The sequence below is a fragment of the Chromobacterium subtsugae genome (assembly GCF_035919665.1).
Lineage (GTDB): Bacteria > Pseudomonadota > Gammaproteobacteria > Burkholderiales > Chromobacteriaceae > Chromobacterium > Chromobacterium subtsugae.
In genome coordinates this window covers 2,939,470-3,053,441 of record NZ_CP142381.1, presented here as the reverse complement: position 1 = coordinate 3,053,441, position 113,972 = coordinate 2,939,470, and the positions used below count along the sequence as shown (strand labels likewise).

Here is a 113,972-nt window from a genome sequence, read left to right as displayed (position 1 = left end):
ATTCTCGCACCAGCGCGACGGCGTGCTGAAGGTAGCGATCAAGCCGTTCTAGCCGGCTAGCCAGGCCGCCGGCTCAGCCAGCCTGGTCCGGCGGCAGCAATTCCACGCCGTCGTTTTCCGATACGGTGAGATAGACGGCGGATTGCAGCGCCTCTACCGAATGCGGGACATGGGCGTCGATGAACAGATGGTCGCCCTTGCCCAGCACGTGCGCGCCTATTTTCAGCCGGCCGGCGGTGACGAACACCTGCTCGGCGCCGGGATGGCGGTGCAGCGGCAGCTTCGCGCCCTTGGCCAGCTTGAGCAAGGCCGAGCCGCCGCCGTCCGGATTGCGGCGCAGCCAGGTGAAGTCCACGCCGGGATAGGGCGTGGGGCTCCAGTGCCAGTCGGTGGAGGCGGTCAGGATGGGGGCGGGGGTGCTCATGGCGGCGGGTTCCGGTTGAGATTCAGTCGGGCCGGCGCGGATGGCTATGCAGATGGAATTCATGTCTTTGTCGCGCCGGCTGGCCGTCATTATCTCACGAAATCTAGCAAGAAACTGCCGGCAATGGCGCTGTCGGAATGGAAAAACGGGGAGGCTTCGCAGCATCCCCGCTATTTTTGGGCGAATCCTGCCGGCTGCCTCAGAAGGCGTCGCCCGGCACTCGCACCCAGCCTTCCATCAGCACGCGGGCGCTGCGGCTCATGATCGCCTTGGTGACCACCCATTCGCCGCGTTCCTCGCGGGCCTGCGCGCCCACCCGCAGCGTGCCGGACGGATGGCCGAAACGCACCGCCTGGCGCTTGCCGCCGCCGGCGGCCAGGTTGACCAGCGTGCCGGGAATGGCCGCGGCGGTGCCGATGGCCACCGCCGCGGTGCCCATCATCGCGTGGTGCAGCTTGCCCATTGACATCGCCCGCGCCAGTACGTCGATATCGGAGGTTTTGACTGGCTTGCCGCTGGACGCGGTGTAGTCGGCCGGCGGCGCGACGAAGGCGATCTTGGGCGTGTGCTGGCGGCTGGCGATCTCGTCCAGGCTCTTGATCAGCCCCATTCTCAGCGCGCCGTGGGCGCGGATGGTTTCGAAACGCGCCAGCGCCGCCGGATCGGAATTGATCGCGTCCTGCAATTCCGTGCCGGTGTAGCCGATGTCGGCGGCGTTGACGAAGATGGTGGGGATGCCGGCATTGATCAGCGTGGCCGGGAAGGCGCCGACGCCCGGCACTTCCAGCGTGTCCACCAGCTTGCCGGTGGGAAACATCGCGCCGCCGTCGCCGTCTCCCTCATCTGCCGGGTCGAGGAATTCCAGCTGCACCTCGGCGGCGGGGAAGGTGACGCCGTCCAGCTCGAAATCGCCGGTTTCCTGCACTTGGCCGCCGCTGACGGGCACGTGGGCGATGATGGTCTTGCCGATATTGGCCTGCCAGATGCGCACGGTGCAGATGCCATGCTCCGGCACGCGCGCCGGGTCGATCAGGCGATTGGCGATGGCGAAAGGGCCGACGGCGGCTGACAGGTTGCCGCAGTTGCCGGTCCAGTCGACGAAGGCCTTGTCGATGGCGACCTGGCCGAACAGGTAGTCGACATCGTGATTCGGCCGGGTGGATTGGGACACGATGACGGTTTTACTGGTGCTGGACGTTGCGCCTCCCATGCCGTCTATCTGCTTGCCGTACGGGTCCGGGCTGCCGATGACGCGCAGCAGCAGTTTGTCCCGTGCCGCGCCGGGCTGGCGGGCGGCTTCCGGCAGGTCCTGCAGCCGGAAAAATACTCCCTTGCTGGTGCCGCCGCGCATATAGGTGGCGGGAATGCGAATCTGAGCCGGGTGAGTCATGTTTGCCGTCCTGTTTTTGTGTGGCGCGGCCGACATGAATCGGCCGCTGTGTGTGGGTCAGGCTTGCGCCGCCGCCAGGAAATCCTGAGCGAAGCGCTGCAATACGCCGCCAGCCTCGTAGATCGACACTTCTTCCGCGGTGTCCAGCCTACAGGTCACGGCGACTTGCACTGTTTCGCCGCTGCGGCGATGGATCACCAGGGCCAGGTCGGCGCGCGGCTGGCGCTGGCCGATCACGTCGTAGGTTTCGGTGCCATCCAGCTGCAAAGTCTTGCGGTTGACGCCGGGCTTGAACTCCAGCGGCAGCACGCCCATTCCAATCAAGTTAGTCCGGTGGATGCGCTCGAAGCCTTCGGCGGCGATGGCCTCCACGCCCGCCAGCCGCACGCCCTTGGCCGCCCAGTCGCGCGAGCTGCCCTGGCCGTAGTCGGCGCCGGCGACGATGATCAGCGGCTGCTTGCGGTCCATATAGGTTTCGATGGCTTCCCACATCCGCATCACCTTGCCTTCCGGCTCCACTCGGGCCAGCGAGCCCTTTTGCACCTCGCCGTCCACCACGGCCATTTCATTGACCAACTGCGGGTTGGCGAAGGTGGCGCGCTGCGCGGTCAGGTGGTCGCCGCGGTGGGTGGCGTAGGAATTGAAATCCTCTTCCGGCAGGCCCATCTTGGCCAGGTACTCGCCGGCGGCGGAGCTGGCCAGGATGGCGTTGGACGGCGACAGGTGGTCGGTGGTGATGTTGTCCGGCAGCAAGGCGAGCGGGCGCATGCCCTTCAGCGTGCGCTCGCCGGCCAGCGCGCCCTCCCAGTATGGCGGGCGGCGGATATAGGTGCTCTGCGGCCGCCAGGCGTACAGCGGGCTGGCTTTGGCGGCGCTGTCGCGGTGGATGGCGAACATCGGCTCGTACACTTGGCGGAACTGCTCCGGCTTCACCGATTGCTTCAGCACCGCGTCGATTTCGGCGTCGGACGGCCAGATGTCCTGCAGGCGGATTTCCTTGCCGTCGGCGATGCCCAAGACGTCTTTTTCGATGTCGAAGCGCATGGTGCCGGCGATGGCGTAGGCGATCACCAGCGGCGGCGAGGCCAGGAAAGCCTGCTTGGCATACGGATGGATGCGGCCGTCGAAGTTGCGGTTGCCGGACAGCACCGCCGTCGCGTACAGGTCGCGGTCTAGGATTTCCTGCTGGATTTTCGCATCCAGCGCGCCGGACATGCCGTTGCAGGTGGTGCAGGCGAAGGCGACGATGCCGAAGCCCAGCTGTTCCAGTTCGGACAGCAGGCCGGCTTCCTTCAAATACAGTTCCACCGCCTTGGAGCCGGGCGCGAGCGAAGACTTGACCCACGGTTTGCGCACTAGGCCCAGCTTGTTGGCGTTGCGCGCCAACAGGCCGGCGGCGATCACATTGCGCGGATTGCTGGTGTTGGTGCAGCTGGTGATGGCGGCGATGATCACCGCGCCGTCCGGCAGCAGGCCCTGCGCCTCTTGTTCGCGCGCCTGGGCCAGATTGACCGCGATGCCGCGTTCTGCCAGCGCCGACACCGGCAGCCGCTTGTGCGGGTTGGACGGGCCGGCCAGATTACGGACCACGCTGGAGAGGTCAAATGTGAGTAGGCGCTCGTATTCTGCCGTTTTCAGGCTGTCCGCCCACAGGCCGGCGGTCTTGGCGTAGGTTTCCACCAGCTTCACCTGCTCGTCGCTGCGGCCGGTCAGTTTCAGGTAATCGATAGTCTGCTGGTCGATGAAGAACAGCGCCGCCGTCGCGCCGTACTCCGGCGCCATATTGGAGATGGTGGCGCGGTCGCCCAGCGTCAGCGCCGCCGCGCCTTCGCCGTAAAATTCCAGATACGCGCCGACGACTTTTTGTTGGCGCAGGAATTCGGTCAGCGCCAGCACCATATCGGTGGCGGTGATGCCGGCGGCCGGTTTGCCGGCCAGCTCCACGCCGACGATGTCCGGCAGCCGCATCCACGAGGCGCGGCCCAGCATCACGTTTTCCGCCTCCAGGCCGCCCACGCCGACGGCGATCACACCCAGCGCGTCCACATGCGGGGTGTGGCTGTCGGTGCCGACGCAGGTGTCGGGATAGGCCACGCCCTTGTCGCTGTGAATTACCGGCGACATCTTTTCCAGGTTGATCTGGTGCATGATGCCGTTGCCGGCGGGGATCACGTCCACATTGTCGAAGGCGGACTTGGTCCAATCGATGAAGTGGAAGCGGTCCTCGTTGCGCCTGTCCTCTATCGCGCGGTTTTTTTCGAAGGCTCGCGGGTCGAAGCCGCCGCACTCCACCGCCAGCGAGTGGTCGACGATCAATTGCACCGGCACCACCGGGTTGACCTGGGCCGGGTCGCCGCCTTGGTCGGCGATGGCGTCGCGCAGGCCGGCCAGGTCCACCAACGCGGTCTGGCCCAGGATGTCGTGGCAGACCACGCGCGCGGGGAACCAGGGGAAATCGCGCTCGCGCTTGCGATAGACGATTTGTTCCAGGCATTCGGTCAGGGCTGCCGGCTCGCAACGGCGGACCAGGTTTTCGGCGTGGATGCGGCCGGTGTAGGGCAGCTTGTCCCAGGCGCCGGGCTGGATGGCCTCCACGGCGGCGCGGGCGTCGAAATAGTCGAGCCCGGTGCCGGGCAGGGCGGTGCGGTATTGGCGGTTCATGTCTGTCTTTCGCTCAGTCGCGGCCGCTGTCGGGCAGCCGTTGCAGAAAGTCGCTGTAATGAATGGTGAAGCCTTGCTCGTCGACGATGATGTCGGCGGCGAAGCCGGGCGATTGGTAGCGGTAGCAGGCCAGCCCGTCGCGGTCCGGCAGGCGGGTGTAGCGCTGCGGGCAGCGCGTCGGCTTTAGGCTGGGCAGGCGCACGAACAGCATGGAAAGTTCGACGCTGTCGCCGACGCCCAGTTTCAGGCGGCGGATCGGGAAGGCGTTGGTCAGGCCGCAGGCCTGCAGGTCCAGTTCCTGGCAGCCGTCCCAGGCCGGCTGGGCCTGGCCGTTGAGCAGCCAGCGGCCGCTTTCGGTGTGCTGCAGCGTCAGTTGCCTGGGTTCGGGGGCGGAAACGTCGATGTGGGCGTGGCTGAGCCGGCCGTGATGGTCCAGCTGCATCCGGTAGCGCAGGCTGGCGCCGCTGTCGGCGTGCAGCAGGCTGCCGCTGGCGGAAAGAGACAGGCCTGAGCCGGTTTCGAGCTGGACTTGCTCCAGCCCGGGACAATCCAGGCGCTGCCAGAACAACGATTGCTTCATTCACTGCTCCGAAATGGCCGGCGCGGCCGGAGGGCCGCGCCGCTTGCGTCAATGGCTCAACGCTGTTCCAGCGGGATGTAGGCCTGGTCTTCCGGGCCGATGTAGTTGGCCGACGGGCGGATGATTTTGCCGTCCTGGCGTTGCTCGATCACGTGCGCGCTCCAGCCGCTGGTGCGGGCGATCACGAACAGCGGGGTGAACATCGCGGTCGGCACGCCCATCGCGTAGTAGCTGACGGCGGAGAACCAGTCGAGATTCGGGAACATTTTCTTGACGTCCCACATCACGCTTTCCAGACGTTCGGCGATGTCGAACATCTTCATGTCCTGGTTTTGCCGGGACAGTTCGCGCGCCACTTCCTTGATCACCACGTTGCGCGGGTCGGACACGGTGTAGACCGGGTGGCCGAAGCCGATGACCACTTCCTTGCGCTCGACGCGGGCGCGGATGTCGGCCTCGGCTTCGTCCGGGCTTTCATAGCGCTGCTGGATTTCGAACGCCACTTCGTTGGCGCCGCCGTGCTTGGGGCCGCGCAGCGCGCCGATGGCGCCGGTGATGGCGCTGTGCATGTCGGAGCCGGTGCCGGCGATGACGCGGGCGGCGAAGGTGGAAGCGTTGAATTCGTGCTCGGCGTACAGGTTCAGCGAGGTGTGCATCGCCCGCACCCATTCCTGGGGTGGCTTGACTCCATGCAGCAGATGCAGGAAGTGGCCGCCTATGCTGTCGTCGTCGGTTTCGACGTCGATGCGCTTGCCGTTGTGGCTGTAGTGGTGCCAGTAGAGCAGGATGGAGCCGAACGAGGCCATCAGGCGGTCGGCGATGTCGCGCGCGCCGGCCAGGTTGTGGTCGTCCTTCTCCGGCAGCGCGCAACCCAAGGCGGACGCGCCGCTGCGCATCACGTCCATCGGGTGGGCGCTGGCCGGCAGCGCCTCCAGCACCGCTTTTACCGAAGCCGGCAGGCCGCGCAGCGATTTCAGCTTTTTCTTGTAGCCGGCCAGTTCCGCCTGGTTCGGCAGCTTGCCGTGAACCAGCAGGTAGGCCACTTCCTCGAATTCGGCCTTGTCGGCCAAATCGAGGATGTCGTAGCCGCGGTAGTGCAGGTCGTTGCCGCTGCGGCCGACGGTGCACAGCGCGGTGTTGCCGGCGGCGACGCCGGACAGGGCGACGGATTTTTTCGGTTTGCCGGTGAGAACCACTTCAGTCATGCCACTTCTCCTTGTGTAGACAATGGGCAAAGCTGCTGCCGTTTTCTGCTGTTGTTGTCGCTTGCGCCTGGGGCCGGGCTTATTGCTTGCCGGCGGCGAACAGGGCGTCGAGCTTTTGTTCGTAATCGTGGTAGCCCAGGTGGTCGTACAGGTCCATCCGGGTCTGCATGGTGTCCAGCACCGCCCGCTGGGTGCCGTCGCGGCGGATGGCGCCGTACACGGCGAGCGCGGCCTGGCTCATCGCGCGGAAGGCCGACAGCGGATACAGCACCAGGCCGACGCCGTTGGCGCCCAATTCCGCGGTGGTGTAAAGCGGGGTCGAGCCGAATTCGGTGATATTGGCCAGTACCGGCACTTTCACCGCTTCGGCAAACTGCTGGTACATGGCGAGGTCGGTCATCGCTTCCGGGAAAATCATGTCGGCGCCGGCTTCCACGCAGGCGACTGCGCGTTCGATGGCGGCGTCCAGGCCTTCCACCGCCAGCGCGTCGGTGCGCGCCATGATGACGAAGCTGTCGTCGCGGCGGGCGTCGGTGGCGGCCTTGATGCGGTCCACCATCTCATCCTGCGATACGATGGCCTTGTTGGGGCGGTGGCCGCAACGTTTTTGCTGCACCTGGTCTTCGATATGGACGGCGGCGGCGCCGGCCTTTTCCAGGCTGCGCACCGCGCGGGCGATGTTGAAAGCGCCGCCCCAGCCGGTGTCGATGTCCACCAGCAGCGGCAGGTCGCTCGCGTCGGTGATGCGGCGCACGTCGATCAGCACGTCTTCCAGCGTGGTGATGCCGAGGTCGGGAATGCCGCAGGAGGCCGCGGCCACGCCGCCGCCCGACAAGTACAGGGCCTTGAAACCGGAGTGTTCGGCCAAACGTGCGGAATAGGCGTTGATCGCCCCTACCACCTGCAATGGTTTTTCTGCGGCCACGGCCTGGCGGAAACGCTGCCCGGGAGTGTTCATGGAGTGCTCCTGATGGTAGGGATGGGGTAGTTGCTTGTCATTCAAGCAAGTGCTTGGTTGGAGTGTAATTGCTCCACAAAATGCTGGCAATAGTTGTCAAACGGATATTCAAGTTTTGCCGCGACAGTGATATGTTTCGCTACGTCCTCGCCAGTGGGAACTCAAGGCAAAGCCTGTGGTCTAGATCACAGTCCACGTACACGACCACATAGAACAGTGGGCAAACCAGGGAGCATAACAACGACATGAGTGATCGGGACATCGATCAACAGTTGGTGGAACGTGCCCAGCGAGGTGAAAAAAGAGCTTTCGATCTGCTTGTTGCCAAGTATCAGCGACGTCTCGCCAGGCTGTTGTCGCGGTTTATCCGCGACGGTTCGGACATCGAGGATGTGACGCAGGAAGCGTTTATCAAAGCGTATCGTGCCTTGCCGTCTTTCCGGGGTGAGAGCGCGTTTTACACATGGCTGTACAGGATCGGCATCAATACTGCCAAGAATTTCCTCAGCGCCAGCGGGCGACGCCCGGTGGTGAACAGCGAGATCGAGGACGAGGATGGCGAGAGCTTCGACATGGCGTCGCAGATTCCCGACATGAACACGCCCGAAACCGAGCTGATGAACAAGGAGATTCTGGCGACGGTCAACGCCGCCGTGGAGGCTTTGCCGGAGGAACTGCGCACCGCCATTTCGCTCAGAGAAATGGAGGGCTTGTCCTACGATGAAATCGCCAGGGTGATGGACTGTCCGATAGGCACCGTGCGTTCGCGGATTTTCCGGGCGCGCGAGGCAATTGCTGCTGAGCTCAGGCCTCTGCTGGATACGGCCAAGAACAGAAGGTGGTAAGTATGAAAGAAACGATATCCGCGCTGATGGATGGCGAGCTGGACGGAACAGAAGCCGACAAGGCGCTTTCCGCCATCGCCGCTGACAAGGACCTGGATGCGGCCTGGGACCAATATCACCTGATCGGAGACGCGATGCGCTCCAATCGCATGGCGGGGCTGAATGTGCGCGCCAAGGTGGCCGAGCGCATGGTGGACGAGCCGACGGTGCTCGCGCCGCGCCGCTGGATGCGGCCGCGCCGCGCCCGGGCGGCCAGCGCGGTGGCCTTGGCTGCCAGCGTCAGCTTCGCGGCGGTGGTGGGCTGGCAGCAGCTCGCCCACCGCTCCGCGCCGGCTTCGGCCATCGCGGACCGGGGCGTGCCGGTGCAGATCGCCCAGCCGGCGATGGAGCAGGACGATCCCTATGTGCTGGCGCACCAGGAAGTGACCGCCGACCAGAGCGTGATGCGCGTGTCTTACGGAAACGGAGCTCGCCACTGATGCGTGTCGTTCCTCTGATTGGCGTGTTGATGTTCGGGGCCGCCTGCGCGGCCCATGCTGAGGATGACATGCAGCTGTTGCGCAACGTCGGCAATGCCGGACGGCAGCAGGCGCTGGATGGCACCTATCTGCATCAGATGAACGGCATGTTGGAAACCTTCCGCATCGTCCGCCAGGGGCAAGGCGACGGGGTGCGCGAGAAGCGCGTCTCGTTGGACGGCCCCTCGCGCGAGGTGGTGCGAAACGGCGGCGAACTGACCTGTTTCGCGCCCGACAAGCGCGCGCTGATGGCGTGCAAGATCAGCGCGATGCGGCTGTTCCCGGCCTTGCTGCCGGACGATCTGGAAGACATCACCCGTTCCTACGTGCTCAAGCGCACCGGTTCGGACCGGGTGGCGAAGCGCGATTGCCAGTGGCTGGATCTGCAGCCGCGCGATCCGCAGCGCTACTCGATGCGGATGTGCATCGAGCCCAGCACCTACCTGCCCTTGAAAGTGATCACCCTGTCGCCGCGCGGCGACTCGGTGGAGCAATTCACTTTCACCGAGGTGGAGCTGGCCGGCGCGAAGGACAAGAAGGCGTACAAGCCGCGGCTGGCGCAGAAGTTCCTGCTGCGGCCGGCCAAGGCGCCGGTGGGCGCTGATCCGTCGGTGTCGCAGAACGAGGTGAGCGGTCTGCCGCAAGGTTTCCGCTTGCTGCGTTCGGTGCAGCGCGTGCTGCCGGGGCAGGGCGGCAAGCCGGTGCGCCATCTGGTGCTGTCGGACGGCCTGGTGATGCTGTCGGTATTCGTCGAGCCGCCGCCGCCTGAGAACGCCAGGCTGGAGCGGGTGGGCAATCTGCACGGCGCCATCAATATGGCCACCAGCTATCAGGGCGACATGCAGCTGACTGCGGTGGGCGATATGCCGCAGACGGCGATGATGGCGCTGCTCAAAGGCCTGCACATCAATGGCAAGAACGATTGAGCCTGCGATGCGTGAAGCCTCGGTGGCTGCGGACGTAAGCGGCGCGGCTGCGCCGGGAGCGTCCTTCGGCTGAAGTGGTTCGGCTGGCCGTTTTCATTGCCGGGTGCGATGAGAGCGGCCAGTTTTGCGTGCCGCGCCTGTCGGCGCCGCGCTTGATGGGAAATGACCGGGCGTCCTGATGGGCGGCGGTCTGCTTGATTCTGGCTGCCGGCTATCGCCGGAAACTCAATCCACAACACATCCAAGATGGAGCGCACATGTCGGTTAAAAAACTGATCATTTCCGTAATGCTGTCGGCATCTTTCTTTGCCGCCCAGCTGCCTGCCGCCATGGCGGCTGAGCTGCCGGATTTCAGCGGTATCGTCGAAAGCGAGGGCAAGGCGGTGGTCAATATCAGCACCACCTCAATGGTGAAGGAGGCGACGGCGGATGTGCCGGAGGGAATGGAGGGCGATCCGTTCTTCGAATTCTTCCGCCGTTTCGCGCCGCCGCGTCAGCAGGAACGCCAAGAGAATTCGCTGGGCTCGGGCTTCATCATCTCTTCCGACGGTTATGTGCTGACCAATGCGCACGTGGTGGCGCGCGCGGAGAAGATCACGGTCAAGCTGACGGACAAGCGCGAATACCAGGCGCGGGTGATAGGCTCTGACGCCCGCTCCGACGTGGCCTTGATCAAGATTGACGCCAATAATCTGCCGGTGGTGCGCCGCGCCGACCCCAAGACGCTGAAAGTGGGCGAGTGGGTGCTGGCCATCGGCTCGCCTTTCGGTTTCGAGAACACCGCCACTTCCGGCATCGTGTCCGGCAAGAACCGCCAGCTGCCGGACGAGAGCTCGGTGCAGTTCATCCAGACCGACGCGGCGGTGAATCCCGGCAACTCCGGCGGACCGCTGTTCAATATGCGCGGCGAGGTGGTGGGCATCAACTCGCAGATCTATAGCCGCTCCGGCGGCTTCATGGGCATCTCCTTCGCCATCCCGATCGACACCGCGATGAATGTGGCGGACCAGCTGAAGGCCAAGGGCAAGGTGACCCGCAGCCGCATCGGCGTGGTGATCCAGGAGTTGAGCAAGGACCTGGCGGCTTCGTTCGGGCTGGCGAAGCCCAGCGGCGCGCTGGTGAACGCGCTGGACCCGAAAGGTCCGGCGCAGAAGGCGGGCCTGAAGGCGGGCGACATCATCGTCAAGGTCAACGGCCAGGATGTGAATTCCGGCGGCGATCTGCAGCGGCTGATCAGCGACATGCCGCCGGGCAAGGCCATCGCACTGGATATCTGGCGCAACCGCGCGCCGCTGAGCATCAAGGTGGTGCCGGAAGAGCTGAAGGCAGAAGACGCGCGGGTGGCGCAGCGCGAATACCGCAAGCCGGGTTCGGAAAACGAGCAGAGTCTGGCCCAGATCGGCCTGCGCCTGCAGGAGCTGAGCCCCGCCCAGCTGCAGCGCGCCGGCATTGCGTATGGCCTCTTGGTGCGCCAGGCCAACGGCGTGGCGCTGCGCGCCGGCATCCAGCCGGGCGACGTCATCGTCGGCATCGGCAGCGATCCGCTGCAAAGCTTCGCCCAACTGAAGAAGGCCTTGGAGCAGGCGAAGAACGGCGGCACGGTGGCCTTGCAGGTGATGCGCCAGGGCATGGTACAGTTCGTGCCTTTGACGATAGGCGAGGCCAAGTGAAGCTGACATTGTATTTTCGCGAGTACTGCAGCCTGTGCCACCAGATGCTGGCCGAGCTCGCGCCGTGGCGGCAACGCTACGGCTTCGAGCTGGAAGTGCTGGATGTGGATGCCGACCCGGCGCTGGAGGCCCGTTTCAACGAATTGGTGCCGGTGCTGATGGATGGCGAGGCCGAAATCTGCCATTGGCATCTGGATGCTGCGAGATTGGCTGCACACTTGGGCGAAATCGGCTAAAATCCGCGCCAGTGTGAGTTAAACCGGGGGCGCGCTGGCCGCGCCCCCGATTGCTGATCGGCTTCCGGCAGCCGTCGGACGCGCCAGGATCATGGCCCTCCGCCGGCGCGCCTCCGGAGCGGCCATCCGTCAGCAGCCTCGGGCACGCGCGCGTGCCCTTATCTTTTGCTGGAAACCGATGAAGAACATCCGAAATTTTTCGATCATTGCCCATATCGACCACGGTAAATCCACCCTGGCCGACCGCTTCATTCAATTCTGCGGGGGCCTGGAGCTGCGCGAAATGAGCGCCCAGGTGCTCGACTCGATGGACATCGAGAAAGAGCGCGGCATCACGATCAAGGCGCAGACCGCCGCGCTGACCTACAAGGCGCGCGACGGCCAGATCTACAATCTCAATCTGATCGACACCCCGGGGCACGTGGACTTCAGCTACGAAGTGTCGCGCTCGCTGTCCGCCTGCGAAGGCGCGCTGCTGGTGGTGGACGCGTCGCAAGGCGTGGAAGCCCAGACCGTGGCCAACTGCTACACCGCCATCGAGCTGGGCGTGGAAGTGGTGCCGGTGCTGAACAAGATCGACCTGCCGGCGGCCGACCCGGAGCGCATCTCGCAGGAAATCGAAGACATCATCGGCATCGAGGCGGTGGACGCGGTGCGCGCGTCGGCCAAGTCCGGCATCGGCATCGAAGACATCCTGGAAGAAGTGGTCAGCAAGATCCCGCCGCCGCAGGGCAATCCGGACGGCCCGCTGAAGGCGCTGATCGTCGACTCCTGGTTCGACAACTACGTCGGCGTGGTGATGCTGGTGCGGGTGATCGACGGCTCGCTGAAGCCGAAGGACAAGATCAAGTTCATGGCCACCGGCGCCGAGCACCTGTGCGAACAGGTGGGCGTGTTCACGCCGAAATCGGTGCAGAAACCCAGCCTGAGCGCCGGCGAAGTGGGCTTCGTCATCGCCGGCATCAAGGAATTGAAATCGGCCAAGGTCGGCGACACCATCACCCTGGTGAACAACCAGGCCGCCGAGGCGCTGCCGGGCTTCAAGGACGTGCAGTCGCAGGTATTTGCCGGCCTGTACCCGGTGGAAAGCCACGATTACGAAGCGCTGCGCGACGCGCTGGAAAAGCTGCAGCTGAACGACGCCTCGCTGAAGTACGAACCGGAAGTGTCGCAGGCGCTGGGTTTCGGCTTCCGTTGCGGCTTCCTCGGCCTCCTGCACCTGGAGATCGTCCAGGAGCGGCTGGAGCGCGAGTTCGACATGGACCTGATCACCACCGCGCCGACGGTGAACTACGAAGTGGTGATGAAGGACGGCACGGTGGAAGTGGTGTCCAACCCGTCGCGGATGCCGGATTCCGGCAAGTATGAAGATTTGCGCGAACCCATCATCACCTCCACCATTCTGGTGCCGCAGGACTATGTCGGCGCGGTGATGACGCTGTGCAACCAGAAGCGCGGCTCGCAGCGCAATATGCAGTACATGGGCCGCCAGGTGATGCTGACCTACGACCTGCCGATGAACGAAGTGGTGATGGACTTCTTCGACAAGCTCAAGTCCACCAGCCGAGGCTACGCCTCGCTCGACTACGAGTTCAAGGAATTCCAGAGCGCCGACCTGGTCAAGCTGGACGTGCTGGTCAACGGCGAGAAGGTGGATGCCTTGAGCCTGATCGTGCACCGCGCTTCCAGCGTGTACCGCGGCCGCGAGCTGGTGTCCAAGATGCGCGAATTGATCCCGCGCCAGATGTTCGACATCGCGGTGCAGGCGGCCATCGGCGGCCACATCATCGCCCGCGAAACGGTGAAGGCGCTGCGCAAGAACGTGTTGGCCAAGTGCTACGGCGGCGACATCACCCGTAAGAAAAAGCTGCTGGAAAAACAAAAGGCCGGCAAGAAGCGGATGAAGCAGGTCGGCAACGTGGAAATCCCGCAAGAGGCTTTCCTGGCGATTCTTCAAGTAGGGGACAAATAAGTGGGTGCAAACTTGTTCTGGGGGTTCGTGGCGGCGGCCGTGGTCGGCGCCATCCTGGTGGCGCTGGGCGGCAAGAAGCAGGACGGCGACAAGGACTGGCCGCAGTCCGTGCAGTGGGGCTATCTGGCCCTGGTGATCGGCGGCTTCGGCCTGCTGTCCAGCTATATGAGCTTTACCGCGGTCATGCTGGTGTTCGTGCTGATCACCGGCGTGGTCTGGGCCCTGGACAAGTGGCTGCTGGCGAAGAAGCGCGCCGCCAGCGGCGCCCAGCCGGGACATTTCGTCGATTACTCGCGCGGCTTCTTCCCGGTGATCCTGGTGGTGTTCGTGCTGCGCTCCTTCCTGGTGGAGCCGTTCCAGATTCCGTCCAGCTCGATGCGTCCGGGCCTGGTGGTCGGCGATTTCATCCTGGTGAACAAGTTCACTTACGGCATCCGCGTGCCGGTGCTGAACAATGTGCTGATCCCGGTGAACAAGGTGGAGCACGGCGACGTGGTGGTGTTCAACTACCCGCCGGAACCGAAGATCAACTACATCAAGCGCGTGATCGGCCTGCCGGGCGACACGGTGGAATACCGCAACAAGCGGCTCACCATCAACGGCAAGCCGCTGCAGGATGTGCCGGACGGCAGCTATGACTACCTGGAAAAGGACTTGGGCCTGCAGACCATCACGGCCAATCAATACCGCGAAAGTCAGGCCGGCAAGACCTACCATGTATTGAACAATGTCGGCACGCCGGTGGTGGCGCTTAGCCAGGTGCGAGATTTCGACTACCGCGACAACTGCCGCTATGACGAGGACGGCTTCGTCTGCAAGGTGCCGCAGGGCCACTACTTCATGATGGGCGACAACCGCGACAACAGCTCCGACGGCCGCTACTGGGGCTTCGTCGACGACAAGCTGATGGTGGGCAAGGCCTTCATGATCTGGATGAACTTCGGCAATCTGTCGCGTATCGGCACCCAGGTAAAATAACTCAAGGCCGCGCGGGCGGCCATGACCAGGAGAGGCGCATGAGGCAGCAGAAAGGTTTGTCGGTAATTGCGGTTTTGTTGGTTCTGGCCCTCGTCGGCTTCGCGCTGTTGCTGGTGTTCAAGGTGGTGCCGGTTTATTCCGAATACGGCGACGTCAAGTCGTCGCTGAGCGCGCTGTCCACCGAGACCAATGTCGGCGAGCATACGCTGCGCCAGGAGTTCGACGCCAAGGCCAGCGTGGCCGGAATCGTCTCGATCAAGGGCGACAACCTGATCGTGGTCGCCGGCGGCAACGGCAACTATCTGCGTGCCCAGTATCACCGCGAGGTGCCGCTGTTCGGCAACGTCAGCCTGCTTTTCAATTTCGACACCCAGGCAGGTCAACCGCCTGCCCAATAACAACATCGTGACCCAAATCGACAACCGTTTCCGGCGCCTGTCCCAGGCGCTGGATTATGCTTTCCAGAAACCGGAATTGCTGCGCCAGGCCCTGACGCACCGCAGCTACAGCAGCGCCAACAACGAGCGCTTCGAGTTCGTCGGCGACAGCATTCTCAATTACACCGTGGCGCGGATGCTGTTCGACCAGTTTCCGCAACTGACCGAAGGCGAACTGTCCCGGCTGCGCGCCAACCTGGTCAATCAAAACACCCTGGCCGAAATCGCCCATGAGCTGAAACTGGGCGACTACCTGTACCTGGGCGAGGGCGAGCTGAAAAGCGGCGGCTTCAACCGCCCGTCCATCCTCGCCGACGCGCTGGAGGCGACTTTCGCCGCCGTCAGCTTCGACGCCGACTTCGGCGCCGCCGAACAAGTGGTGCGCCGCCTGTACGACCAGCGGGTGTCGACCATAGACACCACCCGCCAGGCCAAGGACGCCAAGACCCGCTTGCAGGAAGCGCTGCAAGCGCGCAAGCTGCAGTTGCCGAAGTACCGCATCCTGTCGCAGAGCGGCGAGGCGCATGAGCAATGGTTCAAGGTGGAGTGCGACCTGGGCGAGCTGGCCCTGATATCCACCGGCGACGGCGGCAGCCGCCGCGCCGCCGAACAGCAGGCGGCCGAAGCGGCCCTGACCCTGCTGGAACAGAAATTCGCTGCGAGCAAGAAAAAATCATGACCGATACCCCCTTCCACTGCGGCTTTGTCGCCATCGTCGGCCGCCCCAACGTGGGCAAATCGACGCTGATGAACCACCTGATCGGCCAGAAGATCAGCATCACCTCGAAAAAGTCGCAAACCACGCGCCACCGCGTCACCGGCATCCATACCGAAGACGCGGCGCAGTTCGTGTTTGTCGACACCCCGGGCTTCCAGACCTACCACAAGGGCGCGCTGAACGAGGCGCTGAACAAGAGCGTCAAGGATTCGCTCGGCAGCGTCGACTGCGTGCTGTTCCTGCTGGAGGCGATGCGCTTCACCGCCGCCGACAAGGAAGTGATGGCGCTGCTGCCGAAGAAGACCCCGGTGATCCTGGTGGTGAACAAGCTGGACAAGGCCAAGGACAAGCTGACGCTGCAGGCCTTCATCAATGAGGTGACGGCCGAGTTCGAGTTCGCCGGCGTCGAAGTGGTCAGCGCCAAGCACGGCCAGCGCCTGGCCGAGCTGCTGGACCAGGTGCGCCCGCACCTGCCCGAATCCATGCCCTTGTATCCGGAGGACATGGTCACCGACAAGAACGAGCGCTTCCTCGCCGCCGAGATCGTCCGCGAAAAGCTGTTCCGCTATCTGGGCGAAGAGCTGCCCTACGAGATGAACGTCGAAGTGGAAATGTTCGAGATGGACGGCGCGCTGCGCCGCATCCATATCGCGGTGCTGGTGGACAAGGAGCATCAGAAGCCCATCGTCATCGGCAAGGCCGGCGAGAAGCTGAAGAAGATTTCCACCGAGGCCCGCCTCGACATGGAAAAGCTGTTCGACGGCAAGGTATTCCTGCAGGTGTGGGTGAAGGTGAAGTCCGGCTGGGCCGACGATGTCCGCTTCCTGCGCGAGTTCGGCCTGAACTGAGCGGCCGTGGCAGCTTCCATGACAACGCGGCCGCCGCAGGCCTGCTGGGCAGTCAGCCTGGCGGCGGAGGCGGCCCGCTCCGATCCGGCCCGCTGCGTGCTGCGGCTGGCGGCGGCGCAGCCGGGCTATCTGGGCGGCGAAGGCCGAGTCACGTATTGGGATTCGGTCGAGGCCATCGCGGCTTGGCGCGCCCGCGCCGAGCAATTGGCGCGGCAGGGCAGGGGCGCGGATGACGCGGCGCCGGAACTGTCCTTCCTGGTGAGCCGGATCGATCCGCGGGAATCCAGCGCATGAGCCAGCCGGGCCGGGTGGACAAGCAGCCCGCTTACATTCTGCATACCCAGCCTTACCGCGAGACCAGCCTGCTGCTGGAAGTGCTGACTCGCGACCACGGCCGTTTCAGCCTGGTGGCGCGCGGCGCGCGGCGGCCGCGTTCCGACCTGCGCGGCGTGCTGTTGCCGTTCCAGCCGCTGACCCTGTCGTGGTTCGGCAAGGGAGAATTGCGCACGCTGCACGGCGCCGACTGGGACGGCGGGGTGCGGCCCTTGTCCGGCCTGCCGCTGGTCTGCGGCTTTTACCTGAATGAATTGATGATGAAGCTCACGGCGCGGGACGACCCCGAGCCGCGGGCTTTTTCCGTTTACGACGCCGCGGTGCGCGACCTGGCCGCGCGGCCGTCGCTGTCGCCGGTATTGCGCCGCTATGAGTTGCGGCTGAGCCAGGTGCTGGGCTACGCGCCGTCGCTGAAGCGCGACAGCCGCGGCGACGAGATAGACGCCGAGCGCCACTACCTGTGCCGCAACGCGGCCATGCCGGAGCTGGACGAGCAGCCGCATCTGGAGTTGGCCGGCAAGGCGGCGCGGCTGTCCGGCGCGGCGCTGCTGGCGATAGACGCCGACGACTATTCCGAACACGCCACCCGCCGCCAGGCGCGGCAGCTCAGCCGGGTCTGGCTGGACGCCCTGCTGGGCGACGAACCGCTGGCGGCGCGCGAATTATTGCAGGCCATCCAGTCCCTGTCGGACTGATGGCGTCAAGACAAGGGAGAAGCAAATGATATTGTTGGGCGTAAACATCGATCACGTCGCCACCCTGCGCCAGGCGCGCGGCACCCGCTACCCTAGTCCGGTGGAGGCCGCGCTGGTGGCCGAATCCAGCGGCGCCGACCTGATCACGCTGCATCTGCGCGAAGACCGCCGCCATATCCAGGACGCCGACGTGAAGGCGATGCGTCCGGTGCTGAAAACCCGGATGAACCTGGAAATGGCGATGACGGCGGAAATGCTGGCGCATGCGCTGGAAGTGGCGCCGGAAGACGTCTGCCTGGTGCCGGAAAAGCGCGAGGAGGTCACCACCGAAGGCGGCCTGGACGTGCGGGGCCACTTCGACGACGTCAAGCATTACACCGGCAAGCTGGCCGAAGCCGGCATCCGCGTCTCCATCTTCATCGACCCGGACCGCGCGCAGATCCAGAAGGCCCACGACGCCGGCGCGCGCGTGATCGAGCTGCACACCGGCGCCTACGCCGACGCGCCGCACGCCAAGGAACGCGAGGCCGAGCTGGCCCGCATCCGCGAGGCCGCCGCGTTCGGCGCGAGCCTCGGCATGGTGGTCAACGCCGGCCACGGCCTCAACTACCACAACGTCAAGCCCATCGCCGCCATCCCGCAGATCGCGGAACTGAACATCGGCCACGCCATTGTCGCCCACGCGCTGTTCGTCGGTTTCCCGCAGGCGGTGCGCGAGATGAAGGCGCTGATGGACAGCGCCCGCTGATGCCAACCGTCTTCACCCACGCGTTGGCCGGCGCCACGCTGGCCGGCCTGGCCAGCCGCAAGCCGGTCTCCACGCCGGGCATGCTGCCCTGGCTGGCGCTGTGCGGCGCGGCCGCCATGCTGCCGGACCTGGACGTGGTGACTTTCAAGCTGGGCATTCCCTACGAGAGTCCGTGGGGGCACCGCGGCTTTTCCCATTCGCTGGCGGCCGCGGCCTTGATCGCCGGCGTGCTGACCTGGCTGTGCCGCCCGCTCTGGCGGCGGATGGGGCTGAGCGCGGCGGCTGCGGCCACGCTGCTATTCCTGGCGGCGGCTTCGCACGCGGCGTTGGACATGATTTGCGACGCCAGCTTCGGTCCGGCCTTGTTCATGCCTTGGTCCGGCCACCGCTACCTGAGCGACTGGCGCTTGATCGAAGGCTCGCCGCTAGGCCTGAAACGCTGGTTCAGCGCCAAGGGCTGGCGCGTGGTGTATACCGAATTCGCCTACGTCTGGCTGCCGTGCCTGGCGCTGTGGACGGCGCGTTGGCTGTGGCTGCGCCGCGGTAGCGAGGCGCGGGCATGATTTACGGCATCGGCACCGATCTGGTGGAGATCGCCAGGATGGAGGCGTGGTGCCAGCGCTGGGGCGCCAAGGCGGGACGGAGGCTGTTGACGGCGGCGGAACAGGTTGAATTCGCCGCGCATGCCGAACCGGCGCGGTTCCTCGCCAAGCGTTTCGCCGCCAAGGAGGCCTTCGCCAAGGCGCTGGGCACCGGTGTGGTGGCGCCGGCACTGCTGACGGCGATAGGCGTCGGCCATGACGCGCTGGGCAAACCCTTGTTGATTTTGTCGGACGAGCTGGCGGCCTTCGCCGCGTCGCGCGGCGTCGCGCGCATGCATCTGTCCATCAGCGACGAACGCGGCCACGCGCTGGCCTTCGTCGTGCTGGAATCGTAGGGCGGGGGCCGCCGGCACGCGGCAGCCGCGGGAACGGATGGCCCGCCGCCCTTGTCTTTGCAATATCCGTGGCGGCGATGCCTGCCCCTATGGTCGAGGATGAACCATGACCCAAACGACTTTGAATCTGCCGCGCGGCCCGGTGATGGTGGACGTCGCCGGCTTCGCGCTGACCGAACAGGAACGCGCCCGGCTGTCCCATCCGCTGGTGGGGGGGTTGATCCTGTTCCGCCGGAATTTCCAGAACATCGAACAGCTGCGCGCGCTGACCACCGAGATCCGCGCCTTGCGCAGCCCGCACCTGTTGATCGCCGTCGACCACGAAGGCGGCCGCGTGCAGCGCTTCCTGGACGGCTTCACCCGGCTGCCGCCGATGAATGTGCTGGGCGAAGCCTGGGATGAAGACCGCGAACAGGCGCTGAAGCAGGCGGAAACCGTCGGCTACGTGCTGGCGGCCGAGCTGTCCGCCTGCGGCATCGATCTGTCTTTCACCCCGGTGCTGGACCTGAACTGGGAGCGCTGCGCGGTGATCGGCAACCGTTCCTTCCACCGCGATCCGCAAGCGGTGGCGGCGCTGGCCGAGGCGCTGCAGCAGGGGCTGGGCCGCGGCGGCATGATGAGCTGCGGCAAGCACTATCCCGGCCACGGCTATGTGGAAGGCGACAGCCACCACCTGATGCCGCGGGACGAGCGCAGCCTGGCCGAGATCGAACGCGACGACCTGGTGCCGTTCGCCCGCCTGGCTGATGCCGGCATGGGCGCGGTGATGCCGGCCCACGTGCTGTATCCGGCGGTGGATGGCCAACCGGCGGGCTTCTCCAAAGTGTGGCTGAGCGACATCCTGCGCGACAAGATAGGCTTTGACGGCGTGATCTTCTCCGACGCGCTGGACATGGCCGGCGCGGCCGGCGCGGGGACTTACGTGCAGCGCGCCGACGCGGCGCTGGCCGCCGGCTGCGACATGGTGCTGGTCTGCAATCAGCCAGAAGAGGCGGATACGATGCTGGCCGCCCTGGTTCCGCCGCCGCAGCCCAAGTTGGCGGAGCGGCTGGAGCGGATGGCGGCCAAGAGCGGCGCCGAAGATTGGCGGCGCGTGATCGCCACGGCGGATTTCGCCGCCGCGCAGGCGGTGGTCAAGCAACTGGCGATGCCGAAGGACGCGTTGGCCGGTCCGCAAGTGGGCGAGGCGCACTGAAATGCTGCCGGCCAGCCTGGATGAACTGGACGCCATCCGCGACGAATGCCGGGCGCTGGTGAACGGGCGGGCGGCGCTATCGGCTGGTGCCTCGGCTTTGCCCGCGCCTGGGATGGATGTCGCCGCCGACGTGGCCATCCTGCTGCGGCTGATTCCGGCGATCAATCAGCGCTTCGGCGTGGCGCCGGCGCAGATCGCCGGCTACGACGCGGCGCGCAAGCAGCTTCTGTATCAGCTGATCCGCCGCGCCGGCAGCGCGCTGTTGGGCCTGGAAGTCAGCCGCGCGTTGCTGACCGCCATGGTTCGCCGCATCAGCGGGCGCTGGGCCGGCAAGCAGGCGTTGAAGCTGGTGCCGGTGCTGGGCTGGGCGGCCAATGCGGCGATAGGCTTCGCCGCGATGAAATACATCGGCAACAGCCATATCGACGATTGCTACGCCGTGTGCCGGCGCATGCTGGAAGAGGGCGGCGTTAAACCGTGAATAGCCGCTATTCTGAATGGGAAAAATGATTGGAAACAAGCCTTGGCTCAGCTCTTCGCCGCCACCGTGAATCAGCAGACGCTGGGAGAAGCGTCGGAGTCATGATTTCCGTTAGCAAGGCGGATCGGGCATCTCACGAGGAATGTCTCTCGGCATTTGATCAAGCTGCGCCAGCGAGTGAAACTGACGCTGATTTTGTGATCTCATGGATGAATACGAGCGGGTGCCTGGTTGGTTCCGCTCAGGAAACCAAGGATGGATTGCAGTAGTTCTGCAGCATTGATATCCGTGACTTCCGGAAAACGACCGGGAGTACTGAGCCACGCATCAACAATCACGGCGAGTTAACTCGCTCTGGTTGTGCCAAACAGGAGTAAAAGCATGCAAGTCGGCGCGCTGATTATCGGCGACGAGCTATTGTCCGGCAAACGCCAGGACAAGCATATGCAGGCCTTGATCCGCATCCTGGCCGCGCGCGGCATCAAGCTGGCCTGGGCGGAATATCTGGGCGACGATCCCGCCCGCATCGAAGCCGCCTTGCGCCGCGCTTTCGCCAGCGGCGACCTGGTGTTCAGCTTCGGCGGCATCGGCGCCACGCCGGACGACCATACCCGCGTCTGTGCCGCCCGCGCGCTGGGCCTGCCGCTGGAGCCGCACCCGGAAGCCAAGGCGCTGATCGAGGCGCGCTTCGGCGCCGACGCCTATCCGCACCGCATCCAGATGGGTCATTTCCCTCAAGGCGCGGCCATCATTCCCAACCCGGTCAACCAGATCGCCGGCTTTTCCCACGGCAGCGTCCATTTTGTGCCGGGCTTCCCCAGCATGGCCTGGCCGATGGCGGAGTGGGTGCTGGACACGCACTGCCGCCACTTGTTCAACGACCAGCCCGACATCGAAAAATCCTGCATCGCGATCCAGGCCCGCGAGGGCGATCTGATCGGCCTGATGCAGGAATTCAGCGCCCGCTATCCGGCGTTGAAACTGTCCAGCCTGCCCAGTTTCGGCAATGAGGCGATCCCAGAGATGCATATCGAGTTCGGCTTCGCCGGCCAGCCGGCGCTGGTGGAAATCGCCATCGGCGAGTGGGTGAAAGCGATCCAGGCGCGGGGCTACGAAGTGCGCGCCAAAGATCCGGGCGCGGAGAGCTAACGCGGGGAAAAATCATTTCGAATTTGGGCGCAGGCATGCTGGCGGCCTCTGGCCTAAAACAGCCGCGGGAACTGGAAACGGATCTCGCGGCTTGTTTTTGCGACTGGCGGGGTCGATATTCGCCGCGGTTCGGGTATGTTATGGCGAACCTTCTTCAACGTGGCCGGGTCCGACCCCAGCATTCATCGTTCTTTCAAAGAGAAAAAAATACATGAGTCCCATCCTTTATCGCGCCGCGCGTCCGGACGACGTGCCGGCCTGCGTCGTCATCCGCGGCCAGACCCGCGAAAACGCCATTTCGGAAGCCAGGCTGAACGAACTGGGCATCACGCGCGCGAGCTGGGCGCAAAGCGTGCGCGTCGGCGAGCTGCCCGGCGTGGTGGCCGAGGCTGGCGGCCGCATCATCGGCTACTGCTTTGGCGACGCGGCAAGCGGCGAAGTGGTGGTGCTGGCCCTGCTGCCCGATTACGAAGGCATGGGCGCGGGCAGGACGCTGCTGTCGCAGGTGATGGCCAGCCTGCGCGAGGCTGGCCACCAGCGGCTGTTCCTTGGCTGCAGCAGCGATCCGGCGGTGCGCTCCCACGGTTTTTACCGCCGCCTGGGCTGGACCGCCACCGGACGAGTCGACAAATACGGCGACGAGATGCTGGAGTACGCATTCCCGTCCTGACGCCTGGCCCTGGCCTCAATAATCGTACACATGCTCCAGGTCGACTCCGGCTTGCGCGGCGCTCAGGCGCAGCAGGCCGGCCAATTGTCCTACCGGCACGGCGACCAGCGCGCGCTTGCGGCCCGGCTGGGTCAATATCGGCTGCTCCAGCAATAGCCGCCCGTCGCCAGGCGCGCGCCAGGCGTCAGGCGCCAGCAGGCTGATCAGGATTTCGCCGCGGTTGCCGGCGATTTCCTGGAAGTCCGCGCCGTTTCGCGCTAGCCACAGGCTATAGTCTTGGAAGGCTTGATAGCGAGGCAGCAGGGCGGGCGTGAGGCCATCTTGAGCGGCTTGCGGGATATAGTTGCGGCGATCGGCTGAGGCCGGCGGCGCGTGGCGCAGGACGACGGCGGTTTGAGGTTTGGCCTCATCGTAAACCGTGCGGGTCGCCAACTTGATCAACTGGCCGTAAATCCCTTTGGCCAGCAGCTCGCTGCTCAGCAGGTAACGCCGCTCCCAGCGGCGGAGCGGATGGTTTCCGTCCAGCGGCAGGGAACCTTGCCACAATTGGCGCAGCCGGGAAAAGAAATCGAACTGGTACCAGGGGTCAACGCGGATGAAGTCGACGTAGTCGCGGGCATAGCGCGCGGCGAAGCGCTCTTCGGGCAGCATCGGGCCGGTTCCGCGGCTGGCTTCCGCCAGCCGGCCCACGGTTTGTTCGTAAAGCCCCTTGATGCCGTATTCGATGGTGGTGCTGGCGCCGATGACCATCACCATCAGATGGTAGCCGCCGTTGAACGGATAGCGTTCCGTTTCGCGGGTCATGGCGGCATAGCCTTGCCAGAACTGGCCGATGTGGGCGAATAAGGGAAAGCCGCTGGGAGGCGCGCCGCTTTGCAGGTAGCCGGCATATTCGGCCGGGCTGTGCACCAGATACCATTCGGGAAAGGTGAGGTAGGTCTGCTCCGGCGGGCGGCGATATTCCGCCGGGGCGGCGGCGCTTCCTGCGGTGGGCAGGGCAAGGACGAGCGTCAACGCGGCGCGCGCCAGCCAGCGGCGCGGCGGCCTCACGATGCGCTCCTTGCCGCGGCGTCCGCCGCCGGGAGGCGGACAAAGCACAGCAGGGTATTGGCCGTCGGGTCGTTGGCTTGCAGCAGCCGCTGGCCGCTGTCCTCGAAGCCCGCTGTCCGCAGGCAGCGCGACCAGTGCGCGACCGGCGCGAAATACCGCAGCTCGCGTTGGTTGGTTTCCCAGCTTTCGCCCAGGCCGGCGTTGAAAACCGTGTGCGCCAGCGAAACCAGCGCCCGCATGCTGTCGTCGCAGACATCATGGTCGCGCACGATGAACAGCCCGTCGGGGCGCAACGCGCGCGCGGCAGAGGCCAGAAAGGCCGTCAGGGTGTCCGGCGTCATGTGATGCAAGCCGACATAGCAGACCAGCAGGTCCAGACTGGCGTCGGGGATGGCGTTTGGGCAGATGGGCGCGTAGTCGTTCAGCGGCAGGTGCCGGGGCAGGCGCTTGAATTGGCCGCGTTCCAGGATGTCGGCCGGCGAGAAGGTTTGCGCATGCTCATCGATGAAGAAGCGCGGTCCGCGGATGTCCAGCGCCGCGGCCAAGCCCCGGTAATAACGCCCTTTGGAGCCGATTTCGGCGTAGCCGTCGAAGCGGCGCCGGCCATTCAGCAAGGCCAGGGTCTGCCGGGTCATTTCCCGCTTTTGCCGCAACAGCGACGGCACGGCATAGCGCAGATCGGCCAGCGCGGGGCGAATGCCGGCGAAGCGTTGCTGGAGGTAGCGGTAAACGCTTTCTTCATCGCCGCAATGCCGGCAGGCCTCGCGGATCAGCTGGTGCAGTCTGTCCTCCGGGGCGATGCGGAACACCGTTTGCAGGAAGCGGTAGAACGCGTCGGAAAGGCCGACATCGTCAAACACCTGATGGAATTCGGACGCCGGGGCGGGAAGGGGCGCGGCTTGTCCGCGCGCGAGCCAGGCTTGGTAGTACTTGTCCCATAAGGCATTGGTGAAGCGGAAGTCCGGATCCAGGCGCTTTTTCAGCTCGAACAACTGCTCGGCGCGCGGATAGGCGCGGTGGAATTGCGCGTGGGTGGCATGCGGCTGGTAGGGCAGATAGTACTTGCCGCCGACCGCGGTCACGGCGTCGATAAGCTCGCGGGTCCAGACGGCGACCCGGCTCCTGGCGTTTTCCCGCGTGCGCTGCTTGTAATACAGCACGAAGGCGAACGTCTCCACCGGCGCCCAGCCCAGCAATGTGTCAGGGTCCGGCATCGCATGCCGGATGGAGATGTTCAGCGCATTGACCCGATGGCGGCGCAAAATCTCCCCCATGCGCGCCACGAAAGCCTCAAGCTGCGCGACGGGCACGAAATACTCCTGCAGCACATAGGTGCGGTGCTGGCGGGATGGCGGCTCCAGCTCGGCCACATCGTAGCCGGCCTCGAAATTCCGCCAATGCACTTTTTTCCGCCAGTACAACAGTGGGTCCAGCAGCTTTTCGCGCCTTTCCTTGCCGAAGGGCGTTTCCGAGATGGCCCATAGCACGTACTGGTGCAGCGGGTAGGACTTCTTCAGCGGGGACAGCCGGTCGGGCGTGGTCGCCGGCTCGTCGGTTTCCATCCAGCTGGTCGCCCGAACCGTGCCGTAGCGCGGCGCGTAGAGGTCGGCATTGTGAAAGACGGCTTGAGGATTGTCGCGCACCGCATTCTTGAAATAAGTCCAGTAGTCGGCCAGCGGCATCACTTTGTGCTGGCGCTTCACCCGCTTGTTCGCGGTCAGGCTGAGCTCGATTTCCACGATCACGCCCAGGGCGCCATAGCTGCCTATGGCGCCGAAGAACAGCTCCGCGTTCTCGTCGCGGCTGGCGCGTACCGTTTCGCCGTCGCGCAGCACGATCAGCAGCGAGAGCACGGAGAGCACCAGCGGCCCCAGACCCACGTAACGGCCATGGCAGTTGACGCTGACCGAGCCGCCCACGGTGAAGTTGGCGTAGGTTTGCATGGTCTTGACCGCCAGATCATGCGGGTCGATGAAGCGCTGGATGTCGCACCAGCGGACGCCGGCCTGCACCCGTATCGTCTGCTCGTGCGGCGAGAACGACAGGATGCGGTTCAGCGAGCGCATGTCGAAGTGCAGGCTGCCCGGGCTGGCGCTTTGCCCGCCCATGCTGTAGCGGCCGCCGCCGATGGAAACCGGACCATTGGTGCGGCGCAGCGCCTGCTGCACGTCCGCGACGGACTCCGGGGCGATGATGGCCATGACGCGCACGGGATTCAGGCGCGTCACGTCGTTGACGATGTGGTGATGGCTCATGAGGCTTGAACGGTGGTGTAGTCTTCGCGCAATCCCGGGGCCGAACCGTAGCGGTTGGCGATGGCGCGCCCGGGACGCAGGCAGGTTGCGATCAGGATGATGGGGCCGAACAGGGGCAGCGCGGCCAACAGCAAGCGCCAGCCGGAGCGGTCCAGATCGTGCAGCCTTCTTGTCCAGGCGCTGATCAGGAATAACAGCAGCAGCGCCGAGGCCAGCGTACCGGCGGAGCAGGCCAGGCTATCCGCCTGGCGGGCCAGCCACAAGGCCGGCGGCAGAACGATGGCGTGCCGCCATAGAAAACCGGTGCGGTTTATGCGGCCGGCGGGAAGGAATTCGTTCAATAATCGTCGCATTGGAGCAATTGGGCTTTGGCCGCGCAGTTTCGGGCGGATGGGCCATCGCGTAAGTAAGCGCATGGCGCGTCGCAGGTTGAAGGAAGCCGAGCAGTCAGTCTGACATACACTTATGCTAACGCAATGGGGATTGTCGTCGTTGGGTAGAATTTGTATTGTTTATGTTGGCCATAAATGCCCGTTTGCGCCTGCGACAGGCCACGGGGGGCCTTGGGAGCGGAGCATGCGGATGGCGCGGTTGGCGTTGGTCTTGTGGATGGCGTGGCTTGGCGGGCCGGCTGCAGCCTGCACCCTGTGGGGAGCGGCGGGCGCGGCCAGCGCGAATGGGACGCTGCTGGCCAAGAACCGCGACTGGCGGCCGGACCATGTCCAGTCGCTGCGGCTGCATCATCCGGCGCATGGCCATGCCTACCTGGGCTTGTACGCCGATACGGGCAGCGAGCCGGGAATCAAGGCCGGGGTCAACGAGAAGGGGCTGGCGGTGGTCGGGGCCGAGGCCAGCAGCCTGCCGCGGGCGTTGCGGCAGGATAGCTCGCGCCATGGCGTTCTGACGCGGCTGCTGCGCGATTACGGCTCGCTGGACGAAGTGGCCGCCGCCGCCGATCAGCTGTTCTCCCAGGTTCGGCCGGTGTTCCTGTTGCTGGCCGACGCCGGCGGCCTGATGCAGGTGGAAATCGGCCAGAATGGCCGTTACCGCGTCACCCGGCAGCAAAACGGCACCCTGGCGCACACCAATCATTATTTCGACACGTCCTTGCTGGACGGGGAACAGAAGATCGGTCCCAGCAGCCAGGCGCGGTTGGCGCGCGTTCGACTATTGCTGGATCAGAATCCGGCGCACACGCTGGCTGAATTCGAACAGCTGAGCCGGGACCGCCATGACGGCCCGGACAACAGTCTGTGGCGCGCTGGCCGCGAACACACGCTGGCCGGATGGCAGCTGGCGTTGCCGGCGGCGGGCGCGCCCAGGCTGCACCTGGTGCTGGCTAATCCCGGCGAGCCGGAGCGCGAGCGGGACTATGCGCTGGATGCGGCATTCTGGTCGCAGCCGGCGCGCACGCTGCTGCCGTAGCCGGATGGCGAGGGTTGGCTTGCGAATGGCATGCCTCATTGGCATAATGCGCTTTCCCATCCGACAGCGTGAAGGAGATTCCAATGAGCCGCGATATTCAATTTCAAGGGCATGCCGGCTGAACCGTCGCCCCGGTCGTTTCATTTTTCGATAGTTTCTCTGTTTTAAGCGGCGCCGCTCGGCGGCCGTTCCCCGGCATTTCCCTAAACATCGACCCCGCGCGATGACTCTGCCTGTCCATCAGGCGCGATTCCCTATCCATTTTCGAATGCTTGACTGAGCCGCGGGCTGCGCATGCGGCATCGGCGGGAGAGCGTTCACTGGAGTTTTCATGCTGAATTTCGATTTTCCGCGTCTGGCCGCCATCGGCCTGACGCCGGCATTGCTGCAACAAGCGCTGGCCATGGCCGGCGATGACGACTGGCAACTGGTGCGCGTATGCCGGGTGCAGCGCGACTGCGCATGGGTGCACGATGGCGAAGAGGAACGGCAGGCGCATGCCTTGCCCGGCGTTCACGCCGAGTTGGCGGTGGGCGATTGGACGCTGTGCCAGCCGCGGGAGCATGAGCCCTGGCGCTTGCTTGAGCGCCTTGAACCGTTCAACCAGCTGGTCCGCGTCAACGACGAAGGCGCGCGTCAGGCCTACGCCAGCAATGTCGATACCGCCTTGCTGGTGATGGGGCTGGACGGCGATTACAACCCGCGTCGGCTGGAGCGCTACCTGGGGCTGGCCGCGGCGGCGGGCGTGGCGCCGGTGGTGGTATTGAGCAAGGCGGACTTGTGCCCGGACGCCGAAGCCAGGCTGGCCGAGCTGGAGCAGCGGCTGCGGCCGTTGCCGCCCATCCTGTTGTTGAACGGCACCGATCCGGCCTGCCGCGACGCTTTGCGGCCGTGGCTGGGCATGGGCCAGACGCTGGTGCTGCTGGGCTCGTCCGGCGCCGGCAAGTCCACGCTCAGCAATACGCTATTGGGCGAGGAGACGCAGGCGGTGGGCGGCGTGAGGGCGGATGACAGCCGCGGCCGCCATACCACCACGGCGCGCACGCTGCTGAAATGCCCGGACGGCGCTTGCATCATCGACACGCCTGGCGTGCGCACCCTGCAAGCGCCGCCCGACGCCGGCGCTTTGGCCGGCAGCTTCGCGGATATCGAGGAATTGGCCGGCCGCTGCCAGTTCCGCGATTGCACTCACCGCGAGGAGCCAGGCTGCGCGGTGAGGGAGGGCGTAGCGGGAGACCGGCTGCGCAACTACCACAAGCTGAGGCGCGAGCTGGAGCGTCACGAGCAGACCGCGCTGCAGCGCCAGCAGCAGCGGCGGGAGTGGAAGGTGCGCAACAAGGCGGCGCGGCGGGGCTGAGGCGAGTATTGCAAACGCCGGAGGGAGTCTTGAAAATGGCCGTTTCTCTTTGAGACGGGTAGCTGGTTGGCCGCTGCCCCGGCGTGAAAGGCGGAGTGAATGCGGGTAGAAGCGGCGGGGCGGCGTCATTTGCGAGACTTGGACGCGTATTTGTTGTCGCGCGGCGGCGGCGGATTGGGTGGTTGGCGGCTGTCGGTCCGCGAGTTCTGGTTTTTCGGACTGAAGGAAATGCGGGCCTGCCTATTCGCCGGCCTGTTTTTCGCCGCGATATTCCTGACGCCGCGCGGCGGCTGGTTGGGCGTGCCGCGTTATGACCTGCTGTTGTTGATCGCGCTGGCGATCCAGGGGTGGATGTTGTGGACCGGGCTGGAGAGCCTGGACGAACTGAAGGCGATCACCATGTTCCATCTGCTGGGCTTCGCGCTGGAGGCGTTCAAGACCTCAAGCGGCATTCAGTCCTGGAGCTATCCGGATTTCGCCTACAGCAAGTTGTTCGGCGTGCCGCTGTTTTCCGGTTTCATGTACGCGGCGGTCGGCAGCTACATCATCCAGGCTTGGCGCTTGTTGAAATTGCGGGTGGAGCACCACCCCCCGTACTGGATGGCGGCGACGGTGGCGGCGCTGATCTACGCCAATTTCTTCTCCCACCACTATATCGGCGACTATCGCTGGTATATCGCCGCCTGCGCCTTGGGTTTATACGCGCGCGCCACCGTGATTTTCCAGCCGCTGGATCGGGAGCGCCGCATGCCGCTGCTGCTGGCTTTCGTGCTGATCGGCTTTTTCATCTGGCTGGCGGATAACATCGGCACCTTCTACGGCGTGTGGCGTTACCCTCACCAGCTGGGCGCCTGGTCGGTCGTCCACGTCGGCAAGTGGAGCGCCTGGTCGCTGCTGGTGATCATGAGCTTCACCATCATCGCCCATCTGCAGCATGTTCGGCGCCGCATCAACGTGCCGGCTTGACCCCGGATGCGAAAACGCCCCGCATTGCGGGGCGTTTGCTTTGCTGGACCGGCGCGCTTACGGCTGGGCCGGCGCCGGCTGGCTTTGCGCGGTTTTGGCCGCGCGCGGCGGCGCGTTCTTCACGTACTTGTCGAACCAGTTCAGCATTTCGTACACCAGTTGCTCGTTCGATTCGCGCGCCGCGTACCAGTGCGGCTCGTGCGGCAGCATCACCAGGCGGGCGGTGCCGCCGTTGCCGCGGATCGCCTCGTAGAACTTGCTGGCCTGCAGCGGCGTGGTGCCGGGGTTGGCGTCATCGCTGCCGTGCACGATCAGGATCGGCGTTTTCAGCTTGTCGGCGTAGAAGAAGGTGGACACCTTGCGGTAGACCTCCGGCGCCTCCCATACCGAGCGGCGCTCGCTCTGGAAGCCGAACGGCGTCAGCGTCTTGTTGTAAGAGCCGCTGGTGGCCGCGCCGGCGCGGAACAGATCGGTGTGCGCCAGCAGGTTGGCTGTCATCAGCGCGCCGTGGCTGTGGCCGGTGACGGCGACGCGGTCCGGGTCCACTACGCCCAGTTTCACCGCTTCGCCCACCGCAGCTTCCGCGTCCATCTTCAACTGATCGAGATACGTGTCGTAGGCGGCTTTCGGGTCGCCCACCACCGGGAACGAGGCCTGGTCGATGATGGCGTAGCCGGCCAGCAGCAGGTATTTGTACTGGTAGAGGCGGGTGAAGGTCTGCTGCGAGCCGCTGACCTGGCCGGCGCTGGCTGCGTCGGCGTAATCCAGCGGATAGGCGTTGAGAATGGCGGGGAGGCGGGTGCCTTCCTTGTAGCCCGGCGGCGTGTACAGCGTGAACGACAGGTCCAGGCCATCGGCGCGCTTGTATTTCACCAGCCGCTTCTTGATCTGGCGCAGTTCCGGCGTCGGATCGACGATATGAGTGACGGCGGTTTCGCTCGATGCGAACGCGGCTTCGCCCTTGTCGGCGCTGACCGGCGCGCCCAGCTTGCGCAGGAAGGCGTTGGGCGCCTCGGTCGGCGTCTGGCGCCAGGTGAGGAAGCTGCCGGCGTCCTTGCCGGGCAGCGCGATGAAGCGCTCGAATGCGGACTTGTCGCTGCGGAACAGGCGCTGGCTGACGCCGGTTTTCAGGTTCAATTTGTCGAGGAAGGGGCGGTTGCCCTGCGGCGAAGCGCCGGCGCCGGCCAGGTAGATGGCGTCGCCGTCCAGCTGGATCACCCGCTCGCCGTTGGCCAGCGTGCGGTGCACCGGGCTGCCCGGGTCGGCGTAGCGGTTGTCATAGGCCATGTCCCATAACAGCTTGGCTGGCTGCTTGGGGTCGTCCAGGTTGACGACGCGGGTCTGGCGCCAGTGCTTGTTGAGGTCGACTTCGCTCACCAGCGCGGTATCGGCGCGTTCGGTCCAGCCTATGCCGGCGAAACGTTGCGTGGTGCGCAGCACTTCGGCCGGTTTGGCGGTGAACGGCGCTTTCAGCTGCATGACCTTGTCGCGCGCCGGCGCAGTGTTCTGCCAGTCGCCGCCGTCCAGCGCTTCCGCCCACAGCAGCGTGGCCGGGTCGGTGGCGCGCCAGAAGAAGTCGCGCGGGCCCAGCGGCTCGCCGTGCACCGGCACGCGGTCGGCCAGCGGCTGCGAGGCGATGTGATGGGTGGCGATGCGCGCGGGGCTGGTGATGTCCCACACCTCCACCTCATGCGGGAAGCGCTCGTAGGTGGTGACGTAGGAGTAGGGCTTGGCGATGCGGCTGATCAGCACATGCTTGCCGTCCGGCGCGGGGGCGACGGCATCGTAGATGGCCGGCTTGCCCAGCAAGGCGGTTTTGCCGCTGGCGGCGTCCACCAGCGTCAGCTGCGAGGCGCCGTAGTAGTCGAACAGCGCCTCGTCGTGCCGGCTGGACAGGGTGTCGCGGGTTTCATAGGTGCTGCTTTGACCGGTTTCGCCATCGGCTTCCTGCACGTTCGGGCCATCCGGCGCCGCCTGTTTGGCGGGCGCGGCGCCCAGTTTGGCCGGCACGGCCTTGACCAGCAGGGTTTTCTGGTCCGGCATCCATTGCAGTTCGTCGTTCAGCATCGGGTTGAGGCGGATGCCGGGAATCTTGCGGATCTTGCCGCTGGCGGCGTCGCCCACCCATACCTCGACCGCGTCGCGGGTGGCGTTGGCGAAGGCGAAGCGCTTGCCGTCGGCCGACCAGATCGGCGCGTCCGGGCAGGCGCCGGCCGGCAGGGCGATGGCGGTTTCCTTGCCGCCGGGAATCGTCACCAGCTTGAAGCTTTCGGCGCAGGGGGCGATGCCGTAGCCGCCAGGGGTGTCGTGTTTGCTGCGGTTGGCTGTTTCCACGCGGGTGCCGGCCAGTTTCAGATACGGAGCGGCCACGCGTTCGATGGATGGGTATTCCTGCCAGGCGACCAGCAGCATTTTGTCTTTGGCCGGGCTGAGGCTGGGGCCGGGCAGCGATGGCGCGCGCATCGCTTTGAGGATATTGGCCGGCGGTTGCTGATAACCGGCAGCAGCGGCGGGCAGGGCGCAGGCCAGCAGCGCGGCGGCGGCGATGCCCTTCAGGGCGTGCAGTTGAGACATGTTCATCCTTGCAGACTTTGTTTTTGTTGAAACCTTATCGCGCCTTCATGCAAAACGGGAGGTCATCCGGGGCCTCCCGTCCGCAGACGCGGGATTCAATCTATCACACGTCATATTTGATGTGGCAGATATCTAGACCTGTTATCCGTCCAGCCGGTGGAAGTGCTTGACGATGCTGGAGAAGTCCAGCTTGCCGTTGCCCAGGTGCACGTGCTCTTCATACAGATTGCGCGCCAGCGCGCCCAGCGGATTGGCGGAGTGGCTTTGCAGCGCGGTCTCTTCGGCCAGGCCCAGGTCCTTCAACATCAGTTCTGACATGAAGCCGCCGGTGTAGTTGCGGCTGGCCGGCGCATTTTCCATCACGCCGGGCCAGGGGTTGTACAGCTCGGTGGCCCAATTGCGGCCGGAGCTTTTGCTGATGATCTCCGACAGCACTTTCGGGTCCAGGCCGTTCTTCACGCCCAGGGCCAGCGCTTCGGCGGTGCCGGCCATCAGGATGCCCAGCAGCATATTGTTGCAGATCTTGGCGGTTTGGCCGGCGCCGGGGCCGCCGGCGTGGAAGATGTTCTTGCCCATCGCTTCCAGCATCGGGCGGGCGCGTTCCAGATCGTCCGCCGCGCCGCCGACGATGAAGGTGAGGGTGCCGGCCGCCGCGCCGGCGGTGCCGCCGGATACCGGCGCGTCCAGCATCGAGAGTCCGCGGGCGGCCGCTTCCTCGGCCACCTTGCGCGCGGTGCCGGCATCTATGGTGCTGCAATCGATGACCAGCGCGCCCTTGGGCAGCTTGGCGAACAGGCCGTCGTCGCTCTGGTATAGCCCAGCCACGTGCTTGCCGGCCGGCAGCATGGAAATCACCACGCTAGCGCCCTCCGCCGCGTCGGCGGCGCTGGACGCGGCCCGGCCGCCGGCGGCGGCCACGCGGGCCAGCGCGTCGGCCGACAGATCGAAAGCGCTGACTTTGAAGCCCTTGTTCAGCAGATTGACGGCCATCGGCCCGCCCATATTGCCCAGGCCGATGAAGGCGATGTTTTCCATGCGGTTCTCCTCTTTATGCTTGTCGTTGTTATTTCAAGCCAGCCAACGGGTGGTCGGCTTCGCGCCACGGCGAATCGAAGTGGCCGTCCACCCAGGCCTGGTCGATGTCGGCCAGCTGCCGGCTCCAATGCGGATTGCGGTCCTTGTCCACCAGCAGCGCGCGCACGCCTTCCGGTAAGTCGGAGCGGGCGCAGAAGTTGACCGACAGCGCCAGTTCCATCCGCAGCGCCTCGGCCAGCGACATGTGTTTGGAGCGGTTGAGGATTTCCCAGCTGACGGCGGCGGAAGTGGGGCAGCCGTGGCGGAAGTTCTTGGCGGCGTCAGCGAGCCATGGGTCTTCGAACGCCGTTTCGCTCAGCGCGGCGCTGACGGCGGCCAGGTCGCCCTTGTTCATCAGCCGGTGCACCGCCAGCAGATTGCGCTCGACATTGGACGCCGGCAGCGCGTCGCCCAGCTGGCCCTCCAACTGGTTTAGCAGCGCGCTGACCAAGGCCGGGCGAGCATGGGCGTCGTCGCCCCAGTTTGCCGCTTGCAAGGCCTCCAGCAGCGCCGGATAGGCGTCCGCTGCCAGCACATGGTCGGCCAGGTTGGCGATCAGCGCGTCGTGCGCGTTCAGCGGCGCGCCGGTCAGCGCCAGGAACAGGCCCAGGTGCGCCGGCATCCGTTGCAGGAACCAGCTGCCGCCGACATCCGGGTACAGGCCGATGGTGATTTCCGGCATGGCGATGCGGGTGGCCGGCGTGACCACGCGGTGGCCGGCGCCGGCCATCAGGCCCAGGCCGCCGCCCATCACGATGCCGCCGCCCCATACAATCAAGGGTTTCCTGTAGCGATGGATGCGGTAGTCCAGCGTGTATTCTTCGGTGAAGAAGGCCACCGCGTGCGGATTGGGATAGTGCGGTTCGCTGATCAGCTTGTCGCGCAGGCTGCGCACGTCGCCGCCGGCGCAGAAGGCGCGTTCGCCGGCGCCGCGCAGCACCACGGCGACGATGCCTGCGTCGCGCTCCCAGATGGTGAGGCGGGCGTCCAGCAGCCGGATCATGTCCAGCGTCAGCGCGTTCAGCGATTTCTCGGCATTCAGGGTGGCGATGGCGATGCGATGGCCGTCGCCGGTAGTCAGTTCGTCAAACAGCACCACGTCTTGCATGGCGGCTCCTTGTTCGAGTAGTGGGCGGGGGCTAGGCGTTCTTCCAGTTCGGCGCGCGCTTTTCCAGGAAGGCGCGGGTGCCTTCGCCCTGGTCGTGGGTGTCGAACAGCTTGATGAAGGCTTCGCGTTCCTTGATCAGGTTCCAGGCGGGGGGCTGCAGACGGGCGGCCTGCACCAGCTGTTTGCACACGCCGACCGACGACGGCGACTGCTTGGCCACGCCCTCGGCCAGCTTGAGCGCGGTTTCCAGCGCCTCGCCCTTGGCCACCACCTGTTCCACCAAGCCGATGCGCTCGGCGGTGGCGGCGTTGACGCGCTCGCCGCACAGAATCATCCGTTTGGCCCAGCCTTCGCCCACCAGCCACGCCAGGTTCTGGGTGCCGCCGGCGCAGGGCAAGAGGCCGACGCCGGCTTCCGGCAGCGCCATCTGCGCCTGCTCTTCGGCGATGCGGATGTCGCAGGCCAGCGCGCACTCCAGGCCGCCGCCCATCGCGTAGCCATTGACGGCGGCGATGCTGACGCCGCGGAAAGCCGACAGCGCCTCGAAAGCCTCGCCGAACAGCATGGTCATCTCGGTGGCGATTTTCTTGTCGCCGTCGGCGAACATATTCAGGTCGGCGCCGGCGGAGAAGAACTTCTCGCCCTGGCCGGTGATCACCAGCGCGTAGATGTCGCGGTCGGCGTTGAGGTCGGCAATCAGCTGTTTCAGCGCGGTGAGGCTGGCGCGGTTCCAGGTGTTGGCCGGCGGGTTGTCGATGGTGACTACGGCGGTGTGGCCGCGTTTTTCCACGTTCAGGTGGGCGTAGTTTTGCACGGAGATTCCTCGAGTATTTATTCTTGGCGAGAGCAGGCGGCGCCTGTCCTCGCGCTGGCTGATATTGGGCTCAGCGCAGCGTTTCCAGCGCGCCGTCCTGCAGCAGCTTGCGGCCGACTATCATCCGCATCACTTCGTTGGTGCCTTCCAGGATCTGGTGCACGCGCAGGTCGCGCACATGGCGCTCCAGCGGGAAGTCCTGCAGATAGCCGTAGCCGCCGAACAGCTGCAGCGCGTTGTTGGCGATATTGAAACTCAAATCGGTGGCCAGGCGCTTTGCCATCGCGCAATAAGCGGTGGCGTCGGCGCTGCCGCTGTCCAGCTTCCAGGCGGCCAGGCGCACCATCTGGCGCGCGGCCACCAGTTCGGTCAGCATGTCGGCCAGGCGGAATTGCACGGTTTGCAGCTCGGCCAGCGGCTGGCCGAACTGTTGGCGTTCCTGCACATAGCGCTGGGCGGCGTTCAACGCGGCTTGAGCGGTGCCGACGGCGCAGGTGGCGATATTGATGCGGCCGCCGTCCAGGCCCTTCATCGCGAAGGCGAAGCCCTGGCCTTCCTCCCCCAGACGATTCTCCACCGGGATTTCGACGTTGTCGAAGGTGATGGCGCGGGTGGGCTGGCTGTTCCAGCCCATTTTCTTTTCCTTCTTGCCGTAGCTGATCCCCGGCGCGTCGGCGGGCACCACGAAGGCGGAGATGCCCTTGGGGCCGGGGCCGCCGGTGCGGGCCATCACCACCAGCACCTGGGTGCTGCCGGCGCCGGAGATGAACATCTTGCCGCCGTTGAGCACGTAAACTTCGCCCTTTTTCTCGGCGCGGGTTTTCAAGGAGGCGGCGTCGGAGCCGGCGCCCGGCTCGGTCAGACAGTAGCTGCCCAGCACTTCGCCGGTCACCATTTTCGGCACCCATTGTTCGGCCAGCTGCTTGCCGCCGAAGCTGGCTATCATCCAGCTGACCATATTGTGGATGGTCAGGTAGGCGGCGGTGGAGGTGCAGCCGGCGGCGAGCTCCTCGAATATGATGGCGGAGTCCAGCCGCGGCAGGCCCAAGCCGCCGTAGATTTCCGGCGTGTACAGGCCCAGAAAGCCCATGTCGCCGCTCTGGCGGATCACGTCCAGCGGGAAGTGGGATTCGGCGTCCCATTCGGCGGCGTGCGGGGCCAGCTCGCGCTCGGCGAAGTCGCGGGCGCTTTGCTGGAAGGCGATCTGGTCTTCGTTCAGTTCGAAATTCATATTCCATTCCCAATCGGTGGCAGGGCGGACGCGCGTGTCCGCCCTGCGGAAAATCAACGCAGCGAGATGGTGGTGTGGACCTTGCCCATGCTGGCTTCGTCATCGAACCAGCGGCTGGTGACGGTTTTAGTCTGGGTGTAGAAAGCCACCACCTGCTTGCCGTAGGGGCCGAGGTCGCCCAGCTTGGACGCGCGGCTGCCGGTAAAGCTGAACAGCGGCACCGGCACAGGAATCGGCACGTTGATGCCCACCTGGCCGACGTCGATGTCTTCCTGGAACTTGCGCGCCGCCGCGCCGCTTTGGGTGAAGATGGCGGTGCCGTTGCCGTTGGGATTGGCATTGATGATGGCGATGGCTTCGTCCAAGGTGTCCGCCGCCGCCAGGCACAGCACCGGGCCGAACACTTCCTGGTCGTAGATGGCCATGCCCGGCTTCACGCCGGAGAAGATGGTCGGGCCGACGAAGTTGCCGCGCTCGAAGCCGGCCACCTGCACGCCGCGGCCATCCAGCTCCAGCTTGGCGCCTTGTTCCACGCCCTTGGCGATCAGGCCTTCCACCCGGTCGCGGGCGGCGCGGGAAATCAGCGGGCCCAGGTCCAGGTTGTCCTTGCCGGCGCCCACCTTCAAGCCGCGCGCCTTGGCCGCCAGCTCCGGAATCCAGCTTTGCGCCTCGCCGACCAGCACCGCCACGGTCAGCGCCATGCAACGCTGGCCGGCGGCGCCGAAGGCCGCGCCCACCAATTGGTTGAGCGCCTGTTCCTTATTGGCGTCGGGCAGCACGATAGCGTGGTTCTTGGCGCCCATCATGCATTGCGCGCGCTTGCCGGACAGGGTGGCGCGCTGGTAGACGTGGGTGCCCACCTTGGTGGAGCCGACGAAGGACACCGCCTTGATGTCGGGGTGGTCGCAGATGGCGTCGACGACCGATGCCGCGCCGTGCACCACGTTCAGCACGCCTTTGGGAATGCCGGCTTCCAGCGCCAGCTCCGCCAGCCGCATCGTCACCATCGGGTCCTGCTCGGACGGCTTCAGCACGAAGGTGTTGCCGGTGGCGATGGCCATCGGGAACATCCACAGCGGAATCATCGCCGGGAAGTTGAACGGGGTGATGCCGGCGCACACGCCCAGCGGCTGCAGCACCGAGTAGGTATCGACGCCGCCGGCGACGTTCTCGGCGTATTCGCCCATTTGCAGCGTGCCGATATTGGCGGCGTGCTCCACCACTTCCAGGCCGCGGAAGATGTCTCCTTCCGCGTCGGCCAGAGTCTTGCCCTGCTCGGCGGTGAGGATGGCGGCCAGCTCCTTCATGTGCTCGCGGATCAGTTGCTGGTATTTCAGGAAAACGCGGGCGCGGGCGCCGATAGGCGTTTTCTTCCAGGTCTTGAACGCTTCCTTGGCGGCGGCGACGGCGGCGTTGACTTCGTCCGCGGTGGCCAGCGGCACGCGCGCCAGCACTTCCTGGGTGGCCGGATTGACGATGTCGCGCCATTCCGTGGTGCGGGATTCGACGAACTCGCCGCCGATCAACAGTTTGACGCTGGGTACTGACTGGCTCATGGCACTGCCTCCTCTATAGTGTTCGGGCTGATGGCGCTGCTCAGTTGTAGCTATAGAAACCCTTGCCGCTCTTGCGGCCCAGGTGTCCGGCCTGCACCAGCTGCGCCAGCAGCGGGCAGGCGCGGTATTTGCTGTCGCGGAATTCGCGGTGCAGGATGTCCATGATGGACAGGCAGGTATCCAGGCCGATCAGATCGGCCAGCGCCAGCGGGCCGATCGGGTGGTTCATGCCCAGCTTCATCACGGTGTCGATGTCTTCGGCGGTGGCCAGGTTTTCATACAGCGCGAAGGCGGCTTCGTTGATCATCGGCATCAGCACGCGGTTGGAGACGAAGCCGGCGCCGTCCTTCACCGTCACCGGGGTCTTGTCCAGCGCCTGGGACAGATGGAACACGGTGTTGTAGGCCTCGTCGCCGGTTTGCAGCGCGCGGATGATTTCCACCAGCTGCATCAGCGGCACCGGGTTCATGAAGTGCATGCCGACCACCCGTTCCGGATGGCTGACCCAGCTGGCGATGCGGGTGAGTGAGATGGACGAGGTGTTGGAGGCCAGCACGCACTTTTCGCCGACGGCGGCGTCCAGATCGCGGAAGATCTGCTCCTTGATGGCGGCGTTCTCGGTGGCGGCTTCTATCACCACGTCGCAGCCGGCCAGATCGGCCAGCTGGGTGGTGGCGCGGATGTGGGCGACGATGCCGGGGATGTTGGCCTCGGCGATCAGTTCTTTCTTGGCCATCCGCTGCAGGCTGATATTGATGTTGGCCATGCCTTTCACCAGCGCGGCGTCGCTGACGTCGGCCAGCAGCACCTCGAAGCCCTTCATCGCGAAGACCTGGGCAATGCCGTTGCCCATGGTGCCCGCGCCCACCACACCGATTTTCTTGCTCATCTGGCTCTCCTGGATTATTTGCTCTATTGTGGTCACGATAACTTGACGTTTACGTCAACGTCAACAGACAATGAGCATAAACCAGCCAACTGTGGCGCCCATGGCCGCAGAGCGACAGCAGGGAGCGGCATTCATGGCGGAGCAGGTTTTCAACATCACCGAACTGGCGCAGGAGTTCGACATCACCACCCGCGCGATACGCTTTTACGAGGACCAGGGCCTGTTGGTGCCGGAGCGGGCTGGGCAGCGCCGCATCTACAACCGCCGCGACCGCGTGCGGTTGATGCTGATTTTGCGCGGCAAGCGCATCGGCTTGTCCCTGCAGGAAATCCGCGAGCTGTTCGCGCTGTACGACGCGGCGCGCGACGACGCGCCGCAGCTGCAGGAATTCATCCGCATCCTGGCGCGCAAGGAGCAGCAGCTCTTGGCGCAGATGGAAGACATCAAGGTGGTGCTGACAGAAATCGGCCAATTGCGCGGCCAGTGCGAAAAATCGCTGGGCAAGCGCGCCAACGGCCACAACCAAGCATAAGGAGCTGTGATGCAACAACAGGAAATCGTGATCGTCGGCATGGCGCGCACCGCCATGGGAGGCTTCCAGGGCGCCTTGTCCGGTTTGACCGCCGGCCAGCTGGGCGCGGCGGCGATCCGCGCCGCGGTGGAACGCGCCGGCGTCGCCGCCGGCGAGGTGGACGAGGTGATCATGGGCTGCGTGCTGCCGGCAGGCCAGGGCCAGGCGCCGGCGCGCCAGGCGGCGCTGGGCGGCGGCCTGCCGCAGGCTACGCCGTGCACCACCATCAACAAGATGTGCGGTTCTGGCATGAAGGCCGTGATGATGGCGCATGACCAGTTGCTGGCCGGCAACGGCCAGGTGGTGGTGGCCGGCGGCATGGAAAGCATGAGCAACGCGCCCTATCTGATGCCCAAGGCGCGCGGCGGTCTGCGCCTGGGCCACGGCGAGATCAAGGACCACATGTTCCTCGATGGCCTGGAAGACGCTTACCAGAAGGGCACTCTGATGGGCGTGTTCGCCGAGCAGTGCGCCGAGAAGTACGGCTTCAGCCGCCAGGACCAGGACGAATTCGCCATCGCCTCGCTGACCCGCGCGCAGCAGGCGATCAAGGGCGGCCAGTTCAAGGACGAAATCGCGGCGGTGACGGTGCCGGGCCGCGGCGGCGATACCGTGGTGGATACCGACGAGCAGCCGCTGAAGGCCAATCTGGACAAGATCCCGACGCTGAAGCCGGCATTCAAGAAGGACGGCACCGTCACCCCGGCCAATTCCAGCTCCATCTCCGACGGCGGCGCCGCGCTGGTGCTGATGACGGCGGCCGAGGCGGCCAAGCGCAGCTTGCAGCCCATCGCCCGCATCGTCGGCCACAGCAGCTATGCCCACGAGCCGGGCTGGTTCACCACCGCCCCGGTGCACGCCATCGAAAAGCTGCTGGCCAAGACCGGCTGGAAGGCCGGCGAGGTAGACCTGTATGAGATCAACGAAGCCTTCGCCGTGGTGACGATGGCGGCGATGCACGACCTGAAGCTGCCGCACGACAAGGTGAACGTGCATGGCGGCGCCTGCGCGCTGGGCCACCCGATCGGCGCGTCCGGCGCCCGCATCGTGATCTCGCTGCTGTCGGCTCTGAAACAGCGCGGCGGCAAGCGCGGCGTGGCCAGCTTGTGCATAGGCGGCGGCGAGGCCACCGCGCTGGCAGTGGAATTGATCTAAGCCGTTTCTCTGTCCCGCAGGCCGCCGCGCATCGGCGGCCTGTTTTGTTTGTGGCGCTTGCCTTGTCGGCGGCGATGGCGGATTTTGATAGGAGGCGCGGCTGGCGCATCGCCGCCGGCTGTTCTATCATCGCCCCCCTTCAGCCCTGAACAAGAAAGCCGCCATGACCGATCTCCACGAAGCGTTGCCGCCCGAAATCCTGCTGGACGACTACCTGGCGGCGCATAACGCCACCATCGTCACCACCGAGGGCAGCCACGCGGTGTCGGTGCATGGCGAGCTGGCGCTGAACGGCCACGCCATTCCCTACCACCTGGTGCCGGACGAAGGCTTCCTGGGCAAGAGCGCCAAGTGGCGCAAGCTGGACGCGGAAGCGCGGCTGGCGCTGGTGCGGGAACGTTGGAACGATGCCGCGCGGCAAAAGCTGGAAGAGCAGCTGTTGGCTTGCGCGCGCGAAGTGTTCGCGGTGGACGGCATCGAACCGTTGCGCGCGCTCAGCGCCTTCATGGCGAAGTACGAGCGCGCCAAGGTGCGCTGCACCCTGGCGCTGGATCGGGTGGCCGCCGCGCGCAGCCGGCAGAGCGCCGACAAGGCCGCCGCCAAAACCCGCGACGCGGTCAACCTGTCGCGCTACCCGGAGTCTTTCGCCACCGCCTACGCGATGCAGCGACATTTCATCGCGGTGCTGGGGCCGACCAATTCCGGCAAAACCCACGCGGCGATGGAGCATCTGCAAAAAGCCAAGAGCGGGGTTTACCTGGCGCCGCTGCGCCTTTTGGCGCTGGAAAACTACACCCGTTTGCAGCAAGCCGGCGTGGCGGTAAGCCTGATCACCGGCGAGCAGCGCAAGCTGCATCCGGAGGCCACCCACGTCGCCAGCACGGTGGAAATGCTGAATCCGGAGCGGCAGGTGGAAGTGGCGGTGATCGACGAAATCCAGCTCTTGGACGACCCGGACCGCGGCGCGGCCTGGACCGCCGCCGTCTGCGGCGTGCCGGCGCAGACCATCTACCTGGTGGGCGCGCCGGAATCGCGCGAGGCGATCGAATCGCTGGTGGCGCGCGTCGGCGGCACGCTGGAAGTGCGGACGCTGGAGCGCAAGACCGCGCTGCAGATGGACAAGGCGCCGCTGTTGTCGTTGAAGAACCTGCGGCCCGGCGACGTGCTGATCGCCTTTTCCCGCCGCGAGGTGCTGAACTGGCGCGACAAGGTGATCGAGCAGGGGCTATCGGTGTCGGCCATCTACGGCAACCTGTCGCCGGAGGTGAGGCAATCGCAGGCCGAGCGCTTCGTCAGCGGCGAAACCCAGGTGGTGGTGGCAACCGACGCCATCGGTATGGGATTGAACACGCCGGCGCGGCGCATCATCTTCACCACCGCCAGCAAGTGGGACGGCTACGCCGAAGGCGTGGTCGCCGCGCCTCTGGCCAAGCAGATCGCCGGCCGCGCCGGGCGTTTCGGCAAGCATGAAACCGGCTACGTCGCCGGCTTCGACGGCCAGACTCACAAGACCATCGCCGCGTTGCTGCGCCAGAAGCCGGAGCCCTTGCCCGAGAGCGGCTTTTTCGTGGCGCCGGGCTTGAAGTACCTTGAGGCGATCTCCGAGGCCACCGGCGAGGGCAAGCTCAAGGCGCTGCTGGGTTTGTTCGCCCGCCATATCAATGTGCATGATGAATTCTTCCTGCCCGCCAATCTGTCCGAGCAGATGGCGAAGGCCGAATGGCTGGACGCCTTGCCGTTGAGCCTGGCCGACCGCTTCACCTTCAGCCTGTGCCCGGTCTCCACCAAGATCGCGATGCTGGAGACGGCGCTGCATGACTGGGCGCAGCACCGCGCCCGCGGCAAGGCCGCGCCGCTGTTGCGGATGCTGGGCGGCGGCGGCCGGCACGAGTTGCAGTATCTGGAGGACAGCTGCAAGCTGTACGCCGCTTATGCCTGGCTGTCTTACCGGATGCCGGACACCTTCCCGGACGGCGAAATGGCGCAGCTGTTGATGCAGAGCACCTCGGAGCGCATCGACGCGCTGCTGCAGGTGCAGAATTCGCAGAAGCGCAAGGGCAGGGGCGGCGGCGAGCCGATGCGGCGCAAGCCAGGCGGCAAGCGGCGCTGAGCGCAGCCGGCGGCAAGGAAAAAGCCCCGCGTCCGCGGGGCTTTCGCTTGTCCGGCGCGTCCGGATCAGGCGGTGGTGGAGATGCTGGTGCTGGAAACGCTGGGCTCCAGCAGCGATTGAGTGGCTTGGTATTGCGACAACTCCTGCCGGCCGCTGCTGGTGAGCTGCTGCGCGCGGTTCACCGCCTGGGTCGCCAGGGTGGAGGGCGCGGTGGCGCTTTGCGCCGGCGTGGCCGGTTGCGGCGGCGTGGCCGCCTGTTGCGCGGGAGCGGCCTGGGAGGGGGCTTGCGCGGTTTGCGTCGGGGTGGCCTGCGCCGCAGCGTTGTTGTTGGCGGCCTGCTGCGGGGGCGCGGCGGCAGGCGCTGTGTTGCCGTTGACTGCGGGGGCGACGGCGGCCGCGGCGGCCGGTTGCGGGTTGGTGGCGAGCACTGCCGCGGAGTTGTTGACCTGGGACGGGTTCGCCTGGGAGGCGGCCGGCGCGGCGTTGGCGGCGGCGTTCTGGGCCTGGGCGTTTTGCAGGGCCTGCTGGCTGCGGCTATTGCTCAATTGCTGCTGCAGCTGTTGCTCGACCCGGGCGGTGTCCGGATTCTGCCGGACGGCTACCTGGGTCTGCGGCGGGCTGGAGGCCTGCTGAACGGCGGGCTGGGCATTGTCCAGCGACGACTGCACCTGCCGGGGCGTTTGCCCGGCATAGAGCGGTTGCGTCGCGGGGTTGCCTACGCTGGCGATGTTTGCCATGGCTACAGTCCCAATGTTCCTATATCGCTGATATTAGACCACTTTTTATCTTTCGGTGGAAGTTTTTGCGTCCGCTTCCAGCAAGACCAGCTGCAACATGTGTTGCGCGAGCGCATCCACGCTCAGTTCGCCGTCGCGGCGGTACCACTGCACGGTCCAGTGCAGGCTGCCCAGCAGGGTGCGGCGCAGCAGGCGGGTGTCCTGCTTCACCAACCCAGCCTGCGCGGCTTCGTCCAGCACCTGCTGCCACAGCGCCTCGTAGCGGTCGCGCAGCACCACCAGGGCGGGTTTGGCCGCCGGCGACACGCTGCGCCATTCGTACAGCATCACTTCCAGCGCGGCTTGGTTGTCGCCCAGCAAGGAGTTGAGGTGGACCTGGAACAACGCCGCCAGGCGCTGGCGCGGGCTGTCTGCCTGCGAGATGGCGGCGGCCAGTTGCTCGGTGGTGCTGCTGATGCCCAGCGCCATCACCGCCACCAGGATCTCTTCCTTGGTGCGGAAGTGATAGAACAGGCTGCCCGACTGCAGGCCGACGGCGTTGCCTAGGTCGCGCACCGTGGTGCGCTCATAGCCCTGGTCGCGGAACAGCACCGCGGCCGCGCGCACCAGCTCCATGCGGCGGGTGTTCTCTTCGGGTTGCTTCGGGGTTTCCGCGGCGCTCATTTCAGTCCCGGGTCTGGTTGGAGGGCGGGGCAAGCAGGGTTTGCGCGGCCTGCCATACCATGTCCGGCTGCATGTTTTTCAGGCAGTCGGTGTGGCCGTAGGGGCAGCTGCGCTCGAAACAGGGGCTGCAGTCCAGGTTCAGCGACACGATGGCCGCCTTGTCGGACAGCGGCGGGGTGAAGTCCGGGCTGGACGAGCCGTACAGCGCCACCAGCGGTTTGTCGAGCGCGGCGGCGACGTGCATCAGGCCGGAGTCGTTGCAGACCGCCAGCTGGCACAGGCCGATCAGGTCTATCGCTTCTTCCAGGCCGGTGGCGCCGCACAGATTGACGGCGCTGCCTTGCGACAGCGCGGCGATCTCGTCGCCGATATCCTTGTCCTTGCCAGAGCCGAACAGCCATACCGCGTAACCGGCGGCGTCGAAGCGGCGCGCCAGTTCGGCGAAGTGCCGCGCCGGCCAGCGCTTGGCCGGGCCGTATTCCGCGCCGGGGCAGAAGGCGACCACCGGGCGGCCGGTGTCCAGGCCCAAGCGCTGCGCGGCCTGCTGTTGCGAGGCGGCATCGGCGCTGAGCAGCGGGTTGGGAATGGGGCGGGCCAGCGGGCGCTTCTTGTCTTCGGCCAGCGCGCAGAAGCGCTCCACCATCATCGGCAGTTCCTGTTCGTCCAGTTCGCGGGCGTCGTTGAGCAGGCCGTAGCGCGATTCGCCGAGAAAGCCGGTGCGCAGCGGAATGCCGGCGAACAGCGGGATCAGCGCGGATTTCAGCGAGTTGGGCAGCACGATGACTTGGTCGAAGCCTTCCTTCGCCAGCTGGCGCGCCACTTTCCAGCGCTCCATCAGCCGCAGCGCGCCGTGGCCGAAGGGGTTGAGGTGGGATTGGGCCACTTCCGGCATCCGCGCCAAGAGCGGCAGGGTCCAGGCTGGGGCGAACACGTGCAGCTCCAGCTCGGGGTGGCGCTGGTGCAGGCGTCGGTACAGCGGCTGGGCCATTACGCTGTCACCGACCCAGGACGGGCCGATGACCAGGATTTTTTTCTTCATGGGGTGTTTCCGGTTCCAAACGCAAGCCGGCTGCGGGCATACCGGCTTGCGTTTGGCGTCGGCAAGCAAAAAAGGTGTGGCCGGCGCCACACCCTTGTGTCCCGACGAAGCGGGGCGCTTCAGTGGTGGTGGCCGACCGGGCCGACCAGCTTGTACTGGGTGCCGCAGTAGGGGCACAGGGCTTCGCCGGTTTTGTGCACCGGCAGGTAGACGCGCGGATGGGAGTTCCAGGCTTTCATGTCCGGCATCGGGCAATGCAGCGGCAGGTCGTGCTGGGTGACTTCAATATAGCGTGCGGTGTTTTCTTTGAGTTCTGCCATGGTCATTCCTTGTTGCGGCAAGCGGGGGCGTCCGAAAAACGTGTGCCAGCAGGGCGGCCGGGGCCGCACGCTGCTGGCGCGCGTGGTGCGGATTCTACCGCTTATTTTACGTAAGTGAGCCAGTGTTCGTGTTCGGCGTCGTGGCCCTTGACGATGTTGAAGTAGCGCTTCTGGATTTCGGCGGTGATCGCGCCGCGGGCGCCGTTGCCGATCGGGCGGCGATCCAGCTCGCGGATCGGCGTCACTTCGGCGGCGGTGCCGGTGAAGAAGGCTTCGTCGGCGCTGTACACTTCGTCGCGGGTGATGCGCTTTTCCACCAGTTGCAGGCCCATTTCCTGGGAGATCTGCACCACGGTGTCGCGGGTGATGCCTTCCAGCGCGCTGGTCAGGTCGGGAGTATATAGCTTGCCCTTGCGGACGATGAAGATGTTTTCGCCGGAGCCTTCGGCGACGAAGCCGTCCACGTCCAGCAGCAGCGCCTCGTCGTAGCCGTCGGCGGTGGCCTCGTTATTGGCCAGGATGGAGTTCATGTAGTTGCCGTTGGCCTTGGCCTTGCACATGGTGATGTTGACGTGATGGCGGGTGAAGGAGCTGGTCTTCACGCGGATGCCCTTCTCCAGGCCTTCCTCGCCCAGGTAGGCGCCCCACGGCCAGGCGGCCACGATCACCTGCACGTCGTTCTTCAGCGGCGCCACGCCCAGCTTGCCGGAGCCGTAGAAGGCCATCGGGCGGAAATAGCAGGACTTCAGGCCATTGGCCTTGACCACGTCCAGATGCGCCTGGTTGATCTGTTCCGGCGAGAACGGCAGCGCCATGCCCAGGATCTTGGCGGAGCGGAACAGGCGCTCGGTGTGGTCCTGCAGGCGGAAAATGGCCGGACCCTTGGGGGTTTCGTAGGCGCGCACGCCTTCGAACACGCCCATGCCGTAGTGCAGGGTGTGGGTCAGGACGTGGGTGGTGGCGTCGCGCCAGTCCACCAATTTGCCGTCAAACCAGATATATCCGTCACGATCAGCCATCGACATCTCGGTACTCTCCTGTGTTGTGCTTTATCCGGGCGCGCTGTCCAGGCAACTCCGCCGGCCGCGCCTTTAGCCTTGCTTGATGGGGCAGTGTATACCGCCGCCGCCGGACTTGTGAACCCGGCGTCAGGAAAAATCGAGCGCTTGCTCGAAAACCTGTTGCCACAACAGGCAACCCTTGCGATAGGCGGCCAGCAGGGTATTGTCGACTTCCACTTTCTGCCGCTCGTTGAGCCGGGCCGCGTGCTGAAGCCGGCGGTATAGCCGGTAGGCGGCGCGGGCGCCGTCGGCCAGGTCGCGGTCTATCAGGCCGGCGTCGGCCGCCACCGCCAGCAGCGCGATGTTGCCGGTGTTGCCGGTGAAAGCCGGCAGCCGGCTGGCGTGGGCCAGGATCAGGTACTGGACGATGAACTCGATGTCTATGATGCCGCCGCGGGCGTTTTTCACGTCGTCTGGCCGCGCCGGGTGGCTGTCCAGCATGCGCTGGCGCATGTCCAGCACCTCCTGGCGCAGCTTGGCCGGCTCGCGCGCCAGCGTCAGGATTTCATGGCGTTCGGCTTCGAATTGCTCGCCGATGGCTTCGTCGCCGGCGACGAAGCGGGCGCGGGTCAGCGCCTGGTGTTCCCATGCCCAGGCCTGGTTTTCCTGGTATTGGCGGAAGGCGGAGATCGAGCTGACCAAGAGGCCGCTGGCGCCGTTGGGGCGCAGCCGCAGGTCGATGTCGTACAGCACGCCGGCGGCGGTGGCGCTGGTCAGCCAGGTGGACAGCTTGCGCGCCAGCCGCGAGTACAGTTCGGCCGCGTCCGGGTGGGGGTCGTCGTAGAGAAAGATGATGTCGAGGTCGGACGCGTAGCCCAGTTCCTTGCCGCCCAGCTTGCCGTAGCCTATCACCGCGAAGCTTGGCGTCTGCTGGTGGCGGCTGGAGATGTCCAGCCAGGCGTGGCGCACGGCCGCGTCCAGCACGTGGTCGGCCAGCAGCGACAGCTGGTCGGACAGCGCTTCCACTGTCCACATGCCGGCCAGGTCCTGCGCCACCAGGCGGAAGGTCTGCGCGTGCTGGAAATGGCGCAGCGCGTCCATCTTGGCCTCCACGTCGCCGTCGGCCTGCGTCAGCTGCGCTTCCAGCTGGCTGGCCAGCAGCGGCCAGTCCGGCGCGGCGTACAGCACCCGCACATCCAGCAGTTCGTCCAGCAGGATGGGGTGGCGGCTGAGGTAGGCGGACACCCAGGCGCTGGACGAGTAAAGGGATGCCAGCCGCTGTAACGTTTGCGGGTATTCGGTCAGCAGAGCCAGGTAGGAGGCGCGGCGGCTGATGGCTTCCATCAGGCCGATGATGCGCGACAGCGTGTCGTCTGCATTGGGGAAGCGCGACGCCACCTCGATCAGCGCCGGCATCAGCGCGTCCAGCTTCTTGCGGCCGGACAGCGGCATCTGCAGGTAGCGCTGGCTTTGCGCCAGGCCCTTGAGCTGGCGGGCCACGGCGGCGGGGTCGGCGTAGCCCAGCTCCGCCAGCCGCAGCGAGGGGTCCTGGTCGGCCACGTCCATCCACAATTCCGATAGCGGGTGGTCCGGGCTGTCCTCGCTGGGCAGGATGAACACTTGCTCGAAGTGGCGGCTGACCTTGCGGCGCACCTCGGCCAGCGCGGGCTGGAAGGCGTCCCAGTCGGCGTAGCCCATGCTGGCGGCGATTTTTTGCCGGGTTTCCGGCGCGGCCGGCAGGGTTTGGGTCTGCTGGTCGTCCAGGTATTGCAGCCGGTGTTCCAGCTTGCGCAGGAAGGCGTAGGCATCTTGCAGCTCTTCCACCGCCGACGGCTCCAGCAGCCGCAGGTCCGCCAGCCTGGATAGGGTGGCGCGGGTGCCGCGCAATTGCAGCGTCTTGTCGCGGCCGCCGCGGATCAGCTGGAATACCTGGGCGATGAATTCGGCCTCGCGGATGCCGCCCGGCCCCAGCTTGATGTTGTCGGCCATGTCGCGCCGCGCCACTTCGCGGCGGATCTGCGCGTGCAGTTCGCGCATCGCGCCGTAGGCGTTGTAGTCCAGGTATTTGCGGTAGACGAAGGGGCGGACCATCTGATTCAACCCTTCGGCGTCGCCGGTGATGGCCTTGGCCTTGATCCAGGCGTAGCGCTCCCATTCGCGGCCCTGGCTGAGCAGGTAGTTCTCCAGCGCGGCGAAGCTCATCACCAGCGGGCCGGAGTCGCCGTAGGGGCGCAGGCGCATGTCCACCCGGAACACCTGGCCGTCGGCGGAGAGGTCGTGGATCAGCGCGATCAGCCGCTTGCCCACCTGGGTGAAATATTCGTGATTGCTGATCTTGCGCGCGCCGTCGGTTTCGCCGCTTTCAGGGTAGATGAAGATCAGGTCGATGTCGGAGCTGACGTTCAGCTCGCCGCCGCCCAGCTTGCCCATGCCGATCACGATCAGCTGCTGCTCCTCGCCGCTGTCCTCGCCTATCGGCTTGCCGTATTGGGGCAGCGAGGCGCAGGCGCAGCGCAAGGCCTGGCGCACGGCGAATTCGGCCAGCTGGCTGACGGTGGCGACCACCTCGTCCAGCGGCGCCAGGTCGTTGAGGTCGCGGCAGATGAGGCGGGCCATCACCGCCTGGCGCAGCCGGCGCAGCGCAGGCGCCAGCTGTTCCGGCGCCTGCAGGGCTGGCCAGTCGGCGAAGTCCTGCATATCCTCAACGGTGAAGGGCTGGCTCAACTGCCGCTCCAGCCGCTCGCCTTCTTCCGGCCGGGCCGCCAGAAGGCGGGTCAGATAGTGGGAAAACTCGCAGCTGCGGGCAATGGCAGCGGCCGTGTTTGCTGGCATAATGGCTCCGGACGGTTTAGCGCGGCAGAATAACGGCCGCGCGGAGGGCGGGCTGTGGCCGGTTTTCGTCGCCGTATCTTTCACCGCGTCATTGTAACGGTTTGCCATAGTTGAAAAAGCCCTTGTTGCCGTTGTCCCGCATTCACGTCTTGCGCGTGCTCAAGCGCAGCCTGCTCGTTCTGGCGCTGCTGCTGTCGACTGTCTGCGTCCTGTTGACCGCCGCTTTCTGCGCGTTCACCTTCTGGCTGCTGCCGAATCTCGATCAATACCGCCCCAGGCTGGAGCAAAGCCTGTCCGGCGCGCTGGGGCACGATGTCCGCATCGCCAAGCTGTCCGGCCATTGGGAAGGCGTGGCGCCGTTGTTCGAACTGAGCGGGGTGGCGATCGCCAACCCGGTGTCCGGCCAGGCGCTGACGCTGAGCCTGGTCACGGTGCAGCCGTCGTGGACGTCGATGCTGGCCTGGGAGCCGCGCCTGTCGGTGCTGGTGAACGGCCCGGCGGTGGAGCTGCGCCGCACCGCCGCCGGGGTGATCTATCTGAATGGTTTTGATCTGAGCAGCGGGCCGTCGTCGGACAACGCGCTGGGCAACTGGCTGCTGCGCCAGCCTTCGCTGGACATCCGCAACGCGCGGCTGAGCTGGCAGGACGACAGGCTGGGCCTGCCCCGGCTGGACCTGAAGCAGGGACAGTTGCTGCTGGAACGCACCTTGCTGGGCCATCGGCTGCATCTGGCCGGCCTGCCGGCCGCCACGCTGGGCAAGGGCTTCGAGCTGGACGCCAGCTGGCGCGGCGACGACATCAACAGCTGGCTGCAGTGGTCGGGATCGCTGCGGGTGGCGCTCAACGGCGCGCGCGCCGACGTGTGGTCGCGCTATATGCGCGAGATGGGGGTGCTGCGCAGCGGCGAGGGCGACGGCACGCTGGAAATGTCGTTCGCCGACGGCAGCATCGGCAGCCTGCGGGCGGACGTCAACGTGCGCAACGCCGCCTACACGCCGCCCAGCGCGCGCGAGCTGGTGTTGCCGCAACTGCAGGGCAAGCTGCAGCTGGACCGCCAGGGCGACGGCAGCTACAAGATCCTGGCCAGCGACCTGACCCTGGCCAGCGCCACCGGCCTCGCCTTCGACAAGTCTTCGATCAAGGGCCAGTGGCGTCCCGGCGCCCAAGGCGGCGGCGAGCTGACGCTGGACAATGTCGACGTCGGCCATCTGAACCCGTTCATCCGCGCTCTCGGCGTGGACGCCAACCCGTTGTTCGCCCGATTTTCGCCGCGCGGCGCGCTGCATGGCTTGACCCTGGGCTGGCAGGGGCCGGCGGAGGCGCCGCGCAGCTTCCAGCTGAAAACCCGTTTCGAAGCGTTGGGCTGGCAGCCGTTCGCCGACTTGCCGGGCGTGGCCGGCGTCACCGGCAGCATAGATTTCAACGAGCAGGGCGGCCGTTTGCTGCTGGACACCGGCAAGTCCGAAGTGATCTACCCGGCCTTGTACGCGCAGAGCCTGCCTTTCGACAGCCTGGCGGCCGACATTTCCTGGCGCCAGCGCGGCGCGGCGCTGGACATCGACTTCGACAAGCTGGCCTTCGCCAGCGCCGATCTCGCCGGCAGGCTGCAGGGCAGCTACCACCATGGCGGCGGCGGCGCCGGCCATATCGACCTGACCGCCTCGGTCGACGAAGTCAAGGCGACGCGCATACCCGGCTACCTGCCGCATCAGGTGGGCGAACATACCAGCGCCTGGCTGCGCAAGGCGCTGCTGGACGGGGTGGCGAAAAATGTCCGCTTGACGCTCAAGGGCGATCTGGATCAATTCCCCTTCCCGGCAGGCAAGGGCGGGGAATTCCTGGTAGAGGCCGACGTTGAAAAAGCCAAGCTGCTGTATCAGCCGGGCTGGCCCGCCATTGACGATATCGACGCCAAGCTGACTTTCCATAACGAGGCGATGCGGGTGGAAAGCACGCGCGCCAGCACGGTCGGCGTGCCTTTGCGCCAGGTGAGGGTGGGAATCGACCAGCTGGGCGCGACGGCGCCGTGGCTGAAGATAGAGGGAGAGATCGACGACAAGCTGGACCGGATGCTGGCCTTCACCACCAAGAGCCCGGTGGATGGCTGGCTGGGCGGCTTCACCGGCAAGATCCGCGCCGCCGGCCCGGCCGCGCTGAAGCTGCAACTGGCGGTGCCGCTGGCCGGCGAGGACAGCACCAAGGTGCGCGGCGACATCGATTTCAAGCATAACCGGCTGCTGTTCACCCAACTGCCGCTGCCTGAGTTGACGGCGGTGCAGGGCAGGCTGACCTTCACCGAGCGCGGCATAGACAGCAAGGGCGTGGCCATGGAAGCCTTCGGCGGCGCTTTCCGCCTGAGCGCCCATACCGGCGCGGACAAGCGCATGCGCTTCGAGGTGGGGGGGGAGGCGGACGGCAAACGAGTCTTGCAGCAATATCTGGCGCCGCTGGCGCCGCTGGCCGAGGGACGCAGCCGCTTCGACAGCCAGTTCGTGGTGCGCGACGGCCTGGAGAGCCTGCAGCTGTCGTCCAGCCTGCAGGGGCTGGCGCTGGATGCGCCGCCGCCGCTGGGCAAGGCCGCCGCGGCGGCGCAGGCCTTGCAGTTGCAGCTGCATCCGGCCCCGGCGCGCTTTGGCCAGGCGATGCGGCTGGAATTCGCGCTGGGCACCGCGCTGAACGGCAAGCTGCGGCTGGATGAGCATGGCAATCTGCAAGCCGGCGCGCTGGGGCTGGAGCGCGATGCCGGCGAATGGCCGGCGACGGGCCTGGTGTTGCGCGCGCAGCAGGCGCGGGTGGATCTGGACGACTGGTGGCAGCGGCTGTCGCGGCTGGGCGGCGCCGATGGGCTGCCAAACGGAAATATGATATTGTCCTTGGATCTGGACGCGCCCGAGCTGTCGGCTCAAGGCTTCACGCTGCATCAGGTGAATGCCCACGTTTTCAACCGGCCCGGAACGGAGCTGTGGTCGGTGAAGCTGCGCTCGCGCGAGGCCACCGGGCTGGTCAGCTACCAACCGGGCGGGGGCGGCGCGCTGGAGGCCAATCTGGACCGGCTGGCCTTGAACTGGCCGCTGCGCGCCGACGCGGCGCCGACGCCTGGCGCGGCGGCGAAGCCGCAGCTGCCGGCGATGAAGATCCATATCGCCGAGCTATCGCTGCAGGGGCGGGAAATCGGCAAGCTGGACATGACGGCGCGGCGCGACGGCGCAGTCTGGATCATGGACCCGCTGAAGCTGACCACGCCGGAGGGCAGCCTGTCCGGCAGCGCCGAGGTCAACGAACAGGGCGCGGGCAGCGTGGATAGCCGTTTCGCGCTGGAAACCGCCAACGCCGGCAAGCTGCTGGCTCGCTTCGGCCAGGGAGACGTGTTCCGCAACGGCCAGGGCAAGCTGTCTGGCCAGCTGAACTGGCCCGGCGGCCTCAGCGACCTGGACGCGGCCCACTTGTCAGGCCAGCTGAGCCTGGATTTCAAGAATGGCCGCTTCGCCAAGGTGGATCCCGGCGTGGCGCGGCTGTTGGGGGTGCTCAGCCTGCAATCGCTGCCGCGCCGCATCCGGCTGGATTTCACCGACGTCTTCAGCGAAGGCTTCGCGTTCGATACGCTGCAAGGCGCGGCCGGCGTGCGCAATGGCCTGTTCACCTCCAGCAAGGTGGAGATGAGAAGCCCGGCGGCGGAGGTGACCATCTCCGGCGAAGTGGACCTGGGCAAGGAAACCCAGGCGCTGAAAGTGCATGTGGTGCCGCATGTGGCGGAAAGCGTGGCGCTGGCGGCCGGCGCGGCCTTGCTCAATCCGGTGGTGGGCATCGCCACCCTGGCGGCGCAAAAGGTGTTGCAAGACCCGGTGGGAAAAATCCTGTCGCTCGATTACGCAGTCAGCGGTTCGCTGAAGGACCCGCAGGTGGTGAGGGTGAACGTCGGCGATCCGGTCAACATCAAGGGGAAAAAACCATGAAGCAGAAGTTCGTCGCCGCTGCTGTGCAGATGGTGTCCGGTTGCAATCCTTCGGCCAATCTGGCCCGCGCCGCCGAACTGGTGGCGGAAGCCGCTGGCAAAGGCGCCCGCCTGGTGGTGCTGCCCGAGTATTTTTGCCTGATGGGCGCGCATGAGACCGACAAGGTGGCGCTGCGCGAAGCCTATGGCGAGGGGCCGATCCAGCAGGCGCTGTCCGACATGGCCCGCGCCAACGGCGTGTGGCTGCTGGGCGGCACGGTGCCGCTGGCCGCCGATAATCCGGAGAAGGTGCTCAACACCAGTCTGCTCTACAATCCACAGGGTGAGGTGGTGTCGCGCTACGACAAGATCCACCTGTTCGGCTTCACCGGCCAGGGCGAGAGCTACCGCGAATCCAACACCATCAGCGCGGGCTGCGTGCCGGTGAAGGCGGAAACGCCGCTGGCCGACATCGCGCTGAGCATATGCTACGACTTGCGCTTCCCCGAGCTGTACCGGCTGCTGGCGCCGTTCGACTTGCTGATCATGTCGGCGGCGTTCACCGCCACCACCGGCGAGGCGCACTGGGAGCCGCTATTGAGGGCGAGGGCGATAGAAAACCAATGCTACCTGCTGGCCTCGGCCCAGGGCGGCGTGCATGAAAACGGCCGCAAGACCCATGGCCATTCGATGATCATCGACCCCTGGGGCCGCATTCTGGCCGAACTGCCGCAGGGCGAGGGCGTGATCGTCGCCGAGATCGACCCCGATTTGATCCAATCGGTGCGCAGCAGCCTGCCGGCGCTGGAGCACCGAGTCATACGTTGAAAGAATACCGATGCAAGATGCCTTCACCGCCGCAGATGAATTGCTGCTCAAGCCTTACGGCCTGGACGAGTCCGCCATCGAGCAGACCCTGGCGCATATGCGCCGCCACGATATCGACTACGCCGACCTGTATTTCCAGTACACCCGCAACGAGGGTTGGCACCTGGAGGAGGGCATCGTCAAGTCGGGCAGCTTCAGCATCGACCAGGGCGTGGGCGTGCGGGCGGTGTCCGGCGAGAAGACGGCTTTCGCCTACTCCGACGCCATCAGCCAGGACGCGCTGACCCGCGCCGCCGAGGCGGTGCGCGCCATCGGCCGGACCGGCGGCGACGGCAGCGCCGGCGCGGTGGAGAAGCGCAAGCCGCAATCGCTGTATCCATCGATCGACCCTTGCCACAGCATGGAGGCCGCCGGCAAGGTGGCCTTGCTGGAAAAGGTGGAACGCCTGGCCAAGGCGATGGACCCGCGCGTGATCCAGGTGATGGCCGGCCTCGCCACCGAATACGACGTGGTCTACGTCGCCCGCCATGACGGCGTGCGCGCCGCCGACGTGCGTCCGCTGGTGCGGGTGTCGGTGATGGTGATCGCCGAACAGAACGGCCGGCGCGAACAGGGCTCGTCCGGCGGCGGCGGCCGCTTCGACCTCAACTATTTCGACGACGCGGTGGTGGAGCGCTATGTGCGCGAAGCGGTGAAGCAGGCGTTGGTCAACCTGGAATCGCGCCCGGCGCCTGCAGGCCAGATGACCGTGGTGCTGGGGCCGGGCTGGCCCGGCGTGCTGCTGCACGAGGCCATCGGCCATGGCCTGGAGGGCGACTTCAACCGCAAGGGCACGTCGGCCTTCAGCGGCATGTTGGGGCAGCGCGTCGCCGCCTCCGGCGTCACCGTGGTGGACGACGGCGTGATGGGCGGCCGCCGCGGCGCGCTGGCCATCGACGATGAGGGCAACCCCACCCAGCGCACGGTGTTGATCGAGGACGGCATCCTCAAGGGCTATATGCAGGACGCGCTCAATTCGCGGTTGATGGGCGAGGCCTCCACCGGCAACGGCCGGCGCGAGTCCTACGCCAGCATTCCGATGCCGCGGATGACCAACACTTATATGCTGGCCGGCGAGCGCGATCCGCAGGAAATCATCTCTTCAGTCAAGGATGGCCTGTACGCGGTGAATTTCGGCGGCGGCCAGGTGGACATCACCAGCGGCAAGTTCGTGTTCTCGGCGTCGGAAGCCTGGCGCATCGAAAACGGCAAGCTCACCTATCCGGTCAAGGGCGCCACGCTGATCGGCAGCGGCCCGGAAGTGCTGAACTACGTGTCGATGATAGGCAATGACCTGGCTTTGGACCAGGGTGTGGGCGTGTGCGGCAAGGAGGGCCAGAGCGTGCCGGTGGGCGTGGGCCAGCCGACACTGCGCATCGACGGCGGCCTGACGGTCGGCGGCACCGGCGTCTGAGCCTGAGCAGGCATCGCAAGGCCGGGCAGACGCCCGGCCTTTTTTACGCCGTCACGGCTGGATGTTCTGCGCCGCCAGCGCGAGCGCCAACCGCTCCAGCCCTATGCCGAAGCCGGCACCTTCGCGGTACGCGCCGCCGCCGACCACCTGTTTTTGCGCCCCCAACTCCGGCACGCGCATTTCGAAGCCTTCCCCACCCAGGTAGTAGCTAAGCCCGCGTCGCGCCGAAGCGTCCAGCTGATAGCGCAGCCCCAGTCCATCCAGAAAGCCGCGGCATAGCGCCAGGCTGCGCTCCCGCGCGGCGGCCGGGTCCGGCCCCAGGCATTCGAAGCCCAGTTGGGTGAATTCGCGGTAGCGCCCGGCTTGCGGCCTTTCATAGCGATAGCAGCGCGCGACGTAGAAGAAACTGGCCTCGCGCCGGCCGTTGAGCAATTCCCGGCTTTTCTCCTGAAACAGCGCGGTGGCTTCCGGGATCAGGCAGCAGGCGCGGCCCTTGCGGTCGGGGAATGCCCACATCTGTTCGAGAATTTCGCTGCCGCCGGCCTTTGCGACAAAGGTGTCCTGTCCCCACAGCGCGGGCAGGATGGCTTCGTCGGCGCCGGCGTCAATGAAGCCAGCCCCGGAAGCGGTTTTCCAATTGGCGCAGAAGGGCGGCCTCGCGGCCGGCGACGATGCGGGTGCCTCGGATCATGGTCATGGTGTTTCCTTTCAGCGCGTCTTGCGCGCGGGCAATAAAAAAGGCGCCTTGCGGCGCCTGTGCGGTTTGCGGCTGACGGATGGGTCAGCTCGCGCTTTCCTCCCGACGACCGCGCGCCGCCCCGGCGCCCTGGGGCAGGCCGTGATGGTGGTGGCGGAGGAATCGACAGGTTTTCATGTCTTCATCATGTCTGGTGTCCAGCCGTAATGTCAAGCCGGCGGCGCCAACTGGCCCAACAGGCAGGCGCGAACTAGCGGCGCAGGCGCTGCTGATCTGGGTCAAATCTACCATGTTGTTGGCATTTTAATCTTTCGCCCGCGGCCTGGCGCGCCGGGCCGCATTCCAAACCAAACAAGACGGAAAATTTCGATGAACACAATGAGCAAGCTTACGATGGCCGGCGCGTGCGCGCTGGCGTGGATGATGTCTTCGGCGGCGGGCGCGGCGACGATCACGCCGCCGGGCGCGGGCGGGGCAGCCATTCCGTTTTCCGCGGTGGGGCCGGCCACGGTTAGCAAGGGCGGGGTGGATGTCGACTGCAGCGCCGTGTTCAGCGGCACGGTGGACGGCGCCGGCAATATCCTGATCACCAGCGCCGCCTTCAAGGGCATTCCGGTGTGCCGGATGATCAAGGCCAGCGCCACCGCGTCCGCGCCCTGGGTGGGCCGAGTGACGGCGCAGAACCAGTTGGCCATAGACGGGGTGATGGTGAACGTGAACACGCCGATCCTGGGCGGACAATGCGGGCCCAGCCGGATAGCCGGGACGATAACTGACAGCGGCAGCGACACCACGATAGGCCTGGCGGCGGCGCCGCTGACTGGCGGCTGCGCGATTTCCGCCACCTTGACCACCACGCCTTACATGCGCGTCACGCCGTGAGCGGGCCCGGCGCGGCGGCGGGAATGTCGTCTCCCGCCCGCCACCAGCGCCGGGAGGCGCGCAAAGAATGGGCGCGGCGGTAGGCGGTGGGGGTAAGGCCGGTCTGGCGGCGGAACAGCCGGCGGAAGGAGGCGGCGTCCTCGTAGCCGCACTGCTCGACGATGCCGGACAAATCGACGGTGGTGACTTCCAGCAGCAGCTTGGCCCTTTCCACCCGCAATTGCTGCAGGTATTGCAGCGGCGTCATGTCGGCCACTTCGCGGAAGTGGCGCAGCAGGGTGCGGCTGCTCACCGCGGCGGCTTCGGCCACCTGGTCCAGCCGGTAGGGCTCGGTCACGTGCTGCTCCAGCCAGCGGCGCGCCTTGAATACCGCGCTGTCGCGGGTGGGTGTATTGAGCAGGGGCAGGGTCTGGCCGGACTGCTCGAAACGGGCCGCCTGGTACAGCAGGCCATTGCCGCAGCTTTGCGCCAGCTCGTCGCCGGCGAAATGGCGCACCAGCGCCAGCGCCAGATCGGTGGCCGACGCCGGCGCGCCGCTGCACAAGATGTTGCCGTCCACGCTGACCGGCCGGTCCATCAATAGCCGCACCCGCGGATGCTGGCCGGAGAACCAGCCGGCGATCAGCCAGGTGATGGTGGCGTTGCGTTCGTCCAGAATCCCGGCGCGGGCCAGCATGGCGGCGCCGTTGTAATTAGTGGCGATGACGTCGCCGGCGGCGTGGCGGCGGGCGATCAGCCGCAGCGCCGGGCCGCATTGCTCCAGCTGCTGCTTCAGGTGGGGGACGCTGTCCATGTCGAGGCCCGGCACCAGCAGCGCCGATTGGCCGCTGGCCGGCGCGGCGGGCGTCGGCGCGTTGAGCCAGGGCGGCGGCGGCAGCGGATCGCCGTTTGCGTCCAGCAGCCGCCATTGGAAGCGCGGCGCTTTCTGCCGCGGGTGGCGCAGATGCCACAGTTTATTGGCCGCCTGCAGCGCGTCGATGGCGGAAAACAAGGTTCCGCTCAGGCAGTTGGGCAGGCAAAGCAGGTCTATGCAGGTGTTCATCCGGGGCAACCTTGGCGATATCCGCTTTAACCTTGGCGAAAGCGGCGCGCAAATTCAAGCCTGTTGGCATGTTGATTCTGATTTATTTATTCTTTATGCAGATTTGAGGCGGCGCCCGCCGTCAAGCACCGCGGTCCGGAATGCTGGCGACATCGGCCCGCTGAATGGCCATTTTCCCCCCTTCCTCATGCTTGCTCCGTTCATAGACTGGTGTCGGAGCGGCGCCGCGCGTGGCCGGCATCTTCTTCTGCCGGCGCCGCCTTTCCCACCTGATGGAAACGGAGAGAAGACATGTCCAAACTGCCGGGGGTCATTCCCGCCATCGTGCAGCACGAAGAACAGTTCATCGCCATCCGCCGCAGCATCCATGCCCATCCGGAGCTGGGCTTCGAGGAGGAGGCCACCAGCAAGCTGGTGGCGGAGTCGCTGAAAGCCTGGGGCTATCGGGTGACCGCCGGCCTGGGCGGCACCGGCGTGGTGGGACAGCTGCGCTGCGGCAGCGGCGCGCGCAGCCTGGGCATCCGCGCCGACATGGACGCCTTGCCCATACACGAGGAAACCGGCCTGCCTTACGCCAGCAAGCTGCCGGGCAAGATGCACGCCTGCGGCCACGACGGCCACACCGCGATGTTGCTGGCGGCGGCGCGCCATCTGGCCGAGAGCCGCGGTTTCGACGGCACGCTCAACCTGATTTTCCAGCCGGCCGAAGAGGGGCAGGGCGGCGCGGCGCGGATGATGGCGGAAGGCTTGTTCGAACGCTTCCCCTGCGACGCGGTGTTCGCCATGCATAACGGCCCCACTTTGCCGGTGGGCAGCTTCATCGTGCAACCGGGCGTGCTGGCGGCGTCCGCCGACATCGTGTCCATCACCCTCACCGGCAAGGGCGGACACGGCGGCATGCCGCACACCTGCGTCGATCCCATCGTGGCGATGGCATCCATCATCCTGTCCTTGCAAACCATAGTCTCGCGCAATCTGGCGCCGGACCAGCCGGCGGTGGTGACGGTCGGTTCGGCGCATGCCGGCAGCGCCAGCAATGTGATTCCCGATTGCGCGCAACTGGAGTTGACGGTGCGCGCCTACAGCTCCGCCATCCAGCGCCAGATCGAGGGCAGGCTGCGCGAACTGGTGACGCTGCAGGCGCAAAGCTATGGAGTGGAGGCCCGCATCGAGTGGAAACCGGTGACGCGGGTGCTGGTGAACACGCCGGAGGAAACCCGCATCGCGCGCGCGGTGGCGGAAGGCATGGTGGGGCCGCAGGGCATCGTGCCGCTGCCGGCCGGCGCGATGGGCGGCGACGACTTCTCCTGGATGCTGGAGAAGGTGCCGGGCTGCTACGTGGTGCTGGGCAACGGCGTCGGCAGCAAGGGCGGCTGCATGATCCACAACCCGGGCTACGACTTCAACGACGACATCCTCAGCCTGGGCGCCAGCTATTGGGTGAAGCTGGCCGAGGCCTATCTGAAATAGCCGGATCAAACGCGGCGTCGGCGGCCGGCGCCGCGGCAACGGCAAAATAACAGAGGAGCGATTCGGATGAGGCGGATACATGCATGCTGTCCTATCGCGGCGGCGCTGCTGGCGGGCGCGGTCCACGCCGGTGAAATCACCATGAGCACGCTGCCGTCGGGGCTGGGCGAGGGCAGCCGCTTTGATTGGGGGGCGGCCAGCCTGGAAGTGAAGGGGGCGATGTCGGCCGGCAGCGTCTACCGGACGGGCAATCCCGATCCGGCCTATGTCAGCCACGCCAATATGATGGATACCCTGAACGACGGCGACCTCAACTACCGCCGCGGCGGCCTGGTGTCCGAATCCTGGCAGGGCTATCTGCAAGGCGACCTGCGCTACCGCGACGCCGGCCTGTTTGTCAGCGCCAAGGCCTGGTACGACTACGGCCTGATTCATGGCGCGGTTCCGCACGGCCATTCTCCCAACGGCTATGCGCCCGGCGCGCCGCTGGACGATAGCCGCTTCACCGCATTGGGCCGTTTCAGCGGCGCGGTGCTGGACGATGCCTATGTTTACGGCCGCTACCCTCTGGGGCAGTCGACGTTGTCGGTGCGCTTGGGGCAACAGGTGATTCCGTGGATCACGCCCACCACCTTCCTCGGCGGCATCCAGCAGGTGAACGCGCTGGATTTCAACGCGCTGGGCCGCGCCGGCACCATCCCGGAAATGGCCAATGTGCCGGCGCCGGCGCTGTACGCCAAGCTGGAGGCCACCCCGCGTCTGACGCTGGACGGCTACTACCAGTTCAAATTCGAACCCAACGCCTATCCGGCCTGCGGCACATTCTATTCCGGCAGCGACTACGCGCAGCCCGGCTGCGACAAGCTGACCTTGAACGGCAGCCTGCTGAGCATCCTGTCGCATAGCAATATCGTCACCAGCGACCAGCAGTCGGCCGCCAATCCGCTCGACTACATCCAGCGCGCGCCGGACGATAAGCCCTATGGCGGCGAATTCGGCGCCAGCCTCAACTATCTGTTCGAAGGCGTGGGCTTGCTGGGGCTGTTCTATTCCAGTCAGACCAGCCCGATGAGCTTCAACCAGATGCTGCGCACCGGCCCCGGCGTGTTGCTGCCGGCGGCGGCCAATCAGGGGCGGGCCGCGCCGGTCGGCATCGCCGGGCAATTCCGCCGCAGCTATCCGGACAACATCCATATGTTCGGCGTCAATTTCAAGACGCGGCTGCCGGGCGGAACCGGCATCTACGGCGAGCTAAGCTACCGGCCGAACCAGCCAGTGGCATGGAACGGTGCCGACTTCCTGTACGGCGTGCTGACCGGCGCCGGGCCGCTGGGCTATCTGGCGCACACGCCCACCGGCTATCTGGCGCGCGGCTACGACACTTTCCGCAGCAGCCAGTTGTCGCTGGGCGTCCAGCAGCCGTTGGGCAGATGGTTGGGGGGCGAAGCCCGCCTGTCGGGCGAGGCTGGCGTCAAATACCTGGCCGGCCTGCCGGACCCGTACATGATGCGCTACGGCCGGGTGGGTTTCGGTCCGGCGCCCAGCGCCGCCAGCCCGTTCTGCGGCGGCGGCGGGCCAAGCTGCGCGCTGGATGGCTTCGTCACCTCGGTGGCCTGGGGCCTGCGCGCCAAGCTGGAAGAGCGTTATGCCGGCGTCGCGCCGGGGCTGGACCTGACGCCGTCGCTGGTGTTGGGCTACGACCCGAAAGGCTATTCGCAGGACGGTCAGTTCATGGAGGGGCGGCGCAGCGCGTTGTGGCGGCTGCAGGGCGAATACCGCAAACGTTATGTTTTCGAGTTGCTGTACCTGGCTACCGGGGGCGGCAGCTACAACGTCTTGTCCGACCGCAGCCTGGCGATGCTCAGCGCCGGCGTCCGCTTTTGAGCCGGCAGAGGCGGCGCGGCGAGGGTGTGCAAGATAAGCCATTTGAATGAGCGGTTCATCTTCAATATGCTCTTAATGATCCGTACAAATACTGTCCCTGTTCTTTTGGTCAGTTCTAACCAGTTATTTCGCACTATTACCAAACTATCTAGTGCGTGATTGCTGCAAAGCGCTTGTCCTTCCCGGCTGGCCGCATTCAATCACGGGAAGGACATGCCGATGGACACCGCGCCCACGCAAACCGGGCTTCCCGCCAATATTTTCAAAACCGGCGGCCGCATCAGGCTGGTAGACCGCCAGCAGCTGTTCGGCCACCGCGCGCTCACCATCTGGCTTACCGGCCTGAGCGGCGCCGGCAAGTCCACCATCGCTTACGAACTGGAAGCCCGGCTGGTCCGCGGCGGGTATTCCGCGGTGGTGCTGGATGGCGACAATCTGCGCCACGGCCTCAACCGCAACCTGGGTTTCAGCGCGGAGGACCGGCAGGAAAATATCCGCCGGGTGGCCGAAGTGGCGCGGCTGATGAACGACGCCGGGCTGATCGTGGTATGCGCCTGCATTTCGCCGCTGCTGCGCGACCGCGAAACGGCGCGGGGCATCATCGGCGAAGGCAAGTTCGCCGAGGTTTACGTCAGCACCTCGCTGGCTGTGTGCGAGCAGCGGGATTGCAAGGGCCTGTACGCCAAGGCCAGGGCAGGCGAGATCCACCACTTCACCGGCATTTCCGCTCCGTACGAAGCGCCGCACAGGCCGGCGCTGGCGCTGGACACCGGCGCGCTGCGGCTGGATGAGTCGGTCGACATGCTGTTCCGCATGGTTCTGCACTGTTGCAGCCCGCTGGCGGCCGAGGAAAGGCACGATCATGAATATCACATCTGACGCCGGCCGGCCTCTGCCGGTCCTGATGATTCCGTTGCGCCGCTGCGGCAGCCACGCGCTGCGGCTGCGGCTTAACTTCAGCCGGGATTTCTATTCGCCCTACCCGCTGCACATCGTCGATTTCATGCCGCTGCTGCCTTTGTACGGCGACCTGGCGGACGACAGGGCTTATTTCCAGCTGATCGTCGATGTGGTGGGCCTGCAGGCGGCGAGCATGGTCAAATGGCCGGGCATGGCTTTCGACCCGGTGGAGATCTTCGAAGCGATAGGCGACAGGCCGCGCAGCGTGCACCAGGTAGTGTGGGAGCTGCTGCTGCGGGCGGGGGAGCACAATCAGGCGCGGGTGGTGATGGACAAATCGCTGGACAGCGTCCGCTACGCCGACGAATTATTGGCGCTGTTTCCTAACATGCGCTTCCTCAACGTGGTGCGCGATCCGCGCGCCCAGGTGGCTTCGGTCAACCGCGCCATCATCCACGATTTCGACACCGCGCTGAATGTGCGCACCTGGCTGGCCGCCTACCAGGCGGCGGACCGCCTGCTGGCCAACCATCCGGACAAGGTGCTGACGATACGCTACGAGGACTTCCTGGCCGACCAGCAGACCATCCTGCGCCAGGTGTGCGACTTCTTCGGCATCGCCTTTTTGCCGCAGATGCTGGACATCCGCAGCTCGGCCGAGGCGGCGCAGATTTCTCAGCTGTCGGCGCTGTGGTCGTCCAACCACTTCCCTCCCATCGTCGCGCATGCCGACAAGTTCCGGCAGCAGCTGTCGCTGCGTGAGATCGAGATCATAGAAACCGCCTGCCGCGACTATATGGAACGCTACGGCTACCCGATGCTGACGCCGGCCCAGCTGCCGATCACCGATGAGCTGGCCGCCGCGGCCGAAACGCATTCCCGCCGCGCGAGAGAGCAAGCCTGGGAAGACCTCAAGCGCGACAACTACCGCGACTACATCCTGCGCCAAGGGCGGGCGGACTACCTGGCGAGCTTGAAACAGCGCCTGTTGCGGACCGCCGCGGTGTCTGTCACCGGGCTGGCTGAGCCGCCGGCGGCGAGGACGGCGGACACGCATTGACGCGATGGAGCCGGCCGATGGGCCGGCTCCTCACACTCAATTAATCTCTTTTTCGGCAGAAACCTCAGAGCTGTTGTGGTCGGGAAACCATAGGAAGCCGGCGTCATGAAGAGCTTTCTGATCGTCACAACCCCGCACTGTCCGCCACGCTGATGGCGGGCACCGGTTTCGGCATGGCCTGCCGCGTGTTTTTCGCCAAGCGCGGCGGCCGGGACGAGCCGCTGCTGGCGCGGTATTTCCTGATGGTGCTCAAGCTGCAGCAGTGACGGCTGGCCGGGCTGCTACAATGCCGGCCATCCGTTTTCCTCACAGCCCGCCATGCGCATCCTCCACACTTCCGACTGGCACTTGGGCCAGCATTTCATCGGCAAAACCCGCCAGGCGGAGCACCAGGCTTTCATCGCCTGGCTGGTCGAACAGGTCGGCCGGCATCAGGCGGACGCGCTGATCGTCGCCGGCGACATCTTCGACACCGGCGCGCCGCCCAGCTACGCGCGCGAACTTTACAACCAGCTGGTGGTGGCGTTGCATGATGCCGGCGTCCAGCTGCTGCTGCTTGGCGGCAACCATGACTCGGCGGCGACGCTGGGTGAAAGCCGGCCCTTGCTGTCCTATCTGTCCGCCACGGTGGTGCCGGCGGTGGAGGACGATCCCGCCGATCAGGTGCGGCTGTTGCGACGGCGCGACGGCCAGCCCGGGGCCATTGTCTGCGCGGTGCCCTTCATCCGACCGCGCGATGTGCTGCAAAGCCAGGCCGGACAAAGCGCCGAGGAAAAGCAGCTATCGCTGCGGCAAGCCATTCATGATCATTACCAGCGGCTATACCGGCTGGCCTGCGCCCGGCGCGAAGAGCTGGGGCTGGCGCTGCCCATCGTGGCCACCGGCCACCTGACCACCGTCGGCGCCAGCGCCAGCGAATCGGTGCGCGAAATCTACGTCGGCGCGCTGGAAGCCTTTCCCACCAGCGCGTTTCCGCCGGCCGACTACATCGCGCTGGGCCATATCCACCGGCCGCAAAAGGTGGGCGGGCTGGAGCACATCCGCTATTGCGGCTCGCCGATCGCGCTGAGCTTCGACGAAGCCGGCCAGCAAAAGGAAGTGTTGCTGGTGGAGCTGGACGGCGCCGGCCTGCGCAGCGTCACGCCGCTGCCGGTGCCGATCTTCCAGCCGCTGCTGTCGCTGAAGGGCGACCTGGCGCGCTTGGCCGAAGCCATCCCGGCGGCCGCGCGGCAGGCAGACGCCGGCCTGCCGCTGTGGCTGGAAGTGGTGGTGCGGGGCGACGACTACGTGGCCGATCTGCCGGCGCGCATCCAGCAGATGACGGAGGGCCTGCCGCTGGAGGTGCTGCGCATCCGCCGCGAGCGCGGCGACGCGGCGGCGGCGCTGCAGGCGCAGGCCAGCGAAACGCTGGGCGAATTGACGCCTTACGAGGTGTTCGCCAGGCGGCTGGCGCTGGAAGATATCGACGATGAGCTGCAGCGGGGCCTGGAGACGCGCTACCGCAGCGTCGTCGAGAGCCTGCGCGAGGGCGAAGCATGAAAATCCTGACCCTGCGGCTGAAGAATCTCAATTCATTGAAAGGCGAGTGGAAGCTCGACTTCACCCGCGCGCCGTTCAAGGACAACGGCCTGTTCGCCATCACCGGCCCCACCGGCGCCGGCAAGTCCACATTGCTGGACGCCATCTGCCTGGCGCTGTACCACAAGACGCCGCGGCTGGACGCCATTTCCGCCTCGTCCAACGAAATCATGACCCGCCACACCGCCGATTGCCTGGCGGAAGTGGAGTTCGAGGTGAAGGGCCGCGCCTACCGGGCTTTCTGGAGCCAGCGCCGGGCGCGCGACAAGGCCGACGGGGCATTGCAGGCGCCCAAGGTGGAGCTGGCCGACGGCGACGGCGCCATTTTGGCCAGCCAGAGCCATGAAAAGCTCAGGCGGGTGGAGGAAATCACCGGTCTGGATTTCGCCCGTTTCACCAAGTCGATGATGCTGGCGCAAGGCGGATTCGCCGCCTTTCTCAACGCCAGCGCCAACGAAAGGGCGGAGTTGCTGGAGGAACTGACCGGCACCGACATCTACGGCCTGATCTCGCAGCGGGTGTTCGAACGCGCGCGCGATGTCCGTCAGGAGCTGGCCCAGCTCAAGGCCCGCGCCGACGGCGTGGAGCTGCTGGGCGACGAGCAGGCGGCGCGGATGCGGGACGAGCAGGCCGCACTGGCGGCGCAGGCGTCGGCATTGCTGGCCGAGCTGGAAACTTTGCGGCGCCAGCGCCAGTGGCGGCACGAACTGCGGCAAGCTGAACATGAGGAGGCCGCCGCCGCGCAGGCGGCGCAAGCCGCGATGGAAGCCATCCGCCTGGCCGAGCCGGAGCTGGAGGCGCTGCGCGCGGGCGAACCGGCCGCGGCGATCGCGCCGGTTTATCAGGCGCGGCTGCGGGCGGATGAGCTGCTGGGCGGCGCGAGACAGGCATTGAATGAGGCTGGGGAACGATTGGATGCGTGCCGCGCGGAGCAGGCGGCCGAGCATTGGCGGGCCCAGGCGACAGCGGCCGCGCTGGCGGCCGAAGAGGCGCGCCGCGGCCGGGAATTGAGCGAGCGCAAGCGGCAGCTGGATGACTGGAGCGGGCAACATGGCCGTTATGCCCGCTTGGGCGAGCGGCTGGCCGGCTGGCGCAGCCAGTTCGCCCAGCTGGCGCAACTGAGGCGGCAGCGGCAGGAAGAGGAGCGGGGATGGGCCGCGCTGATGAGCGGCCTGGCGCAAAGAGACGGCGAGATCGAGCGGCAACGGACGGCGCTGGACGAGGCGGAGCAGGCGCTGCGCCAGGCGCGGCAAGCGCAGGAAGCCGGCGGCCGCGAGCGCGATGCCTTGTTGGCGGGGAACTCGCTGGACCGATTGCGCGGCGATTGGCAGCGCAGCCAGCGCGAGGCCTTGGCATGGCGGCAGCTGGATGGCCAGGCGGCGGGGCTGCGGCAGGCCGCCGCCGCCGCGCGCGATCTGGAAGCCGAGCTGGCCGAAGCCGCGCGCCGCCTGGAGAGGCAAGGCGGACTGGTGGAGGCGCTGCGCCGCGATTATCGCCAGCTGAAGGAGCGGGTGGACGACAAGCGCCGGCTGCTGGCGCAGGAGCAGCGCATCCGCAGTTTGGAGACGCATCGGGCCGCTTTGCGGCCGGGCGAAGCCTGCCCGCTGTGCGGCGCGCTGGAGCATCCGGCGGTGGCGGCTTACCAGGCGCTGGACGTTTCCGCCGGCGAAGCGGCCTTGCAGGCGCTGGAGGCGGAACTGGAGACGTTGGCGGAAAACGGCCAGCGGGCGGCGGCCGAACTGGCGGCGCTGCAAGCCGGCCGGGAGCGGCTGCGGCAGTCCGCCGCGCAGTCCGCCGCCGCCATGGACGAGGCGCGGCAGGCGTGGCGCGCCGGCTTGGCCGAATGCGGGGCGGGCGAGGCGGATTGGGCGGATCCGAAGGCGCCGCGCCGCCGCCGCGCGGACGCGGAGCAGGCCGAAGCTCGGCTGCGCCAGGCCTTGCAAGCCGCTGAAGCCGCGGAGGCCAGCCATGCCCAGGCGAGCGCCGCCGTCAGCCGGCAGGATTTGCAAAAGCAAGCGGCGGACTCGGCGCTGGCCTTGCTGCTGCAAGCGCGGGAAGGCGCCCGGCGCGAGGCGGAGCAGGCGCAGGCGCGCGACAAGGCACTGCAAAGCCAATGCGCGGCGTTGGCCGCCAGCCTGCAGGCCGACATCGCCGCCGCCGGCTTTGACGGGGAGGAGGCGGATGCCGGCTGGCTGGAGCGGCGGCAGGCCGATTGGCACAGTTGGCAGGACGCGCAGCAAAGCCTGCGGCAATTGGCGGAAAGCTTGAGCCGGCAGCAGGCGGTGCGCGAGCAGGCGGAGGCTCAGGCCGCCGACTGGCGCGCGCGCTGGCAGGCGCTGGGCGCGGCCGAGCCGGCCGGGGCGGAAGCCGCATTGGCCGATGCCGCCGCGCTGGCGCGTTGCGGCGCCAGGGCGGAGGAGTGGGATCGGGAACTGGCCAGCTTGCAGGGCGGCAAGGCGCAGCTGGAAGCGGACCTTGCCAGGCAGGGAGAGCTGCGGCAGCGGGTGGACGCCGAATGGCAGGCGGTGCTGGCGGCCAGCCCGTTTGCCGATTCGGCGGCCTTTTTGGCGGCCTTGCTGCAGGAGGGCGAGCGCGAACGCCTGCAGGCGCGCAGGAACCGGCTGGAGAGCGAGTCGGCGCAGGCGGAGGCGGTGCGGCAAGCGGCGGCCGGCCGGCTGGCGTCGCTGCGGGAGCAGAATTTGGGCGGGGCCGATCTGGAGGCGCTGGAGAGCGGTTGGCAGGCGCTGGACGGTCAGCGCCAGGCCTTGACGCAAAAACAGGGCGCGCTGGAGGCGCTGCTGCGCGACGACGCGCAGCGCAGGCAAGGGCAGCGGGCCTTGTTCGAGCGGATAGCCGAGCAGGCGGCCGAGGCCGATCTGTGGCAGCGGCTGGACGGGCTGATAGGCTCGGCCAAGGGCGACAAATACCGCAAGTTCGCCCAAGGGCTGACGCTGGACCACCTGATGGGCCTGGCCAACCGCCACCTGGCCAGGCTGCACGGGCGCTATCTGCTGCGGCGCCGGCCGGGAGGCGAGCTGGAGCTTGAGATCGTCGACGCCTGGCAGGGCGACGCCGCGCGCGACACCCGCACCCTGTCCGGCGGCGAGAGTTTCCTGGTGAGCCTGGCGCTGGCGCTGGCCTTGTCCGACCTGGTCAGCCACCGCACCTCGATAGACTCGTTGTTCCTGGACGAGGGCTTCGGCACGCTGGACGGCGAAACCCTGGAGGTGGCGCTGGACGCGCTGGACGCGCTCAACGCCGGCGGCAAGATGATAGGGGTGATCAGCCATGTCGAAGGGCTGAAGGAACGCATCGCGACGCAGGTGCGGGTGGGCGGCCGCGCCGGACTTGGCGTGTCGGGGCTGGAGGTGGCGGTTTGAGTTTGCCTGGACGGGCCGGCGCGCCGTCTGCATGACGCGCCGGCATGCCGGTTGAACCGATGGCCGCGGCGAGCGGCCATAATTTTTGTTGGCATTCTGCTGGCGTCATGGTTAAAATGTTTGATAAGATAGATATTGTATCGAACCATATTTGGAAAAATTCGATGTCGATGATGAATTTGAATGATCAAGAGGTGGACCGGGCGCTGAGGGACACCATGGGTGAGTCGGGAAATCTGCGCCATGATTCGCGCCGCAAAACCCTGATCATTCTGGCCCTGGGCGCGGCCTGCCTGCTGGAGGCGGTGGCGCTGGCGGCGCTGGCGCGCAAGGAAGCGCCGTTGCCGCAGTTCACCGCGGTGACGCCGGATGGCCGCCAGTACCAGCTGCTGACCAGCAACACCCCGGTGTTGAATGAAGGCCAGGCCGGGCAGTGGATAGCCTATGCCTTGCCCCAGGTGCTGAATTACAACTGGACCGAACTGGAGCCGCATTTCGCCGATGCGTCGCGCAAGTATTTCACCGAAGACTCCTGGCTGACTTTCAAGAGCCAGCTGGAGGCGGCGGGAACCTTCAAGTCGGTGCTGGATAACGAGCTGATCAGCAATATGAAGTTCACTAGCTCGCCCATTCTGGTGGGCAAAGGCCAGCAGGCCGGGGTGGAGGCCTGGGAGTTCGAAGCCAATGGCACGCTCAGTTATCTGAACCGCACCAAGCGTACGGACAATTCGATGAAATTCAGGGTGGTGGTGGGGCTGGTGACGGTGGGCGGGACGAAGGACTACCGGATTCTCGCTCTTTACATGGCCAAGGACAGAGGGTAAGGGCGTGAGAAGCCAGATTAAGAGGGGCATGCGCCTGATGGCGGCCTGCCTGCTTTCCCAGGCCGCCGCGGCGGCCCAGCCGGGCGACGCGGCGGGCGGGCAGTTTTATACCGGCAGCGCCAACGATCCCCGGCTGGCGATGCAGGCGTCGGCGGCGGCCGCGCCGCAAGCGGCGAGGCCGCAGGCGCGCGATCCGCTGCAAAGGGCGATGGAGGCCGATCCGGTATTCGGCTCGGTGATGAAAGAGGCGGTGCCATTCGATCCGGGCCAGATCCGCATGTACCGCCGCCAAGTGGAAAAAGTGGAAAAGCTGAAGGATTCGCCGCCGGTGGCCGGCGAGCAGCGGACCATCCCGGTGCGCCCGGGGCGGACGGTGGATCTGACGGTGGCGGTGGGCTATCCGGTGACGGTCCGCCTGACCGACGTCGCCGGCCAACCCTTGAAGATTTCCGGTAGCGTGCCGGGCATGGCCTTTCTCGCGATCCACCCGATTCCCGGCGACGCGCAGGCGTCTGTGGCAACCCAGGCGGCGTCGCTGGCCGGCGCGGTGGCAGGCCTGCCGCCGGCTCCGGCAGGCTCCGGCGGCGAGGCCAAGGACGCGATCGTGATCGATTCCTCGGGCTCGGGCTCGACTTCGCTGACGGTGTTCGCCGCCGGTTCGTTCCGGCCGGTGGTGATCAAGGTGCGCTCGCTGTATCCGAGAGGCGGCGAGCGGGTGGATTTCGCCGCAGACCTGCGGCTGACCTGGATGGGCGGCGACGCGCTCAATCGCGGCGACGAGTACCAATCGCCGTTGTCCGGCGCGCTGATGGCGGTGCTGAAGGAAACCGTCGGCGAGGAAATGCAGACGGTGCCGCATAACGGCGGCGACGCGGTGAAGATCTGGAAACGGCAGTCGGACAACCGGGTTTTCGTCAAGGTTCGCCCCGGCGTCACGCTGCTGTCGCCCCGCAATTTCCGCACCAGCACGCGCGACGACGATGGCGGCTCGGCCTATGAATTCGATTACCGGCCATCTTCGATGGTGGCGGGCATGGGCGGCACCTCCCGCGCCATCGTGATCCGCTGGGGCAGCTATGAGCAATAAACCCGATATGGTCGATTTCAATAACCAACCCAAGGGCGCCGGCAAAGACCCCAGCAAGATGAAGCTGATCCTGTTCGGCGGCGTGGCGATCGCCTTCTTCGCGGCGATGCTGGTTTACAAGAAGGTCAGCGCGCCGAAGACGGAAGGGCAGGATCAGACCGCGATGGCCAGCACGCCCGGCAAGATGGCCGATACCGGCGCGGCCGACGCCGGCAATCTGGCCCAGGCCGACGACCACAGCCAGCCGGCTCTGTACGGCACCGCGGACGCCCTGCTCAATGGCCAGCGGGATGACAGGCAGAAGGCGGCCATCGCCAGCGGCGGCGCTTACGTGGCCGAAGTGGGCGCGCTGAACGACAGGGGAGATCCCGGGGCGGCGCCGTCGGGCGGCGGCGGCATGCCGCCGGTGCCGCAGATGCCATCCATGCAGCCGCTGCTGGACGCCGCCGGCATGCAGAAGCAGAGCGCGTGGCTGCAGAAGTTCCAGAACAACCGGAGCCGCGGCGACGCGCCGCAGCAGGAGCGCAAGCTGGTCAACTGGTACGGCGGCGCGGCGGCCGCTGCGGCCGCGGCGGGCCGCTTCGATGGCGGCGCGTCGGATGGCGCGCGGCCGCAGCGGGGCTGGAAGGTGGCGTCCATCGGCGAGCGGGTGGCGGCGGTGACGCTGAATGAAACCTCGTCCTACCAGACCGGCACCACGGTGATGGTGCGGATCGTGGAGGACGGCGGCAAGCGCGACGCGCAGCTGTTCGGTTCTTACACCGAGGGCTATGACGCGCTGGTGGTGAAGCTGAACAAGATGCGGCTGGCGGATGGCCGGGTAGTGCCGGTGGACGCGGTGCTGGTGGACAAGGAAACCAATTCCCAGGCGGTGGCCAGCGCGGTCAAGGGACACTATATCGACCGCTTCGGCATGATCGCCGCCGGCGCCTTCCTGGGCAACTACGCCACGGCGATGACCAGCGGCGGCGAGACCTCGGTGGTGAACGGCGCGGCGGTGACGACGGTGCCCAAGATCGACCAGCCGGCCAAGTACGCGGTCGGGAAAACGGTGGAGGCGGTGGCGCAGGTGGCGACCGCCGCGGCGGCGAGATTCAACAAGTCGGAGGTGATCCTGAGCAGAAGCGAACTGGTGGGCGTGCTGTTTCTTGATGATGCATTTGCCGGGGGACAATGATGTTTGATCAAACCTTGCTGGCGGGAGACGCGCTGGCGGCGGGCAACGCGATACGCCAGGTGGTGTACGCGCTCAGCCAGCTGCTGGGCTTGGCGGCGATGGGCAGGGCCGGCTGGGCGATGTACAAGAGCGGCGATGCCCGCTTTGCCCAGGCGGGAGACGGCTGGAAGATTTTCATACTGTTTCTGTCCGGCATATTTCTTTACTACATGGAGGACGCTTGGGCGCTGGTGCGCAACACCTTCCCCAATCTGTCCTGATAACGCAGCCGATGAGGCTTAAGGAGTGGAACAATGTTGAAGTTCAAAAAAGGAAATCTGATTCTGATGGTTGCGGTGCTGGCCTTGCTGGCGACGGAAACCTCGCTGGCGGACACGGTGGCCACCACGGCCGGCAGCTCCGGCAAGAGCCTGATGGATACCGCCAAGCAGACAAAGGATCTGATCTCCTCGTTCAAGGAAGTGATGGGCATGGGCCTGCAACTGGTGGGCGTGATGTGCATGGGCTTCTCCGGCTGGAACATCTACGTGTCCGGCAAGCCGGGCCGCGAAGACCGCGGCCATATGAAGACGGCGCTGTTCGCCGGCCTGGGCGGCGTGATCGCCTATTTCGCGCCGGACTGGATCGGCATGGGCGGCCACACCCTGATGTAAGCCCCGGCTTGCGCCGCGACCCGCCTCTGGCGGGTTTTTTATTGCCATGACATGGCGCGGTATGTGTATAATGTTTGTTATAGTATATATTTTATAAAACATTTAAATATGCTGAGCGTGCAAATATACCGCAATCGGAACTATCCCGGCGTCGACGACGGCGTGTATGCCGTTTCCGGCCGCCCAGCCGCCGGTTTCCTTGCTTCGCTGTTTGAATACCGCCAGCACGCCTGCCAGTTTTGCGGCTACCGCAGCCGCGAATTCCTGGAAGGCGAACCGCTGGACGATGACTACGGCAATGAGAGTCCGGATAACTGGCTGGTGCTGTGCCATTACTGCCGCGCCACCCAGCATGTGGGCGCGGCGCTGCGGGCCGGCGCGTTCTGGGGCGTGGAGAAGGGCCGTTCGCAAGAGGCGATCAACCGGATTTGCCGCGCGATGCCGCGGCTGGCGCGGGGCGGCCTGGGGCATAACCTGGAGCTGCACCTGGAGCAGTCGGTCAAGCTGGTGGAAAGCTATATGGGCGGGCGCGGCACGGTGGACAATCTGGCCACCTTTTTCAAGGTGCTGATGAAGAACCGGGAAGACTCCTACGAGGAAACGGTCAAGCTTCTCACCCGCAACGGCCTGAGATTGATTTTCCCCTTGTCGTACCGGCCGGACGGGGTGGAGGCGCTGCGGCGCCATGATGCGGCGCAGAGCGAGGGCTGAGGCGGGATGCCGCGGCCTGGAAGAGTGGAGAGGTGAGCAGTGACGACAATATTTGACGCGTTTGACAACTTCATGAAGCGCATACCCAAGATCCGCGGGGCCGCGCTATGGGACAAGTGCGCGTGGACCACCGGCTCGGGCAATGTCATCTCTTTGCGCGGCGGCAGCCTGATGACCATCTACAAGCTGGACGGCGCGCTGCAATCGTTCGACGGCGAGGCCTACCAGGAGCGGCTGGGCAAGCTGTCGGCGATGCTGGCCAGCCTGCCGCGGCGCTCCGGCATCGTGGTGGACATCATTTTCCAGCGCGACAAGGAAACCTCGCGCAAGGAGGTCAGGAAGCAGGCCAACAGCATACGCTCGGCCACCGCCCGGATCGGCATGGACGTCAACTTCATCCTGGACGAACGCGAGGAGATCCTGTCGCGCACCGTGACGTCGGAGATCGCGCTGATCGTGGTCACCACCTCGCCTTCCATCCTGCCCAAGGAAATGCGCAAGGTGGCTGCCAACTGGTCCGGCGGCGAGATGGCGCAAAGCGAAAGCTTCGTGCCAGCGATGCGCAACCGCCACCTGGGGGTGTGCAAGGAATACGTGGAAGGGTTGGTCAGCATTTTCAGTCTCAAGGCGCAGCCCTTGACGCTGGAGCAGGCCATCGTGCTGGACGCCGACTTGTGGGACGGCTCCGGAGAGGGCCTCAGCCCGATCACCCCCGATTCGGTGAAGAAGACCGGCGTGTTGCCGGCGCGGGCGAAATCGACCATCGCCGGCCAGCGCGACGACATCATTCCGCCGCTGCCCGGTTTGCAGATTTTCCGCCGCCAACTGGAAAACATCCCGGAAGAAGGCGTGGCCAGGGTGGGCAACCGCTTCTATTCCAGCGGCTATTTCGAATTTCCGATTTCCCAGCCCGAGGTGTTCAACAACCTGCTGCGCATCCTGCCCACTGCGCGCATCCATGGCGAAATTCCGTTCCGGGTGGCGTTCCAGCTATTGTCCGGCAGCGCTTCCGGGCGCTTTTCCGCCAAGAAGTCGGTGGCGCAATTCCTCAAGTTTTCCACCTTCGGCGGGCAGAACTCCAAGATCGTCGACGCCATCAACGAGGTGAAGGAGCTGGAGCGCATCGGCGCCACCACCTTTGTCGGCGTGAAGATTTCGGTGGTGACCTGGGGCGGCAGCAAGCAGGAGGCGACCGACCGCTTCACCGAGCTGGCGGCGGCGCTGAACGGCTGGGGCGGCGGCCAGGTGATACAGGAATTCGGCAACCCTTGCGAGGTGGCGATGGGCACCTTGCCGGGTTTCCGCAATCTGGCGCCCGAATTGATCATGCCGTCGCAGATGCTGGCTGCCATCCTGCCGATCGAGCGGCCGGCCTCGCCATGGGGCTACGGCAATATGATGATGCTGACCGAGGACGGCAAGCTGTTCGTCTACCAGGTGGGCTCGCAGCTGCAGCAGGCCTGGGTGGATGTGATGTTCGCCACCATGGGTTCCGGCAAATCGGTGCTGCTGCAGGCGCTCAACCTGGGCTCCATTCTGCAGCCGGGCAAGGACGACATCCCGCGCATGGCCATCCTGGACGTCGGCTATTCGTCCAAGGGGCTGATCGACACCGTCAAGGCCTCGCTGCCGGTGGACAAGCAATACCTGGCGCAGCATTACCGGCTGTCGATCGACAAGCGCAACGCGATGAATCCGTTCGACACCATGCTGGGTTGCCGCGCGGCGGTGCCGGACGAAAAGGCGTTTCTCGTGGACTTCGTCACCTTGCTGCTGACGCCGGTGGGGCAGCAGCAGCCGGTGCCGGAAATCGCCGAGCTGGTGGATACGCTGGTGACCGCCGCCTATCGCTATTTCTCGATCGAAAAACCCAAGAAATACCAGCCGCGGCGCAATCCGGAAGTGGATGAGGCGCTGCAGCGCAACAATCTGCATCCGGAGGAGGAGGCGTCGTGGTGGAGCGTGGTGGACATGTTGTTCGATCGCAACGAGATCCGCGCCGCCACGGTGGCGCAGCGTTACGCGGTGCCCATCATTCCCGACCTCAGCCAGGTGATGCAGGCCACGCCCAGCATCAAGGACAACTACACCGACGCGGTGATTCCCGGCGGCTCGTCGATGCTGGATTTCTGCAACCGCATGCTGGGCTCGATCAGCAGCCGCTTCCCGCTGCTGGCCTACGAAACCGCGCTGGACTTCTCCAACGCCAAGATCGTCGCGGTGGACTTGGCCGACGTCACCGGCGGCCAGGGCGCGGCGTCGCAGAAGCAGGGCGAGGTGATGTATCTGGCGACCAGCGCCTTCCTGGCGCGCGGTTTCTATATGGATGACGAGGTGGTGCCGACCATGGATTGCCCGGGGCAATACATGGAGTACCATCGCCGCGAATTGCGCAAGAACCGCAACGAGGTGAAGCGCATCGTCTACGACGAGTTGCACAACATCAGCTCGCCGATGGTGCTGGGGCTGATCGAAACGCTGGTGCGGGTGGGACGTAAGTACAAGGTGCATATCGCGCTGGCCTCGCAGGAACATACCGACTTTCCCAAGTCCATCATGAACCTGGCCACCAATATCTGGGTGCTGCGCGCCGACTCCAAGGAAGTGCGCGACGACCTGAAAAAAACCATGGACTTGAGCGAGTACGCCGACGAGGCGCTGGCCAACCGCATCCAGGGCCTGACGCCGCTGGGCGCGCCGATGCTGCTGTACAGCCGCATCAAGGGCGCGGTGGTGGAGCGGGTGCTGTACTTCAAGCCGGGCGGGGTGGAGTTGTGGGCCTACGCCACCACGCCGGCCAATGTGGAAATCCGCAGCCAGGTGGCGCGCTTCGTCGGCTATCGCGAGGCGCTGAGCCGGCTGGCCCGGCGCTTCCCCGGCGGCGACGCGGTCAGCGAGCTGGACAAGCGCATCGACGCCTGGGGCGGCGCCAAGCGCGAGGCGGACATCATAAAAGAAATCGTAGCCGAGATTGCGGGGGGGCATTGATGGACAACGGAGTATGGCAGGACATGCTGGCCTACTGGTTCGCCGACGAGGAGGGCGATGTGTCGGTGCCGGAAGACTGGGCGCGCGAGCATGGCGGCCGGATAGGGCGGGACGCGCCGGCGGCCGGTTTTCAGGATGGGGTTTGGTATCGGCTGCACGGGTTTCTGCCTTCGCATCTGCTGCTGGCGCGGCTGATCGACATGCCGCACGAATCGTTGCTGAGCCTGTGCGAGTGGGCGGGCGCGCATCCGCGCACCATGCTGTTCCGCAAGCTGGAGCGGGTGCCGGAGCAGATCGGGCGCTGGAAGTCGGATTTCGACTATCGCCGCGGCGAGCTGGAACAGGTGTTGGGCGATGCGGATCTGGCGGCGCAGGTACTGCCGCCGGCCACGCTTCAATAAAACCGGCATGCTTTTAAAATGTTTGATATGATTACTACCAAAGTAAATATATGGAGCGCGATTTGATGAGAGCTGCTACGCCATTCCTGATCGCCGGCCTTGCTTGCGCCCTGGCCGGCTGCGCCGCGCCCGCCGCGCGGCAAGCGACCGCCAGCCCGGAGCTGGCGATGCTGGCCAAGGCTGCCGAGGATGCCGCGCGCAGCCAGCAGCTGCTGGCGCGCATGACGGTGGTCAACAGCGGCGACAAGGCCATGCAGGACCTGAAGGCCAGCCTGGCCTCCACGCCCAGCAATGACCTGAACCGCCTGTATTCCACCGAATACGTCGGCGTGCCGCACGGCATCGTGCAGGACATCGCGCAAAGCATAGGCTGGCGCTTCGAGGAGCGCGGCTCGGCCGACGTGGACAGCATCGTCCGCATCAAGAGCGCGTCGCAGCCGGTGATCGCGGTGCTGCGCTCCATCGGCGACCAGTTCCCCTTCGTGCTGGCGGTGGACGAGAAGTCGCGCACCATCGTGCTGGACTACACGCGCTCCATCAACGATACCCGCGAGCCGAAAACCGCCTTCCAGGCTTCGGCTTCCAAGCCGCTGATCCAGAAGTATTCGATGGACGGCGGGATCTTCGCCGACCGCAAGCTGGCGGCGCGAGTGGCGGATGGCTACAAGAACCAGGGCTTCGCCGCCCAGGTCCGGCCGGCGGGCCGCAAGTTCCAGATCGCGGTGGGCCCCTATGTCGATGACGGCGCGGGCGAGCGCAAGGTGCGCGAAACGCTGGGACTGCACCAGCGGGTAGAGTGAGGCGGGCATGAGGCGCTTGTGTTGGTGGGTGTTGTCCATCGGTCTGGCGGGCGGAGCCTGGGCGGCCGACTCCATTCCGCAGGAGGATGGCGGCGCGTTGCAAAGCGCTCTGAACTGGCAGCCGAAAAGCTATCTGTCGCAAGAAGCGGCGCTCAAGGTGCGCGCGGTCTACAACGCCGGCCTGTCCTACGGCGCGCAGCTGGGCCAGGCGCGGGAGTGCGAGCGGCTGAACGCGATGCTGCAGTCGCAGGACGCGACGTTGTCGCAGGTATTCGACTTCTCCCGGCTGTTGTTGCCCGATTCGCTGCTGCCGCCGGTGCTGTCGTCATCCAAGAATACCGTGCGGCTGGAGAGCCCCACCAGCATGGTGTCTGTGGAAGCTTCGTACCGGGTGCGCGAGGATGCGCGCTTTGTCACCACCGCGCCCAGCTGGTGGGATTACATGCAGCAGCCGGTGCCGGAAGTGCGCGAGCCGGACGCGGCGCTGAAACCGGCCACGCCGGAGGAAAAGGCCGCCTGGGACGACGGCGTGCGCCAGGGCTGGGCCAGCGGCGTGGCGGCGGCCAAGGGCGCGTATGAGAGCAAGCTCGCGCAGCTGAAGGAAACCTTCAACGGCATGCTGCTGTACAAGATGCTGTGGCTCAAGCAGATGGTGGACGCGCCCAAGGTGGTCCGCCAGGAGCAGAAGGTGGTGGACGCCGACGGCGGCATCGATGTGAGGGTGTCGCGCAAGGTGGTGTCGCAGCCGGTGGTGTTCGTCAAGGACCTGCCGCGCTGGAAGGCGATCAACGATCTGGGCGCCGGCGAATTTTTCGAAGGAGGCCGCTGATGTCCGGGCATGACGACGATTTCGACAATAGCTCGAAAGTCAGCCGCGCCGATCTGGAAAGCCTGCTCAACCGCTTCTCCGACGCCAGCGACGTCTTCCTCAAGCAAGACACCTACCCGGTGGCCAAGGTGTTCGGCCGCAACCGGCTGGTGATGCAGCGGCGCCTGCAGCAGAACGAAATGCGCCAGCTGCTGACCGCGGCCTACAAGGACAACGTCAACGGTTACGACATGGTGATGGGCAAGGCGCGCTCGCTGGACTTCGTTTACGAGGGCGTGGACGGCCAGCGCTACCGGGTGGCCGTGGCGCGCGACATGCAGAGCGAAACCTCTGGCCCGTCGGCCACCTTCCGCCGCATCAAGCCGGAGCCGTGGACGCTGAAAGAGGCCGACACGCCGGAAGACCTGATCTACGTCAGCCGCACCCAGCGTTCCGGCTTGATTCTGGTGACCGGCCCCACTGGTTCGGGCAAGTCGGCGACGCTGTCGTCGCTGCTGCGCGACCACGTGGAGCGGCCGGATTCGTCCTGCATTCTGCGCACCATCGAAGACCCGGTGGAATTCGTTTACGGCAAGGTGGCGGCGCCGACGGCGGTGATAGACCAGATGCAGGTGGGCACGTCGGTGGAGAGCTTTTCCGATGGCATCCGCGCGCATTTGCGGATGGCGCCCACCCACATGCTGGTGGGCGAGGTGCGGGACGCGGAAACCGCGCAGGCGGCGATCTGGGCGGCGCAATCCGGCCACCTGGTGTACGCCACGATGCACCCGAACACCATCCCGGAGCTGTTCGACTACTGGTCCAAGTTTTTCCCGCAGGCGATGCGCGCGGTGATGATCTACAACCTGGCCACCACGCTGAAATACGTGGTGTGCCAGCACTTGGTGCCGACCACCGACGGCAAGCGCGTGCCGGTGCGCGAATGCCTGGATTTCACCAAGCTGGGCAGCGCGGGCACGGTGGCGCAGGAGATCGCGGCCAATTCGGAACGGGTGTTCCAGCTGATGCGGGAGAAGGTGAACCTGTACGGCCAGCCGATGCGGCAAAGCGCGCTGGATCTGATCGAGCAGGGCCGCGTCCGGCAGGAGGACGTGATTACATACCTGATGAGCGGTTGAGCGGATGATGACACAACACAAGACTTCGACAAAGTTCGCCGAGCTGGCGAAGGCGGCTTTCGACCGCTTGCCCTACGAGGCGCTGCTGGCGGCGGTGGGCATCCTGATTTTCCTGGCCGGCGTCACGGTCGGCGCTTCTTGGGGCGGCGGCAGCGGGACGAGCGCGGCGGCGCCGGCGGACGCCAGCATCCGCTACAAGGGCAAGGATGAACAAGGCCGCCCCCATTATGTCGTGACAAAAGATTCTCTCTGGTGAGGTAGGCATGGAAGGACAATTGTGGGTGTTTGCCGCCCAGTCGCCGCGATTCACCCCCTGGCTGGATTCCAAGGCGTTTTACATACTTCCGGTGCTGATCCTGAAGTTCAACTGGTTTACGGTGCTGACGATGCTGGCCATCTTCGGCACGCTGATCCTGTTTGAATACAAAGGCGTGCCGATCGAGCAGGCCTTCCGTTACGTCAAGGCCAAGTTCAGCGGCCGCCTGTACCGCGCGCGGCCCGCCTACCGGAGTCCGGACTGATGGCGGCGCGTAATGGAGGCGGCGGGGGCGGCGGCGACGACAAGGTGTTCGTCATCATCGCGGCGCTGGCCTTGGCTGGCCTGGCGATATATTTCGCGCCGCATTTGTGGCTGAAGTGGATGCAGAGCACCTACAGCCGCTACCTGTTTCTGGCCAAGATTCCGGTGCTGGGCGCGCCGTTCGCCCACGGCGCGGAATGGCTACGCGAGCAGCCCACGCTGGCGCGCGCCATCGCGCTCGACTACGCGCTGGGCTGGCTGATCGCCTTGCCGATCGCGCCCTTGCTGCTCAAGCACATCCGCAAGGAGCATGCGGTGCGGCGGGTATGGTCCGGCCGCCCGGCCAACCGCCAGACCTTCAACAAGGTGATCCGCGCCCGCGGCCTGGATCCGAAGGAGCGACAGCTCTACCAGGTGGCGGAATGGATGCGCCTCAACGGCCTGGATCACGAGGCGGCGGATTTCGACGAGAAATTCCTGGCGGCGCTGGAGAAGCAGGTGGGCGAGCCGTCGAACCCGAACGATCCGCTGCTGGTGGGCTTCGCGCGCAAGCTGGGCGTCAGCCCCAAGCTGGTCAAGCTGGCCTGCGACAAGCATGCCTACCGCTCCACCGCCATGGTCAGGCTGCTGCATCACCATCGCGAGAAGAACGGCGTGGTGCGCTGCGACTGGGCGCGGCCCATCCTGTTTCGCCATGACCACCCCGAGCTGTGGGCGGCGCTGGCCAGCGTGGGGCGCAAAACGGTGTTCATGGAGGGCGTCGGGGTGATGGCGCACTATTACATGGAGCTGGCCGAGCGCAAGCCTTTGCGGGATGTGCGCCTGTATGGCTGCCTGGTGATCATGCGGCGTTATCTCAATCTGACCATCCAGCAGATTCTGCAACAAAGAGGCATGCCGGTGCCGGGTGGCTGAGCGGGTTGCGTTTTATTTGACTGGTATCATAAAAAGTTTGATATCATACCTATTAAAGTGAATCAATAAGGTTCGGGTCATGAAGCAAAAGACATTGATCGCGGCGTCGTTGCTGATGTGCGCGCTGCATGCCGAGGCGGGTTTTCTCTATCTGGACAACGACTCGGCCAAGGATGGCGGGGCCAGCGAGACTGCCGGCCCCGCCGCGGATGGGCGCGCCATCGAGTTCGGCCAGGGGCGCGGCGTGCTGAAGCTGGTGCCGGGCAAGGGGCGCATTTCGGCGGCCCTGCGCGATTACGCCAGGGCCAATGGCTGGGAACTGGCCTGGGAGATGGAGCGCGATTTCCCCATCGACTACCCGGCGACGTTCAGCGGGACATTCCTAGAGGTGATGGAGCAGGTGGCCAAATCGCTGCAGAACAGCGATACGCCGATCCGCATCAAGGTTTACGAGGCCAACAAGGTCATTCGCGTGATCCACGCGACACGCTAAGGAAACAGGCATGAAGAAGATTGTCGCCGCGTTTTGCGGAACCACGTTGCTGGCCGGTTGCGGCACGCCCGGCATGTTGCAGAAGACCGACGACCGCGTGACGGAAACGCAGCAGGTGATGCGCAGCGCCGAATCCAATCTGACCTACCCTTCGCTGCCGCTGGTGGAGCGCGATGCCGGCGCCTGGTTCGCCCAGCGCTCGGTGGTGATGGATGACATAGACAGCCTGCCGCCACGCTTCGATCAGCGCGCCAGTTTCAGCTCCGGCCGCCAGCTGCCGTTGTCGCTGATGACCGAGCAGATCGGCAGGGAACAGGGCGTCACCATCCGGCTGGCGCGCGATATCTTCGGCATCACGCCCAGCAAGAACAACGCCAATGGCGGCAGCCCGCAAGCGGGCATGCCCACGCCGCCGGCCGGCATGCCGCCGCTGCCGGGCGGAATGGGAATGGGTGGCTCGGGTGTGATGGGAGGCATGGGCGCTGCCACGTATCCCGGCGCGCAGACCCAGGACGCCGAGCCGCGGGCGCAGCTGAACTACTCCGGCACCTTGCGCGGCCTGCTGGACGCGGTGGCGAACAAAACCGGCACCAACTGGAGCTACCGCAACGGCGTGGTGGAATTCTCTCGCCTGGTGACCCGCACCTTCCAGATCAAGACCATGCCCGGCGTATCCACCTATTCGGCCAAGGTCGGCAAGAGCTCGCAAACCACGTCCGGCGGCAGCGGCGGCAGCAGTAGCGGCAGCGGCAGCGGCGGCGGCGGCGGTTCGTCGATCAACTTCGGTTCGGACTCTTCGGTCAGCATGACCTCCGAACTGCGCTACTGGGACAAGCTGAGCGACACCGTCAATAGCATGCTGTCGCCTATGGGCAAGGCGATGCCGTCGGAAATGACCAGCTCCATCACCGTCACCGACTCCGCCGACGTGGTGGAGCGGGTGCGGCAGTACATCGATGGCGAAAACGCGGTGCTGGGCCGCCAGGTGAGCTTGTCGGTGCAGGTGTTCACGGTCAGCCTCAGCGAGAAGAGCGCGGCCGGCATCGATTGGAAGCTTGTGTACCAATCGGCCAACAGCGGTTGGGGCAGCACATTCAGCTCGGCGTTCGGCAAGCCGATGGAAGGCGCCGGCCAGTTCGGCGTCACCATGAATTCCGGGCAGTTCAACGGTTCCAAGATTTTGCTGCAGGCATTGAGCCAGCAGGGGCGGGTCAGCACGGTGGTGAACACCAATGTGGTGACGCTGAACAACCAGCCGGCGCCGGTGGCCGTCACCAACAACCAGGGCTATCTGGCCAGCATCACCTCGACGCCGGGCTCCAATGGCTCGGCGCCCAGCGTCGGCCTGACGCCGGGCGTGGTGACCACCGGTTTCGTGATGAACCTGCTGCCCACCTTGCTGGACAACCGCAGCGTGATGCTGCAAGTGCAGATCGACCTGTCCGAGCTGATCGAAATCAAGGAAGCCTCGTCGGGCGGCGACAGCAGCAATAGCAGCAGCATCCAGACGCCGATCACCTCGGCGGTGCAGACCATGCAGCGCGCGTCGCTGAAGTCGGGGCAGACGCTGATTCTGAGCGGTTTCCGCCGCGCCAAGAACAACACTACCCGCAAGGGCGCGTTCAATTACGAGGGCGGCACCAAAACGGCGGAACAGGGCGACGACGAAACCATCATCGTGATCACGCCGCAGCTCACCGAGGGAGTGTGACATGGCCAGAGTGCTTTTCGGCAACCTGGCGGTCGAGGTCCAGTGGGAACCGCTGCTGGGGCTGAGCAAGGAGTCCGAAGAGGTTCGCGAACTGGCTTCGCGCCGCGGCGCCAAGCAATGCCTGGTGTTGCAGAACGCGCTGGGCGTCCGGGTGGCTGGCCTGGCGAATCTGCCGGCCAAGGGGCGCAAGAGCGAGCTTTTCGCGCTGGCCGGCTTGCTGCGGGAGGTGTCGGACGATCCGAACATCCTGTTCCTGCATCAGGATCCGGAGGACCCGTCCCGGCTGGTGCTGGTGGCGATCCACGACGGCAAGCCGATGCAGGACCGGGTCATCGCCCGCGAGGCGGCGCTGGACGCCGCGCGCCAGTTCATCCAGGAGGTCGGCACCGGCGTCACCATCCTGGGCGATATCGACGACGACATGCTGCAGGTCACTCGGCACGTCAACCTGGAAGACATCGTCACCTCGCTGACCGACGAGGAAAAGGCGGCCTACCGGCTGCAGCCGCTGCCGGGGACGCGGCTGTTGGGCGTCGCCTTGTTGTTCGTGGCGCTGGGCGTGGCGGCTGGTGGCGGCTGGTGGTGGATGCAGCAGCAGGAAAAAGACAGGCTGGCCGCGCTGGACGCGGCGGCCAGCCAGCAGCCGGACCCGATGACGACTTACCGCAACCAGATGCAGAGCGCGCTGAAGCAGGCGCCGCTCAATCATGGCGCGGCATACGCCAGGACGGTGCTGGCGGTGGTGCAGCAGTTGCCGTTCGAGGTGGGCGGCTGGCGGGTGGGCAATATTTCCTGCAAGGAAAAGGGATGCACGATCAACTGGAAGCGCCAGGACGGCGGCAACTTCCAGACCTTGCTGGAGCAACGCAAGACGGTGCAGTTCCTGGACATGGGCAGCGCGACGGAAGTCGTGCCCCTGCCGGAGGCGCAGGCCGCGCTGCAGTCCGCTCCGGTGGACGTATCAAAGTTCTACATGACGGCCGGCGTGCGGATGCAGGCGCTGGATGATATGGGGAAAACAGGCAAGAACGAGGACAAGCTGATGGCCGTGGTATTGGGCAAGGTTGACCCCTTGGTGCCGTTGCCCCAAGAGCTGAAGGGGCGGGTGGGCAAGCTGCCCGCGCTGGCCAAGGGCAGCTGGAGCATGCAGGGCCATCTGGCGTTCCTGGATTCGGTGCCGGGTTTGATGGAGCGGGCCGGCAATATGACGCTCGATGCCGTCGAGGTGACGCTCAACGATAAAAAGCCGGAATTCACGGCGAAGGGTACTTTTTATGTTCAATAAATTGCTTGTCTTGCTGTTGCTGCTGCCTGCGCTGGCCTGCGCGGAAACCATTGATTCCTTTGCCAAGAACGCGCTGGCGCCGGCTCCCGCGGCGATACCTGGCGGTTTGCCGCCCTTGCCGTCGCAGGCGCCGCCTCCGCCGGTGGTGAACAGCGGCACGGCGCTTCCGGGCAAGAACGGCTCCTCCCAGGTGTTCGACGTGGTGTTCATCCAGGGCAATGGCAAGGTGCGCAAGGCCTATCTGGTGGTGGATGGCCGCTACGGCAAGATGGTGCGCGAGGGGGATGTGGTGCAGTCGTGGAAAGTGGTGGCGGTCGGCGACGACTACGTGGACGTCGCCCATGCGGGCAAGCGTAAACGTCTGCTGATGGATGCCGGCGCGGCCAGCGGGCCTGAACAGCGTTGAACGGGAAGTGGAGAGGCAGGTCTCGCCATGTGCAGTTGGTTTTCTGAGGTAATGGGGCGCGGGGACGCCAAATCGGCCGCTTCGCCGGAGTCCCGGCAGGATGGCCGCAGCCGGCAGCCGGCATCCCAGGGTTTGGCGGTGCGCCGGATCGGCGGGCTGAAATCGGAGTCCATCCGTCACCTTGGCTGGCGGCAGGAGGGCGACCTGGTGTTGCCCGGCTATGAGAACAGCGCCTTATTGCTGGGGTCCGCCAAATCCAAGCAGTACATCCTGCTGTTGGAGGACGTGGCTTATCTGCAGCTGCGCGGCGGCGATCTGCTGCAGCGCTTCGACGCCGGCGTGCGCTCGCGCACCAAGTGGAGCTGCCTGGGCATTTACGTGGGGTCGATGGAAGAGATCCTGCTGGTGCACTCGCAGCTGCAGCAGCACAGCGTGGAGTCCAGCCACCGCGACGGCGACGCCAAGACCGGCGGCTATCGCAACTTCGACCTAGTGATCGAAAAGGCGATCGATCTGCGGGCCACCGACATCCACTTCGAATTCCGCGACGGCAACCAGGTGCTGGTGCGCTACCGCGTTCACGGCAAGCTGCGCGACAGCGATCCCAAAGACCGGCTGCTGCGCGATTTCAACGCGATGATGGATGCCATCTCCACCGCCTACAACTCGCGCGCCGACTCCAGCAGCCGCAGCCACAACCACTTCGACGAAAACAAGCATCAAAGCTGCTCGATCAACATGGTGGTGCAGGGGCGCAGCTACCAGCTGCGCTACCAAAGCGTGAAAGAGAACCGCGGGGTGGACGTGATCCTGCGGGTGCTGCTGAACGAGGCGGTGGAGAAGGACATCCTCACCCTGTCGCAGCTGGGGTATTCCGACGACCAGGTGGAGGCTCTGGAAGATGCGGTGTACCGCTCGCCGGGCCTGACCATCATCGCCGGCGAAACCGGTTCGGGCAAGACCACCACCCTGCGCACGCTGATGACCTACGAACGCGAGTCCGGCAAGAAATTCTTCTCGATCGAAGACCCGGTGGAATACATCCAGCCGCATGTCACGCAGATTCCGATTCAGCGCAAGGCGGAAGACGGCAAGAAAGAGGGTGGCGAAACGCCGTTCGGCGCGGCGGCCAAGGTGCTGCTGCGCGGCGACCCGGACAAGGTGATGGGCGGCGAAATCCGCGACGCCGAAACCGGCTCCTTCGCCAAGGCGATGACGCAGACCGGCCACCAGGTGCTGTCCACCGTCCACGCCTCCAGCGGCTTCGGCATCATCCCGCGGCTGACCGACGACGAAATCGGCATTCCGGTGCAGGCGCTGGCGGCGCCGGATTTCCTCACCGCGCTGGTCTACCAGAAGCTGGTGCCGGTGCTGTGCCCGGAGTGCAGCCTGTTGGCCGCGGAAGTGCTGGATGATGAGTACCTGATGGTGATCGCCTCGCTGGGCATAGACGTGGGCATGGTGCGGGTGATGGGGCCGGGCTGCCCGGCCTGCCGCAACCTGGGCACCAAGGGCCAGACCGTGGTGGCCGAGGTGTGCGAGGTGACGGAAGACATGCTGCCGCTGATACGCGAGGGGCGCTTCTGGGAGGCGGAGAAGGATTGGCGCGCCAAGAGCAACGGCAAGCTGTACGACCCCAGGATGCTGGGCAAGACCGCGATGGAGCATGCTCTCTACAAGATGTCGCTGGGATTGCTGGACCCGCGGGACGTGGAGTCGGCGTTCCGCAAGCTGAAAAAATACCGGCCGTTGAGTCTGGCCAATTGATTGAAGGAGCAGGGATGGCCAATGGTGATGACGCCTTCAAGAGTCTGCTGGGCAGATTCGGGTATGGCAAAGGCCCGTCCGGCAGGGCCATGGACGCCGCGCCGGCGGAGCATGGCGCGGAGGATGACGAAGCGGAGGAAGTGTTGCCGCTGGCGGCGGAGCCCGATTTGTTGCTGGACGCGCCATTGCAGCACTTTCCTGACAGCGGTTTCGGCATAAGCCTGGACAGCGTGCGGGAAGCGGTTTCCGCCGCCGGCCAGCCAGAAGCGCCGGCGATAGCGCCTGCCGAGGCCGCCGAGGAGCGAGCGCCTTTCGCGCCGCTGCGGATGGAAGAGCTGCTGGCGCCGCTGGAGCCGGTGCCGTCCAGTCCGCCCCCGGCCAGGCGCGCCGCCAGTCTCAGCGAGGAGAGGCTGGCCTTGCTGCATCGCGTGGCGCAGGAAGCGCGCGGCGAGGGCGTGCATAGCAGCGAAGAGTTCGACATGGGATACCGCGAACCGCTGGTGGATGCGGTGCGGCAACCGGTGGCGCTGGCTCAGGAACATGAAGTGAGCGAGGCGCTGCCGGTGCCATCCTGGGCGCGGATCGCGGCGGAGCGCGGCCTGTTGGGGCATGAGGCCGGCCAGGTGTTCGACAGCCTGGACGCCTTGGGCCTGGTCAATGACGACCGCTACGCCGAGCAGGCGGCTGCGTATTGGCCGGTGGAGGCGCAGCCGCAGGCGTTTGCCGATCTGGCGGCCATTGCGCTGACCGCGCGCAGCGAATTGCCGGCGGCCACCCGCAACGGCGACGGGCTTGGCCGGCACGGCTACTTCTACCTGAAGGGCGCCGCTTACGGCGTGCCGGCATTGATCGTGGCGGATGGCTCCAGCCGCGAGGCCAGAGGCCGCGTGGCGGAAATCTGCGGCGAATTGGACCAGGCCGGAAAACGCTGGCGAGTGGTTTTGCTGACCTCTTATTCCTACCGTTGGGCGCTGCGCCGCTTCCTGTGGCCGGAGATCGTCGCGGCGGGAGATGTCGGCTATGCGATGGCGGTGGCTGACGCCGCCCGCGTCTACGCCGCGCCGGCTGCGGACGGCCGGCGGCTGTTGCTGCTGGAGACGGCGCAAGGCATGGAAGCGGTAGCCATGATGGATGCCGGCGAGGCGGCGCAATGGCTGGGCGCTTTGGGCGCCGAGCCGGACCCGGCCGATGCCGGCATCTGGTGCGCGGCCGGCAAAGTCGGCGGGGAGCGCGGCAAGGCGGCGGCGCTTGCGGCGTTCGGACTTGACGACAAGATGGTGGTCAACCGCCTGGTGAAAGAGTTGTCGCGCCCCGGCGCGATTGTCTTCGTGGCGGGCGAGATGGCCGAGGCGATGGCCGCGGCGCTGATGGCGGAGGCCTGGAGCCAGGGAGTGGCTGGCGCCGCCGCCGGTTCGGCCGCCGCGTCGGGCCTGCCGTCGGTGTGGCTGAACCCGGACGCGCAAAAGCTGCGCGCCCATCACGGCCCGGCGCTGGCGGTGTTTCCGGGCCGCAACAGCACGGCTGAGTCGGCGTTGATGCTGCTTCTGGGCGAGCAGCCAGGCTGGGCCAAGGGACGTGTCTCCATGGGCGTCAATACGGTGCGCCTGCCGGGGCTGTGTCCGATTTGCGCGTTGCCGGTGGATGCCGACCTGGCGGCGCGCGAGCTGACCGAAGTGGTCAGCAACTTCCGCAGCGCCGATTTCGGCAATGTCAAAACCCGCAATCTGCGCGAGCCCTGCTGCGGCAGCGGCTACGCCGGCGAGGTATGGCTGAGCGAGGTGTGGGACGGCAAGCTGTGCCAGCGCGATTTCGGCGTCAGCATGCTGGCCGACCTGGTGGACAAGGGCTTGCGGCCGGATCAGCGCATCAGTTCGCTGCTGTTCCAGGCGATTCAGGCCGGGCGGGTGGATTACCGTAGCGCGGGGAGCTTGTGATGCTGAACCTGATCAAGCGGTTTTTCGGCATCGCCCCGGCGCATGAGCAGAAATACGCCGGCCTGGCCAAAGCCAAGCGCAAGTTCATGAAGCTGCGCACCAAGTTCTACGGCGACCTGGCCGACTCCATCGAGGATGGCGCCAACCCATACGAGCTGTTTTCCCACAAATACATGCTGGCGCGCGAGCGCGGCAATGTGATGGCGCCATTGTTCGCCTATTGGCGCGACCGCGCGGCGTCGATGAACCTGCGCGGCGCCTGGGAGGGCACCATCCCGGCCGACGACCTGATGGTGATCGGCTCCGGCGAGCGCGGCGACCTGCCGGAAGCGCTGCGCTTTCTGGCCAAGGTGGTGAAAATCCGCGAGGGCAACGCCGAGGCGATCAAGATGGCGATCGCGCTGCCGGTATTCCTGCTGCTGCTGATGACCGGCGTCCAGCTGGGCGTGGCGTTGGGCATGATGCCCATCATGGAGCAGATCATGCCGGCGGACCACTTTCCGCTGGTGGGCAAGGTGCTGTACTACCTGTCGCAGGCCATCCGCAATTACTGGTACTTGATTTATGGCCTGCCAGGTTTACTTGCAGCGGCTTACTTCTGGTCGCTGCCGCGCTGGGCCAGTCCGCTGCGCAATCGGCTGGATCGCCATCTGCCGTATTCGGTATACCGCGACCTGAAAGCCAGCGAGTTTCTGGTTTCGCTGGCGGCGTTGTCGCAAGCCAATACCGCGGTGTACGACGCCGTGCTACTGCTGGAGCAGGGCGCCACGCCGTGGATGCGCTGGCACCTGGCGCGCATCCGCCTGGCGCTGACCAGCAACCGCAGCATTCTGAAGGCGATGGATACCGGCCTGTTCTCCGAGGAGATTTTCGACCGGATTTCGGAATATTCCGAACGCAGCAACTTCGAAAACGGCATCCGCAAGATAGGCCTGACCACCATCGAGGAAATCTCCGAGGTGATCAGCGCCCGCTCCGCCGTGATGCGTAACGTTTTGATCGTAGTGGTAGGTCTTTTCATCTTGCTTACTATCGCCGGGATGATGATGACGGCATTGGAGGCCGGCAACCAGATTCAGCAGATGACCGGTGGCGGCAGCATGTGATTTAGCCTTTGCCAATCGTTTTCAAAGTTTGATATAGTATATATTCCATTTAACAACTAACAAGCAAATTGGAGATCCCATGAATGCTTCGAAATGGCGTTCGGCTTCTGGCAGAAGCGGCTCGCTCAAACGCCAGGCGGGTATTGACCTGATTCAGCTGTCGGTGGCGGTGGGCATCATCGCCTTCATTCTGTCGATCGGCTTCCTGGTGGTGCCGTCAATCATGACCAACATCAAGTCGAACTCCGAGACTTCCGACTTGCAGCAGGAGGTTTCGCAAGCGCAGCGGGTGTTCGGTTCCGGCGTGCCGGCGGCCGGCTTGACTAACCAGTTGGCTATCAGCCTGAAGCTGATGGCGGCGGACCGGGTGTCGGGCACCACCATCCTCAATCGTTTCGGCGGCACCGTGACCTGGTCCGCCATCGATTACTACGCCTCCAAGGACGCGGTTCAGTTGGTATCGACCGGTTATTCGTCCGAGGCCTGCTTGCGTCTGGTTCCTAATATCCAGTCGCTGTTTGTCCAGATCCAGGTCGGCACCACCACGGTGAAAGATCTGAAGGCTGGTGTTGCTTTGAATGCGGCTGCATTGGCTACCGCCTGCAATGCCTCGACGTCCAATACCCTTACCTATGCATTTTCCTTGTAATCGACAGCCCTGCGTGAACGCGCGCAGGCATGAGGGCGTGTAAAGTCCATGGCGCAACAGATCATTACCGATGTCCAGCTGCACGTGCGCGACTGGAAATCCAGCGTGCTTTTCCCCGGGCAGATCAAGCCCGGCGAGGAGTACAAGAATTTCCTGATGAAGCTGACCGAAGTGGTGCTCACCGAACAGCAGGAAGTGGGCCGGCGCACCGGCTTCACCATCACCATCGGCGGGCTGCGCTGGCGGGTGCAGCGCATGCAGCAGTACCGCTACGCCTGCCGGCTGGTGATGAACAAGGCGCCGCGCCTGAATGATCTGCGCCTGCTGGACTTTCACACCACCATGATGCAGTCGGACGAGCTGAAGAAAAGCGGCGGCCTGGTGCTGTTTTCCGGGCTGACCGGCTCCGGCAAGACCACCACCATGAATGCCATGGTGGTGAGCCGGCTGGAGAAGTTCGGCGGCTTCGCCCAGACGGTGGAAGACCCGGTGGAAATCGTCATCGAAGGCTGGCATGGCGACGGCTACTGCACGCAGATAGACGTGGCCGACTCGCCATCCGGGCAGGAATTCAATTTCGACCGCCGCTACGCGGAGGCCATCACCACCGCTCTGCGCTCCTTCCCGGCGCGGGACCGCTCCATGCTGATGATAGGCGAGGTGCGCGACGCGCATAGCGCGGCGGAGCTGTTGCGTATCGCGGTGGATGGCCACTTGGTGCTGTCTACCATCCATTCCCGAGACATCCCGTCGGCGCTGCGCCGCCTGGCGTCGCTGGCCAGAGCCGGCGGCGAGGCGCAGGCCGACGAATTCATCGCCGACTCCCTGCGCATGGTGTTTCACCAGCGCCTGGACAACGGCATTCCGCAGGTCACTTCGCTTGATCTGCGCGACCGCAAGGACCTCTCCCAATTCATCAACAAGGGCGAATACGCGCGCCTGGAGGGAGAGATAGATATACAAAGACGCAAAAACATTCAGGGCAGGGGGGCGTAATGCGCAGGAAGCAAGCGGGGGAAATGCTGATAGGCCTGGCCATTGCCGTGGCGCTGATAGGCATGGGGCTGGCGTATCTGGGCGTGCGCCAGGTCGGTGAATGGCGGGCCAGCCGCGGCCAACTATTGGGCGGCGCGCTGGCGGACCTGGGCAAGGGTGTGCAGAGCTACGTGGTGCAGCACCACGACCAGCTGGTGCTGGCCGTGCTCAATCAAACCGTGATTCCCCCGCTGAATGGGGTGGCAAACCCGTTGAGCCCGACCCCAGCTGAAATCGCCAGCGTGGTGGGCTTGCCGTCGCTTGGCACCAAGCCGCCGCTGGCTGGCGCGTCATATCAAATCGTGATCAGCGGCGACGACCCGACGCAAGGTAATAGGCAATGCGTCGCGAGCAGTCCTGGCACCTGCAATATCAACGCCTTGACCTATGTCGACAAGCCGCTGCGCCTGCCTTATCCATCGGCGAGCGACGACGTCGACTATGTCGCCGTGGCTTCCGCGGTGCAGCAGATTGGCCCGGACGGCGGCGCCGCCATGCCTCCCGACTTCAGCAAGCTGACTTTCAGAACCGCCGCCAATAGTAACTCGATACCGATTGCCAACCCCATGACTAACGTGGCGGGCATCGTGGCGGTGCGTGGCGGCTACAACCGCTCTGACCTGAATGTTTTCCTGCGGTTGGATGGCAGCAAGCAGATGCTGGGCAACCTGGATATGGGGGCGAAAAGCATTGTCAATGCCAAGGATATCAATGGCGGGGGGGCGCTGGTGATGAACGGCGACATCACCAGCAACTTCGGCAACATGAACGTGAATAGCGGCAGCGTGACCGCGGCGCTGGACGTGACTGCCAAGAGGAACTTGATTGCCAATGGCAATTTGTCCGTAGGCCAGAATGGCAATATCAACGGAAGTCTGGGGGTTAACGGAAACGCGACGGTGGGCGGTAGTGTGAATGCAGGGGGGCGCATTCAGACTGGTGAGTATTTGCTAGCTGGGCAGGTTAGCGAGGGGGACACGCAGGGGTGCAACACCCCCGGGTTGATTGCGCGTGATGCCAATGGCTTGATACTTTCTTGCCAATCCGGTCGCTGGAGCAGCATTACTAACAATGCCACATTGATAACAGTTACAGGGAATAATGCTTGTGACACTGGCGCGGTAAGCCAAGCTAGTTGCCCTGCAGGGAAAAAAATATCTGGCGGTGGATATTTTTTAACCTCGTGGTGGGCTCCAGGGCATAATTCTCCAGACTCATCATATCCCGTTAATGATACGACGTGGGCTGTTGTTATTGGTGGTGACTCTCACTTTTGTGCTGCTGCACAAATTGTGTGCCGTTAAAATAACTTATCAGCCCACCCGATCATCTTGCTTTTTAAACATTCTAAAATACAACCCGCATCTTGCGGGTTTTTTTATGGCGGGCGACTCAATCATTTACTTGCATCAGACTGCTTGATAGTAACTTAAAACATAATAGTACTTATTCAGAATTTAATATTTCCATTTAAAATCATCGAGATTTATTTTGCAATTAAACTGCCTCTAAGTGATCTGCAAAGTTTAGTGATTATTTGTAAGAAAATTAAATCAATCAGATTATAAACAGCCAATTTAATATTGACCTTAATGGTAACAAATAGTAGCGGAAGCTAATCAAAACAAGATGCCATACACCAATGACTAGCACCTCCTGCTGAGTTGCATGCCCAAACTGACCAGTTTCCACTTATTTCTGTTGCTGAGTAATCTGCACCGCTAGCTCCCAACTTTTCTGTCAGTGAGTTGTATTGTGCTTATCCTTTTGGGATGCTTCAATTTCCTATCTGTACAGGCAGAAAGCACTGCTAATCGTTTTATATTGTGCGCAGATAAAATTCCATTAACCAGATGGGAAATTATTTCCACATATCTTGCCACTTTAACTCAATGAGAAAAGTTAATTGGCGGAAGCTTTAATAAAAAATCACTTTGCGGCGTTAATTTGCAGCTTCTCATAAAATAAAAAACCGGCAAGTGCCGGTTTTAAATAATGTACTGTATTGACTTAAAAATCTATTCCGTAGGATGCTTGTAGCATTGAGTCATGGTGAAAACATATCCAAGCAAAAGAGAATAGGTATTGTACGGGGTATATCCATTAGGGCAAGAGCATGCGAGAGTCGCCGGATTGACAAGGCTGCAGCCATCAGTTGGGTGAACGAAGTATGAGCCTCCCCAGAGTAAGGCCGCCGCTTCACTTCTGTTGTTTTTCCAGCGACCGGATTGGCAAAGTGATCTGCAATGGCTTCGAGAAATTGAAAGCTGCATGGGAATGCAACAATTTGACAACCAGCATAGATCACAATATTATCCATGGGGATTCTCACATAACAGAAGGTTTTTTACCACCTCCGTTGCAAAACCTGTGGTAGGTACTTTCCACTGCTTGGATTTGTTGGAATATTAATGAATGGTCCAGCTCAACAGCCAAAATCCGGCTTGTTTTGAGAAAAATCCTTTCATCAAAACTGAGAATATTGTGCTGTGATATGGACTTCCCAGACATGAAGCGATGTGCTATGCAAGAACCAAGAGAGGTTGTTATTGCCGTGAAATTGTGCAGGGAATGGTGTTAATATATTTTCCCACCCATATATTTGCGGCCGAACGACCGACGGCAGTCGCCATAATAATGGATTTATATAATGGATAAGTTGTCACCGCACCACACCGGTTGAAAATATTTGAGGGTCATCAATCCCCATACTCATTGAATTAAAAATTCCAGGGCCGCAGGATGGGTAATTGAATTAGTTTGTATATGCAGGCACAAGGAACGATATAAAAGCAATCTTACTCCTTCAGGATTGGGTTCGAGCACAGTACCATACCCGGCAACTGCGCACTAATCAACTTCATTGCCACAGCTTGCCGGAGGAACTGTAACCCCCTGAGAGTATGAATTGCTTTTTTGTTAGTTCCACTAATTTGCCAGTATAGTACCAAAAACTGATAACTCACATTACTCACCTATTTTGTCCAGCGACCGGATTGCAAAATGATATAACTCAGAAATGCATATTTGACTTACGCGGCCAAATCCCAATATAACATTTTCAGGGGAATCCATACGGCACGTCGCATGTGTTTTTCACACGTGTGCAAATATAATAATTGATACAGCTCATCGCATAGATTTTGCCAATACGGTAGGTGGAGAAAACCAGAGGATTCATTGCTATTTTGATTGTTGCACTTGTGATCCTATTGTAGATAATTGGTCACATCAGAATACTGCTTTTTTTCCTCCGGATTGGCAAAACACAAATAGCATTAAACCTTATCTAAATAACGACCGAAATATTGACATCCCATTAAATTTATTGAAATGCGCTTGCCCTGATAATATGTTGCTTGTGGCTCTTAGATGTGATAATTGTGGTTCCCAAGTTGGCATAGAAATCCGACGATTAACTGTACATTTTGTCCATCACCGGTTGGCAAAATATTCCAATTGAAATAACCCATCCATTATGTAATTTTGATAAATTAGCTAATCTATTCTGATTACGCCAGCCGCCCTTGGCAATGCACATCAAATTCACGGCGAATCTTGTCCGGTTGCTGCTGATTTTCATAATGGCTTGCAAATAGACAACATGCCACTCCCATCTGAACTTGTGAAAAAATTCATGAAATTCTTTGTCTTAAGCGCACCTCTCATTTCCAGTCTGGATGTTCTGCAGTTTGACTGCATGCCACCTACCGGATTGGCAAAATAGGCCGCTTAGAATGGGTTGAAATCTCCAAAAGCATCATTCTGATGATATGACCTCAGTCATCTGAACCCACCTGATGTTTGCGCATTCATGGGGTTTCTGAAAATTCCACTCCATGTAAAACGTCTAAGTGCATACAGAAGCTCTCAGCTATTTCAGCGGAGTGCATCTTCAATTCCAGCGACCGGATTGGCAAAATTTCCTTGAGTCCATTGTTCTTCTTTCACCGCTACCTTGCGGTTGAAATGCCAACTTGGGGAGCCAAATGGGCAAACCACCGTTCCTTAGGAATGGAATATGCCACATCTCCATGATTGCCATCTGACACTCTCTGGATTATTTTTAGTAGAGGATTGCCAACCGGATTGGCAAAATGACATCTATGGAAACAAATGGATATGTACGTGTAGCCGGCATAATATCAAATAAGGTGGAACAAATGCTCATTTGGAGTCAGCATCTGCATTGGTTCAGTTTTTTGAATTGATGTGAATGACCGATATCTTCCCCACCTACCGGATTGGCAAAATGATTATTAAGAAAAAATTCTCATTGCGCATGATGTAGAATCAAAAATCTAATTGCACCCAATGAAATACTGGCAATTCCCACTAATGATGGTCATGCCAATATCTCTATAACCACAAGTCACAACTCTATTGCTATCGGAAAGAGAAACCTGCCCTGCAAATAAATCTGGAACACCACCGTGATAGTTGGTTCCAGATGTCACAATCCAGCGGCATTGATCTTGTTTGTAGCCTGCGGGCAATGGAATTTGTTGGCCATTAACAATGTAACCAGACTCAAATGTAGATTGTTTCGCAGCCTTGGCCCAGCGACCGGATTGGCAAAAATAATACCACTGAAAGGTAATGGTTGAAATCATCCACATTTCCAGCAATACCCGCTTGTGACCGGATACCATAGCTGGAACTATGTTCCTGAGGTTATTTTAGTGCTCCACGACCGGATTGGCAAAACTACTGCATCAGACTGTATGGAAGCTAATCAGGATCCTGAATAACAGTATCATAGTATATACGTCAAGAATGTCGCAATTTGGGTTAGCCACTTACACACCAACTAATATTGAATAAGGGAAGAATATGTGGTGCCTCAAACGGCCAGCAATATATCTTGCTGGTCTTTATTTCGCCATCTACCGGATTGGCAAAATTCTATGTGCCATTGGTCAGCATAACTAAATACCCTTGACCATCATCTTTGCTGGTATCTAAATAATAGTAACGTGCCTTGTCAGTCGGAATTTTGACTTCGCCACACCGGATTGGCAAAACTATTAATCTGCAATATTATTTCCAATTTCACCAGATATATCTGAGAATCCAGCTCTGAGCCCAGATATATTCCACAATTTCGATTTTAATCCCAGCGAGATTGGCAAAATCTACGAAATTGTCCATATTGCCATCATCACCGGTGGAAGGACTCATTCTGTTGCATGAGCTCTCCTCCTGTAATTGTTCACTTTGTGATAACTTAAACTAATTGTTGCATTGACAATCCCGGCTGTCCACCTACCGGATTGGCAATCTAATCACAATGTTAAACCGAAAGTTTATTTACGCCTGGTATAGCAATTCCAACATTGGCAAAAAACTATTGAACCCTTATGCAAGATCTACTGTATGACTTTCCACCATTATTCCACCATATATTTGCACACTGTGGCTCTGAAGAATACTGACCAAGACAACCATGAGTAGCCCATGAGCCATCGCCAGTAGTTCTATCTAATGGACATTTATATAATGGTTCAATCATTTTTCCTTGTGCAGTCCATCTACCGGATTGGCAAAACTACATTCAGAATGTTGTGTGGGTTGGTCACGATGCGGCTAAGTCAATATTGCAAATTTTGTGAAAAATCCCGTCAGAAATATACTTCAAAATAGATTAAAAGAAAAAACATTAAAAATTCCAGGGCCGCAGGCCCATGGGTAGGATGTGACATTGTAGTTTGTATATGCAGGCACAAGGAACGATATAAAAGCAATCTTACTCCATTCAGGATTAGAGGTTCCTGCTGATGCAACAGTACCAATACCCGGCAACTGCGCACTCAAATCAACTTCATTGCCACAGCTTCCGCCGGAGGAACTGTAACCCCCTGAGATTTGTATGAACGTTGCTTTTTTGCTTGAGTTGTAACCACTATATTTCCCAGTATAAGTACCTAAAAACTGATAACTCCCATTAAACTCACCTCCATTATTGTTCCAGCGACCGGATTGGCAAGGCTATCTAGTTGTTCAAGCGATTTTTCGCGATGGCAACGTATATTTAACCTTATGATTCCCATGATTAATTTCTTGTTTTTTGGCGGAATTTATGCATTTTAATTGATACTTTCTCGAAAATTTTGTCTCAAAGGGTGGAGTGGTTCGCAAGCGGGTCGATCATGATGATGTGCCGCTCATCCACGCTGTCCAGATACTGGTCGGCTGGCGGGATGGGTGTGGCATCTCGCATGCTGGTCATGAGTCTTCTCAATAAGGCATCTTGCGCCAGTCGGACGGCAAGGTGTTCGTCTGGCGCGGTTTCCTGCAGATCATCGAAATCCAGCAGGCGGATGGTAACCGTGTCTTTGCGCCGCATGATAACGGCCGGGTAGGGCACCATATGGTCCAGCACCACCTGTTTGCCCTTGTTTTTGTTGCCTTCCAGTTTTCTCACCAGCTTGTGCGCCTTCAAGTGGGTGTAGCGCTTGAGCATGCTTAGCGATTTGTGTCCCGATATGGCGGAGATTTCCATCATGTCCAGGCTGTTCAGTTCAAACAGCCGCGATATCGCTTCGTGGCGCGCGTCGTGGAAGTGCAGGTCCTTGATATCCAGCGTCTGGTTCATCAGCCGCCAGGTCGATTTCAACCCGGCGGCGCTGTAGGAAAACACCTTGCCCTTGCTTTTCACGCCCAGGCGGATCAGCGCGTCGCGCGCTTTCAGGCTGAGGGGCACATCTCGCTTGCTGCCGTTTTTGGTTTCCGGCAGGTGGACCACCCGCGTCTTCAGATTGATGTATTCCCAGCGCATGCCCAGTATCTCGCCCTGGCGCATGGCGGTTTGCAGCGCGATGACGATGATTGAATACAGCTCGGGGTTGGAGTGGGCGTGCGCGTAACGCAGGATCAGCCGCTCTTCGCGCGGCGTCATCCTGCGGTCGCGGCCGGGGGGGATCTTGGGTTTCCTGACATTGGACACCGGGTTGCTGTCGCACAGCCCCCATTCGATCCGGGCGATGTCGAAGCAGTTGCTGAGCAGCGACATTTCCAGCCGCACCGTGGCGGTGGACAGTAGTTTCTGCGTTTTGGGGTTGACCTGGGTCAGGCGTTGGTCGCGGTAGGTGGCGATATCCACGCTGGTGACTTCGCGGGTGACGATGTCTCCCAGAAACGATCGGCAGAGCTGTTCTATCCGGTAGCGTTCTTGCGCGTATCCCTTTTTGAGGATGGAAATTCGATCACGGTAAATGGCGAGCGTATCTTTAAGTTTTTGATCTGGTTCCATGTGTCTCGGTTGTCTTCGCTTGGATCAGCATGGCGAGGGCCGGGAATGGGATGTCCAGTGCGGAGCAAAGGGCGGTCAGCGTGTCCAGGGTGGGGGAGCGCTGGCCCAGTTCCATCAGGGATATATAGTTTCTCGCGAGATTGGCTTCAAAACCCAGGGCTTCTTGTGAATAGCCTTTTTGTTTCCTGAGGTCGCGTAAAACGATGCCGAAAGCGATATTGTAGATATTCTGGCTGTTCATCCCGGCCTTTCGAATTAGGACGAAATTGTCGAGGGGGGTATGGTTGACGTCCTCCAATTATAGTTGGAATTCTAGCGGGTTTCGGCGGCGGATGCCGTCTGGGGCGGGGCTTGCGATGTGGCTGATGAGGCGCATGGGGACGAGTGGCCAAGGCTGTGCCAGCCCGGCAGCCTGGGCGCCGTTGCGCGCGTGTGGCGGCGCCACGTGCGTGGCGGTCATTTCCTGATTATAAAAAGTTTAATATAATGCATATGTTGTTAAACAAAATATGAGAGAGATGGCTAAGCGTATCCTGCTGTTGATGCTACTCGCCTGGCTGCCTGCGGCCAGGGCCGAGGCGCCGCCGGAGCATTTCGATGTGAGGCGCACGGCCAACTGCGCGCTGGACGCGTCCGACCGCTTTGGCGTGCCATACCTGCTTTTGATGGCATTGAAGGTGAAGGAGTCCGGCGTGCAGTTCAGCAACCCGTATGTGACTGGGCGCAACAGCAATGGCAGCGTGGACATCAGCTATTGGCAAATCAATGATTTCTGGCTGCCCAAGCTGGCGCGCTATGGCATAGACCGCGCGCGATTGTATGATCCCTGCGTCAATGCGCATGTCGCGGCCTGGCTGCTGTCGACGGAGGTGCGGCGGCGCGGCAGCTGGGAGGCGGGCATCGGCGCTTACCATAGTCCGAATCCGGCGCGCGCCAGGCCGTATGCCTTGCATGTATTGAAGATTTGGGCATCCTTGCGGCAGGAATACCCGGGCTGGGGTTGATTGCCCGGGTGGCGGGGCGCCGCTGCGGGGATGCGCTTGCGGTTAAGCGGCAATGAGAAAAGCGGGGCGGTGTAAAAGACCCTGCGCTTGCCAGGAAGTGGTTTCGGAGCGATGCGGTATACTGCATGGATTCCGGGCTTGTGTGTATTGCATGAATGTATTGGGGTAAAGATGAATCAACAAGAATCGCTTCTTCCGGTTGAGCGCCATGAGGAAAGCCAGGACTCCGCGGAGTCCCGGCTGCCGGTGGTGCTGGCCTTTCCGGAGGACAGGCCGATCATTGGGCGGGATCTGGACGCTTTCAAGGATTATTTCGGCGCCACGGTGGCGCAGGCGTTGGCTGCGCTGGGAATCCAGACGCATGGCCGGTGGTCCACCATCGTCAAGAAAAACGCCGACATGCCGGTGGACGGCGCCATCGCCAATCTGGTGCGCTGGTACGCCGCGCATCCGGAGCGCTTCCCGTTTGGCCAGGTGGACATGCCCACGCTCAGGCTGCGCCTGTCCATCAATCAGGATTCGTTCGCGCAGTTGTTCGGCCGGCGCAAGGTGGCGGTGTCTCACTGGGAGCGCAAGCAGGTGAAGCCCGAGCCGCAGGTGCAGATCATCGCGCGCGAGATGGATGATCTGCTCAAATCGTACGAGCAGCAGGCGGAGCAGGAGCGCGACGGTTCGCTGGTGGTGCTGCAGCGGCTGTTGAGCAAGCTGGAGGATATCGACGAAGACAAGAATCTGCGCGGCAAAAGCGAGATTCTGGCCGCGATCCGCGAGACCTTGCTGATGGAAGAGAAAAATATCTCGGTCAAGCAGGAAGCCACTACCCGCAGCCTGGACATGCTGCACGAGTTCATGGATATCGCGGCGTTGAATTCGTCGTTGATTCCGGCGCCGCCGCCGCGCCGCAAGGGCGTGCGGCAAAAGAAGGTGCCGATATCCGGCGAATGATGATGAGCGCGTCGGCGTGGTTGCCGGCGCGCGGCGAGTGCAGGCTTTTTTTTGCCTTGTTCTAGTAAAAGTTTGATATTATATAAATCATAGTAAACATTTATCTGAAAATATGAGAGCGCGCTTTCTTGTGCCGCTGCTGCTGGCGCTGCCTTTGGCGCCGGTTCGGGCGGAAACGGTAACCGATCAGCAGGCCGATGCGATCGTGACGCGAGCGGTGGAGTCTGTCGCCGGCGGCGCGGTGGCGCGCATCCGGCCGCACAGGGCGTTTTCCGGCTTTCTGCAGCGTAACGGCGCCGCCGGCCTGATGCAGGCCGCGCGCGGCCGCCGCGACAAGGCGGTGTTGGTGCTGAGCGGCGTGATGTACGAGTCGGGCTGCTACAAGATGGCGGGCGCGTATTTCCGCCACAACTACCAGTTTTCGGCGTTGGGCCATGCCGAGCCGGCCGCGGCGCGCGTGGGTTTCGACCGTCTGGCCGGACCGGCGTCGGAGTGGTGCGTGGAACTGGGCAGCGATGACTGGCCGGCGGCGCCGCGCTGCAAAAAGCCATCGCCGGCAGCCAAGGGCAAGCAGGCGCGCTGGGACAAGCTGGCCGCGCAGGCGGAACAGGCGCGCGCGCGCCGCAATGCCTACCTGTCGTCCATTCGCTTCAACCGCTTTGATTATGTGGCGGCGGTGACGTCGCCGACGCTGGATTTGTACGATCCCGCGATGCAGCGGCCGGACAACGCGGCTTGCGCCATTCTGGCGGATGATTTGAGCAAGGCGTTGTTCAGCCGCTTGCGCCATGACGCGGGCGATGACGCCTACTACCTGAAACACCGCCAGGCGATAGACGCCGCCCGCGAGGTCTGGCGCAAGATGGACGGGCTGGAAAAATGAAGACATTCCTGCTGTGCTTTGCCGGCGCGCTGTCGGCCATTGCCTGCGGCAGCGCCGCCGTGCTGTTGTCGTCTGGCCAGGCGGGCGCGGACGGCATCAGCCTGCCGCAAGGCGGTGGCGGCAATGGCGGCGGCCCCGCCGGGTTTTGTTTCGCCACGCCGTTTCAGGGCACGGTGCGGGTGACCAGTCCCGCTTCGGCCGCGCGCAAGCATCCCACTTTGGGCACTACCCGGCCGCACTACGGCGACGACATCAGCCTGCCGTCCAATACGCCGATTTATGCGCCGGCCGACGGCGTGGTGGAACGAGTGGCGTTCAATGTCAACAACGCGGGCAACTTCATCAATTTGAAGCACCCGAACGGTTATCTCACCCGTTATCTGCATCTGAATTCCATTTCGGTGAAAAGCGGACAGCGGGTGCATGCTGGCGATCTGCTCGGCTACTCGGGCATGAGCGGCGGCAACAACACCGGGCCCAATCTGCACTGGGAGGCGCACTACCTGGTGTACAAGAATCCGTCCCCGCCCAAGGGGCCGACCTCCATGCTATGCAGCGGCGCGGTGTCGACGTCGGACCAAAGCGAGCCGAAACAGACCGGCGATGAAAACAATACGGTGGAATGGCCGAAAGACAGCGATGCGCCCGATCCGGTGTGGGATGCCTGCCCGATACAGCCGCCGCCGGTGGCAAGCCAGGGCTGGCGGCTGGACGAGCCTGGCCGTACGTCTAAACCCTATTAAGAAAAGGTTTGATGTAATGACTATCAAACAAAAGCTGAATGCATTGCCGTTGAAAAGAAAGGCGTTGGTCCTGCTGCTGGGCGGCGGCCTGGCGCTGGCGCCGACGCTGGCCCTGGCGGACCTGTCCAACGACATCCTGGGCAAGATCCTGAACCAGGTGACGCAGATCCTGCAGCAGCAATACCAGCAGTTCGCCGCGATGATCCAGCAAATGGACGTGATGCGGCAGCAGGGCGAGGCGATGCGCGACAAGATGGGGCAGGAGTCCGACAAGAACCGCCAGCAGCAATGCGACATCTGGTGCGGCAAGTCGCTGCCCAAGCCCGGCGAAGTACCGGCGGACGCCAACAATACCGGCTCGCCCGGCGCGGCGATGTCGGCGCGGCGCGGCATGACCGCCCAGCTGCAGGCGGTGACCGGCAATATGGCCGGCAATATGGACCAGAATACCGCGATCCAGGGCTATTACGGCGCCTTGGCCAACTGGTTCCAGAGCGCCACGCCGCAGCAGAAGCAGCAGGTGCAGCAGCCGCTGTCGTTCGCGCCCGGCGATGTCCCGTCCGCAGAAGACCGCAAGCTGGCCGATTACAACGCCAAGCTCACCATCGGCCTGGAGCCGGTGCCGCCGGTGTCGTCCGCCCAGATCAAGAGCAATCCGGCCGCGCAGGAATACGAGGCGCGCCGCATCGGCTACAACTCCGCCCAACTGGTGGCGTATGACAGTTACCGCCAGTACGACCTGTCGGCCGAAGAAGTGAAGACGGTGTCCGACGTATTGCTGTCGATGTCGCAGCAAACCATAGAAAACATGAACCCCGGCACGGCGATGAAGGCGCAGGTGCAGCTGCTGGCGGTGCAGTCCGGCCTGCTGCTCAGCCAGTACCAGTCTTCGCTGCGGCAGGAGCGCCTGCTGGCGGTGATGGCCGCCAACAACGCGCGGATGTCGATGAGCGACCGCCTGCGCAGGCTGAGCCAGAGCCAGGCGGTTCAGAGCTATGCCAAGTAAGGGCAAGGCGCGCGCGGCGGCCATCGTCGGAAACAAGTGGGTGCAGGGCGTGTCGGGGACCGCGCTGGCCTGCCTGCTGGGCATGCAGGTGGCGCCGGTATTGCCCGGTTTCATCGCGGTGGCCCGGGCGGAGGCTTCCGCCGCGTCTTACGGACCAGCGGCCGGGCAGTCGGCCGCCGAGCTGGCGCAGCGCCTGCGGGCGCTGGCGCAAAACCAGGTGATGGCCAACTATCCGGTGCTGCGCGAGGCCTATGTGCAGCGGCAGCTCGCCAAGCTGCGGCAGGATGCCCAAAACCTGCCGGATACCGAAGCGAACCAGGCCTATCGCGAGGCGGTGGGCGATTTCTCCTGGATGCGGCCGCAGCTGGAAGACGCGGCCAGCCTCGATTACTACGGCATGCCGGACGCGCTGGCCAACGAGCTGGTGGCGCAGGCCAATGCCGGGCTGGTGCGCCAGGTGATGGCCAAGTATCCGCAGCAGGTGCTGGCTGTCATGGCCAACCAGGCCATCTCGCTGGAGATGGGCAAGATGTTTCCCGCGGCGGCCGATCAGGCGGCGGAAGCGGTGGTGTGGGGTTCGAAAAATTCGATCGTGCAATATCTGGGCAATCTGGATAAGGACCAGTTCGTGCAGTCCATGGTCAACAGCGTAGTGGATTACGCCAAGCAGCAGGCCATCGATTACTTCAAGAAGTGGATCAAGAAGATCATCCAGGAAAACATCATCACCAAGATCACGTCGGAAATCATCAAGAACTACCCGTACATCGGGCCTTATATCAGCTGGTACCAAACGCAGAAGCAGAAGCTCGACAACATCAAGCATCGGATCGACCAGATCAAGAAGGAGGCCGAGCTTTACCTGAAAAAGCTGGGCTTCGACAACGCGATGGAGCGCCAGCAGGCAGACATGACCTGGGGCAAGCAGAATCTGCCGGCCTATCCGAACGGCGACGGCTCGTCCGAATTCGGCACCTCCGGCGGCGTGCGCTCCAATCAGCAGGTGATTGAGCGGTACGCCAGGCAGGAGCGCGGCGATTTGGCGCAGTGGTCCTATGATGGCGATCGCCCCGGGACGTTTTACGGCTGGGTGGGCAGCTACCCGGCGGAGCGGCGGGCCGCGGTGATGCGGCCGTATGTGATCGGGCCGCGGCTGGGGCAGGACGGCCAGCTGCAGCCGGTGGGCGCGGCCGAGCGGGAGAATGTGCGCCGCAACGCCTGGCTCACGCTGGGGCTGGAGCCCAATACCCCGTTCACCGCCAAGCCGGGCTCGCCGGCCTACCAGGAAGAGCTGGCGGTGCGGGCGCAGATGGCATCGGTGATGAGCCTGAGCTACGGCAGCTATATGGAGGGCTGGATGGCGCAGGACCGCATCACCCAACTGGCCAGCACCATCCAGATGTTCACGCCCAGCGTGATCAGCGGACTCAGCACCGGCCAGGCCAACGGCTGCCGGGTGATGCTGAAGCAGCTGTCCACCGAGGTGCAGATGCAAACATCGCAGTCGCAGCTGCGGTTTGAGCGGCTGTTCGCCGCATCGTCGGGAATGTTGGGAAATATCGAACGCAAGGAACAACTGGCCGGTTTAAGCCAGGGAGCACCGATCGGTGCGATTAACGGGCGCTAGGAGGAGGTATGAGCGTATTGAGCGAGGGAGCCAAGGGGATTGGCTTCGTGTTTCTGGAAAGGGTGCTGGGCAGCGACGCCTTGTCGTATTACGGCATCCATACCACCGGGGTGAATTCAGTTCCGATGACCACCGGCATGGCGCTGGCCGCCGATGTCGCGCTATGGTTCACCCCCTTGATCACGTTTTACATTCTGGGCATGGGCTTGATCTATTCCTCCCAGGAAGGCGTGGTGCTGGGCAAGCGCTGGTCGGCGGTGATCGTGCCGCTGCGCGGCGTCGGCGGTTTGATGTTCTCCGCGCCGGTGGTGCCGGGCGGCTTGTCCGCCATCCAGGTGATGGTGGTGGGGCTGGCCCTGCTGGGCAACTACATCGGCAACGAGGCGGCCAATGTGCTGGCTGAGCGGATTTTCCTGCCCAGCAGCGGCTATGTCCACACCAAGCCAGCGTCTTTGCTGAACAACACCGACGCGGCGGCGACGGCTTTCGCCACCATCACCGCGGCGGCGGTGTGCATGAATACGGCCAGCAATCTGGGCGCGGATGGCAACCCGGCCAAAACCAACCCGGCGCCTGGCGGCGGCTCGGCGCTCGGCATCGGCATGCAGCTGTGGGGAATCGCCACCGGAACCGGCGGCGGTGGCGGCGGCGGAACCGGCATCTCCTTGTCCGACCTGTGCGGCGGCGCGCAAAACGCCCAGGCGACGAGGCCGGATGCGCAGCCGAGTTCGAGCAGCACGACCGATGGATACCCGTCTGGCCGGATGGATTGCGGATCCAGCTCCTTCGTCGGGCCGTGCCGCAAGGTGGAAGCCGCCAATTCGACGCTGAAGGACGCGTTGTCGGCCACTCTGGGCAGGATGGGCGGCGTGCTGGACGAGCGCATCCTGGCCACGCTGGCGGCGACTTACCTGATGCAGATGAACAGCGCCATCGACATGGACATGACCGATGTCATCAAGGAAAACACCAAGGCGGTGCAGAAGCTGGGCTGGCCTGGCTTGGGCAACTTCTACCAAAAGTACTCGTCGGTCAGCGGCGAGATCGACAATTACATCTATTACTCCGGCGAGCCCAGCTTCGACTTTAAAGACATAGGCGATGAAACCCGAGCCGGCATGGCGCTGAACGACCAGACGCGGATGGCTTTCAAGCGCGCGTTCAAGGCGTTCAACTTCTCCGTGCAGGGCGTGCTGTCCGGCGTAGGCGGCCTGATGCAGGCCGGCAATACGGCGATCAACAACGCCAACGCCTCCATCATGGGCGAATTGCAGGTCAACGTGGAAAACCGGATCTTGCGCAGCCTGCTGTTCGGCGTGGGCAACAGCGCCTACGACGTGGGCGCGTTCGACGCGGTGCAGCGCCTGGGCGGTTTGCTGAACATGTTCGGCACCACCACGCTGAACATGCTGGTTTGCGAGAAGCGCAGCGGCAGCGACAACTCTTGCGATAAGAGCACCGCCAATGAAAGCGCGCAGAGCGGGATGGTTTCCAACGCGGTGAAATCGATAGCCGGCGGCGGCATGGCCGATGTCGCCACCATGGTGGCCAAGTCCGCGGTGATGGCGGGCACGGTGCTGACCATGCTGCTGCCCTCGTTGCCGACCATCTACTTCGTGCTGATGACGCTGGAGTGGGTGATCTGGCTGGTGGTGGCCGCGCTGGCGTCGCCGCTGTGGATGATCTTCCACATGCTGCCGGACGGCGAGTCGCTGGTGCACAGCCGCGCCGAAACCGGCTGGGGCTTGCTGGCCTATATCACGCTGTTCCCGCTGCTGGTGGTGCTGGGCTTTTGCGCGTCGATGACGCTGTTCAACGTGGCGGTGCCGTTCGCCTTTGAAATGATGATGTCGATCACCGGTTCGACCGCGGTGGGCAGCGGCCTGGACTTCCTGGTGAAACCGCTGCTGATGGCGGCCGTGGTGATAGGCGTCACCTTTCTCACCATGGGCCTGATGATTTCCCTACCGCACCGCATCGCCAACTGGCTGAACATCAACCCGCAGTCCGACAGCCTGCAGGAAGGCAAGAGCCAGCTGGGCATCAGCGCCCCGAAGCTGACCGATATGTCCGGCGGCGCCGCCAATGTGGGCGCCAGCGGCTGGAAGGGCGCGCTGAGCAAGGGCGTGAAGCCCGGCAAGTAAGCGCTAGGATTGAGCCGGCCTGGCGCCTAGGAAGAGGTCGCTGGCCGGCATCGTTGCGGATGGGGTGGTGGCGTGGGTTGGAACTGTTTCGAGACCGTAAGGCGGATTGCCGATGATATTGCCGGAGATTCATGAACATGCATGATCAAGCGCATAGCGCCCCCACTCGGGAAAGCCTGGTTGCTGCCTTGCGCAAGCGCGAGTTCAGCATGCATTACCAGCCGCAGCTCAGTTGCCGCACCGCCAGGGTCGCCGGCGCGGAGGCGTTGATGCGCTGGCACAGCGCCGAGCGCAATGGGCCGGTCAGTCCCGCCAGCTTCATCCCCCTGGCGGAGCAAAGCGGCTTCATCGTCGAGTTGGGTGACTGGAGCATGGCCAGCGCTTTGCGGATGATGGCGGCGTGGCGGGATGAGGCGCGCTTGCCCGCCGATTTTCGCCTGGCCATCAATCTATCCCGGCGGCAGATCGTCCCTGAGCTGCCTGGCAAGGTGGAGCGGCTGATTGCCCAGGCTGGACTGGAGCCGTCTTGCGTGGAGCTGGAGATCACGGAGTCTTATCTGTTCCATGATTTGCCGACGATGGTGGAGGTGACGCGCCAGTTGAGAAAGCTGGGCGTTCGGGTGGCGATAGATGACTTCGGCACCGGTTTTTCGGTGCTGGAGCATCTGCGCCATATTCCCGCCACCACCATCAAGATAGATTGCAGCTTTACCCGGCAGATGCTGGAGATAGAGCGGGACCACATCATCATGCGCAACTTGATCCGCATGGTGCGCGACCTGGGAATGGAAAGCGTGTGCGAAGGGGTGGAGACCATGGCCCAACTGGAGGCGGTAAAGGACATGGGGGCCGACTACTGGCAGGGATTCCTGTTTTCGCCGGCTTTGCCGGGCGCGGAATTTCGGGGCTTGCTGGATGCCCCGGGGATGGACTTGCGATGAGTCGGCCGGGGTTTCGGCTTCAGCGGGGCGTGTGGCCCAAATGTTCCACCATGTCCTGGTCGAGGGCGTAGAGCGCTTGCCGGTTCGTCGGCGCCAGCCGCTGCTGCGGCGCGTCGGCCAGCAAGGTGGCTGCTACGACGCCTTGATGATTCACCACGCGCACGGCGCCGCAGGTCGGCAGCGGCAAGCCCAGTATCGATTGTCGGCGCAGTTGCTGCATTCTGCCAATGCAGCTGGTTTCCGAGCCTTTGAACACTACGCCCACATCGTCTTCTATATGCCAGATCATTTGTTTTTGTTGTGAATTTACTGTTTACACCTAACAGATAATACTGATATTTTAAACCGCATGACATGCGTAGATTTACTTAAATTCAGCTAAAAATGAAATCATCATTTGCAAATTGTATTTATAAGCAAATGTTATTCCGCTGAAGATCCGCGCCGGCTGGCCTTTCAAGCCAGCGCCAGATACCAGCGGGTGATTTCTTTCCCCCAGAGCAGCGCGACGATGCCGCCTGCGATCAGAAAGGGGCCGAACGGCTGCGTCTGTTCCCGTTCCGTTCTTTTGGCGATTATCAGGGCGATGCCGACCAGTGCGCTGCTGATCGAGCCTATCGTGATGATCAGCGGCAACGCTTCCCATCCCAGCCAGGCGCCCAGCGCCGCCATCAGCTTGAAATCGCCGATGCCCAGTCCTTCTTTGCCCGTGCAAAGCCGAAAGGCCGCGGCGATCAGCCACATCGACAGATAGCCCGCCATGGCGCCGATTACCGCATCTTGCAGCGGCGCCAGAGACTGGAGCAGATTGGCCAATAGGCCAAGCCATAGCAGCGGTTGCGTCAGGCTGTCGGGCAGCAGCTTGCTGTCCAGATCTATCAGCGCCAATGCCAGCAGCAGATAAAGCAGAACCAAGTGGGCCAGGGCGGCCGGGCTCGGGCCCAGCCGCCAGCCGACCGCGGCGAAGATCAGGCCGACGGACAGTTCCACCAGCGGATAGCGCGGGCTGATGGGGCTGGCGCAGAAGGCGCAGCGCCCGCGCAGCAACAGGTAGCTGAAAACCGGCACCAGCTGCCAGGTTTTGAGCGTGTTTCGGCAGCCGGGGCAGTGCGAATGCGGGTGGGACAGGCTGAGCGGCGCCTGTTCAGGCGGCGGCAAGCCGCAGGCTTCCGCGGCCTCCCTCTGCCAGGCTTGCTCCATCATTTGGGGCAGGCGGAAGGCCAGCACGTTCAGAAAACTGCCCAGCAGCAGGCCTATGGCGAAGAGGCTGCCGGCGGCGCGGGCCGGCGCGGAGCCCTGCAGGCCCAGCCAGCTGAAGGCCGCCAATAGGGCGAGGGTGGTTCCGCCCAGCGCGAGCGCGCTGCGTTTGTCGATGCGCATCGCGTTTCCTCAGGGGCGGAACAGGCCGGGATAGGGCGCGCCATACAGCGGCAAGGCGGCGCCGGTGTCGGTGTAGGTCATGTTTCCGTTCAGGCAGGCATTGCTGAGGACGCTATCCAGCGAAAATTGGTAGAACGGTTTTTGGCTGCGGTTTTCCAGTCGCAGCTCGCCGCCGCTGCCCAGCGTTTCGCGAACCTGCTGGCTGGCTTGCGCCATGCCTAGCTTGCGGTCGTTGAACAGCGCCGCGCCGGACTGGAACATGATGGCGGGCAGATTGTCGAGGCTGGCCTGGCTTTTGGCGATGCCCTTTTCCCAGATGTCGTACCAGATGGCGGACATCCAGATGCGCCGCACGCCGTCGCACACGTCGGCAGTGGGGGTGCCGCGTGCCTGGAATACCGCTTTTTCGCCTATTTTCCAGTAAAGCGTCACCGGAGCCTTGGCCGTGCCGTCCGCCAATAGGGCCAGTTTGGCGAAGCCCAGGCCGGCCTGTATCCGCCCTTGGCTTGCGATGAAGTTGGCGCGCCGCGCGCGTTGCGGCTGGTCTTCCAGCTTTTTCTGCAGATTGAGCTTGGCGATGTCGACTGCGCGCAAGCTGGATTTGACCAGCAGGTCGCGGGCTTCGGCGTAGTTGCGCGGCGCGGGCGCGCGGTAGGGAATGGTCAGCGGATTGGCGCTCGGTGGCGCGGGAACGTCGAAAAGCGGCATCTCTTCTCGCATAAAGTTTGATTTAGTATGTACTTCAATATAACATAGTTTAAGAAAACGGATTAACCAATTCTCTCGGTGAGGTGGCAGAATGAGTGGAGCACACGATTTTGGCGATGCGGAAAGCTTGGCTCTGGACGAGGATAGGCTGAGCTTCGAGGATGAGCCGCCGGTGGCGCGCAATGCCAGCCGGACCATGGCCGCGCCGGCGCATCAGGATCTCAAGTTCGACGACGAGCCGATGGACTCGCCGCCGGCCGCGCAGCCCAAGAAAGACGCCAAGCGCATCGCCTTGCTGGCGCTGATCGGCGGCGTGGTGGTCGTGATGCTGACCAAGCCCTTGTGGCAGAAAGTGCTGAATCCCCCGCCGGTGGAGGATCCGGCGCCGACTGCAATGCGGCCTATGGATCCGGTCAAGCCTATGGTGAACACCCCGCCGGCCCAATTGACGCATCAGGCCGCGCCGGCATCGCTCGGCAGCGCCAGCGTCGCGCAGCCGCCGTCCGCGGCGGCGCCGTCGCAGCCTCCGGCGCTGCTGCAGCCCGGCGCCAATCCGGGCCAGGCCGCCGCATCGCCATCGCCGTTGCAGCCTGACGCCGCTGCGGACGCGGCGGCCGAGCCGGCGCTGCTGGCGCCGTCGGCCAAGAAAACCGCGCTGAGCCGCGAGCCGGCGGCCGGCGGCGATGCCGACGCGTCGCAGCCGAAGGCGGCGCAGGCCAAGGAAGCGGCGCAGCCGGAAAGCCTCGAGGCCAAGGTGGCGCGGCTGGAGAAAGAGGTGAAGACGCTGCGCGAGCGCAATCGCCAGATGGCATCGCGCGGCGCGGGGCAGGCGCGCGCGCCAAAAGCGCACGGCGATGGCGGCAAGGACGCCGGCAGCAAGGTGCTGGGGATGTCTTCCACCTCGGTGTGGGTGAAAAAGTCGAACGGCGGCACCGCTGAATTGCGGGTGGGGGATCATTTCCGCAATGGCGAGGTGATCCAGAGCATAGACCAGCAGGCGCAGGTGGTGGAAACCGACCGCGGCCGCTACAAGGTCAGTTTCTAGATCGGGCGCGCGGCAAGGCGGACGCGCCGCGCCAGCTACTAAAAGGATCCAATCATGCGTAAATTCTTCGCGAAGATGCTGCTGGGCAGCGACACGCTCAACAAGCTGCACTCCATCCAGCAATCCGAGGCGCTGGAGGAGGAAGCCGGCAAGAGGTTTGAAGACGCGGGCCAGATGCCGCCCAAGGTCAGCTCGCCCACGATCACCCGCGAGCAGATCCGTTCTCTGATCGAGATCGACATGGAAATCCATGGCGACATCTTCATCGGGCGCGGGGTCAAGATTTCCGGCCGGGTGATGGGCAACCTGATTCCCAATGGCGCGATCGACGATTGCGACCCCATCGTCATCGTCAGCCAGGGCGGCGATGTCTGCGGCGATCTGCACGCCCGGGTGGTGGTGGTGGCCGGCAGCCTGGATGGCGACATCCACGCCGACCACGTCTTGCTGATGCCGACGGCAAAAGTGAGCGGCACGGTCAACTATCGCCATACCTTGCGGCAGGACATCGGCTCCGCGCTGTCTGGCATGGTGCGGCGCGTGGAGGCCATCGCGCTGCTGGATCAGCCGCCGCGGCCGGGCGAGGCGGCGCGCGCCGCGCTGCAGAACACCGCGGCGGGAAAGGCGGACGCCATCCCGGTTTTGCCGGTAGAGCCTGACAGCGTGGTGGCGCCGCTGGTGCGCGCGGTGCCGGCGGCGCAGGATACGGCGGAAATCGAAAGCCTGTACCGCGGCCTGGACGTCGCGCGTGAAAACCCGGCGGGCGGGCGCGTGGTTGCGCTCGGCGCCTGATCCGGCATGCGGCGGTTTTTTTTGATCCTGTATTTTAATAGTTATATTTAAGTAGTAATTTTAATATAATTTTTTTATATGACTATGCAAAGTGTTGAGCTGACTGGATTCCGCGCCGAGAGCCATGCTCCGCGCCTGCCGCCGGATGCGCCGCGGGAGCCGGACCTGCGGGAAATGGGGCTGGCTCGCGAGCTGCCGCCGGAGGCGCTGGACGACGAAGAGGACGCGCGCTGGGCGTATCTGCCCTTTTTACAGCTGGCCATCGAGCGCATGTGCGTGATGGCGCTGTTGGCGGAGGACCACGACGTGGCGTTCGCGCCGCTGGATGATGCCGCTTTGCCGCGCATGCGGCAGGATTGCGGCGCCGATCCGGTGTTCGCCCGCGCGGTGGCGGACTATCTGGCGGCGTTGGCTACGCTGGGGTCGATGAGCGGACGCGGCGAAGACGAACTGCATCGGTCCATCGCCGGCCTGTATCAAGGGAGAGCGCAATGATGGATAGGCATCCGCATGGCCGCCGGGCTTATGCGCAAGAAGCCGCGCAGCGGATTCACGAACAAGTGGCCGCGCTGGGCGCGGAGCATGTCTTCGCGGCTCCGTTGGCCGGCGCGCGCCATTTCAACCCGCTGACTGGAACGGTTTACCAAGGCATCAACCACCTGTTGCTCCAGTCGGCGCTGCCGGCCGCGTCTAGCGATCCGCGCTGGCTGAGCTACAAGCAGATACAGTCGCTGGGACTGGGGCTGGCGCCGGGCGCGCGCGCCGGTCTGCTGCTTTTCGCCCGGCCGATGCAGGCGTTGACAGGGCCGGCGGGACCGGCGCTCAAAGGGTGCTCGGTGTTCAACGGCGCGCAGATTCTCGGTTTGCCGCCATTGTCGGCGCACCCGGCCGCCGCGCATGCCGGCGGCGGCAAGCTGCAGCAACTGGTGGGCGCCATCCTGGGCGAGCTGGGGCTGCGCGAGGAAAGCGGCGGCGCGGCCGCGATCTACGACCCGGTGGGAGAGATCATCCGCGTGCCGCAAGCCGGCTACTTCCGCAATATGCGGGAGTACAACGCGGCCCGGCTGCGCAAGGCGGCGCAGTGGGCGGCGCAACACGAGAAGCGGCCGAGGGCGGCGAAGCGCCGGCCGCGGCATCACGGTCCGGACGATCCGCTGGAAGAGCTGTGGGCGCATATCGTCTCCGCCCTCCTGATGGGCATGATAGGTTTCGGCGCCGCGATGCCGGCCGATGGGCGGCAACTGGGCGGAGCGATACCGCTGTTGCAGCGCATGGGCGAAATCGACTTCATGGAATGGTTCCATGGCGCGCACCAGGTGGAGCAGGTGCTGGGCTGGCTCGGCCAGCTATCGCCTACCTTGGCGCGGCTGATGGAAATCGAGCGGCAGTTCGTGCGCGGCAATCTGCTGGAGGGCGGCGACACGTCCGCCCCGCAAGCGCAGCCGTCCGCCGCGACGCCGGAGACGCAGATCGCCGGTGGCCAACTGGCGGATGCCCGGGAAACCGAGCGGGAAATGGCGCGAGAAGCCCGCCGTCATGCCTTGCTGATGGATGTCGCGCTGCTGACGGCGCCGGAGCTGGCGCATCAGCTGGCCAGCCACTTCGGCGCGCAGCAGGTGCTGGCCGAAACCGACGCCGCCATCCATGAAAAATTCCAGCATTGGGCGCAAGGCGCGGTGATGGGAGGAATGTTCGACGGCGCGGCGGCCAAGGCGCGCGAGCTGTTCGGCATGTTCCTGCGCGAGCGCGGCGAGGAGGTGGGCCATCTGCTGGAAAAAGACGGAGAGTCGCAGCGGCAGGCGAGGATGGCCGCGGCGATTGAGATGCCGTCCGCCGGCTCGGCGGGGAAGATAGCCGTGATCGGCGGCGCCGAACCCGCGGCGCCGGCGCGCGAGATTTCCATCCAGCCTTTCCGCGACGGCAAGGGCGGCTGGCTGAAAGTGGGGCACCAGGATGTGATCGAACTGGGGCTGGTGCGCCAGATCGCCGACGACGATTCGCGGATGACGCCCAGCGCCGTTTACCTGGCTTTTCGCGAGGATGCTCCGCATTGCGACGCCCAGCGGCTGATGGACGCGGTGGACGCGGCGGGCTGGAAGATCCAGTTTCAGCAGTATGTCGAATCCAAGGATTCGCAGATCCGCAGCTACGCCAGCTATTTCGCGCCCTTGGTCGGCTATATGCCCAAGATCGGCGACAAACTCAAGTTGGTTGAAGGCGTGGCCAGCATCAGCAGCAAGTCCGGCAGCGGCGGCTGGGTGGTCAGCTTTGACGACGCCGGCAAGCAAAGGGCGTTGAGCAGCGGCCGTTTCTACGACTTCATCGAGTCGGTGATCGAGGGAGATTTCCTTTCCCCGCCCGCGGCGGGCAAGCCCGAGCGCGCGGCCGCGCCGCAGCCCAAGGCCGGCAGGCCGGCGCTGGACGACGCCGCGCTCGGCTTTTAGCGCGGTGGTTTACGCAATGCTTTGTTCAATCTGACGGTGGTTGCCATGGAAGAGGAACTCAAGAAACTGGAGAGCGACCTGATCGCGATGATGGATGACCGCTTCATGGCCGTGGAGGATTCCCTGGCCAGGCTGGTCAATCTGGGCGAGCAGCATCAGCGCAAACTGGTCTCCAATGACATGACGGTGCGGCGTTTCCTGCCGCAGTTCGGCATGTGCGTGGTGATTTGTTCCGCGCTGATC

105 protein-coding genes (2 of these 105 only partly in view) are annotated in these 113,972 nt (G+C 64.2%); 74 read left to right on the top strand and 31 right to left on the bottom strand.

The genetic code is table 11. From position 1 onward, the window contains the following. Positions 1–52 carry the final stretch of an NAD(P)-dependent alcohol dehydrogenase gene (locus U6115_RS14620; protein ID WP_043580033.1) on the top strand. It extends 1,025 nt beyond the left edge of the window, so only the last 52 of its 1,077 coding nucleotides appear in the window; its start codon lies off the left edge, out of view; its stop codon occupies positions 50–52. Positions 53–73: 21 nt separating this feature from the next. Here the strand turns inward: U6115_RS14620 and U6115_RS14615 are convergent, their stop codons facing one another. The 6 genes from U6115_RS14615 to prpB form a co-directional block, all read right to left on the bottom strand. Then, positions 74–424: a cupin domain-containing protein gene (locus U6115_RS14615; protein ID WP_047237036.1), complete on the bottom strand. Its 351-nt coding sequence runs from the start codon at positions 422–424 to the stop codon at positions 74–76. Positions 425–623: 199 nt separating this feature from the next. Then, positions 624–1,814, bottom strand: a complete 1,191-nt coding sequence (prpF, locus tag U6115_RS14610; protein ID WP_043580034.1) for a 2-methylaconitate cis-trans isomerase PrpF — start codon at positions 1,812–1,814, stop codon at positions 624–626. Between the two features lie 57 nt (positions 1,815–1,871). Continuing rightward, positions 1,872–4,475 carry a Fe/S-dependent 2-methylisocitrate dehydratase AcnD gene (gene acnD, locus U6115_RS14605; protein WP_043580035.1) on the bottom strand — a complete coding sequence of 868 codons (2,604 nt, stop codon included), beginning with the start codon at positions 4,473–4,475 and terminating at the stop codon, positions 1,872–1,874. Between the two features lie 13 nt (positions 4,476–4,488). After that, on the bottom strand, positions 4,489–5,055 hold the full coding sequence (locus U6115_RS14600; RefSeq protein ID WP_052258365.1) for a putative glycolipid-binding domain-containing protein: 567 nt from the start codon (positions 5,053–5,055) through the stop codon (positions 4,489–4,491). 56 nt (positions 5,056–5,111) lie between these two features. Beyond that, positions 5,112–6,260: a bifunctional 2-methylcitrate synthase/citrate synthase gene (gene prpC, locus U6115_RS14595; RefSeq protein ID WP_043580036.1), complete on the bottom strand. Its 1,149-nt coding sequence runs from the start codon at positions 6,258–6,260 to the stop codon at positions 5,112–5,114. 79 nt (positions 6,261–6,339) lie between these two features. After that, positions 6,340–7,218, bottom strand: a complete 879-nt coding sequence (gene prpB, locus U6115_RS14590) for a methylisocitrate lyase (protein WP_043580037.1) — start codon at positions 7,216–7,218, stop codon at positions 6,340–6,342. Positions 7,219–7,463: 245 nt separating this feature from the next. Between prpB and rpoE the strand changes: the two genes are divergently transcribed. The 19 genes from rpoE to U6115_RS14495 all read left to right on the top strand — a co-directional run bounded on the left by rpoE (position 7,464) and on the right by U6115_RS14495 (position 22,574). Next, entirely contained in the window at positions 7,464–8,063 is a 600-nt protein-coding gene (gene rpoE / locus U6115_RS14585) for an RNA polymerase sigma factor RpoE (protein ID WP_043580038.1), read from the top strand. 2 nt (positions 8,064–8,065) lie between these two features. Next, on the top strand, positions 8,066–8,542 hold the full coding sequence (locus U6115_RS14580) for a sigma-E factor negative regulatory protein (RefSeq protein ID WP_043580039.1): 477 nt from the start codon (positions 8,066–8,068) through the stop codon (positions 8,540–8,542). A gap of 68 nt (positions 8,543–8,610) precedes the next feature. Then, positions 8,611–9,507, top strand: coding sequence for a MucB/RseB C-terminal domain-containing protein (locus tag U6115_RS14575; RefSeq protein ID WP_230623440.1), 897 nt, complete (start codon positions 8,611–8,613; stop codon positions 9,505–9,507). Between the two features lie 257 nt (positions 9,508–9,764). After that, positions 9,765–11,177 carry a DegQ family serine endoprotease gene (locus U6115_RS14570; RefSeq protein WP_043580041.1) on the top strand — a complete coding sequence of 471 codons (1,413 nt, stop codon included), beginning with the start codon at positions 9,765–9,767 and terminating at the stop codon, positions 11,175–11,177. Beyond that, positions 11,174–11,413 carry a glutaredoxin family protein gene (locus tag U6115_RS14565; RefSeq protein WP_043580042.1) on the top strand — a complete coding sequence of 80 codons (240 nt, stop codon included), beginning with the start codon at positions 11,174–11,176 and terminating at the stop codon, positions 11,411–11,413. The genes U6115_RS14570 and U6115_RS14565 overlap by 4 nt, the downstream gene beginning before the upstream one ends. Positions 11,414–11,591: 178 nt before the next feature. Then, complete coding sequence (gene lepA / locus U6115_RS14560) at positions 11,592–13,385, top strand: translation elongation factor 4 (protein WP_043580043.1); 1,794 nt, start codon at positions 11,592–11,594, stop codon at positions 13,383–13,385. After that, positions 13,386–14,363 carry a signal peptidase I gene (gene lepB, locus U6115_RS14555; RefSeq protein WP_043580044.1) on the top strand — a complete coding sequence of 326 codons (978 nt, stop codon included), beginning with the start codon at positions 13,386–13,388 and terminating at the stop codon, positions 14,361–14,363. A 38-nt stretch (positions 14,364–14,401) separates the two neighbouring features. Continuing rightward, entirely contained in the window at positions 14,402–14,761 is a 360-nt protein-coding gene (locus U6115_RS14550; RefSeq protein WP_043580045.1) for a DUF4845 domain-containing protein, read from the top strand. Between the two features lie 7 nt (positions 14,762–14,768). Then, complete coding sequence (gene rnc, locus U6115_RS14545) at positions 14,769–15,479, top strand: ribonuclease III (RefSeq protein WP_043580049.1); 711 nt, start codon at positions 14,769–14,771, stop codon at positions 15,477–15,479. Continuing rightward, positions 15,476–16,366, top strand: coding sequence for a GTPase Era (gene era / locus U6115_RS14540; protein WP_043580050.1), 891 nt, complete (start codon positions 15,476–15,478; stop codon positions 16,364–16,366). Before rnc ends, era begins: the two co-directional genes overlap by 4 nt. A gap of 18 nt (positions 16,367–16,384) precedes the next feature. Next, complete coding sequence (locus U6115_RS14535; protein WP_052258367.1) at positions 16,385–16,660, top strand: antibiotic biosynthesis monooxygenase family protein; 276 nt, start codon at positions 16,385–16,387, stop codon at positions 16,658–16,660. After that, positions 16,657–17,394 (top strand): DNA repair protein RecO, encoded by a 738-nt coding sequence (recO, locus tag U6115_RS14530; RefSeq protein ID WP_043580055.1) that lies wholly within the window; start codon positions 16,657–16,659, stop codon positions 17,392–17,394. The genes U6115_RS14535 and recO overlap by 4 nt, the downstream gene beginning before the upstream one ends. Before the next feature lie 25 nt (positions 17,395–17,419). After that, positions 17,420–18,142 (top strand): pyridoxine 5'-phosphate synthase, encoded by a 723-nt coding sequence (pdxJ, locus tag U6115_RS14525; protein WP_043580056.1) that lies wholly within the window; start codon positions 17,420–17,422, stop codon positions 18,140–18,142. Further along, positions 18,142–18,705, top strand: a complete 564-nt coding sequence (locus U6115_RS14520) for a metal-dependent hydrolase (protein WP_043580057.1) — start codon at positions 18,142–18,144, stop codon at positions 18,703–18,705. Before pdxJ ends, U6115_RS14520 begins: the two co-directional genes overlap by 1 nt. After that, on the top strand, positions 18,702–19,079 hold the full coding sequence (acpS, locus tag U6115_RS14515) for a holo-ACP synthase (RefSeq protein ID WP_043580058.1): 378 nt from the start codon (positions 18,702–18,704) through the stop codon (positions 19,077–19,079). Before U6115_RS14520 ends, acpS begins: the two co-directional genes overlap by 4 nt. Before the next feature lie 106 nt (positions 19,080–19,185). Beyond that, the gene (gene nagZ / locus U6115_RS14510; RefSeq protein WP_043580061.1) at positions 19,186–20,274 is read left to right on the top strand and encodes a beta-N-acetylhexosaminidase; all 1,089 of its coding nucleotides are present in this window, start codon (positions 19,186–19,188) and stop codon (positions 20,272–20,274) included. Position 20,275: 1 nt separating this feature from the next. Beyond that, positions 20,276–20,755 (top strand): hypothetical protein, encoded by a 480-nt coding sequence (locus U6115_RS14505; RefSeq protein ID WP_043580063.1) that lies wholly within the window; start codon positions 20,276–20,278, stop codon positions 20,753–20,755. A 381-nt stretch (positions 20,756–21,136) separates the two neighbouring features. Beyond that, positions 21,137–21,904 carry a competence/damage-inducible protein A gene (locus U6115_RS14500; RefSeq protein ID WP_043580069.1) on the top strand — a complete coding sequence of 256 codons (768 nt, stop codon included), beginning with the start codon at positions 21,137–21,139 and terminating at the stop codon, positions 21,902–21,904. 211 nt (positions 21,905–22,115) lie between these two features. Then, on the top strand, positions 22,116–22,574 hold the full coding sequence (locus tag U6115_RS14495) for a GNAT family N-acetyltransferase (RefSeq protein ID WP_043580071.1): 459 nt from the start codon (positions 22,116–22,118) through the stop codon (positions 22,572–22,574). 15 nt (positions 22,575–22,589) lie between these two features. Here U6115_RS14495 and U6115_RS14490 read toward each other — a convergent pair whose 3' ends face one another. Genes U6115_RS14490 through U6115_RS14480 form a run of 3 tightly spaced genes read right to left on the bottom strand, consistent with a single transcriptional unit; the run spans position 22,590 to position 26,220 of the window. Next, entirely contained in the window at positions 22,590–23,624 is a 1,035-nt protein-coding gene (locus U6115_RS14490; RefSeq protein ID WP_043580072.1) for a hypothetical protein, read from the bottom strand. Further along, on the bottom strand, positions 23,621–25,879 hold the full coding sequence (locus U6115_RS14485) for an FAD-binding protein (RefSeq protein ID WP_043580074.1): 2,259 nt from the start codon (positions 25,877–25,879) through the stop codon (positions 23,621–23,623). The genes U6115_RS14490 and U6115_RS14485 overlap by 4 nt, the downstream gene beginning before the upstream one ends. Beyond that, positions 25,876–26,220, bottom strand: a complete 345-nt coding sequence (locus tag U6115_RS14480; protein WP_047237022.1) for a DUF805 domain-containing protein — start codon at positions 26,218–26,220, stop codon at positions 25,876–25,878. Before U6115_RS14480 ends, U6115_RS14485 begins: the two co-directional genes overlap by 4 nt. Before the next feature lie 241 nt (positions 26,221–26,461). Here U6115_RS14480 and U6115_RS14475 point away from each other — a divergent pair, with 241 nt between their 5' ends. The 3 genes from U6115_RS14475 to U6115_RS14465 all read left to right on the top strand — a co-directional run bounded on the left by U6115_RS14475 (position 26,462) and on the right by U6115_RS14465 (position 29,627). Continuing rightward, positions 26,462–27,304: a carcinine hydrolase/isopenicillin-N N-acyltransferase family protein gene (locus U6115_RS14475; RefSeq protein ID WP_043580075.1), complete on the top strand. Its 843-nt coding sequence runs from the start codon at positions 26,462–26,464 to the stop codon at positions 27,302–27,304. Positions 27,305–27,635: 331 nt separating this feature from the next. Next, complete coding sequence (rsgA, locus tag U6115_RS14470; RefSeq protein WP_043580076.1) at positions 27,636–28,661, top strand: ribosome small subunit-dependent GTPase A; 1,026 nt, start codon at positions 27,636–27,638, stop codon at positions 28,659–28,661. Between the two features lie 99 nt (positions 28,662–28,760). Continuing rightward, on the top strand, positions 28,761–29,627 hold the full coding sequence (locus tag U6115_RS14465; RefSeq protein ID WP_043580078.1) for a DUF817 domain-containing protein: 867 nt from the start codon (positions 28,761–28,763) through the stop codon (positions 29,625–29,627). 57 nt (positions 29,628–29,684) lie between these two features. Here the strand turns inward: U6115_RS14465 and U6115_RS14460 are convergent, their stop codons facing one another. The 7 genes from U6115_RS14460 to U6115_RS14430 all read right to left on the bottom strand — a co-directional run bounded on the left by U6115_RS14460 (position 29,685) and on the right by U6115_RS14430 (position 38,873). Beyond that, positions 29,685–32,201 (bottom strand): alpha/beta hydrolase family protein, encoded by a 2,517-nt coding sequence (locus tag U6115_RS14460; protein WP_230623441.1) that lies wholly within the window; start codon positions 32,199–32,201, stop codon positions 29,685–29,687. Positions 32,202–32,342: 141 nt separating this feature from the next. Then, positions 32,343–33,236: a 3-hydroxyisobutyrate dehydrogenase gene (gene mmsB, locus U6115_RS14455; RefSeq protein WP_043580085.1), complete on the bottom strand. Its 894-nt coding sequence runs from the start codon at positions 33,234–33,236 to the stop codon at positions 32,343–32,345. A gap of 28 nt (positions 33,237–33,264) precedes the next feature. Next, positions 33,265–34,383, bottom strand: coding sequence for an enoyl-CoA hydratase/isomerase family protein (locus U6115_RS14450; RefSeq protein WP_043580089.1), 1,119 nt, complete (start codon positions 34,381–34,383; stop codon positions 33,265–33,267). Between the two features lie 31 nt (positions 34,384–34,414). Further along, complete coding sequence (locus U6115_RS14445) at positions 34,415–35,197, bottom strand: enoyl-CoA hydratase (protein WP_043580090.1); 783 nt, start codon at positions 35,195–35,197, stop codon at positions 34,415–34,417. Positions 35,198–35,267: 70 nt separating this feature from the next. Next, a complete protein-coding gene (locus U6115_RS14440; protein WP_043580091.1) occupies positions 35,268–36,428 on the bottom strand; it encodes an acyl-CoA dehydrogenase family protein in 1,161 nt (386 codons plus the stop codon). A gap of 53 nt (positions 36,429–36,481) precedes the next feature. After that, positions 36,482–37,984, bottom strand: a complete 1,503-nt coding sequence (locus tag U6115_RS14435; RefSeq protein ID WP_043580092.1) for a CoA-acylating methylmalonate-semialdehyde dehydrogenase — start codon at positions 37,982–37,984, stop codon at positions 36,482–36,484. A gap of 40 nt (positions 37,985–38,024) precedes the next feature. After that, positions 38,025–38,873 carry a 3-hydroxybutyryl-CoA dehydrogenase gene (locus U6115_RS14430; protein ID WP_043580094.1) on the bottom strand — a complete coding sequence of 283 codons (849 nt, stop codon included), beginning with the start codon at positions 38,871–38,873 and terminating at the stop codon, positions 38,025–38,027. 133 nt (positions 38,874–39,006) lie between these two features. Between U6115_RS14430 and U6115_RS14425 the strand changes: the two genes are divergently transcribed. The 3 genes from U6115_RS14425 to U6115_RS14415 all read left to right on the top strand — a co-directional run bounded on the left by U6115_RS14425 (position 39,007) and on the right by U6115_RS14415 (position 42,709). Continuing rightward, positions 39,007–39,405 (top strand): MerR family transcriptional regulator, encoded by a 399-nt coding sequence (locus tag U6115_RS14425; RefSeq protein WP_043580095.1) that lies wholly within the window; start codon positions 39,007–39,009, stop codon positions 39,403–39,405. 9 nt (positions 39,406–39,414) lie between these two features. Further along, on the top strand, positions 39,415–40,599 hold the full coding sequence (locus U6115_RS14420) for an acetyl-CoA C-acyltransferase (protein ID WP_043580099.1): 1,185 nt from the start codon (positions 39,415–39,417) through the stop codon (positions 40,597–40,599). A 163-nt stretch (positions 40,600–40,762) separates the two neighbouring features. Beyond that, complete coding sequence (locus U6115_RS14415; RefSeq protein WP_043580102.1) at positions 40,763–42,709, top strand: helicase-related protein; 1,947 nt, start codon at positions 40,763–40,765, stop codon at positions 42,707–42,709. 65 nt (positions 42,710–42,774) lie between these two features. On the opposite strand, the gene U6115_RS14410 is transcribed toward U6115_RS14415, so the two are convergent. From U6115_RS14410 to glnE, 6 genes are all read right to left on the bottom strand, one after another. Further along, on the bottom strand, positions 42,775–43,446 hold the full coding sequence (locus tag U6115_RS14410) for a hypothetical protein (RefSeq protein ID WP_043580103.1): 672 nt from the start codon (positions 43,444–43,446) through the stop codon (positions 42,775–42,777). 45 nt (positions 43,447–43,491) lie between these two features. After that, a complete protein-coding gene (locus U6115_RS14405) occupies positions 43,492–44,109 on the bottom strand; it encodes a TetR/AcrR family transcriptional regulator (protein WP_043580105.1) in 618 nt (205 codons plus the stop codon). Position 44,110: 1 nt separating this feature from the next. Continuing rightward, positions 44,111–45,148 (bottom strand): lipopolysaccharide heptosyltransferase II, encoded by a 1,038-nt coding sequence (gene waaF, locus U6115_RS14400; protein WP_043580107.1) that lies wholly within the window; start codon positions 45,146–45,148, stop codon positions 44,111–44,113. A gap of 119 nt (positions 45,149–45,267) precedes the next feature. Then, positions 45,268–45,468, bottom strand: a complete 201-nt coding sequence (locus tag U6115_RS14395; RefSeq protein WP_043580109.1) for a zinc-finger domain-containing protein — start codon at positions 45,466–45,468, stop codon at positions 45,268–45,270. A 101-nt stretch (positions 45,469–45,569) separates the two neighbouring features. Next, positions 45,570–46,493, bottom strand: a complete 924-nt coding sequence (locus U6115_RS14390) for a branched-chain amino acid transaminase (protein WP_043580114.1) — start codon at positions 46,491–46,493, stop codon at positions 45,570–45,572. A gap of 123 nt (positions 46,494–46,616) precedes the next feature. Continuing rightward, complete coding sequence (gene glnE, locus U6115_RS14385) at positions 46,617–49,301, bottom strand: bifunctional [glutamate--ammonia ligase]-adenylyl-L-tyrosine phosphorylase/[glutamate--ammonia-ligase] adenylyltransferase (protein ID WP_043580115.1); 2,685 nt, start codon at positions 49,299–49,301, stop codon at positions 46,617–46,619. 122 nt (positions 49,302–49,423) lie between these two features. On the opposite strand from glnE, the gene U6115_RS14380 reads away from it, so the two are divergent. The 3 genes from U6115_RS14380 to tldD are packed head-to-tail and all read left to right on the top strand — an operon-like array spanning position 49,424 to position 55,513. After that, positions 49,424–53,254, top strand: coding sequence for a YhdP family protein (locus tag U6115_RS14380; protein WP_160310661.1), 3,831 nt, complete (start codon positions 49,424–49,426; stop codon positions 53,252–53,254). Next, positions 53,251–54,060, top strand: coding sequence for a carbon-nitrogen hydrolase family protein (locus tag U6115_RS14375; RefSeq protein WP_043580116.1), 810 nt, complete (start codon positions 53,251–53,253; stop codon positions 54,058–54,060). Before U6115_RS14380 ends, U6115_RS14375 begins: the two co-directional genes overlap by 4 nt. A gap of 10 nt (positions 54,061–54,070) precedes the next feature. Next, positions 54,071–55,513 (top strand): metalloprotease TldD, encoded by a 1,443-nt coding sequence (gene tldD / locus U6115_RS14370; RefSeq protein ID WP_043580117.1) that lies wholly within the window; start codon positions 54,071–54,073, stop codon positions 55,511–55,513. 51 nt (positions 55,514–55,564) lie between these two features. Here the strand turns inward: tldD and U6115_RS14365 are convergent, their stop codons facing one another. Continuing rightward, positions 55,565–56,086 carry an ATP phosphoribosyltransferase regulatory subunit gene (locus tag U6115_RS14365; protein ID WP_244999292.1) on the bottom strand — a complete coding sequence of 174 codons (522 nt, stop codon included), beginning with the start codon at positions 56,084–56,086 and terminating at the stop codon, positions 55,565–55,567. 34 nt (positions 56,087–56,120) lie between these two features. Between U6115_RS14365 and U6115_RS14360 the strand changes: the two genes are divergently transcribed. Together U6115_RS14360 and U6115_RS14355 are read left to right on the top strand one after the other, a co-directional pair. Beyond that, positions 56,121–56,417, top strand: a complete 297-nt coding sequence (locus U6115_RS14360) for a hypothetical protein (RefSeq protein ID WP_146008478.1) — start codon at positions 56,121–56,123, stop codon at positions 56,415–56,417. Between the two features lie 171 nt (positions 56,418–56,588). Further along, positions 56,589–57,092: an activator protein gene (locus tag U6115_RS14355; protein ID WP_146008479.1), complete on the top strand. Its 504-nt coding sequence runs from the start codon at positions 56,589–56,591 to the stop codon at positions 57,090–57,092. Here the strand turns inward: U6115_RS14355 and U6115_RS14350 are convergent. Beyond that, positions 57,082–58,134 (bottom strand): GlxA family transcriptional regulator, encoded by a 1,053-nt coding sequence (locus U6115_RS14350; RefSeq protein ID WP_052258372.1) that lies wholly within the window; start codon positions 58,132–58,134, stop codon positions 57,082–57,084. The two genes, U6115_RS14355 and U6115_RS14350, sit on opposite strands and share 11 nt — an antisense overlap. A gap of 291 nt (positions 58,135–58,425) precedes the next feature. On the opposite strand from U6115_RS14350, the gene U6115_RS14345 reads away from it, so the two are divergent. From U6115_RS14345 to U6115_RS14200, 30 genes are all read left to right on the top strand, one after another. Then, complete coding sequence (locus U6115_RS14345; protein WP_043580119.1) at positions 58,426–59,604, top strand: M20 aminoacylase family protein; 1,179 nt, start codon at positions 58,426–58,428, stop codon at positions 59,602–59,604. Between the two features lie 66 nt (positions 59,605–59,670). Next, positions 59,671–61,488, top strand: coding sequence for a DUF1302 domain-containing protein (locus U6115_RS14340; protein WP_181243125.1), 1,818 nt, complete (start codon positions 59,671–59,673; stop codon positions 61,486–61,488). A gap of 219 nt (positions 61,489–61,707) precedes the next feature. Continuing rightward, complete coding sequence (gene cysC / locus U6115_RS14335) at positions 61,708–62,367, top strand: adenylyl-sulfate kinase (RefSeq protein ID WP_043580220.1); 660 nt, start codon at positions 61,708–61,710, stop codon at positions 62,365–62,367. Beyond that, positions 62,351–63,448: a sulfotransferase family protein gene (locus tag U6115_RS14330; protein WP_052258374.1), complete on the top strand. Its 1,098-nt coding sequence runs from the start codon at positions 62,351–62,353 to the stop codon at positions 63,446–63,448. Before cysC ends, U6115_RS14330 begins: the two co-directional genes overlap by 17 nt. Before the next feature lie 318 nt (positions 63,449–63,766). After that, entirely contained in the window at positions 63,767–64,987 is a 1,221-nt protein-coding gene (sbcD, locus tag U6115_RS14325; RefSeq protein WP_043580120.1) for an exonuclease subunit SbcD, read from the top strand. Next, positions 64,984–68,406, top strand: coding sequence for an exonuclease subunit SbcC (sbcC, locus tag U6115_RS14320; RefSeq protein WP_043580124.1), 3,423 nt, complete (start codon positions 64,984–64,986; stop codon positions 68,404–68,406). The genes sbcD and sbcC overlap by 4 nt, the downstream gene beginning before the upstream one ends. 164 nt (positions 68,407–68,570) lie before the next feature. Continuing rightward, positions 68,571–69,230 carry a DotI/IcmL family type IV secretion protein gene (locus tag U6115_RS14315; protein ID WP_043580126.1) on the top strand — a complete coding sequence of 220 codons (660 nt, stop codon included), beginning with the start codon at positions 68,571–68,573 and terminating at the stop codon, positions 69,228–69,230. 4 nt (positions 69,231–69,234) lie between these two features. Beyond that, positions 69,235–70,317, top strand: a complete 1,083-nt coding sequence (locus U6115_RS14310; RefSeq protein WP_146008480.1) for a DotH/IcmK family type IV secretion protein — start codon at positions 69,235–69,237, stop codon at positions 70,315–70,317. Beyond that, entirely contained in the window at positions 70,307–71,494 is a 1,188-nt protein-coding gene (locus U6115_RS14305) for a TraB/TrbI/VirB10 family type IV secretion system protein (RefSeq protein WP_146008481.1), read from the top strand. The genes U6115_RS14310 and U6115_RS14305 overlap by 11 nt, the downstream gene beginning before the upstream one ends. Beyond that, complete coding sequence (locus U6115_RS14300; RefSeq protein ID WP_043580131.1) at positions 71,491–71,754, top strand: hypothetical protein; 264 nt, start codon at positions 71,491–71,493, stop codon at positions 71,752–71,754. The genes U6115_RS14305 and U6115_RS14300 overlap by 4 nt, the downstream gene beginning before the upstream one ends. Before the next feature lie 33 nt (positions 71,755–71,787). Then, positions 71,788–72,147, top strand: a complete 360-nt coding sequence (locus U6115_RS14295; RefSeq protein WP_043580133.1) for a hypothetical protein — start codon at positions 71,788–71,790, stop codon at positions 72,145–72,147. A 108-nt stretch (positions 72,148–72,255) separates the two neighbouring features. Then, on the top strand, positions 72,256–72,858 hold the full coding sequence (locus U6115_RS14290; RefSeq protein ID WP_043580134.1) for a hypothetical protein: 603 nt from the start codon (positions 72,256–72,258) through the stop codon (positions 72,856–72,858). A 72-nt stretch (positions 72,859–72,930) separates the two neighbouring features. Next, on the top strand, positions 72,931–75,846 hold the full coding sequence (locus tag U6115_RS14285; RefSeq protein WP_043580135.1) for a hypothetical protein: 2,916 nt from the start codon (positions 72,931–72,933) through the stop codon (positions 75,844–75,846). Next, complete coding sequence (locus tag U6115_RS14280) at positions 75,846–76,247, top strand: hypothetical protein (RefSeq protein ID WP_043580140.1); 402 nt, start codon at positions 75,846–75,848, stop codon at positions 76,245–76,247. The genes U6115_RS14285 and U6115_RS14280 overlap by 1 nt, the downstream gene beginning before the upstream one ends. Positions 76,248–76,312: 65 nt before the next feature. Beyond that, the gene (locus U6115_RS14275) at positions 76,313–77,047 is read left to right on the top strand and encodes a DotD/TraH family lipoprotein (protein ID WP_181243101.1); all 735 of its coding nucleotides are present in this window, start codon (positions 76,313–76,315) and stop codon (positions 77,045–77,047) included. 7 nt (positions 77,048–77,054) lie between these two features. Beyond that, on the top strand, positions 77,055–77,876 hold the full coding sequence (locus U6115_RS14270) for a type IV secretory system conjugative DNA transfer family protein (protein ID WP_080509395.1): 822 nt from the start codon (positions 77,055–77,057) through the stop codon (positions 77,874–77,876). Continuing rightward, positions 77,876–78,994: a type IV pilus twitching motility protein PilT gene (locus tag U6115_RS14265; RefSeq protein WP_043580155.1), complete on the top strand. Its 1,119-nt coding sequence runs from the start codon at positions 77,876–77,878 to the stop codon at positions 78,992–78,994. The genes U6115_RS14270 and U6115_RS14265 overlap by 1 nt, the downstream gene beginning before the upstream one ends. A gap of 4 nt (positions 78,995–78,998) precedes the next feature. After that, positions 78,999–79,250: a hypothetical protein gene (locus U6115_RS14260; protein WP_043580156.1), complete on the top strand. Its 252-nt coding sequence runs from the start codon at positions 78,999–79,001 to the stop codon at positions 79,248–79,250. A 7-nt stretch (positions 79,251–79,257) separates the two neighbouring features. After that, on the top strand, positions 79,258–79,515 hold the full coding sequence (locus tag U6115_RS14255; protein ID WP_146008483.1) for a hypothetical protein: 258 nt from the start codon (positions 79,258–79,260) through the stop codon (positions 79,513–79,515). Beyond that, positions 79,515–80,429, top strand: a complete 915-nt coding sequence (locus U6115_RS14250) for a secretion/conjugation apparatus DotM-related subunit (protein WP_043580163.1) — start codon at positions 79,515–79,517, stop codon at positions 80,427–80,429. The genes U6115_RS14255 and U6115_RS14250 overlap by 1 nt, the downstream gene beginning before the upstream one ends. A gap of 79 nt (positions 80,430–80,508) precedes the next feature. Next, complete coding sequence (locus U6115_RS14245; protein ID WP_052258376.1) at positions 80,509–80,922, top strand: toxin co-regulated pilus biosynthesis Q family protein; 414 nt, start codon at positions 80,509–80,511, stop codon at positions 80,920–80,922. A gap of 10 nt (positions 80,923–80,932) precedes the next feature. Beyond that, positions 80,933–82,633 carry a PilN family type IVB pilus formation outer membrane protein gene (gene pilN / locus U6115_RS14240; RefSeq protein ID WP_052258379.1) on the top strand — a complete coding sequence of 567 codons (1,701 nt, stop codon included), beginning with the start codon at positions 80,933–80,935 and terminating at the stop codon, positions 82,631–82,633. Between the two features lies 1 nt (position 82,634). Further along, the gene (pilO2, locus tag U6115_RS14235; RefSeq protein ID WP_043580165.1) at positions 82,635–83,918 is read left to right on the top strand and encodes a type 4b pilus protein PilO2; all 1,284 of its coding nucleotides are present in this window, start codon (positions 82,635–82,637) and stop codon (positions 83,916–83,918) included. Continuing rightward, positions 83,908–84,324: a hypothetical protein gene (locus tag U6115_RS14230; RefSeq protein WP_043580167.1), complete on the top strand. Its 417-nt coding sequence runs from the start codon at positions 83,908–83,910 to the stop codon at positions 84,322–84,324. The genes pilO2 and U6115_RS14230 overlap by 11 nt, the downstream gene beginning before the upstream one ends. A gap of 51 nt (positions 84,325–84,375) precedes the next feature. Beyond that, on the top strand, positions 84,376–86,091 hold the full coding sequence (locus tag U6115_RS14225; RefSeq protein WP_043580168.1) for a GspE/PulE family protein: 1,716 nt from the start codon (positions 84,376–84,378) through the stop codon (positions 86,089–86,091). Between the two features lie 14 nt (positions 86,092–86,105). Beyond that, complete coding sequence (locus U6115_RS14220; protein ID WP_043580170.1) at positions 86,106–88,025, top strand: hypothetical protein; 1,920 nt, start codon at positions 86,106–86,108, stop codon at positions 88,023–88,025. Continuing rightward, a complete protein-coding gene (locus U6115_RS14215; RefSeq protein ID WP_043580172.1) occupies positions 88,025–89,131 on the top strand; it encodes a type II secretion system F family protein in 1,107 nt (368 codons plus the stop codon). The genes U6115_RS14220 and U6115_RS14215 overlap by 1 nt, the downstream gene beginning before the upstream one ends. 79 nt (positions 89,132–89,210) lie before the next feature. After that, entirely contained in the window at positions 89,211–89,780 is a 570-nt protein-coding gene (locus U6115_RS14210) for a type 4 pilus major pilin (protein WP_043580174.1), read from the top strand. A gap of 48 nt (positions 89,781–89,828) precedes the next feature. Next, positions 89,829–90,776 (top strand): ATPase, T2SS/T4P/T4SS family, encoded by a 948-nt coding sequence (locus tag U6115_RS14205; protein ID WP_043580176.1) that lies wholly within the window; start codon positions 89,829–89,831, stop codon positions 90,774–90,776. Further along, positions 90,776–92,119 (top strand): hypothetical protein, encoded by a 1,344-nt coding sequence (locus U6115_RS14200; RefSeq protein ID WP_219945926.1) that lies wholly within the window; start codon positions 90,776–90,778, stop codon positions 92,117–92,119. The genes U6115_RS14205 and U6115_RS14200 overlap by 1 nt, the downstream gene beginning before the upstream one ends. A gap of 743 nt (positions 92,120–92,862) precedes the next feature. Here the strand turns inward: U6115_RS14200 and U6115_RS14195 are convergent. From U6115_RS14195 to U6115_RS14180, 4 genes are all read right to left on the bottom strand, one after another. Continuing rightward, positions 92,863–93,135 carry a hypothetical protein gene (locus U6115_RS14195; RefSeq protein ID WP_326912090.1) on the bottom strand — a complete coding sequence of 91 codons (273 nt, stop codon included), beginning with the start codon at positions 93,133–93,135 and terminating at the stop codon, positions 92,863–92,865. Positions 93,136–95,116: 1,981 nt separating this feature from the next. Continuing rightward, a complete protein-coding gene (locus U6115_RS14190) occupies positions 95,117–95,428 on the bottom strand; it encodes a hypothetical protein (protein ID WP_326912088.1) in 312 nt (103 codons plus the stop codon). A 1,502-nt stretch (positions 95,429–96,930) separates the two neighbouring features. Further along, on the bottom strand, positions 96,931–98,067 hold the full coding sequence (locus U6115_RS14185; protein ID WP_043580613.1) for a site-specific integrase: 1,137 nt from the start codon (positions 98,065–98,067) through the stop codon (positions 96,931–96,933). Then, complete coding sequence (locus U6115_RS14180) at positions 98,045–98,308, bottom strand: helix-turn-helix domain-containing protein (protein WP_043580707.1); 264 nt, start codon at positions 98,306–98,308, stop codon at positions 98,045–98,047. The genes U6115_RS14185 and U6115_RS14180 overlap by 23 nt, the downstream gene beginning before the upstream one ends. A 277-nt stretch (positions 98,309–98,585) precedes the next feature. Between U6115_RS14180 and U6115_RS14175 the strand changes: the two genes are divergently transcribed. From U6115_RS14175 to U6115_RS14140, 8 genes are all read left to right on the top strand, one after another. After that, positions 98,586–99,071, top strand: a complete 486-nt coding sequence (locus tag U6115_RS14175) for a lytic transglycosylase domain-containing protein (protein ID WP_052258416.1) — start codon at positions 98,586–98,588, stop codon at positions 99,069–99,071. A gap of 171 nt (positions 99,072–99,242) precedes the next feature. Beyond that, positions 99,243–100,016 (top strand): hypothetical protein, encoded by a 774-nt coding sequence (locus U6115_RS14170; protein WP_047243384.1) that lies wholly within the window; start codon positions 99,243–99,245, stop codon positions 100,014–100,016. 112 nt (positions 100,017–100,128) lie between these two features. Next, positions 100,129–100,899 (top strand): hypothetical protein, encoded by a 771-nt coding sequence (locus tag U6115_RS14165; protein ID WP_146008281.1) that lies wholly within the window; start codon positions 100,129–100,131, stop codon positions 100,897–100,899. Further along, positions 100,896–101,642, top strand: a complete 747-nt coding sequence (locus tag U6115_RS14160; protein ID WP_043580617.1) for a M23 family metallopeptidase — start codon at positions 100,896–100,898, stop codon at positions 101,640–101,642. The genes U6115_RS14165 and U6115_RS14160 overlap by 4 nt, the downstream gene beginning before the upstream one ends. Before the next feature lie 16 nt (positions 101,643–101,658). After that, entirely contained in the window at positions 101,659–102,648 is a 990-nt protein-coding gene (locus tag U6115_RS14155) for a hypothetical protein (protein WP_043580618.1), read from the top strand. Further along, the gene (locus tag U6115_RS14150; RefSeq protein WP_043580619.1) at positions 102,638–104,275 is read left to right on the top strand and encodes a hypothetical protein; all 1,638 of its coding nucleotides are present in this window, start codon (positions 102,638–102,640) and stop codon (positions 104,273–104,275) included. Before U6115_RS14155 ends, U6115_RS14150 begins: the two co-directional genes overlap by 11 nt. An 8-nt stretch (positions 104,276–104,283) precedes the next feature. Then, on the top strand, positions 104,284–106,419 hold the full coding sequence (locus U6115_RS14145) for a DotA/TraY family protein (RefSeq protein WP_043580620.1): 2,136 nt from the start codon (positions 104,284–104,286) through the stop codon (positions 106,417–106,419). Positions 106,420–106,550: 131 nt separating this feature from the next. Next, a complete protein-coding gene (locus U6115_RS14140; protein WP_052258417.1) occupies positions 106,551–107,360 on the top strand; it encodes an EAL domain-containing protein in 810 nt (269 codons plus the stop codon). 19 nt (positions 107,361–107,379) lie between these two features. Here the strand turns inward: U6115_RS14140 and U6115_RS14135 are convergent, their stop codons facing one another. From U6115_RS14135 to U6115_RS14125, 3 genes are all read right to left on the bottom strand, one after another. Beyond that, the gene (locus U6115_RS14135; RefSeq protein WP_043580621.1) at positions 107,380–107,649 is read right to left on the bottom strand and encodes a hypothetical protein; all 270 of its coding nucleotides are present in this window, start codon (positions 107,647–107,649) and stop codon (positions 107,380–107,382) included. A gap of 167 nt (positions 107,650–107,816) precedes the next feature. Beyond that, complete coding sequence (locus U6115_RS14130) at positions 107,817–108,740, bottom strand: prepilin peptidase (protein ID WP_080770350.1); 924 nt, start codon at positions 108,738–108,740, stop codon at positions 107,817–107,819. Between the two features lie 9 nt (positions 108,741–108,749). After that, positions 108,750–109,448: a hypothetical protein gene (locus U6115_RS14125; RefSeq protein ID WP_047237443.1), complete on the bottom strand. Its 699-nt coding sequence runs from the start codon at positions 109,446–109,448 to the stop codon at positions 108,750–108,752. 91 nt (positions 109,449–109,539) lie between these two features. On the opposite strand from U6115_RS14125, the gene U6115_RS14120 reads away from it, so the two are divergent. From U6115_RS14120 to U6115_RS14100, 5 genes are all read left to right on the top strand, one after another. Then, positions 109,540–110,493 carry a hypothetical protein gene (locus U6115_RS14120; RefSeq protein ID WP_047243381.1) on the top strand — a complete coding sequence of 318 codons (954 nt, stop codon included), beginning with the start codon at positions 109,540–109,542 and terminating at the stop codon, positions 110,491–110,493. 54 nt (positions 110,494–110,547) lie between these two features. Then, the gene (locus U6115_RS14115; RefSeq protein WP_043580624.1) at positions 110,548–111,285 is read left to right on the top strand and encodes a bactofilin family protein; all 738 of its coding nucleotides are present in this window, start codon (positions 110,548–110,550) and stop codon (positions 111,283–111,285) included. 78 nt (positions 111,286–111,363) lie between these two features. Next, positions 111,364–111,780, top strand: coding sequence for a hypothetical protein (locus U6115_RS14110; RefSeq protein WP_146008282.1), 417 nt, complete (start codon positions 111,364–111,366; stop codon positions 111,778–111,780). Next, positions 111,777–113,729 carry an ArdC-like ssDNA-binding domain-containing protein gene (locus tag U6115_RS14105; protein ID WP_043580626.1) on the top strand — a complete coding sequence of 651 codons (1,953 nt, stop codon included), beginning with the start codon at positions 111,777–111,779 and terminating at the stop codon, positions 113,727–113,729. Before U6115_RS14110 ends, U6115_RS14105 begins: the two co-directional genes overlap by 4 nt. Before the next feature lie 45 nt (positions 113,730–113,774). Continuing rightward, positions 113,775–113,972, top strand: the 5' portion of a protein-coding gene (locus U6115_RS14100; protein WP_146008283.1) for a hypothetical protein. It continues 207 nt past the right edge of the window; the window shows 198 of its 405 coding nt (coding positions 1–198); it begins with the start codon at positions 113,775–113,777; its stop codon lies beyond the right edge, outside the window.

Excerpts from the sequence above, each read along its gene's own strand:
- U6115_RS14615 (WP_047237036.1), bottom strand. The coding sequence starts at position 424 with ATGAGCACCCCCGCCCCCATCCTGACCGCCTCCACCGACTGGCACTGG.
- prpF (WP_043580034.1), bottom strand. The coding sequence starts at position 1,814 with ATGACTCACCCGGCTCAGATTCGCATTCCCGCCACCTATATGCGCGGC.
- acnD (WP_043580035.1), bottom strand. The coding sequence starts at position 4,475 with ATGAACCGCCAATACCGCACCGCCCTGCCCGGCACCGGGCTCGACTAT.
- U6115_RS14600 (WP_052258365.1), bottom strand. The coding sequence starts at position 5,055 with ATGAAGCAATCGTTGTTCTGGCAGCGCCTGGATTGTCCCGGGCTGGAG.
- prpC (WP_043580036.1), bottom strand. The coding sequence starts at position 6,260 with ATGACTGAAGTGGTTCTCACCGGCAAACCGAAAAAATCCGTCGCCCTG.
- prpB (WP_043580037.1), bottom strand. The coding sequence starts at position 7,218 with ATGAACACTCCCGGGCAGCGTTTCCGCCAGGCCGTGGCCGCAGAAAAA.
- rpoE (WP_043580038.1), top strand. The coding sequence starts at position 7,464 with ATGAGTGATCGGGACATCGATCAACAGTTGGTGGAACGTGCCCAGCGA.
- U6115_RS14580 (WP_043580039.1), top strand. The coding sequence starts at position 8,066 with ATGAAAGAAACGATATCCGCGCTGATGGATGGCGAGCTGGACGGAACA.
- U6115_RS14575 (WP_230623440.1), top strand. The coding sequence starts at position 8,611 with ATGCAGCTGTTGCGCAACGTCGGCAATGCCGGACGGCAGCAGGCGCTG.
- U6115_RS14570 (WP_043580041.1), top strand. The coding sequence starts at position 9,765 with ATGTCGGTTAAAAAACTGATCATTTCCGTAATGCTGTCGGCATCTTTC.
- lepA (WP_043580043.1), top strand. The coding sequence starts at position 11,592 with ATGAAGAACATCCGAAATTTTTCGATCATTGCCCATATCGACCACGGT.
- U6115_RS14550 (WP_043580045.1), top strand. The coding sequence starts at position 14,402 with ATGAGGCAGCAGAAAGGTTTGTCGGTAATTGCGGTTTTGTTGGTTCTG.
- era (WP_043580050.1), top strand. The coding sequence starts at position 15,476 with ATGACCGATACCCCCTTCCACTGCGGCTTTGTCGCCATCGTCGGCCGC.
- U6115_RS14535 (WP_052258367.1), top strand. The coding sequence starts at position 16,385 with ATGACAACGCGGCCGCCGCAGGCCTGCTGGGCAGTCAGCCTGGCGGCG.
- recO (WP_043580055.1), top strand. The coding sequence starts at position 16,657 with ATGAGCCAGCCGGGCCGGGTGGACAAGCAGCCCGCTTACATTCTGCAT.
- pdxJ (WP_043580056.1), top strand. The coding sequence starts at position 17,420 with ATGATATTGTTGGGCGTAAACATCGATCACGTCGCCACCCTGCGCCAG.
- U6115_RS14520 (WP_043580057.1), top strand. The coding sequence starts at position 18,142 with ATGCCAACCGTCTTCACCCACGCGTTGGCCGGCGCCACGCTGGCCGGC.
- acpS (WP_043580058.1), top strand. The coding sequence starts at position 18,702 with ATGATTTACGGCATCGGCACCGATCTGGTGGAGATCGCCAGGATGGAG.
- nagZ (WP_043580061.1), top strand. The coding sequence starts at position 19,186 with ATGACCCAAACGACTTTGAATCTGCCGCGCGGCCCGGTGATGGTGGAC.
- U6115_RS14505 (WP_043580063.1), top strand. The coding sequence starts at position 20,276 with ATGCTGCCGGCCAGCCTGGATGAACTGGACGCCATCCGCGACGAATGC.
- U6115_RS14500 (WP_043580069.1), top strand. The coding sequence starts at position 21,137 with ATGCAAGTCGGCGCGCTGATTATCGGCGACGAGCTATTGTCCGGCAAA.
- U6115_RS14495 (WP_043580071.1), top strand. The coding sequence starts at position 22,116 with ATGAGTCCCATCCTTTATCGCGCCGCGCGTCCGGACGACGTGCCGGCC.
- U6115_RS14485 (WP_043580074.1), bottom strand. The coding sequence starts at position 25,879 with ATGAGCCATCACCACATCGTCAACGACGTGACGCGCCTGAATCCCGTG.
- U6115_RS14475 (WP_043580075.1), top strand. The coding sequence starts at position 26,462 with ATGGCGCGGTTGGCGTTGGTCTTGTGGATGGCGTGGCTTGGCGGGCCG.
- rsgA (WP_043580076.1), top strand. The coding sequence starts at position 27,636 with ATGCTGAATTTCGATTTTCCGCGTCTGGCCGCCATCGGCCTGACGCCG.
- U6115_RS14465 (WP_043580078.1), top strand. The coding sequence starts at position 28,761 with ATGCGGGTAGAAGCGGCGGGGCGGCGTCATTTGCGAGACTTGGACGCG.
- U6115_RS14460 (WP_230623441.1), bottom strand. The coding sequence starts at position 32,201 with ATGTCTCAACTGCACGCCCTGAAGGGCATCGCCGCCGCCGCGCTGCTG.
- mmsB (WP_043580085.1), bottom strand. The coding sequence starts at position 33,236 with ATGGAAAACATCGCCTTCATCGGCCTGGGCAATATGGGCGGGCCGATG.
- U6115_RS14450 (WP_043580089.1), bottom strand. The coding sequence starts at position 34,383 with ATGCAAGACGTGGTGCTGTTTGACGAACTGACTACCGGCGACGGCCAT.
- U6115_RS14440 (WP_043580091.1), bottom strand. The coding sequence starts at position 36,428 with ATGAATTTCGAACTGAACGAAGACCAGATCGCCTTCCAGCAAAGCGCC.
- U6115_RS14435 (WP_043580092.1), bottom strand. The coding sequence starts at position 37,984 with ATGAGCCAGTCAGTACCCAGCGTCAAACTGTTGATCGGCGGCGAGTTC.
- U6115_RS14430 (WP_043580094.1), bottom strand. The coding sequence starts at position 38,873 with ATGAGCAAGAAAATCGGTGTGGTGGGCGCGGGCACCATGGGCAACGGC.
- U6115_RS14425 (WP_043580095.1), top strand. The coding sequence starts at position 39,007 with ATGGCGGAGCAGGTTTTCAACATCACCGAACTGGCGCAGGAGTTCGAC.
- U6115_RS14420 (WP_043580099.1), top strand. The coding sequence starts at position 39,415 with ATGCAACAACAGGAAATCGTGATCGTCGGCATGGCGCGCACCGCCATG.
- U6115_RS14415 (WP_043580102.1), top strand. The coding sequence starts at position 40,763 with ATGACCGATCTCCACGAAGCGTTGCCGCCCGAAATCCTGCTGGACGAC.
- U6115_RS14410 (WP_043580103.1), bottom strand. The coding sequence starts at position 43,446 with ATGGCAAACATCGCCAGCGTAGGCAACCCCGCGACGCAACCGCTCTAT.
- U6115_RS14405 (WP_043580105.1), bottom strand. The coding sequence starts at position 44,109 with ATGAGCGCCGCGGAAACCCCGAAGCAACCCGAAGAGAACACCCGCCGC.
- waaF (WP_043580107.1), bottom strand. The coding sequence starts at position 45,148 with ATGAAGAAAAAAATCCTGGTCATCGGCCCGTCCTGGGTCGGTGACAGC.
- U6115_RS14395 (WP_043580109.1), bottom strand. The coding sequence starts at position 45,468 with ATGGCAGAACTCAAAGAAAACACCGCACGCTATATTGAAGTCACCCAG.
- U6115_RS14390 (WP_043580114.1), bottom strand. The coding sequence starts at position 46,493 with ATGTCGATGGCTGATCGTGACGGATATATCTGGTTTGACGGCAAATTG.
- glnE (WP_043580115.1), bottom strand. The coding sequence starts at position 49,301 with ATGCCAGCAAACACGGCCGCTGCCATTGCCCGCAGCTGCGAGTTTTCC.
- U6115_RS14375 (WP_043580116.1), top strand. The coding sequence starts at position 53,251 with ATGAAGCAGAAGTTCGTCGCCGCTGCTGTGCAGATGGTGTCCGGTTGC.
- tldD (WP_043580117.1), top strand. The coding sequence starts at position 54,071 with ATGCAAGATGCCTTCACCGCCGCAGATGAATTGCTGCTCAAGCCTTAC.
- U6115_RS14360 (WP_146008478.1), top strand. The coding sequence starts at position 56,121 with ATGAAGCCAGCCCCGGAAGCGGTTTTCCAATTGGCGCAGAAGGGCGGC.
- U6115_RS14355 (WP_146008479.1), top strand. The coding sequence starts at position 56,589 with ATGAGCAAGCTTACGATGGCCGGCGCGTGCGCGCTGGCGTGGATGATG.
- U6115_RS14350 (WP_052258372.1), bottom strand. The coding sequence starts at position 58,134 with ATGAACACCTGCATAGACCTGCTTTGCCTGCCCAACTGCCTGAGCGGA.
- U6115_RS14345 (WP_043580119.1), top strand. The coding sequence starts at position 58,426 with ATGTCCAAACTGCCGGGGGTCATTCCCGCCATCGTGCAGCACGAAGAA.
- U6115_RS14340 (WP_181243125.1), top strand. The coding sequence starts at position 59,671 with ATGAGGCGGATACATGCATGCTGTCCTATCGCGGCGGCGCTGCTGGCG.
- cysC (WP_043580220.1), top strand. The coding sequence starts at position 61,708 with ATGGACACCGCGCCCACGCAAACCGGGCTTCCCGCCAATATTTTCAAA.
- U6115_RS14330 (WP_052258374.1), top strand. The coding sequence starts at position 62,351 with ATGAATATCACATCTGACGCCGGCCGGCCTCTGCCGGTCCTGATGATT.
- sbcD (WP_043580120.1), top strand. The coding sequence starts at position 63,767 with ATGCGCATCCTCCACACTTCCGACTGGCACTTGGGCCAGCATTTCATC.
- sbcC (WP_043580124.1), top strand. The coding sequence starts at position 64,984 with ATGAAAATCCTGACCCTGCGGCTGAAGAATCTCAATTCATTGAAAGGC.
- U6115_RS14315 (WP_043580126.1), top strand. The coding sequence starts at position 68,571 with ATGTCGATGATGAATTTGAATGATCAAGAGGTGGACCGGGCGCTGAGG.
- U6115_RS14305 (WP_146008481.1), top strand. The coding sequence starts at position 70,307 with ATGAGCAATAAACCCGATATGGTCGATTTCAATAACCAACCCAAGGGC.
- U6115_RS14300 (WP_043580131.1), top strand. The coding sequence starts at position 71,491 with ATGATGTTTGATCAAACCTTGCTGGCGGGAGACGCGCTGGCGGCGGGC.
- U6115_RS14295 (WP_043580133.1), top strand. The coding sequence starts at position 71,788 with ATGTTGAAGTTCAAAAAAGGAAATCTGATTCTGATGGTTGCGGTGCTG.
- U6115_RS14290 (WP_043580134.1), top strand. The coding sequence starts at position 72,256 with ATGCTGAGCGTGCAAATATACCGCAATCGGAACTATCCCGGCGTCGAC.
- U6115_RS14285 (WP_043580135.1), top strand. The coding sequence starts at position 72,931 with ATGAAGCGCATACCCAAGATCCGCGGGGCCGCGCTATGGGACAAGTGC.
- U6115_RS14280 (WP_043580140.1), top strand. The coding sequence starts at position 75,846 with ATGGACAACGGAGTATGGCAGGACATGCTGGCCTACTGGTTCGCCGAC.
- U6115_RS14275 (WP_181243101.1), top strand. The coding sequence starts at position 76,313 with ATGAGAGCTGCTACGCCATTCCTGATCGCCGGCCTTGCTTGCGCCCTG.
- U6115_RS14270 (WP_080509395.1), top strand. The coding sequence starts at position 77,055 with ATGAGGCGCTTGTGTTGGTGGGTGTTGTCCATCGGTCTGGCGGGCGGA.
- U6115_RS14265 (WP_043580155.1), top strand. The coding sequence starts at position 77,876 with ATGTCCGGGCATGACGACGATTTCGACAATAGCTCGAAAGTCAGCCGC.
- U6115_RS14260 (WP_043580156.1), top strand. The coding sequence starts at position 78,999 with ATGATGACACAACACAAGACTTCGACAAAGTTCGCCGAGCTGGCGAAG.
- U6115_RS14255 (WP_146008483.1), top strand. The coding sequence starts at position 79,258 with ATGGAAGGACAATTGTGGGTGTTTGCCGCCCAGTCGCCGCGATTCACC.
- U6115_RS14250 (WP_043580163.1), top strand. The coding sequence starts at position 79,515 with ATGGCGGCGCGTAATGGAGGCGGCGGGGGCGGCGGCGACGACAAGGTG.
- U6115_RS14245 (WP_052258376.1), top strand. The coding sequence starts at position 80,509 with ATGAAGCAAAAGACATTGATCGCGGCGTCGTTGCTGATGTGCGCGCTG.
- pilN (WP_052258379.1), top strand. The coding sequence starts at position 80,933 with ATGAAGAAGATTGTCGCCGCGTTTTGCGGAACCACGTTGCTGGCCGGT.
- pilO2 (WP_043580165.1), top strand. The coding sequence starts at position 82,635 with ATGGCCAGAGTGCTTTTCGGCAACCTGGCGGTCGAGGTCCAGTGGGAA.
- U6115_RS14230 (WP_043580167.1), top strand. The coding sequence starts at position 83,908 with ATGTTCAATAAATTGCTTGTCTTGCTGTTGCTGCTGCCTGCGCTGGCC.
- U6115_RS14225 (WP_043580168.1), top strand. The coding sequence starts at position 84,376 with ATGGGGCGCGGGGACGCCAAATCGGCCGCTTCGCCGGAGTCCCGGCAG.
- U6115_RS14220 (WP_043580170.1), top strand. The coding sequence starts at position 86,106 with ATGGCCAATGGTGATGACGCCTTCAAGAGTCTGCTGGGCAGATTCGGG.
- U6115_RS14215 (WP_043580172.1), top strand. The coding sequence starts at position 88,025 with ATGCTGAACCTGATCAAGCGGTTTTTCGGCATCGCCCCGGCGCATGAG.
- U6115_RS14210 (WP_043580174.1), top strand. The coding sequence starts at position 89,211 with ATGAATGCTTCGAAATGGCGTTCGGCTTCTGGCAGAAGCGGCTCGCTC.
- U6115_RS14205 (WP_043580176.1), top strand. The coding sequence starts at position 89,829 with ATGGCGCAACAGATCATTACCGATGTCCAGCTGCACGTGCGCGACTGG.
- U6115_RS14200 (WP_219945926.1), top strand. The coding sequence starts at position 90,776 with ATGCGCAGGAAGCAAGCGGGGGAAATGCTGATAGGCCTGGCCATTGCC.
- U6115_RS14195 (WP_326912090.1), bottom strand. The coding sequence starts at position 93,135 with ATGGATAATATTGTGATCTATGCTGGTTGTCAAATTGTTGCATTCCCA.
- U6115_RS14190 (WP_326912088.1), bottom strand. The coding sequence starts at position 95,428 with ATGATTTCAACCATTACCTTTCAGTGGTATTATTTTTGCCAATCCGGT.
- U6115_RS14185 (WP_043580613.1), bottom strand. The coding sequence starts at position 98,067 with ATGGAACCAGATCAAAAACTTAAAGATACGCTCGCCATTTACCGTGAT.
- U6115_RS14180 (WP_043580707.1), bottom strand. The coding sequence starts at position 98,308 with ATGAACAGCCAGAATATCTACAATATCGCTTTCGGCATCGTTTTACGC.
- U6115_RS14175 (WP_052258416.1), top strand. The coding sequence starts at position 98,586 with ATGGCTAAGCGTATCCTGCTGTTGATGCTACTCGCCTGGCTGCCTGCG.
- U6115_RS14170 (WP_047243384.1), top strand. The coding sequence starts at position 99,243 with ATGAATCAACAAGAATCGCTTCTTCCGGTTGAGCGCCATGAGGAAAGC.
- U6115_RS14165 (WP_146008281.1), top strand. The coding sequence starts at position 100,129 with ATGAGAGCGCGCTTTCTTGTGCCGCTGCTGCTGGCGCTGCCTTTGGCG.
- U6115_RS14160 (WP_043580617.1), top strand. The coding sequence starts at position 100,896 with ATGAAGACATTCCTGCTGTGCTTTGCCGGCGCGCTGTCGGCCATTGCC.
- U6115_RS14155 (WP_043580618.1), top strand. The coding sequence starts at position 101,659 with ATGACTATCAAACAAAAGCTGAATGCATTGCCGTTGAAAAGAAAGGCG.
- U6115_RS14150 (WP_043580619.1), top strand. The coding sequence starts at position 102,638 with ATGCCAAGTAAGGGCAAGGCGCGCGCGGCGGCCATCGTCGGAAACAAG.
- U6115_RS14145 (WP_043580620.1), top strand. The coding sequence starts at position 104,284 with ATGAGCGTATTGAGCGAGGGAGCCAAGGGGATTGGCTTCGTGTTTCTG.
- U6115_RS14140 (WP_052258417.1), top strand. The coding sequence starts at position 106,551 with ATGAACATGCATGATCAAGCGCATAGCGCCCCCACTCGGGAAAGCCTG.
- U6115_RS14135 (WP_043580621.1), bottom strand. The coding sequence starts at position 107,649 with ATGATCTGGCATATAGAAGACGATGTGGGCGTAGTGTTCAAAGGCTCG.
- U6115_RS14130 (WP_080770350.1), bottom strand. The coding sequence starts at position 108,740 with ATGCGCATCGACAAACGCAGCGCGCTCGCGCTGGGCGGAACCACCCTC.
- U6115_RS14125 (WP_047237443.1), bottom strand. The coding sequence starts at position 109,448 with ATGCCGCTTTTCGACGTTCCCGCGCCACCGAGCGCCAATCCGCTGACC.
- U6115_RS14120 (WP_047243381.1), top strand. The coding sequence starts at position 109,540 with ATGAGTGGAGCACACGATTTTGGCGATGCGGAAAGCTTGGCTCTGGAC.
- U6115_RS14115 (WP_043580624.1), top strand. The coding sequence starts at position 110,548 with ATGCGTAAATTCTTCGCGAAGATGCTGCTGGGCAGCGACACGCTCAAC.
- U6115_RS14110 (WP_146008282.1), top strand. The coding sequence starts at position 111,364 with ATGACTATGCAAAGTGTTGAGCTGACTGGATTCCGCGCCGAGAGCCAT.
- U6115_RS14105 (WP_043580626.1), top strand. The coding sequence starts at position 111,777 with ATGATGGATAGGCATCCGCATGGCCGCCGGGCTTATGCGCAAGAAGCC.